The organism is Sphingomonas sp. G5, assembly GCF_052660795.1.
The window spans coordinates 1361608-1476950 of sequence record NZ_CP109660.1; the positions used below are offsets into that span (position 1 = coordinate 1361608).

95 protein-coding genes and 3 rRNA genes (2 of these 98 only partly in view) are annotated in these 115343 nt (G+C 69.1%); 57 read left to right on the top strand and 41 right to left on the bottom strand.

Annotated elements, in window-relative coordinates:
• The 5 genes from NE358_RS06645 to NE358_RS06665 form a co-directional block, all read left to right on the top strand.
• Positions 1-339 carry the 3' portion of an NUDIX hydrolase gene (locus tag NE358_RS06645; RefSeq protein WP_103210828.1) on the top strand. Its footprint begins 387 nt before the window's first position, so the window shows 339 of its 726 coding nt (coding positions 388-726); its start codon lies off the left edge, out of view; the stop codon is at positions 337-339.
• 63 nt (positions 340-402) lie between these two features.
• A complete protein-coding gene (pgi, locus tag NE358_RS06650) occupies positions 403-2082 on the top strand; it encodes a glucose-6-phosphate isomerase (protein WP_289942427.1) in 1680 nt (559 codons plus the stop codon).
• Positions 2083-2392: 310 nt separating this feature from the next.
• On the top strand, positions 2393-3367 hold the full coding sequence (locus NE358_RS06655) for an aggregation-promoting factor C-terminal-like domain-containing protein (RefSeq protein ID WP_289942428.1): 975 nt from the start codon (positions 2393-2395) through the stop codon (positions 3365-3367).
• Between the two features lie 90 nt (positions 3368-3457).
• Complete coding sequence (locus tag NE358_RS06660) at positions 3458-4036, top strand: PadR family transcriptional regulator (RefSeq protein WP_103210829.1); 579 nt, start codon at positions 3458-3460, stop codon at positions 4034-4036.
• 52 nt (positions 4037-4088) lie between these two features.
• A complete protein-coding gene (locus NE358_RS06665) occupies positions 4089-5786 on the top strand; it encodes an ABC1 kinase family protein (protein ID WP_289942429.1) in 1698 nt (565 codons plus the stop codon).
• A gap of 88 nt (positions 5787-5874) precedes the next feature.
• Here the strand turns inward: NE358_RS06665 and NE358_RS06670 are convergent, their stop codons facing one another.
• Entirely contained in the window at positions 5875-7005 is a 1131-nt protein-coding gene (locus tag NE358_RS06670) for a hypothetical protein (RefSeq protein WP_289942430.1), read from the bottom strand.
• Between the two features lie 64 nt (positions 7006-7069).
• Between NE358_RS06670 and NE358_RS06675 the strand changes: the two genes are divergently transcribed.
• Positions 7070-10084, top strand: coding sequence for a DEAD/DEAH box helicase family protein (locus NE358_RS06675; protein WP_289942431.1), 3015 nt, complete (start codon positions 7070-7072; stop codon positions 10082-10084).
• A 4-nt stretch (positions 10085-10088) separates the two neighbouring features.
• Here NE358_RS06675 and NE358_RS06680 read toward each other — a convergent pair whose 3' ends face one another.
• Positions 10089-11009 carry an aggregation-promoting factor C-terminal-like domain-containing protein gene (locus NE358_RS06680; protein WP_103210832.1) on the bottom strand — a complete coding sequence of 307 codons (921 nt, stop codon included), beginning with the start codon at positions 11007-11009 and terminating at the stop codon, positions 10089-10091.
• A gap of 543 nt (positions 11010-11552) precedes the next feature.
• Here NE358_RS06680 and rpsA point away from each other — a divergent pair.
• From rpsA to NE358_RS06730, 10 genes are all read left to right on the top strand, one after another.
• On the top strand, positions 11553-13007 hold the full coding sequence (gene rpsA, locus NE358_RS06685; RefSeq protein WP_056227982.1) for a 30S ribosomal protein S1: 1455 nt from the start codon (positions 11553-11555) through the stop codon (positions 13005-13007).
• Positions 13008-13112: 105 nt separating this feature from the next.
• On the top strand, positions 13113-13286 hold the full coding sequence (locus NE358_RS06690) for a hypothetical protein (protein ID WP_170210603.1): 174 nt from the start codon (positions 13113-13115) through the stop codon (positions 13284-13286).
• 595 nt (positions 13287-13881) lie between these two features.
• Positions 13882-15401: ribosomal RNA gene (locus NE358_RS06695) — 16S ribosomal RNA — on the top strand.
• 413 nt (positions 15402-15814) lie between these two features.
• A 23S ribosomal RNA gene (locus tag NE358_RS06700) occupies positions 15815-18922 on the top strand.
• A 102-nt stretch (positions 18923-19024) separates the two neighbouring features.
• Positions 19025-19141: ribosomal RNA gene (rrf, locus tag NE358_RS06705) — 5S ribosomal RNA — on the top strand.
• The 16S, 23S and 5S rRNA genes sit together here, the layout of an rRNA operon.
• A gap of 158 nt (positions 19142-19299) precedes the next feature.
• The gene (locus NE358_RS06710; protein ID WP_289942432.1) at positions 19300-20514 is read left to right on the top strand and encodes an MFS transporter; all 1215 of its coding nucleotides are present in this window, start codon (positions 19300-19302) and stop codon (positions 20512-20514) included.
• Positions 20515-20618: 104 nt separating this feature from the next.
• Positions 20619-22919, top strand: a complete 2301-nt coding sequence (gene treS, locus NE358_RS06715) for a maltose alpha-D-glucosyltransferase (protein ID WP_218026373.1) — start codon at positions 20619-20621, stop codon at positions 22917-22919.
• A 33-nt stretch (positions 22920-22952) separates the two neighbouring features.
• On the top strand, positions 22953-23504 hold the full coding sequence (locus tag NE358_RS06720) for a GIY-YIG nuclease family protein (protein ID WP_116240138.1): 552 nt from the start codon (positions 22953-22955) through the stop codon (positions 23502-23504).
• A 342-nt stretch (positions 23505-23846) separates the two neighbouring features.
• A complete protein-coding gene (locus tag NE358_RS06725; protein WP_289942433.1) occupies positions 23847-25466 on the top strand; it encodes a sensor histidine kinase in 1620 nt (539 codons plus the stop codon).
• Positions 25463-26620, top strand: a complete 1158-nt coding sequence (locus NE358_RS06730) for a diguanylate cyclase domain-containing protein (RefSeq protein WP_103209880.1) — start codon at positions 25463-25465, stop codon at positions 26618-26620. The genes NE358_RS06725 and NE358_RS06730 overlap by 4 nt, the downstream gene beginning before the upstream one ends.
• A gap of 9 nt (positions 26621-26629) precedes the next feature.
• Here NE358_RS06730 and NE358_RS06735 read toward each other — a convergent pair whose 3' ends face one another.
• Positions 26630-27004, bottom strand: coding sequence for a response regulator transcription factor (locus NE358_RS06735; RefSeq protein WP_103209877.1), 375 nt, complete (start codon positions 27002-27004; stop codon positions 26630-26632).
• A gap of 112 nt (positions 27005-27116) precedes the next feature.
• Here NE358_RS06735 and coaE point away from each other — a divergent pair, with 112 nt between their 5' ends.
• Together coaE and uvrB are read left to right on the top strand one after the other, a co-directional pair.
• The gene (gene coaE / locus NE358_RS06740) at positions 27117-27719 is read left to right on the top strand and encodes a dephospho-CoA kinase (protein WP_103209874.1); all 603 of its coding nucleotides are present in this window, start codon (positions 27117-27119) and stop codon (positions 27717-27719) included.
• Positions 27720-27800: 81 nt separating this feature from the next.
• Positions 27801-29870 (top strand): excinuclease ABC subunit UvrB, encoded by a 2070-nt coding sequence (uvrB, locus tag NE358_RS06745; protein ID WP_103209872.1) that lies wholly within the window; start codon positions 27801-27803, stop codon positions 29868-29870.
• A 202-nt stretch (positions 29871-30072) separates the two neighbouring features.
• Here the strand turns inward: uvrB and NE358_RS06750 are convergent, their stop codons facing one another.
• Positions 30073-30309 (bottom strand): hypothetical protein, encoded by a 237-nt coding sequence (locus tag NE358_RS06750; protein WP_174799708.1) that lies wholly within the window; start codon positions 30307-30309, stop codon positions 30073-30075.
• A 36-nt stretch (positions 30310-30345) separates the two neighbouring features.
• On the opposite strand from NE358_RS06750, the gene NE358_RS06755 reads away from it, so the two are divergent.
• The 11 genes from NE358_RS06755 to NE358_RS06805 all read left to right on the top strand — a co-directional run bounded on the left by NE358_RS06755 (position 30346) and on the right by NE358_RS06805 (position 42483).
• On the top strand, positions 30346-30774 hold the full coding sequence (locus NE358_RS06755; protein WP_289942434.1) for a MarR family winged helix-turn-helix transcriptional regulator: 429 nt from the start codon (positions 30346-30348) through the stop codon (positions 30772-30774).
• 164 nt (positions 30775-30938) lie between these two features.
• Positions 30939-33860: an excinuclease ABC subunit UvrA gene (gene uvrA, locus NE358_RS06760; protein ID WP_103210021.1), complete on the top strand. Its 2922-nt coding sequence runs from the start codon at positions 30939-30941 to the stop codon at positions 33858-33860.
• Positions 33861-33862: 2 nt separating this feature from the next.
• Entirely contained in the window at positions 33863-35806 is a 1944-nt protein-coding gene (gene uvrC / locus NE358_RS06765) for an excinuclease ABC subunit UvrC (RefSeq protein WP_103209867.1), read from the top strand.
• Positions 35807-35837: 31 nt separating this feature from the next.
• Positions 35838-36719, top strand: coding sequence for an RNase adapter RapZ (gene rapZ / locus NE358_RS06770; protein ID WP_103209864.1), 882 nt, complete (start codon positions 35838-35840; stop codon positions 36717-36719).
• A 40-nt stretch (positions 36720-36759) separates the two neighbouring features.
• Positions 36760-37737, top strand: coding sequence for a DNA-binding protein WhiA (whiA, locus tag NE358_RS06775; RefSeq protein WP_103209861.1), 978 nt, complete (start codon positions 36760-36762; stop codon positions 37735-37737).
• Positions 37738-37940: 203 nt separating this feature from the next.
• The gene (locus NE358_RS06780; protein WP_499318434.1) at positions 37941-38654 is read left to right on the top strand and encodes a superoxide dismutase; all 714 of its coding nucleotides are present in this window, start codon (positions 37941-37943) and stop codon (positions 38652-38654) included.
• Between the two features lie 102 nt (positions 38655-38756).
• The gene (gene gap / locus NE358_RS06785; RefSeq protein WP_094734144.1) at positions 38757-39767 is read left to right on the top strand and encodes a type I glyceraldehyde-3-phosphate dehydrogenase; all 1011 of its coding nucleotides are present in this window, start codon (positions 38757-38759) and stop codon (positions 39765-39767) included.
• 6 nt (positions 39768-39773) lie between these two features.
• A complete protein-coding gene (locus tag NE358_RS06790; RefSeq protein ID WP_141378218.1) occupies positions 39774-40988 on the top strand; it encodes a phosphoglycerate kinase in 1215 nt (404 codons plus the stop codon).
• Positions 40985-41767 (top strand): triose-phosphate isomerase, encoded by a 783-nt coding sequence (gene tpiA / locus NE358_RS06795; protein ID WP_499318437.1) that lies wholly within the window; start codon positions 40985-40987, stop codon positions 41765-41767. The genes NE358_RS06790 and tpiA overlap by 4 nt, the downstream gene beginning before the upstream one ends.
• A 112-nt stretch (positions 41768-41879) precedes the next feature.
• Entirely contained in the window at positions 41880-42128 is a 249-nt protein-coding gene (gene secG / locus NE358_RS06800; protein ID WP_056232190.1) for a preprotein translocase subunit SecG, read from the top strand.
• A 1-nt stretch (position 42129) separates the two neighbouring features.
• Positions 42130-42483, top strand: a complete 354-nt coding sequence (locus NE358_RS06805; protein WP_055955187.1) for an RNA polymerase-binding protein RbpA — start codon at positions 42130-42132, stop codon at positions 42481-42483.
• An 86-nt stretch (positions 42484-42569) separates the two neighbouring features.
• On the opposite strand, the gene NE358_RS06810 is transcribed toward NE358_RS06805, so the two are convergent.
• The 5 genes from NE358_RS06810 to NE358_RS06830 all read right to left on the bottom strand — a co-directional run bounded on the left by NE358_RS06810 (position 42570) and on the right by NE358_RS06830 (position 49057).
• On the bottom strand, positions 42570-43310 hold the full coding sequence (locus NE358_RS06810) for a hypothetical protein (protein ID WP_246078322.1): 741 nt from the start codon (positions 43308-43310) through the stop codon (positions 42570-42572).
• A gap of 5 nt (positions 43311-43315) precedes the next feature.
• Positions 43316-44761, bottom strand: a complete 1446-nt coding sequence (locus tag NE358_RS06815) for a polysaccharide deacetylase family protein (RefSeq protein ID WP_289942436.1) — start codon at positions 44759-44761, stop codon at positions 43316-43318.
• An 89-nt stretch (positions 44762-44850) separates the two neighbouring features.
• Positions 44851-46665, bottom strand: a complete 1815-nt coding sequence (gene glmS / locus NE358_RS06820; RefSeq protein ID WP_289942437.1) for a glutamine--fructose-6-phosphate transaminase (isomerizing) — start codon at positions 46663-46665, stop codon at positions 44851-44853.
• Complete coding sequence (locus tag NE358_RS06825) at positions 46665-47729, bottom strand: NAD-dependent epimerase/dehydratase family protein (protein ID WP_289942438.1); 1065 nt, start codon at positions 47727-47729, stop codon at positions 46665-46667. Before NE358_RS06825 ends, glmS begins: the two co-directional genes overlap by 1 nt.
• Positions 47726-49057, bottom strand: coding sequence for a nucleotide sugar dehydrogenase (locus tag NE358_RS06830; protein WP_103209844.1), 1332 nt, complete (start codon positions 49055-49057; stop codon positions 47726-47728). Before NE358_RS06830 ends, NE358_RS06825 begins: the two co-directional genes overlap by 4 nt.
• 290 nt (positions 49058-49347) lie before the next feature.
• Here NE358_RS06830 and NE358_RS06835 point away from each other — a divergent pair, with 290 nt between their 5' ends.
• On the top strand, positions 49348-50628 hold the full coding sequence (locus NE358_RS06835; protein ID WP_289942439.1) for a glycosyltransferase family 2 protein: 1281 nt from the start codon (positions 49348-49350) through the stop codon (positions 50626-50628).
• 26 nt (positions 50629-50654) lie between these two features.
• Here NE358_RS06835 and NE358_RS06840 read toward each other — a convergent pair whose 3' ends face one another.
• The 7 genes from NE358_RS06840 to tkt all read right to left on the bottom strand — a co-directional run bounded on the left by NE358_RS06840 (position 50655) and on the right by tkt (position 61570).
• Positions 50655-53180 (bottom strand): helix-turn-helix transcriptional regulator, encoded by a 2526-nt coding sequence (locus NE358_RS06840; protein WP_289942440.1) that lies wholly within the window; start codon positions 53178-53180, stop codon positions 50655-50657.
• Between the two features lie 242 nt (positions 53181-53422).
• A complete protein-coding gene (gene pgl / locus NE358_RS06845; protein WP_103209836.1) occupies positions 53423-54214 on the bottom strand; it encodes a 6-phosphogluconolactonase in 792 nt (263 codons plus the stop codon).
• Positions 54211-55158 (bottom strand): glucose-6-phosphate dehydrogenase assembly protein OpcA, encoded by a 948-nt coding sequence (locus NE358_RS06850; RefSeq protein WP_103209833.1) that lies wholly within the window; start codon positions 55156-55158, stop codon positions 54211-54213. The genes pgl and NE358_RS06850 overlap by 4 nt, the downstream gene beginning before the upstream one ends.
• Complete coding sequence (gene zwf, locus NE358_RS06855) at positions 55155-56648, bottom strand: glucose-6-phosphate dehydrogenase (RefSeq protein ID WP_499318440.1); 1494 nt, start codon at positions 56646-56648, stop codon at positions 55155-55157. The genes NE358_RS06850 and zwf overlap by 4 nt, the downstream gene beginning before the upstream one ends.
• Positions 56649-56707: 59 nt before the next feature.
• Positions 56708-58333, bottom strand: a complete 1626-nt coding sequence (locus NE358_RS06860) for a phosphoglucose isomerase-related protein (protein ID WP_289942441.1) — start codon at positions 58331-58333, stop codon at positions 56708-56710.
• Complete coding sequence (gene tal / locus NE358_RS06865) at positions 58330-59451, bottom strand: transaldolase (RefSeq protein WP_103209826.1); 1122 nt, start codon at positions 59449-59451, stop codon at positions 58330-58332. The genes NE358_RS06860 and tal overlap by 4 nt, the downstream gene beginning before the upstream one ends.
• A 19-nt stretch (positions 59452-59470) precedes the next feature.
• A complete protein-coding gene (gene tkt, locus NE358_RS06870; protein WP_289942442.1) occupies positions 59471-61570 on the bottom strand; it encodes a transketolase in 2100 nt (699 codons plus the stop codon).
• A 230-nt stretch (positions 61571-61800) separates the two neighbouring features.
• Here tkt and NE358_RS06875 point away from each other — a divergent pair, with 230 nt between their 5' ends.
• A complete protein-coding gene (locus NE358_RS06875; protein WP_103209820.1) occupies positions 61801-62727 on the top strand; it encodes a heme o synthase in 927 nt (308 codons plus the stop codon).
• Positions 62728-62812: 85 nt separating this feature from the next.
• Here the strand turns inward: NE358_RS06875 and NE358_RS06880 are convergent, their stop codons facing one another.
• From NE358_RS06880 to NE358_RS06890, 3 genes are all read right to left on the bottom strand, one after another.
• Positions 62813-63364 (bottom strand): GNAT family N-acetyltransferase, encoded by a 552-nt coding sequence (locus tag NE358_RS06880; protein ID WP_289942443.1) that lies wholly within the window; start codon positions 63362-63364, stop codon positions 62813-62815.
• Between the two features lie 91 nt (positions 63365-63455).
• The gene (locus tag NE358_RS06885; RefSeq protein WP_103209814.1) at positions 63456-63947 is read right to left on the bottom strand and encodes a dinucleotide-utilizing enzyme; all 492 of its coding nucleotides are present in this window, start codon (positions 63945-63947) and stop codon (positions 63456-63458) included.
• Positions 63948-64210: 263 nt separating this feature from the next.
• Positions 64211-65197 (bottom strand): COX15/CtaA family protein, encoded by a 987-nt coding sequence (locus NE358_RS06890; protein ID WP_116240121.1) that lies wholly within the window; start codon positions 65195-65197, stop codon positions 64211-64213.
• A 249-nt stretch (positions 65198-65446) separates the two neighbouring features.
• Between NE358_RS06890 and sufB the strand changes: the two genes are divergently transcribed.
• The 7 genes from sufB to NE358_RS06925 all read left to right on the top strand — a co-directional run bounded on the left by sufB (position 65447) and on the right by NE358_RS06925 (position 71845).
• Positions 65447-66865 carry a Fe-S cluster assembly protein SufB gene (gene sufB / locus NE358_RS06895; RefSeq protein ID WP_094734162.1) on the top strand — a complete coding sequence of 473 codons (1419 nt, stop codon included), beginning with the start codon at positions 65447-65449 and terminating at the stop codon, positions 66863-66865.
• Positions 66866-68059, top strand: coding sequence for a Fe-S cluster assembly protein SufD (gene sufD, locus NE358_RS06900; RefSeq protein WP_103209809.1), 1194 nt, complete (start codon positions 66866-66868; stop codon positions 68057-68059).
• Positions 68056-68385 carry a non-heme iron oxygenase ferredoxin subunit gene (locus tag NE358_RS06905; protein WP_103209806.1) on the top strand — a complete coding sequence of 110 codons (330 nt, stop codon included), beginning with the start codon at positions 68056-68058 and terminating at the stop codon, positions 68383-68385. Before sufD ends, NE358_RS06905 begins: the two co-directional genes overlap by 4 nt.
• Positions 68386-68426: 41 nt before the next feature.
• Entirely contained in the window at positions 68427-69197 is a 771-nt protein-coding gene (sufC, locus tag NE358_RS06910; protein WP_056232130.1) for a Fe-S cluster assembly ATPase SufC, read from the top strand.
• A gap of 9 nt (positions 69198-69206) precedes the next feature.
• Positions 69207-69536, top strand: coding sequence for a metal-sulfur cluster assembly factor (locus tag NE358_RS06915; RefSeq protein ID WP_056232125.1), 330 nt, complete (start codon positions 69207-69209; stop codon positions 69534-69536).
• A gap of 118 nt (positions 69537-69654) precedes the next feature.
• Entirely contained in the window at positions 69655-70818 is a 1164-nt protein-coding gene (locus NE358_RS06920; RefSeq protein ID WP_289942444.1) for a MalY/PatB family protein, read from the top strand.
• Positions 70819-70915: 97 nt separating this feature from the next.
• Entirely contained in the window at positions 70916-71845 is a 930-nt protein-coding gene (locus NE358_RS06925) for a siderophore-interacting protein (RefSeq protein ID WP_289942445.1), read from the top strand.
• Positions 71846-71912: 67 nt separating this feature from the next.
• On the opposite strand, the gene NE358_RS06930 is transcribed toward NE358_RS06925, so the two are convergent.
• Genes NE358_RS06930 through NE358_RS06945 form a run of 4 tightly spaced genes read right to left on the bottom strand, consistent with a single transcriptional unit; the run spans position 71913 to position 75898 of the window.
• A complete protein-coding gene (locus tag NE358_RS06930) occupies positions 71913-72740 on the bottom strand; it encodes an ABC transporter ATP-binding protein (RefSeq protein WP_103209798.1) in 828 nt (275 codons plus the stop codon).
• On the bottom strand, positions 72737-73795 hold the full coding sequence (locus NE358_RS06935) for a FecCD family ABC transporter permease (protein WP_180993466.1): 1059 nt from the start codon (positions 73793-73795) through the stop codon (positions 72737-72739). Before NE358_RS06935 ends, NE358_RS06930 begins: the two co-directional genes overlap by 4 nt.
• Positions 73792-74838, bottom strand: coding sequence for a FecCD family ABC transporter permease (locus NE358_RS06940; RefSeq protein WP_103209795.1), 1047 nt, complete (start codon positions 74836-74838; stop codon positions 73792-73794). Before NE358_RS06940 ends, NE358_RS06935 begins: the two co-directional genes overlap by 4 nt.
• 25 nt (positions 74839-74863) lie before the next feature.
• Entirely contained in the window at positions 74864-75898 is a 1035-nt protein-coding gene (locus NE358_RS06945) for an iron-siderophore ABC transporter substrate-binding protein (RefSeq protein WP_141378204.1), read from the bottom strand.
• A gap of 300 nt (positions 75899-76198) precedes the next feature.
• Between NE358_RS06945 and abc-f the strand changes: the two genes are divergently transcribed.
• A complete protein-coding gene (gene abc-f, locus NE358_RS06950) occupies positions 76199-77797 on the top strand; it encodes a ribosomal protection-like ABC-F family protein (protein WP_103210012.1) in 1599 nt (532 codons plus the stop codon).
• A gap of 44 nt (positions 77798-77841) precedes the next feature.
• On the opposite strand, the gene NE358_RS06955 is transcribed toward abc-f, so the two are convergent.
• The 5 genes from NE358_RS06955 to NE358_RS06975 all read right to left on the bottom strand — a co-directional run bounded on the left by NE358_RS06955 (position 77842) and on the right by NE358_RS06975 (position 80721).
• The gene (locus NE358_RS06955) at positions 77842-78321 is read right to left on the bottom strand and encodes a GNAT family N-acetyltransferase (RefSeq protein WP_141378203.1); all 480 of its coding nucleotides are present in this window, start codon (positions 78319-78321) and stop codon (positions 77842-77844) included.
• A 21-nt stretch (positions 78322-78342) separates the two neighbouring features.
• The gene (locus NE358_RS06960) at positions 78343-79239 is read right to left on the bottom strand and encodes an SURF1 family cytochrome oxidase biogenesis protein (protein WP_289942446.1); all 897 of its coding nucleotides are present in this window, start codon (positions 79237-79239) and stop codon (positions 78343-78345) included.
• Between the two features lie 78 nt (positions 79240-79317).
• Complete coding sequence (locus NE358_RS06965; RefSeq protein ID WP_103209787.1) at positions 79318-79524, bottom strand: hypothetical protein; 207 nt, start codon at positions 79522-79524, stop codon at positions 79318-79320.
• Positions 79521-79892 (bottom strand): DUF3099 domain-containing protein, encoded by a 372-nt coding sequence (locus NE358_RS06970; RefSeq protein ID WP_103209785.1) that lies wholly within the window; start codon positions 79890-79892, stop codon positions 79521-79523. The genes NE358_RS06965 and NE358_RS06970 overlap by 4 nt, the downstream gene beginning before the upstream one ends.
• 112 nt (positions 79893-80004) lie before the next feature.
• Complete coding sequence (locus tag NE358_RS06975) at positions 80005-80721, bottom strand: DUF4190 domain-containing protein (RefSeq protein ID WP_289942447.1); 717 nt, start codon at positions 80719-80721, stop codon at positions 80005-80007.
• A gap of 134 nt (positions 80722-80855) precedes the next feature.
• Between NE358_RS06975 and fabG the strand changes: the two genes are divergently transcribed.
• Positions 80856-81566 carry a 3-oxoacyl-ACP reductase FabG gene (fabG, locus tag NE358_RS06980; RefSeq protein WP_103209782.1) on the top strand — a complete coding sequence of 237 codons (711 nt, stop codon included), beginning with the start codon at positions 80856-80858 and terminating at the stop codon, positions 81564-81566.
• Positions 81567-81695: 129 nt separating this feature from the next.
• Here fabG and NE358_RS06985 read toward each other — a convergent pair whose 3' ends face one another.
• Complete coding sequence (locus NE358_RS06985) at positions 81696-82373, bottom strand: alpha/beta fold hydrolase (protein ID WP_289942448.1); 678 nt, start codon at positions 82371-82373, stop codon at positions 81696-81698.
• Between the two features lie 65 nt (positions 82374-82438).
• Positions 82439-83080: a phosphoserine phosphatase SerB gene (serB, locus tag NE358_RS06990; RefSeq protein WP_103210006.1), complete on the bottom strand. Its 642-nt coding sequence runs from the start codon at positions 83078-83080 to the stop codon at positions 82439-82441.
• 162 nt (positions 83081-83242) lie between these two features.
• Between serB and NE358_RS06995 the strand changes: the two genes are divergently transcribed.
• Positions 83243-83716, top strand: coding sequence for an S-ribosylhomocysteine lyase (locus NE358_RS06995; RefSeq protein ID WP_103209777.1), 474 nt, complete (start codon positions 83243-83245; stop codon positions 83714-83716).
• A gap of 167 nt (positions 83717-83883) precedes the next feature.
• Here the strand turns inward: NE358_RS06995 and glgC are convergent, their stop codons facing one another.
• Positions 83884-85128, bottom strand: coding sequence for a glucose-1-phosphate adenylyltransferase (glgC, locus tag NE358_RS07000; protein ID WP_289942449.1), 1245 nt, complete (start codon positions 85126-85128; stop codon positions 83884-83886).
• A 76-nt stretch (positions 85129-85204) separates the two neighbouring features.
• Here glgC and glgA point away from each other — a divergent pair, with 76 nt between their 5' ends.
• From glgA to NE358_RS07015, 3 genes are all read left to right on the top strand, one after another.
• Positions 85205-86395, top strand: a complete 1191-nt coding sequence (gene glgA, locus NE358_RS07005) for a glycogen synthase (RefSeq protein ID WP_289942450.1) — start codon at positions 85205-85207, stop codon at positions 86393-86395.
• Positions 86396-86528: 133 nt separating this feature from the next.
• Positions 86529-87311: an ABC transporter ATP-binding protein gene (locus tag NE358_RS07010; RefSeq protein ID WP_103209770.1), complete on the top strand. Its 783-nt coding sequence runs from the start codon at positions 86529-86531 to the stop codon at positions 87309-87311.
• Between the two features lie 129 nt (positions 87312-87440).
• Positions 87441-87692 (top strand): type B 50S ribosomal protein L31, encoded by a 252-nt coding sequence (locus NE358_RS07015; protein WP_013586710.1) that lies wholly within the window; start codon positions 87441-87443, stop codon positions 87690-87692.
• Positions 87693-87995: 303 nt separating this feature from the next.
• On the opposite strand, the gene NE358_RS07020 is transcribed toward NE358_RS07015, so the two are convergent.
• The 4 genes from NE358_RS07020 to NE358_RS07035 form a co-directional block, all read right to left on the bottom strand.
• Positions 87996-88820, bottom strand: a complete 825-nt coding sequence (locus NE358_RS07020) for a carbon-nitrogen hydrolase family protein (protein ID WP_289942451.1) — start codon at positions 88818-88820, stop codon at positions 87996-87998.
• Between the two features lie 271 nt (positions 88821-89091).
• Positions 89092-90741, bottom strand: coding sequence for an HNH endonuclease signature motif containing protein (locus NE358_RS07025; RefSeq protein ID WP_289942452.1), 1650 nt, complete (start codon positions 90739-90741; stop codon positions 89092-89094).
• Between the two features lie 934 nt (positions 90742-91675).
• Positions 91676-94054, bottom strand: coding sequence for a M1 family metallopeptidase (locus tag NE358_RS07030; protein WP_289942453.1), 2379 nt, complete (start codon positions 94052-94054; stop codon positions 91676-91678).
• A 219-nt stretch (positions 94055-94273) separates the two neighbouring features.
• Positions 94274-95008 carry an exonuclease domain-containing protein gene (locus NE358_RS07035; RefSeq protein ID WP_289942454.1) on the bottom strand — a complete coding sequence of 245 codons (735 nt, stop codon included), beginning with the start codon at positions 95006-95008 and terminating at the stop codon, positions 94274-94276.
• Between the two features lie 327 nt (positions 95009-95335).
• Between NE358_RS07035 and NE358_RS07040 the strand changes: the two genes are divergently transcribed.
• Positions 95336-96208, top strand: a complete 873-nt coding sequence (locus NE358_RS07040) for an alpha/beta fold hydrolase (RefSeq protein WP_289942455.1) — start codon at positions 95336-95338, stop codon at positions 96206-96208.
• 27 nt (positions 96209-96235) lie between these two features.
• Here NE358_RS07040 and NE358_RS07045 read toward each other — a convergent pair whose 3' ends face one another.
• Positions 96236-96796: a CGNR zinc finger domain-containing protein gene (locus tag NE358_RS07045; protein ID WP_103209755.1), complete on the bottom strand. Its 561-nt coding sequence runs from the start codon at positions 96794-96796 to the stop codon at positions 96236-96238.
• A gap of 71 nt (positions 96797-96867) precedes the next feature.
• Here NE358_RS07045 and NE358_RS07050 point away from each other — a divergent pair, with 71 nt between their 5' ends.
• Complete coding sequence (locus tag NE358_RS07050) at positions 96868-97860, top strand: EamA family transporter (protein WP_141376862.1); 993 nt, start codon at positions 96868-96870, stop codon at positions 97858-97860.
• A gap of 22 nt (positions 97861-97882) precedes the next feature.
• On the opposite strand, the gene NE358_RS07055 is transcribed toward NE358_RS07050, so the two are convergent.
• Positions 97883-98356: an Lrp/AsnC family transcriptional regulator gene (locus NE358_RS07055; protein ID WP_056232426.1), complete on the bottom strand. Its 474-nt coding sequence runs from the start codon at positions 98354-98356 to the stop codon at positions 97883-97885.
• 174 nt (positions 98357-98530) lie between these two features.
• Here NE358_RS07055 and pdhA point away from each other — a divergent pair, with 174 nt between their 5' ends.
• The 3 genes from pdhA to NE358_RS07070 all read left to right on the top strand — a co-directional run bounded on the left by pdhA (position 98531) and on the right by NE358_RS07070 (position 102226).
• Entirely contained in the window at positions 98531-99655 is a 1125-nt protein-coding gene (gene pdhA / locus NE358_RS07060) for a pyruvate dehydrogenase (acetyl-transferring) E1 component subunit alpha (RefSeq protein WP_103210004.1), read from the top strand.
• 76 nt (positions 99656-99731) lie between these two features.
• Positions 99732-100739 (top strand): alpha-ketoacid dehydrogenase subunit beta, encoded by a 1008-nt coding sequence (locus NE358_RS07065; RefSeq protein WP_141376858.1) that lies wholly within the window; start codon positions 99732-99734, stop codon positions 100737-100739.
• Entirely contained in the window at positions 100736-102226 is a 1491-nt protein-coding gene (locus NE358_RS07070) for a dihydrolipoamide acetyltransferase family protein (protein ID WP_289942456.1), read from the top strand. Before NE358_RS07065 ends, NE358_RS07070 begins: the two co-directional genes overlap by 4 nt.
• A 540-nt stretch (positions 102227-102766) precedes the next feature.
• Here the strand turns inward: NE358_RS07070 and NE358_RS07075 are convergent.
• Positions 102767-103603 (bottom strand): TetR/AcrR family transcriptional regulator, encoded by an 837-nt coding sequence (locus NE358_RS07075; protein WP_289942457.1) that lies wholly within the window; start codon positions 103601-103603, stop codon positions 102767-102769.
• 124 nt (positions 103604-103727) lie between these two features.
• On the opposite strand from NE358_RS07075, the gene NE358_RS07080 reads away from it, so the two are divergent.
• From NE358_RS07080 to NE358_RS07100, 5 genes are read left to right on the top strand one after another with little or no spacing between them, the layout of a single operon-like run.
• A complete protein-coding gene (locus NE358_RS07080; protein ID WP_289942458.1) occupies positions 103728-105395 on the top strand; it encodes a carboxyl transferase domain-containing protein in 1668 nt (555 codons plus the stop codon).
• 15 nt (positions 105396-105410) lie between these two features.
• Positions 105411-107393: an acetyl/propionyl/methylcrotonyl-CoA carboxylase subunit alpha gene (locus NE358_RS07085; protein ID WP_289942459.1), complete on the top strand. Its 1983-nt coding sequence runs from the start codon at positions 105411-105413 to the stop codon at positions 107391-107393.
• Positions 107390-108565: an acyl-CoA dehydrogenase family protein gene (locus NE358_RS07090; protein WP_289942460.1), complete on the top strand. Its 1176-nt coding sequence runs from the start codon at positions 107390-107392 to the stop codon at positions 108563-108565. The genes NE358_RS07085 and NE358_RS07090 overlap by 4 nt, the downstream gene beginning before the upstream one ends.
• Positions 108562-109029, top strand: a complete 468-nt coding sequence (locus NE358_RS07095; protein ID WP_289942461.1) for a MaoC family dehydratase — start codon at positions 108562-108564, stop codon at positions 109027-109029. The genes NE358_RS07090 and NE358_RS07095 overlap by 4 nt, the downstream gene beginning before the upstream one ends.
• Positions 109026-109847, top strand: coding sequence for an HpcH/HpaI aldolase/citrate lyase family protein (locus NE358_RS07100; protein ID WP_289942462.1), 822 nt, complete (start codon positions 109026-109028; stop codon positions 109845-109847). Before NE358_RS07095 ends, NE358_RS07100 begins: the two co-directional genes overlap by 4 nt.
• Positions 109848-109899: 52 nt before the next feature.
• Here the strand turns inward: NE358_RS07100 and NE358_RS07105 are convergent, their stop codons facing one another.
• Positions 109900-110487, bottom strand: coding sequence for a histidine phosphatase family protein (locus tag NE358_RS07105; RefSeq protein WP_289942463.1), 588 nt, complete (start codon positions 110485-110487; stop codon positions 109900-109902).
• Positions 110488-110668: 181 nt separating this feature from the next.
• A complete protein-coding gene (locus NE358_RS07110; RefSeq protein WP_289942464.1) occupies positions 110669-111481 on the bottom strand; it encodes an alpha/beta fold hydrolase in 813 nt (270 codons plus the stop codon).
• A 202-nt stretch (positions 111482-111683) separates the two neighbouring features.
• Here NE358_RS07110 and NE358_RS07115 point away from each other — a divergent pair, with 202 nt between their 5' ends.
• The 3 genes from NE358_RS07115 (at position 111684) to NE358_RS07125 (ending at position 114527) form a co-directional block, all read left to right on the top strand.
• Positions 111684-112784: a cupin domain-containing protein gene (locus NE358_RS07115; RefSeq protein WP_103209733.1), complete on the top strand. Its 1101-nt coding sequence runs from the start codon at positions 111684-111686 to the stop codon at positions 112782-112784.
• 136 nt (positions 112785-112920) lie between these two features.
• Complete coding sequence (locus tag NE358_RS07120; RefSeq protein ID WP_289942465.1) at positions 112921-113745, top strand: fumarylacetoacetate hydrolase family protein; 825 nt, start codon at positions 112921-112923, stop codon at positions 113743-113745.
• The gene (locus NE358_RS07125; RefSeq protein ID WP_289942466.1) at positions 113742-114527 is read left to right on the top strand and encodes a maleylpyruvate isomerase family mycothiol-dependent enzyme; all 786 of its coding nucleotides are present in this window, start codon (positions 113742-113744) and stop codon (positions 114525-114527) included. The genes NE358_RS07120 and NE358_RS07125 overlap by 4 nt, the downstream gene beginning before the upstream one ends.
• Positions 114528-114868: 341 nt before the next feature.
• Here the strand turns inward: NE358_RS07125 and NE358_RS07130 are convergent, their stop codons facing one another.
• Positions 114869-115343: the 3' portion of a flavin reductase family protein gene (locus NE358_RS07130; protein WP_103209728.1), read on the bottom strand. 137 nt of this gene lie beyond the right edge of the window; only the last 475 of its 612 coding nucleotides appear in the window; its start codon lies off the right edge, out of view — the gene reads right to left on this strand; it ends in the stop codon at positions 114869-114871.

The following is a 115343-nucleotide window of genomic DNA, read 5'->3' on the forward strand; positions in this document are numbered from 1 at the left end:
ACTCCGGTGATCGGATGGTGGGCGCGCCCGACCCCGGTCCGTGCCGTGGATGCGGCGGAGTCGGCCGAGGTCTTCCGCGCCCCCGTAGCCGATCTGCTCGATCCCGAACGCCGAGGCGTGACGGTGCTGCGTCGTGATGGTCGAGAGTGGCGGGGGCCCGCCTTCGCCCTGCAGACGGCACGCGGCCCACAGACGGTGTGGGGATTCACCGCGATGGTGCTGGACGGGTTGTTCGACCGCCTCGGGTGGACGGAGCCCTGGGACGGATCGCGCGAGATCCCCCTGGCCGACGCCGCCGCGGGCGCCCGCGACCGATCCGGGCCGCCGGCCCGGTCGTAGCGCGTGAGGCGCACTTCGTCATCCGCGGCGTGGCGATCGTCCGAGGTCGCTAGCGTGGGTTTCGTGACTGCGCCTATCGACCCCACCACCACCTCCGCCTGGTCCCGCCTCAGCGCCCTGCGCGAGAGCTTCACCCCCGATCTGCGCGGATGGTTCGCCGCCGACGCCGACCGTACGCGCGACCTCACCCGCACGGTCGGCGACCTCCACGTCGACCTGTCGAAGAACCTCGTCACCCCCGAGGTCCTCGATGCTCTGCTCGCGCTCGCCGATGAAACCGGCGTCCGCGAGCGCTTCGCCGACATGCTCCGCGGTGCCCATCTCAACACCAGCGAGGACCGTGCCGTGCTGCACACCGCTCTGCGTCGGCCCGCCGGCGCCGAGCCCGCGCTCGTCGTCGACGGTCAGCAGATCGATCACGACGTGCACGAGGTGCTCGACCGGCTGAGCGCCTTCGCCGACCGCGTGCGCTCGGGCGAGTGGCGCGGCGTCACCGGCAAGAAGGTCACGCACGTCGTCAATATCGGCATCGGCGGCAGCGACCTGGGCCCGGTGATGGTCTACGAGGCTCTGCTGCCATACGCCGACGCCGGCATCCACGCGCGCTTCGTGTCGAACATCGACCCCACCGACATCTCGCAGAAGACGGCTGACCTCGATCCCGAGACCACCCTCTTCATCGTCGCCTCGAAGACCTTCACCACGCTCGAAACCCTGACGAACGCCCGCCTGGCTCGCGACTGGCTGTGGGCGCAGCTCGCCGAGAAGGGCACGATCGACGACACGGATGCCGCCCGCACCGACGCCGTGGCCCACCACTTCGTCGCCGTGTCGACCGCGCTCGACAAGGTCGAAGCGTTCGGAATCGACCCGACGAACGCCTTCGGCTTCTGGGACTGGGTGGGCGGACGCTATTCCGTCGACTCGGCGATCGGGCTGTCGCTCGCCATCGCCCTGGGTCCCGACGTGTTCCGCGAGCTCCTGGCCGGTTTCCACACGGTCGACGAGCACGTGGCATCCACCCCGGTCGAGCAGAACGTACCCGTCCTCATGGGACTGCTGAACGTCTGGTACAACAACTTCCTCGGCGCGCAATCGCACGCGGTGCTGCCCTACGCGCAGCAGCTGCACCGCTTCGCGGCCTACCTGCAGCAGCTCACGATGGAGTCCAACGGCAAGTCCGTCCGGTGGGACGGTACGCCCGTCACGACCGACACGGGTGAGGTGTTCTGGGGTGAGCCGGGGACCAACGGTCAGCACGCCTTCTACCAGTTGATTCACCAGGGCACGCGGCTCATCCCCGCGGACTTCATCGCGTTCGTGAACCCGGCCTACCCCCGCGCCGATGACGGTCGCGATGTGCACGGACTGTTCCTGGCGAACTTCCTCGCGCAGACCAAGGCGCTGGCGTTCGGCAAGACCGCCGAAGAGGTGGAGGCGGAGGGGACCACCGGAGCTCTCGTCGCGGCCCGGACCTTCCCCGGCAACCGCCCGACGACATCCATCTTCGCGCCGTCGCTCACCCCCTCGGTGCTCGGTCAGCTCATCGCGCTCTACGAACACATCACTTTCACGCAGGGCACGATCTGGGGCATCAACTCCTTCGACCAGTGGGGTGTCGAACTCGGCAAGCAGCTCGCCCTCCAGATCGCCCCCGCGATCGAGGGCGACGACGAGGCCCTGGCCGCCCAGGACTCCTCCACGCGTGCGCTGCTCGACTACTACCGGGCGCACCGCGGCTAGTCCGCCGGACGCCATCCGACGGCGAGATCCGATGTCGAAAGGCCGATCGGGCGAGATTTTTCCTTCGCCGGATCGGCCTTTCGCTGTGCGCGAGGGGACGCTCAGCGGACACTGACGGATCCGGGTCGATGAGCCTGTCGAATAATCCCAGTTCACGCGGTTATTTTCGCCTTCCCGTGATGGCGGTGAACGACAGACGCACTCATCGGCTCAGGCCCTGTGCCTCGCGGGGCGACCGGCACTCGGCTCCCACCGGTCTTCCAGGTAACGAAAAGATAACGTCCAGAACCAGCACCCACACTCGTGGCCCGTGCCGACCCGACGGCACGACATCGCGCTCGATCCCGACGAGCGCGCCCCCGACGAAAGATCTCTCTTGCTGCGTTCCGACATCAAACTCACCCACGTCAACCGCGCCCGACGCACCCTGGTCACGGCGGCCACCTGTGCCGGCCTCGCCTTCGGCATGGTCGCGACGACCGGCCTCGCGATGGCGTCCCCGCTGTCCCTGCCGGACGCGTCGGCCTCCTCCTTCTCCGCCCCCGGCACCTCGGTGCCCGTGTCGACGGCGCCGACCCTCGACGCCGTCACCGCGGGGGCGAGCACCGCCCTCGATGGAGCGCAGACGGCGATTTCGAGCGCGAACGCGGTGCAGGCTGACGTCGCCGCGACCGGACTCCCTCTCGCGATCGGCGACGCCTCGATCGACACGAGTGCCCTGCAGGATGCCGTGGATCGGCTCACCTCGCGCGACCTGCTCCCCGTGCTGCTCGTTCCCGCCCTGAGTCAGAACGCTCAGACCGAGACCGAGCGCGTGAGCGCCCGTGTCGCAGAGGTCCAGGGGAGCCTGGACCAGGCCAAGGCAGAGAAGGCGGCCGCCGACGCCGCCGCCGAGGCGCAGCGCCAGGCCGAGGCCGCAGCTGCCGCCGAGGCGCAGCGCCAGGCCGACGCCGCGGCGGCTCTCGCCCGCGTCAACACCACAGACGGAGCCAAGGCGTACGCCGCGCAGCTCGCGTCCGAGAAGTACGGCTGGGGGAGCGACCAGTTCTCCTGCCTCTCGTCTTTGTGGACCAAGGAATCGGGCTGGAACTACAAGGCCTACAACAACGACGGTGGGGCCACCGGCATCCCTCAGGCGCTCCCCGGCAGCAAGATGGCGTCGTTCGGTGCCGACTGGGAATCGAACGCGGCGACCCAGATCGCCTGGGGCCTCGACTACATCTCCCGCGGTTACGGCACGCCGTGCAGCGCCTGGGGGCATTCGCAGGCGATGAACTGGTACTGAGAATCCCCTCGACGGTGACCCGCGCTCTGCGTCAGCGATATATCGTTATGTATCGCTGACTCAGGTCGGGTCCGCGCGAAGGAGGTCGTCATGAGTGGTTCATTCCTGGGAGACGCGTTCGGCGGGCGAGGTGGGAGCAACACCCCCGGCTGGCCGATGTCCAACATCCTCGAGGGTCTCGAGCAGCTGCGCACGCAGTTCGAGCAGAAGACCGCCTCGACGCCGCGCATGAACAAGGGAGACGTGCGATCGGCCGTCCTCTCGCTCCTGCTCGAGCAGCCGATGCACGGCTACCAGATCATCCGCGAGATCGAGGACCGCAGCGGCGGCTCGTGGAAGCCGAGCCCCGGCTCTGTCTACCCGACGTTGCAGCTGCTCACCGACGAGGGCCTCGTGCAGGCCGAGGAGTCGAACGGCCGCAAGACGTACTCGCTCACCGCCGAGGGGCGCGCCGCGGCGGGAGATGAGACCACCGAGCGCACCGCCCCGTGGGAGTCGGCCGGTTCGCGCGACAGCGGCCGCATGACGGCACTGCCCAAGGCGGGCGTCGAACTCGCGCAGGCAGCGGCCCAGGTCGCACGCACGGGTGACAAAGAGCAGGTGGCGCAAGCCGTCGAGATCCTCGACGAGGCCCGCCGTAAGCTCTACTCCATCCTCGCCCAGGGTTGAGGTCACGCCCGATCGACGGGGGCTTCCCGCCCGTCGGCATCCAGGAGAATCGATGACCGACGACGCCCTCATGAAGGCCCGCTACCGGCGGATCACGCGCTTCGCGGCGCGCTACCTGGTGCAGGCCTGGTGGTTCGAGCTGTTCCTGCCGAGGTTCGGCCTCGGGTGGATCTCCGCCCGGGGTCGTACCCGGCGGCTCGAACGCATCGCCCAACGCTTCCACGTGCTCGCGGTCGACCTCGGTGGTCTGATGATCAAGGTTGGGCAATTCATGTCGTCTCGCCTCGACGTCCTGCCCCCCTCCATCACGAAGCAGCTCGAGGGGCTGCAAGACGAGGTGCCCGCGGTCCCGTTCGTGCAGATGCGGGCTCGGGCCGAGGAAGAGCTCGGGATGCCGCTGGAGCGCGCCTTCGCGAGCGTCGATGAACGGCCTCTCGCCGCGGCGTCGCTGGGCCAGGCGCACCGCGCCGTGCTGACGGAGGATCTCGCCGCCGAGACCGGCCTGCGCGCCGTGGTGCTGAAGATCCAGCGGCCCGGCATCGACCGCATCGTCGACGTCGACCTGCGCGCCCTCCGCAAGGTCGGTGTGTGGCTCAGCAAGGTCGCCCTGGTGCGCGATCGTGTCGACATGCCCTCCCTGGTCGAGGAGTTCGCCGTCACGAGCCTCGAAGAGATCGACTATCTCCACGAGGCCGCGAACTCCGAGCGCTTCGCGGCCGACTTCGGCGGGCCCGACGGAGTGGCCGTCCCCGAGGTCGTGTGGGAGCGCACGACCCGCCGCGTGCTCACCCTCCAAGACGTCACGGCGATCAAGATCAACGACGTCGACGCCCTCCGCGCGGCCGGCATCGATCCGTCCGAGGTCGCCGCCCGCTTCGCGCGCGTGATGTTCGATCAGCTGTTCGACGACGGCTTCTTCCACGCCGACCCGCACCCCGGAAACGTCTTCGTCACGCCGCTCGGCGGCACGACCGACGCCGGCACACCGGCGTGGCGTTTCACCTTCATCGACTTCGGCATGATGGGCGAGGTGCCGCCGAGCCTCCGCCGCGGCCTGCGCCGCGTGCTCATCGCGGCGGCCTCGCGCGACGGAAAGGGCCTGGTCGACGGCATCCGCGATGTCGGCGTGCTGCTGCCCTCGGCCGACACCGTGCAGTTGGAGCGCGCGATGACGGGCCTGTTCTCCCGCTTCGGCGGGATGGGCTTCGCCGAGCTGCAAGAGGTCGACCCGCGCGAGTTCCGTGCCTTCGCGATCGAGTTCGGCGACGTCGTGCGATCGCTGCCGTTCCAGCTGCCCGAGAACTTCCTGCTGATCGTGCGCGCGATGTCGCTCACCAGCGGCATGTGCAGCGCGCTCGATCCCGCCTTCAACATCTGGGACGCCGTCGAGCCCTACGCGCAGCGCCTCATCCGGGAGGAGAGTGGGAACACCGCGCAGGCCTTCGTCCGCGAAGTCGGGGCGGTGGCTGCCGTCACCGCGCGCCTCCCGCGCCGTGCCGACAACCTCATCTCGCGCTTCGAAGACGGCTCGGTGTCGGTCCAGACCCCGCGCATCGAGCGCCGCATGCGCGATCTCGAGCGGATGGTGCGCCGGGTGGTCTCGTCGGTGCTGTTCACGGGCCTGCTCATCGGCGGGGTGCTGCTGCAGGCCGAGCAGGCGGTGCTGGGCACGATGCTCATGATCGTCTCGATCGCGCCGCTCTCGCACGCCCTCCTGGCCGGGTGGGTCGCTCGGCGCAACGGCGCCTGACCCGTCGGGGCGCGCGTCGCGCCGGCGGCATCGCTCCGCCGCGGCGCGCACGATCGTGACGACGGCACGACGCCGGATGTCGCGCGGTTCAGCGTCCGTCGAAGATGCCCAGAAGCGTGACGACACCGAAGAACACCGGGATGCCGTAGACCGCCGTCCCGACCATGAACGACGAGACCACGCGCACGTTGGCCCACCAACCGTGGCGGGGCGTCCACGATCGGAGCTGTCGCCCCTCGGGGCCCACGACGGGCGCGTGCGGGCGCCACGCCGAGACCCCCGCGGAACCGCTCACGAGACTCTCCGCGATCTCCACCGCGACCTGGCCCGCGACCCTCTCGTCGGTGTACCGCAGCGAGCGCTCTCGCAGTCGGGGTGCGACGTGGGTGAGGATCGCGTCCACCTCTCGCCACAGGGCCGGATCGTCCCAGCGACGCCGTTCCGCCCGGAAGAACACGGCCCGGTCCTCGATGATCTCGACGTCGAACGCGCGCGCGTGGTCCGCGAGCGTCGCCATGACGTCGGGGGTGAGGACGTAGAGCGCGTCCCGGGCGTATCCCCGTGGAGCGTACGCGCGGAAGATGCGGTCGAAATCACCCTCCAGGGAGAGCCGTTGCCGTTCGGCGAGGTTCTCGGGCAGTCCCGAGCGCACCCCGTCGTTCTCGACGGCGTCGAGGACCAGGTGGGGGAGAGGCGATGCCAGCGAGACGCAGACGTAGGAGCGCGGACGCGTGCGCGGCATCCGCAGTCGAACCGTCCCGAATTCGACCCCTTCGCCCACGAAGCGCGGGTATTCGCGGACGCCGGCGGAGTGAGCGGTGACGATGGCTGTGAAGGAGTCCCGCCACCACGCTTCCGCGCGGAACTCGTTCGCCCGCGCGGTGAGAGCGCGGCGAGCGCGGCGGAGCCGGACGGGCGTCGAGGCCTTCCGCGACCATCGCCACAGGGCGATGCTCGCGACGGTCCAGGCGAGGCCGACCACGAGCGTGACGACCAGGGTCTGTATGTCGTCGGCCTCGAGCGTCCCGTCGCCCCGGATGTCGACGTCGAGTCCGGTATCGAACACCACGATGAAGAGGGTCCAGACCAGGATCACGGCGTTCAGCCGCACGAGCAGGCGTCTGCGGGTCGGCACCCACGGCGGCGGTTCGTGCTCCGGTACGGTCGGCAGCTCCCGCCGTACGTCGTCGTCGGGGGCATCGAGCCATCGAAGGTCCACGCGTCGTCCTCTCCGGCGGAGGTTGGTCCGCCCGCCCGCCGGGGCGCTTCTCTAGACTGGCGCGGTGTCGACCGAACCGAGCCGTCCCCTTTCGGCGTGGCGGTTCGACGGGACGCTCCGGGCCTACCAGCGCGCCGCGCTTAACCGTGTCGATGTCGACGCGGGGGAGCCGCTGCACCTCGTCGCCCCGCCGGGTGCCGGGAAGACTCTGCTCGGGCTCCTCCTCGCCACGCGCAGGGGGCACCGCACCGTGGTCTTCGCGCCGACGACGGCGATCCGCGCGCAGTGGGTGGGGGCTGCCCGGGCGCTTGCGCATGACGACGCCGCCGTGTCGGAAGACCCTGATCGCCCCGCCGACCTCACTGCCCTGACGTACCAGGCGATCAGCGTGGTCGACTCCGGCGAGCCCTTCGCGGCCCTGGCGCGTGCCCGCTGGGTCGAGGAGCTGGTCGCCGACGACCGCACCCCCGACCAGGCCGAGGGATGGCTAGACGCGCTCAGCGAGAGCAATCCCGCGGCGTACGGCCGTGGCATCCGTTCTCGGTCCCGCGCCCTGCGTCGCACGCTGGCGAGACAGGATGCCACCGCGCTCACGGCCGCGCTCCACCCGCGATCGCGCGAGCTGCTGGAGCGCCTGGTCGGGGCAGGCGTCGAGACCGTCGTCCTCGACGAGTGCCACCACCTCCTGGATCACTGGGCGCTGGTGGTCGCGGCGCTCGTCGCGCGGCTGCGCGCGGCGGGTCGGGAGCCGCTCGTGATCGGGCTCACCGCCACCCTGCCCTCGCCCGATGACGCGAACGAGTACGAGAACTACGTCTCGCTGCTGGGCGAGGTCGATCTGGAGGTTCCCGTCCCGGCCGTCGTCCGAGAGGGGGATCTCGCGCCGTACCGCGACCTCGTCCACGTGGTCGAACCGACGGCGGAGGAGCGGGCGTTCCTCTCCGCGCACGCCGAAGCCCTCGCGGAGGCGCTGCGGACAACCTTCGCGGTGGGCGCCGGGAGGGAGTTCCTCCGCGCGGTGCTCCAGCCGTCGACCCCTTCCACCTCCGAGGACCCCCTCGAACCGCCCGCCGAGGGCGTCTCGTCCCCGGACCCGGTCGCTCCCGCGGGGACGAGTGCGGACGCGCGTCCGGGGATCGAGCCCCCGCCGCCCGCCGCGGAGTCGTCCGACCCCGACGCCGCCGTCGATGCCGCTCTCTCGGCGGCGTTCGCCGTCGACTTCGCCGGTGCCGAGGCCGCTGCGGCGATGTTCTCCGTCGTCGCACCCGGCGACCCGCTCACTGCGCGTCTTCCCGCCGTGGCACGACGTGCGCCCACGACGGACGAGACGCTGCGCCTGCTGGGTCGATACGCCCTCGACCGCGTTCTCCCCGACCCCGCGCGCGTCGACGATTGGCACCGGCTGCGCCGCCTGCTCGCCGATTTCGGCTTCGCCCTGACCGACCGCGGGGTGCGGCGCACCCGCGATCCGATCGACACGGTCCTCGCGTCCTCCCTCTCGAAGGACAGGGGAGCGTGCGACATCCTCGCCCGCGAGCGCACCGAGCTCGGCGACCGCCTCCGCGCCCTCGTCGTGACCGATTACGTCACCCACGGCAACGTCCACGGGGGGCTGCTGGGCTCGGCCGGCGCCGTCCGGACGTTCTCGATCGTGGCGACGGATGCCGTCACCTCGGCCCTGCGCGCGATCCTCGTCACGTCCTCGACGGTGCGCGTCGCCGTCCGTCACGCGGAGACGCTGCTCCCGGCGCTCACGCGCGAGCTCGGCGTCCCGGTGACGGGAGAGCCGTGCCCCGACGATGCGGCCGTCCTCGAGGTGCGGGGGACCACGGGGTCCGGTGTGGTCGGCGCCGTGTCCCGGCTGCTCGCCGACGGCTCGCTCGAGGTGGTCGTGGGCACGCGCGGTCTGTTCGGCGAAGGCTGGGACTGCCCGGCGGTGAACGCTCTGATCGACCTCACGGCGGTGGCGACGGCGTCAGCGACGCAGCAGTTGCGAGGCCGTACCCTGCGACGCGATCCGAGCTGGCCCGAGAAGGTCGCCCACAACTGGACGGTCTCGGCGCTGCTGCCGCCCGACTCGCCCCTCGACGCGCAACCCGATGCCGCCCGTCTCCGTCGCAAGCACGCCGGCCTGTGGGGACTCGACGCCGACCACCCGGAACGCATCGTCCGCGGGCTGCCCGCGGCGCTGGGGCGCGACCGTCGTCGCGCGCTCGACGAGGTGCTCGAGAAGGCCCGCGGTGCGTCGCTGGAGGGTGTCGACGCCCTGACCTCGGCTCCGGCGCGGGACGAGACGCGATCCGCCTGGCGCATCGGCTCCTCGTACGACGATCGCGAGGAGCTCTCCGCGGTGGTCGAGCGCCCGGCCCGCACGCCGGTCTTCTCGACGTCGGTGCGGGCCGAGCGTGCCCTCGGCGGGTGGCTCGGAGTATCGGCGGGAGCGCCGGCGGCGATGCTCGCGTTGTCGTTCTTCCTGCCACCCGTCGCGGGAGTCGCGGTGGGGGGAGTCAGCATCCTGATCGGTGCCGTCATGGCCGTGCCCCTGTTCTCCGCGTGGCGTCGCACGCGTCGGCAGGCTCGGGATGCCGCGGCGACGCTGCGGAACATGGCGCGTGTGGTGTGGACGGCGCTGTCCGAGAGTGGGCGCGTCCGGTCCCCGCTCGCGGTGCCCGTCTGGGAGCGAGAGCGGAGGGATGCTGATGGCACCCGCGCCGAGATCCGGATGGCGGACGCGAGCCTTGCCGATCAGAGGACGTTCGGGATCGCCCTGGAGGAGCTGTGCGGTCCTATCCGGACGCCGCGCTTCGTTCTGGAGGTCGACCGCGGCGGAGGGCCGTGGTGGGTGCGCGGTGTCCTCGATCGCGTGGGACGCTCCCGGCCCCGGCAGTTCGTCGCCGTGCCGGCCGAGATCGGTCGTCGTCGGGCGGACGCTCTCCGCTTCCACGGCGCGTGGCAGGTGCACGTGGGTCCGGCCGTCCTGCACGAGCTCAACGGCCCCGAGAACCTCTCGCTACTCGCAGAAGCGCGCCGCACCGGAGGGTTCTCCGGAGCGGCGCGCTCGATGATGCGATGGAGCTGAGGGCTCAGTACCAGCCGGTCGACTGCGAGTGACCCCACGCGCCGCACGGCGTGCCGTAGCGGCCCGAGATGTACCCCAGGCCCCACGACACCTGGGTGGCGGCGTTGGTCTGCCAGTCGGCACCGGCGGACGACATCTTGCTGCCGGGGAGGGCCTGCGGAATGCCGTAGGCGCCGCTGCCGGAGTTGTAGGCCTTATAGTTCCAGCCCGACTCCTTGTTCCACAGCGAGACGAGGCACGACATCTGGTCGTCGCCCCAGCCGCGGCTGGCGAGCATGTCGCGCGCGGCGGCCTGGGCGCCGGCGGGGCTGTTGTCTCCCGAACCGCCTCCGGTCGGGATGGGGGCCGAAGACCCTCCACCGCCGGAGTTCGACGAGGACGACGACGATGCCTGCTTCTCGGCGGCGGCCTTGTCGGCGGCGGCCTTCGCGGCGGCAGCAGCCTCTGCTTCCTGGCGCGCCTTCTCGGCCGCCTCTTCTTCCGCCTTCTTGGCGACGGCGGCGTCGAGACCCCCGCGCAGCTCGGCGACGCGCTGATCGACCGCGGCGGAGGCCGCGGAGACGTCGTGCGAGAGCGCCGGCAGGAACGTCTCGGGCAGCACCGAGGCCGCCTGCAGGCGCTCGGCGGCCTGCTGCAGCGCGGTCGTGTCGACCGTGGCGGGCTGGCCGATGTCGAGCCCGGATGCCGCGATGTCGCTCTGCACGGTGGCGACGGCCTGGATCGAGCTCGACGCGGCGGTCTCCGCCGCGCGGGCCTCGGTCTTCTCGGGGCCGGGGGAGGCCGCGAGCACCGTGGGCGTGATCGAGGAGGCGAGCGAGAACGTCGCGGTCGACAGGTCGGCGGGAGAGGCGGTGGCGGACGGCGCGGTGCCGGTGAGGGCCGAGGCCGCGACCACGCCGAGCACGAGCGCTCCCACTGTCGTCACGGGGCGACGACGAGTGCGGCGGGCGGCGAGGCGGCGGTCACGACGATTGGAAAAGGACGTCGAGTCAGAGCGCATAGAACCGGTTTCACGTGAGGGGAGGACGGTGCGGGTGTCACCGTCCGACCCGCGTCAGCGGGCACAAGACGGGGAGCCTGGCACGTGTTTCTGGACGCCACCTGGGCGGACCGCCTCAGAACACCGGAACAAAAACGCCGATCCGGGGCGAATCGCGCGCACGCGTGATCGCCCTGTCCAGCCCTCCGTCTCCGTGCGCGCTGCCCGGCCCGCGTCGTCGTGTGACGGCTCGACCGCGGGATGCGCGCCACCCGGGACTGCGCGGGAGGCCCGGTGCGTTAGACTGAGGTGTCACACCTGGGTTCTGCCTATCTGGCGAGCCCGTGGCATCGCACAAACAATCCGCTTCGCTTCGACTCGTGGTTGGAGTTCGCCCTCGGGCGGCCCCAGCCCGACGGCCCCCGGTCCTGGACCGACGGGTACAGGAGTCGGAGCCCGACACCACACCCAACTAGGACAACCCACTACATGACTACCGCAACGACCGCCCCGGCTACCAAGCAGGTCGCGATCAACGACATCGGCTCGGCCGAAGACTTCCTGGCCGCGGTCGAGAAGACGCTCAAGTTCTTCAACGACGGCGACCTCATCGAAGGCACCGTGGTGAAGATCGACCGCGACGAGGTCCTCCTCGACGTCGGTTACAAGACCGAGGGTGTCATCCCCTCCCGCGAGCTCTCGATCAAGCACGACGTCGACCCCAACGAGGTCGTCAACGTCGGCGACCACGTCGAGGCCCTCGTTCTCCAGAAGGAGGACAAGGAAGGCCGCCTCATCCTGTCCAAGAAGCGCGCTCAGTACGAGCGTGCGTGGGGCGACGTCGAGAAGATCAAGGAGAACGACGGTGTTGTCACCGGTTCCGTGATCGAGGTCGTCAAGGGTGGTCTCATCGTCGACATCGGCCTCCGCGGCTTCCTCCCGGCCTCGCTCATCGAGCTGCGCCGCGTCCGCGACCTCACGCCGTACCTCGGCCAGGAGATCGAGGCCAAGATCCTCGAGCTCGACAAGAACCGCAACAACGTCGTGCTGTCGCGCCGCGCCCTGCTCGAGCAGACGCAGTCCGAGTCGCGCACCACGTTCCTCAACAACCTCCACAAGGGCCAGGTCCGCAAGGGCACGGTCTCGTCGATCGTCAACTTCGGTGCGTTCGTCGACCTGGGCGGCGTCGACGGTCTCGTCCACGTCTCCGAGCTCTCCTGGAAGCACATCGAGCACGCCTCCGAGGTCGTCGAGGTGGGCCAGGAGGTCACCGTCGAGATCCTCGAGGTCGACCTCGACCGCGAGCGCGTGTCGCTCTCGCTCAAGGCGACGCAGGAAGACCCGTGGCAGGTGTTCGCCCGTACCCACGCGATCGGCCAGATCGCTCCGGGCAAGGTCACCAAGCTCGTTCCCTTCGGTGCGTTCGTCCGCGTGGCCGACGGCATCGAGGGCCTCGTGCACATCTCCGAGCTGTCGGGCAAGCACGTCGAGCTCGCCGAGCAGGTCGTGTCGGTCGGCGAAGAGGTATTCGTCAAGATCATCGACATCGACCTCGAGCGTCGCCGCATCTCGCTGTCGCTCAAGCAGGCCAACGAGTCGGTCGACCCCAACGGCACCGAGTTCGACCCGGCGCTGTACGGCATGGCCACCGAGTACGACGAGCGTGGCGAGTACAAGTACCCCGAGGGCTTCGACCCCGAGTCGGGTGCGTGGCTCGAGGGCTTCGACACTCAGCGCGAGGCCTGGGAGCAGGAGTACGCCGCTGCTCAGGGTCGCTGGGAAGCCCACAAGGCTGCCGTCGCCAAGGCCCTCGAGGCCGAGGCCGCCAACCCGACGGACGCTGGTTCGTTCGGTGGATCGTTCTCGTCCGAGACGCCCGCCCAGGGCACCCTCGCCGACGACGAGTCGCTGGCTGCGCTTCGCGAGAAGCTCTCCGGTCGCTGATCCGTCCCGCATCGAAGGCCGGTACCTCCTCGGAGGTGCCGGCCTTCGGTCGTTTCCGGGCGCAAGCCCTGGTGGGCAGGTGGTCAAGCAGGGCAGGATGAAGGCATGGCTTCTCGACTTCCGCTTCTGATCACCCTTGCCGGCGTGGCCGTGCTCTTCCTGTCGATCGCGTTCGTCTTCGCTCTGGTCATCGGAGCGATGTTCTTCGGCGGGATCGAGTTCACCGGGGGACACACGGATGCCATGACCTCGCCGTCGACGTGGACACTCGTCGCCTGACCGTCATACCGTTCCCGTCACTCGGCCCGGACGACCTCGAAGGTCGTGCCGGGCCGTCCGCGCTTCCGCGGGTTTCCACGTGTGCGGTCCGGCGACACGCCCGAGATGTGCCTGGATTCGACGGGTCGGTCGTTCCCGCGTAACTTATTACTTGTTCGCCCCACAGGGGAGAGCGGAGAGGCCGGAAGGCCCCGCATCGTCTCAAGTGGCGGACCACCCAAAACCTCATCGTTTCGGTGTATGGTTTTGGTTCTGGTCTTCGACCGGGTCTCACGACGCTGATCTTTCATAGGTCCCATGGTGAGAACCACAAGGTTCGAATGATCGAATAGGTAGTGAACTGCCTCACGGGTAGGTCGGGAGATCGTTTCTGTGGGTGCGTCCGTTCCTTGAGAACTCAACAGCGTGCACTTGTCAAATGCCAATTTATTCCTCGTCGGTCTGACTTTTGTTGGATTGCGAGAGATTCCTTTGGATCAAAGTCCAACCTTCTTTTGGGGGTTGGCGTGAAATTTCGTCAGTAATGATGTTTTTTCTTTGGTCAGTTTCGAACTCGCTGCGGCTGCCGTTTTCCCGGTGGTTGTTGCTTTTCTTTTTTATGGAGAGTTTGATCCTGGCTCAGGATGAACGCTGGCGGCGTGCTTAACACATGCAAGTCGAACGGTGAAGCCAAGCTTGCTTGGTGGATCAGTGGCGAACGGGTGAGTAACACGTGAGCAACCTGCCCTGGACTCTGGGATAAGCGCTGGAAACGGCGTCTAATACTGGATATGAGACGTGATCGCATGGTCGTGTTTGGAAAGATTTTTCGGTCTGGGATGGGCTCGCGGCCTATCAGCTTGTTGGTGAGGTAATGGCTCACCAAGGCGTCGACGGGTAGCCGGCCTGAGAGGGTGACCGGCCACACTGGGACTGAGACACGGCCCAGACTCCTACGGGAGGCAGCAGTGGGGAATATTGCACAATGGGCGGAAGCCTGATGCAGCAACGCCGCGTGAGGGATGACGGCCTTCGGGTTGTAAACCTCTTTTAGCAGGGAAGAAGCGAAAGTGACGGTACCTGCAGAAAAAGCGCCGGCTAACTACGTGCCAGCAGCCGCGGTAATACGTAGGGCGCAAGCGTTATCCGGAATTATTGGGCGTAAAGAGCTCGTAGGCGGTTTGTCGCGTCTGCTGTGAAATCCCGAGGCTCAACCTCGGGCCTGCAGTGGGTACGGGCAGACTAGAGTGCGGTAGGGGAGATTGGAATTCCTGGTGTAGCGGTGGAATGCGCAGATATCAGGAGGAACACCGATGGCGAAGGCAGATCTCTGGGCCGTAACTGACGCTGAGGAGCGAAAGGGTGGGGAGCAAACAGGCTTAGATACCCTGGTAGTCCACCCCGTAAACGTTGGGAACTAGTTGTGGGGACCATTCCACGGTTTCCGTGACGCAGCTAACGCATTAAGTTCCCCGCCTGGGGAGTACGGCCGCAAGGCTAAAACTCAAAGGAATTGACGGGGACCCGCACAAGCGGCGGAGCATGCGGATTAATTCGATGCAACGCGAAGAACCTTACCAAGGCTTGACATATACGAGAACGGGCCAGAAATGGTCAACTCTTTGGACACTCGTAAACAGGTGGTGCATGGTTGTCGTCAGCTCGTGTCGTGAGATGTTGGGTTAAGTCCCGCAACGAGCGCAACCCTCGTTCTATGTTGCCAGCACGTAATGGTGGGAACTCATGGGATACTGCCGGGGTCAACTCGGAGGAAGGTGGGGATGACGTCAAATCATCATGCCCCTTATGTCTTGGGCTTCACGCATGCTACAATGGCCGGTACAAAGGGCTGCAATACCGTGAGGTGGAGCGAATCCCAAAAGCCGTCTCAGTTCGGATTGTTCTCTGCAACTCGAGCTCATGAAGTCGGAGTCGCTAGTAATCGCAGATCAGCAACGCTGCGGTGAATACGTTCCCGGGTCTTGTACACACCGCCCGTCAAGTCATGAAAGTCGGTAACACCTGAAGCCGGTGGCCCAACCCTTGTGGAGGGAGCCGTCGAAGGTGGGATCGGTAATTAGGACTAAGTCGTAACAAGGTAGCCGTACCGGAAGGTGCGGCTGGATCACCTCCTTTCTAAGGAGCATCTGGCATTCGGGTTTCGGTTCGAGTGTCCAGGCGCCAGTTCAGCACCGAATGTGTGTTGCTGGTAGCTCATGGGTGGAACATTTGACTTGGTGTCAGGGATGATGTGTCCGGGTTTAGTACGTGGTTTGCCACTGGAACGATCTGGTTCGGAGTTGTTGATACATGCACGCTGTTGGGTCCTGAGGGGCCGGGCGCTGACGGGGGTCTGTGGATTCTTTGTTGGTGTTTGTTCCTCGAGGGCCTGTCTTGGCGCCGGTGTTTCGGTGGCTGGGGTGGGTACCGCCCGTACTTTGAGAACTACACAGTGGACGCGAGCATCTTCCATGCAACTCTTTTGGGTTGTGTGGTGAAGATGATCTTAAAGATCATTAGTCAATTTTTTGACGATTCAACTCATGTGATTTCAAGTCTTTAAGAGCAAACGGTGGATGCCTTGGCATCTGGAGCCGAAGAAGGACGTAGCAATCTGCGATAAGCCTCGGGGAACTGATAAGCGAGTTTTGATCCGAGGATGTCCGAATGGGGAAACCCCGCCAGGGCGCGTGCGTACCTGGTGACTCCCGCCTGAATATATAGGGCGGGTAGAGGGAACGTGGGGAAGTGAAACATCTCAGTACCCACAGGAAGAGAAAGCAAAAGCGATTCCGTAAGTAGTGGCGAGCGAAACCGGAAGAGGCTAAACCTAGCGTGTGTGATAGCCGGCAGGCGTTGCATGTTGGGGGTTGTGGGACTTTTCTGATTGTTCTGCCGAATGATCGACGTGACAAGAGGGTATAGACGAACGGTTTTGAACGGCCGGTCATAGAGGGTGCGAACCCCGTAGTCGAAATGCTTGTTCTTGGCGTGAAGAGTATCCCAAGTAGCACGGGGCCCGAGAAATCCCGTGTGAATCTGTCAGGACCACCTGATAAGCCTAAATACTCCCAGATGACCGATAGCGGACAAGTACCGTGAGGGAAAGGTGAAAAGTACCCCGGGAGGGAGTGAAATAGTACCTGAAACCGTTTGCTTACAAACCGTTGGAGCCTCCTTAGTAGGGGTGACAGCGTGCCTTTTGAAGAATGAGCCTGCGAGTTAGCGATACGTGGCGAGGTTAACCCGAGTGGGGTAGCCGTAGCGAAAGCGAGTCTGAATAGGGCGATTGAGTCGCGTGTCCTAGACCCGAAGCGAAGTGATCTATCCATGGCCAGGTTGAAGCGACGGTAAGACGTCGTGGAGGACCGAACCCACTTAGGTTGAAAACTGAGGGGATGAGCTGTGGATAGGGGTGAAAGGCCAATCAAACTTCGTGATAGCTGGTTCTCTCCGAAATGCATTTAGGTGCAGCGTTGCGTGTTTCTTGCCGGAGGTAGAGCTACTGGATGGCCGATGGGCCCTACAAGGTTACTGACGTCAGCCAAACTCCGAATGCCGGTAAGTGAGAGCGCAGCAGTGAGACTGTGGGGGATAAGCTTCATAGTCGAGAGGGAAACAACCCAGACCACCAACTAAGGTCCCTAAGCGCGTGCTAAGTGGGAAAGGATGTGGAGTTGCTTAGACAACCAGGAGGTTGGCTTAGAAGCAGCCACCCTTGAAAGAGTGCGTAATAGCTCACTGGTCAAGTGATTCCGCGCCGACAATGTAACGGGGCTCAAGCACGCCACCGAAGTTGTGGCATTGACATTTTGGTAGGCCTTCGTGGTCCAGCCGTGTTGATGGGTAGGAGAGCGTCGTGTGGCGAGTGAAGCGGCGGGGTGACCCAGCCGTGGACGCTACACGAGTGAGAATGCAGGCATGAGTAGCGAAAGACGTGTGAGAAACACGTCCTCCGAAAGACCAAGGGTTCCAGGGTCAAGCTAATCTTCCCTGGGTAAGTCGGGACCTAAGGCGAGGCCGACAGGCGTAGTCGATGGACAACGGGTTGATATTCCCGTACCGGCGAAGAACCGCCCCAGTCAATCCAGTGGTGCTAAGAGTCCTAGCTCACGCTTTAGCGGATCCCTTCGGGGTGAGGCGGGTGTGTGTGAACGCTCGACCCCATGCTGGTGCGGCTAGCGTATTAACAGGTGTGACGCAGGAAGGTAGCCCAAGCCAGGCGATGGTAGTCCTGGTGCAAGTGCGTAGGCCGACTCTTAGGCAAATCCGGGAGTCATTGAGGCTGAGACACGATGCGGATAAAAAGTGGGTGATCCTATGCTGCCGAGAAAAGCATCGACGCGAGGTTCTAGCTGCCCGTACCCCAAACCGACTCAGGTGGTCAGGTAGAGAATACCAAGGAGATCGAGAGAATCGTGGTTAAGGAACTCGGCAAAATGCCCCCGTAACTTCGGGAGAAGGGGCCATCCACTTATTAGGACTTGCTCCGAAAGGGTGTGGTGGCCGCAGAGACTAGTGGGTAGCGACTGTTTACTAAAAACACAGGTCCGTGCCAAGTCGCAAGACGATGTATACGGACTGACGCCTGCCCGGTGCTGGAAGGTTAAGAGGACCGGTTAGCCGCAAGGCGAAGCTGAGAATTTAAGCCCCAGTAAACGGCGGTGGTAACTATAACCATCCTAAGGTAGCGAAATTCCTTGTCGGGTAAGTTCCGACCTGCACGAATGGCGTAACGACTTCCCAACTGTCTCAACCGCGAACTCGGCGAAATTGCATTACGAGTAAAGATGCTCGTTACGCGCAGCAGGACGGAAAGACCCCGTGACCTTTACTACAGCTTGGTATTGGTGTTCGGTGTGGCTTGTGTAGGATAGGTGGGAGACGGTGAAGCATTCACGCCAGTGAGTGTGGAGTCATTGTTGAAATACCACTCTGGTCACTCTGGATATCTAACTTAGGACCGTGATCCGGTTCAGGGACAGTGCCTGGTGGGTAGTTTAACTGGGGCGGTTGCCTCCCAAAATGTAACGGAGGCGCCCAAAGGTTCCCTCAACCTGGTTGGCAATCAGGTGGCGAGTGTAAGTGCACAAGGGAGCTTGACTGTGAGACTGACAGGTCGAGCAGGGACGAAAGTCGGGACTAGTGATCCGGCAGTGGCTTGTGGAAGCGCTGTCGCTCAACGGATAAAAGGTACCTCGGGGATAACAGGCTGATCTTGCCCAAGAGTCCATATCGACGGCATGGTTTGGCACCTCGATGTCGGCTCGTCGCATCCTGGGGCTGGAGTAGGTCCCAAGGGTTGGGCTGTTCGCCCATTAAAGCGGTACGCGAGCTGGGTTTAGAACGTCGTGAGACAGTTCGGTCCCTATCCGCTGCGCGCGTAGGAAGTTTGAGAGGATCTGACCCTAGTACGAGAGGACCGGGTTGGACGAACCTCTGGTGTGTCAGTTGTTCCGCCAGGAGCACCGCTGATTAGCTACGTTCGGGATGGATAACCGCTGAAAGCATCTAAGCGGGAAGCCGGCCTCAAGATGAGACTTCCATACCATTTATGGTGAGAGGCTCCCAGCCAGACTACTGGGTTGATAGGCCGGATGTGGAAGCGTAGTAATACGTGAAGCTGACCGGTACTAATAAGCCGATGACTTGATAACACACCTGTTTTTGGTGCTTGCGTCCACTGAGTGGTTCTCGATGTACGGTCGGGAACTCAACAATGATGATGTCGTTGTTGGTTTGTGAAACATCAATAGTGTTTCGGCGGCCATAGCGAGAGGGAAACGCCCGGTTACATTCCGAACCCGGAAGCTAAGCCTCTCAGCGCCGATGGTACTGCAGGGGGGACCCTGTGGGAGAGTAGGACACCGCCGGACTTCTTTTCAGTCGAAATGGCCACCCAAAGTTGGGTGGCCATTTCGCATTTACGGGCACTTCCCCGGGTGCCGACGCGCTGTTGCGTCCCGTCCCCTGCCCAGGACGACACCCACCACCGCCTCGTCGTACCCGCGACCGGGCCGATAAAATCGCGGATGTGAGCGACTTCTCCGGACACCTACCCGGGAGTCGCGAATACCGGCTCCTGTTGATCGGGCTCTTCTTCGGTGGGGTGGCGACGTTCGCCCAGCTGTATGCGACGCAGGCAGTGCTCCCGTCGATCGCCGTCGATGTCGGTTCCGGCCCCGCCGGTGCTGCTCTGACGGTGTCGGCATCCACTCTCGGTCTCGCAGCCGCGGTCATTCCGTGGTCGCTCGTGGCAGATCGGATCGGACGTGTACCGGCGATGGCGATCGGTGTCATCGCGGCGACCCTGCTCGGCGCCGTCACGCCGTTCGCGCACGACCTCGGCGTGCTGCTGGCGCTGAGATTGGTGGAAGGCGTCGCCCTCGGCGCGGTGCCCGCGGTCGCTCTTGCGTACCTCAGCGAGGAGGTATCGCCGCGGTTCGTCGCGGCCGCCGCGGGCTCATACATCGCAGGCACGACAGTGGGAGGTCTCTCGGGCCGTGTCGCCTCGGGCTTGATCTCCGAGTTCGCCGGGTGGCGGTGGGGGGTGGCATCCGTCGTACTTCTCTGTGTCGTGGCGGCGGCGGTGTTCCTGACGTTGGTGCCAGCCGCACGGGGCTTCGTTCCCGAGCGATCGCGCGCCGGAAAGGGGGTGACGGTCCGTCGTCGACTCGGTCTCAACCTGAGATCGACCGTGCAGCTCGCTCTCTATGCTCAGGCTTTCCTCTTGATGGGGGCCTTCGTCGCCGTCTACAACTATCTGGGCTTCCACCTGGCGGAGCCGCCGTTCTCTCTGGCGCCGGCCGTCGTGACGCTGCTGTTCTTGGCCTACCTGGCGGGGACGGTCTCTTCCCCTCGAGCAGGGGCTCTCGCCGTGAGATACGGGCGGCTTCCGCTTCTTCTGGCCGGTATCGCGATGATGGCGGTCGGCGTGGGCGCCATGCTGCTTCCCTCGGTGGCGGCCGTGATCGCCGGACTCCTCGCGTTCACCGCGGGCTTCTTCGCGGCGCACGCGGTCGCATCGGGGTGGACGCCGGTGGCGGCGGATGCGGAAGCGCGGGCTCAGGCGTCCTCCCTCTACTACTTGGGGTACTACGCGGGCTCGAGCCTGTTCGGATGGGCGCTCGGTCTCGTCTTCGCCTCGGCGGGATGGGTGGTATTCCTCTCGGCGGTCCTCGGGATGTGCGTGCTCGCGCTGCTGATCGCCGCGGTGGCTCTGCGTTCGGCGCCCGCCGGCGCACGGTGAGGCGGCGCGGCGTATCTATCGGCACTCGGCGGGTCGAGGTCAATGGCCGGGGTCGATGTCGGCGTAAGAGACTACCGTCGAAGAAGACGTGAAGGAGGCTGGGAGTGGACGACGCCGATGAGCGCGCTGTGATGGACGACGAGATGGTCGACGCCGGTCGGAGCGAAGGGGAACCGATCGACGCGGACGAGGTGATCGAAAACGCGACGGAGATCAGCTACGACGAGCAGCGGTACCCGGCGCGGCCGCGGCGGCTGCGACCGCGTGACCAGTTCCGCGGCGGAACGCTGCGGCGCTTTCTGACGGACCCTCGCAACGCGAACGGCGGCAACCCGTCGTACGTGGAGTGGCTCGTTCGGCAGTCGATGCTCAAAGATGCCGACGTGCTGAGCCGCCAGCTGTCGGGGCAGCCGTCGATGTGGCGGAATCCCTATGCGCGGCCCGACGCGCGTCGGGCGATCGAGTCCACCGACGTCTGGTTCACGGCGTATCCCATCTCGTTGATCACGCGACCGGGGGAGTCCTTCCTGGAGGCTCTCGGAGACGAGGCCCTCTGGGATGCCTTCGAGTGGGTGGGGATCAACGGCATCCACACCGGGCCCGTGAAGCGCGCGGGCGGCATCACCGGGTGGCAGGAGACGCCGAGCGTCGACGGTCACTTCGACCGCATCAGCACGCAGATCGATCCCGAGTTCGGCGACGAGAACGCGTTCCGCCGTGTCGCGGACGTCGCGGAGTCGCACGGTGGCAGCGTGATCGACGACATCGTCCCCGGCCACACCGGCAAGGGTGCGGACTTCCGTCTCGCCGAGATGGCGTACAAGGACTACCCCGGCATCTACCACATGGTCGAGATCCCGCGTGAGGACTGGGGCCTGCTGCCTGACGTGCCCGCGGGCCGCGACTCGGTCAATCTCGACGCAGAGACCGAACGCGAACTCAGCGCGCGTGGCTACATCATCGGTGAGCTGCAGCGCGTCATCTTCTACACCCCCGGTGTGAAGGAGACGAACTGGAGCACCACGGCACCGGTCGTCGGTACCGACGGTCTCGAACGGCGCTGGGTGTACCTGCACTACTTCAAGGAGGGCCAGCCCTCGATCAATTGGCTCGACCCCACGTTCGCGGGGATGCGGCTGGTGATCGGCGATGCGCTGCACTCGCTCGGTGACCTCGGCACGAGCGCGCTGCGCCTCGATGCCAACGGCTTCCTCGGGGTCGAGAAGAGTGCGGAGGGCCTGCCGGCATGGTCGGAGGGGCATCCCCTCTCGCACGCGGCGAACCACATCATCGCGGGCATGGTGCGCAAGGTGGGAGGCTTCACCTTCCAGGAGCTGAACCTGACGATGGAGGACATCCGCGACACGAGCGCGGTGGGCGCCGATCTGTCCTACGACTTCGTGACGCGCCCCGGCTACCACCACGCCCTGGCTACGGCGAATACCGAGTTCCTTCGACTCGCGCTCACGACCGCTCTCGATACCGGGGTCGAGCCCGTGCAACTGGTCCACGGCATGCAGAACCACGACGAGCTGACCTATGAGCTCGTGCACTGGGCGACGACGCACCGCGACACGGCCTATCCCTTCCGTCATCAGGAGCACACCGGTGGAGAGATCGCCGAGATCGTGCGGGCCGAACTGACCGAGAAGCTCACGGTCGACGCCGACTACAACCTCGTCTTCACCCAGAACGGCATCGCGTGCACTTCCGCATCCCTCATCGCCGCGACGCAAGGCAAGGCGACGCTCGATGACATCACCGACGAGGACATCCCCGCGATCCGCGACGCGCACCTGCTGCTCGCGAAGTACAACTCCTGGCAGCCGGGTGTCTTCGCTCTGTCGGGGTGGGATCTGACGGGTTCGCTCACGCTGCCCGCGGACGACGTGCGGCACCTCATCTCGAGCGGCGACACCCGCTGGATCGAGCGCGGAGCGCACGACCTGCTCGATGTGGCGCCCGAGGCGTCGTCGTCGATATCGGGGGTGCCGCGGGCGCGGGCGCTCTACGGCTCGCTCGGTCAGCAGCGGGAGGACCCGGAGTCGTTCCTCTCGGGGCTGAAGGAAATCCTGCGGATTCGCGGCGACCACGGCATCGCGATCGCCTCGCAGGTCGACATCCCGCAGGTCGGTCACCCCAGCATGCTCGTGATGGTCCACCGTCTCGACGGGGGCGACCGACGCGACGAGGGGGCTCCGCTGCAGATCACGGTGCTGAACTTCTCGGGCGAGACGATCGAGGGCACCGTGAGGTCCGAGTGGCTCGTTCCCCAGAGCACGGCCATCGACGCCGCCACGGGCGAGCCCGTCGGACGCGTGGACGAGCTGCAGAGCTTCTCACTCGAGCTCGGCCCGTACGCAGGTCTGTTCCTCGTATTGGAGGCACCGGTCGTCGAGGACTGAGACGATGTCGGGGGCGGGGCGTAGCGTGAGCGCATGCCCGCCCTCGACTGCCTCGTGCCGGATTGTCTCGAGCTCGCAGAGGCGCTCGCGCCGGTTGCGCTGTGCGCGTGGCACCTGTCCGTCAGCGCCGATTGGGTGGCGTCGCATGAGGGGGCGACCGACGTCCTGCCGACGCCGTGCCGACTCTGCGGGTCGCGCCTGGGGGTGCGGTGGCCGAGCGGATGGTTGTGCGCGGTGTGCGAGTGGCGGCACGGCGAGGCCGTGGACGGTGAGCTCCCGCCCCCGCGCGTGGACGTGGTCTACTACGTGAGATTCGACGACCGCATCAAGATCGGAACCACCGCGAACCCCCGTCGGCGGTTGACGGCGATCTGGCACGATGAGCTCCTCGCGTTCGAACCCGGAGACCGGCTGGTGGAGCGGCGCCGGCACGCTCTCTTCGCCGAAGAGCGTCTCGGCAGAACCGAATGGTTCCGCAGAAGCCCGGTGCTCGACGCGCACGTGGCTGAGCTCGCGGCGGGCGTCGACGACCCGTGGGCGCTGTACGCCCGGTGGACGAGCGCGGCGGTGGCGCTGCGGGGATGACCGATGGCAGTCGCCCCATCGCGTCCGAGCGGCGTCTGGGCCGGTCTATTCCGCCTGCTCGACGGCCCCCGCACGCCTCTGGTCGTTCCGAGCACCCGGCCCGATCGTTCGGGCAGGCGACCCGAGAATCGACATCATGGGCTTGTCCGAGGCCGACCCGGAACGTTCGATGGCGGAGTCGCCGATGCGCGCGCCATGGAGACCGGAGGCGGCGACGTCGGTGGGCGCTTCGGGGGCAACTTCGGGTTCCGACACCCCCGGCCGGGGCGTGAACAGGGCGTGAACGGCGTGCCGCGGGCCCTTGCCCGTGCCGCACGCGAGTGAAACGCTATCGTCGAGGCCATGGCGCCCCCGACCCCGAGCGAGCGCTTCGGTCTGCGTCGCAGCATCGTGGCGAGTCAGACATTGCTCGCGGCGGCGACCCTTCTGGGTGCGGTCGTGTCGATCACGGTCGGGCAGGTGGTCCACGCCTCGCTCTTCTTCGCGGGTACCGCCCTTGTCTTCGCGGGTGCGATCGCCGCCGTGCTCCTGCCCTGGCAGAAAATGCCGAGGTGGGTCATCGGCGTCCTCCCGATCCTCGACGTCGTGGCCATAGCCGTGATGCGCGAGAGCGCCCCGCTGGCGGGCCTCGGGCTGCTGTGGACTTTCCCCGCGATCTGGATCGGGACGGTGTTCGGCCTGCGCGGTGTCATCGCCGTCTCGCTGACGGTGTCGGCCGTCGTCGTCCATCAGCTCGCGACGGATGACCTGCAGCGGTTCGCGTCGTCGACTCTGGTCTTGCCGTTCACCGTGGCGGCGCTGGCATCGATGGCTGCGCTCACGGCGCGGCGCGGACGCGCTCAACGCGTTCTGCTCGAAAAGCAGTCCGCCGAGCTGCGCCGCGCCCTCGATCGCGCCCGGCGTCAAGAGGATCTGGTGACCGAGGTTCTGGATGCCGTCGACTTCGGCGTGACGCGCATCACTCCCGCGGGAGAGTTCTCCGTGACCAACACCGCCCACGGACTCCTCTTGAACAGCACCGACGCCTTCGGACGGGAGATCGCCGTCTTCGCTGCCGACGGATCGACGGCGATCGCCCCCGATGCGACGCCGCTGGCTCGCGCGCGCTCGGGCGAGACCTTCGAGGCAGAGGTGGTCTGGTACGGCTCGCCCGGCGAGGACCGCCGGGCACTCAGCATCACCTCACGACGTCTACCCGGCAGTGATTCCGAGGAGACCGGGGGAGTGGTCGTATCGCGCGACGTCACGGTGGAGGAACAGGCGCGTCGCGCCCGCGAGGATCTCGTGTCGAGCGTCTCGCACGAGTTGCGCACACCGCTGACGTCGATCATCGGCTACCTCGAGCTCGCCCTCGACAACGACTCCCTCGACGGGGGCACGAGGGACCGCCTGGAGGTCGCGGAGCGCAATGCCTCGCGGTTGCTCGAACTCGTCGCCGACATCCTCGCGGTCTCGTCGACTTCCCGGGAGGGCTTCGGCGTCGAACTCGACCTGCGGCCGACCGACGTCTCGGCCATCGTGCGTTCAGCGATCGAGTCGATCGCTCCGCGGGCGCAAGACCATGGCATCCGGATCGAGACGGGGGATCTCGCGCCCGCTCGGGCCTTCATCGATGGGCGACGTGTACGCCAGGTCATCGACAACCTGCTGTCGAATGCCGTCAAGTACAACCCTCGCGGGGGATCGGTCGCCGTGTCGGTGAACGACGACCCGCATTCGGTCACGGTCACGGTCACGGACGACGGGCCCGGGATCAGCGCGAGCGAGCAGCCTCGTCTGTTCGAGCGGTTCTTCCGGGGCGACGCCGTGCGCATGTCGTCGACCCACGGCAGCGGCCTGGGCCTGGCGATCAGCCGCGACCTCGTTCGCGCCCACGGGGGCGAGATCACCGTAGTGACGGCGGCGGGTGAAGGCGCGACCTTCACCGTCCGGCTGCCCCGCGAACCGAGGGAGACCCCGTGATTCTCGACGTCCTCACCTTGCAGACGGCGGCCACGCTGGTCATCGTCGCCTCGACGGTGATGTACCTGCTCGACACTCTCATGCTCAAGGACGGTCTCCCCGGGCGCCTGTGGGCGAGCGCCTACCTCTCGGGGACGTTTTCGGCGACCTGCTACCTCGCGTGGCTGCTTCTTCCCGACGTGTACGTGGCGGTGGCTGTGGGCAACGGCGCGTTCGTCGCCGCGACGGGCTTCATCTGGCTGGGCGGTGTCGCGTTCAACGGCCGCTCGGTGCGCCGACCCGCGATCGTCCTCAGCGCGACGGTGCTGGTGGTCGTGGTCGCCGCTCTCGCAGCCGGCCCCGGCGGCGGGTCATGGGCGGGAGCCGTGCCGTTCTTCCTCGGCAACGCCGTCTTCGCGGCGACCGGAGCGGTCGAGACACGGAGAGGGGCGATCGCTCGGCGCTGGAGCTCGTCCGGGCTGACGGCGGTCCTCGTGGTCGAGACGGCGTGGTTCGTCGCGCGCGCCGTCGTGTTCCTGTGGCTCGGACCCGAAAGCGACCTGTTCCGCGACGTCTTCGACACGCGGGTTTCGGCGATTCTGACGATTGCGCTCGTCATCGCGGCGCTCGTGGTGACTTCGGTCCTCCGGGCGAACGAGTCCGCGCTTCGCGGGACATCCGAGGTGCGGCGACTCTCGGTGGACGCCCACGGCGTGCTGTTCCGCGAATCCTTCGAGTCCACTCTGGCCATCGTCTGCGGTCGCGCCGAGGCCGCCGGCGAGGGGGTCTGTGTGATCGGAATCCGGATCGACGATCTCAAGCGCGTCGCCGTGGCCTTCGGGCCCGACGACGCGGAACGACTGGCGCTCGAGGTGCGGGCGTCGGTTCGTCGGCACGCGCCGACGATGGCGCTGGTGGGGGAGACGGATGCCGCCGGCCTCTCCGTCGCGTTCACAACGACGCCGGCGACCGATGTCCGCCGCGTTGCCCGGATCTTGCACCAACGGGTGGTCGCGGATCTCGCACGACTCGGCGCGGCCATCGTGCCCGCGGTAGGCGTCGGACTGGCCGTTGCCGCCGACCACGGCTACCACTCGGTGGCCCTCACGAGCCGCGCCGATGAGGCCGCTGCCCGCGCCGCCGAGACGGGTGAGCAGGCGTTCGGGCTCGCCTGAGAGCGACCCTCAGCCGCGCACGGACCGAGCGAGATCGGTAACCCGCTGGCGAAGCTCGCGGGGGCGGAAGGGCTTGGTGAGATAGTCGTCGGCGCCGGCCTCGCGTCCCGCGCGCTGTTCGGCTTCGTCGGCTCTCGCACTCACCATGAGGATGCGGGTGTCGCTGAAGGCGCGAATGCGTCGGGCGGTCTCGAATCCGTCGATCCCGGGCATGCTGACGTCGAGCGTGGTGACGATCGGGGCATGGAGACGGACGAGCTCGACCCCGTCGAGGCCGCTGGCGGCCGCGTGGACCACGTAGCCGGCGCCCTCGAGCACCGCCGTCACGAGGAGGCGGATGTCGAGATCGTCCTCGATCACCACCGTGGTGGGGGGTGCGGTCATGGTGGGGCCTTCGTCGGGCCGGATCGGGCGAGCGGCCTGGGGGAATGCTAGACGACGGGGCGGCGAAACGCCTCCCCGGTGGGAGGACGTGCGGATGTGGCATCCTCGTCGGGTGCCTCTTCTCGCGTTGACGGGTGGGATCGCCTCCGGCAAGTCCACCATCGCCGCCCTGCTCGCCGACCGTGGAGCCGTCGTCGTCGACGCGGACGCCATCGTGCGAGAGGTGCAGGCTCCCGGGTCGCCGGTGCTCGCGGATATCGCGGCGGAATTCGGAACCGCGGTGCTGCGGCCCGACGGTTCTCTCGATCGGCCCGCTCTGGGCGCCCTCGTGTTCGGGCACCCCGACCGGCTCGCGCGGCTGAACGCGTTGGTGCACCCGGCCGTGCGCAGCGAGTCGCAGCGCCGGTTCTCTTCGGCCTTCGCGGCGGACCCGGCCGCTGTCGTCGTGTACGACGTGCCCCTCCTCGCCGAGGCGCGCGGCGGCGAGTCGTGGGATCTCGTGGTCGTCGCGCACTGTCCCGCGGATCTTCGCGTGCGACGGCTCATCGACACGCGTGGGCTGACGGAGGCCGACGCCCGCGCCCGCATCGGCTCGCAGGCGAGCGACGAGGAGCGGATCGCTCTGGCAGACGTCGTCATCGACACATCCGCCGACATGGAATCCACGCGTCGGCAGGTGGACGAGCTCTGGGAACGAGTGATGCGAGCCGCCTGACCCCGTGCCGGCGAGCCGTGCGCTCGCGCACGGCGAACGCAACCCGGCCCCGATGTCGGAGGCCCCGCCTACGCTGGTCGTATGCAGGCCACGCGCTCCGTCCGTCCCTTCGAGGTCATCAGCGAATACACCCCCTCCGGCGATCAGCCACAGGCGATCGCCGAGCTCGCGGGCCGCATCAACGCGGGCGAGACCGACGTCGTTCTGCTGGGCGCCACCGGTACCGGTAAGTCGGCGACGACGGCCTGGCTCGTCGAGCAGGTGCAGCGGCCGACCCTCGTCCTCGCGCACAACAAGACGCTCGCGGCGCAGCTGGCGAACGAGTTCCGAGAGCTCATGCCGAACAACGCGGTCGAGTATTTCGTCTCGTACTACGACTACTACCAGCCCGAGGCCTACGTTCCGCAGACGGACACCTTCATCGAGAAGGACAGCTCGATCAATGCCGAGGTCGAGCGACTGCGCCACTCGACGACCAACTCCCTTCTCTCTCGCCGAGATGTCGTCGTCGTCTCGACGGTCTCGTGCATCTACGGCCTCGGCGCGCCCGAGGAGTATCTGCGAGCCATGGTCGCCCTGCAGGTGGGGGAGCGCTACGACCGCGACGCCCTCATCCGCAAGTTCATCTCCATGCAGTACAACCGCAACGACGTCGATTTCTCACGCGGGAATTTCCGCGTGCGCGGCGACACGATCGAGATCATCCCGGTGTACGAGGAGTACGCCATCCGCATCGAGATGTTCGGCGACGAGATCGAGGCCCTGTATCTTCTCCACCCGCTCACCGGCGACGTGATCGAGAAGATGGACTCCGTTCCGATCTTCCCGGCGTCGCACTATGTCGCCGGCACCGAGACCGTGCAGCGCGCGATCGGCACAATCGAGCACGAGCTGGAGGAACGCCTCAAAGAGTTCGAGTCGCAGGGCAAGCTCCTCGAGGCGCAGCGCCTACGGATGCGCACGACCTTCGACCTCGAGATGCTGCAACAGCTCGGTTTCTGTTCGGGCATCGAGAACTACTCGCGGCACATGGACGGCCGCATGCCGGGAGATCCGCCGCACACCCTCCTCGACTTCTTCCCCGACGACTTCCTGCTCGTCATCGACGAGTCGCACGTCACGGTGCCGCAGATCGGCGCCATGTACGAGGGCGACGCGTCGCGCAAGCGCACCCTCGTCGAGCATGGCTTCCGTCTGCCGAGCGCCATGGACAACCGCCCGCTGCGCTGGGACGAGTTCAAGGAGCGCGTCGGTCAGACGGTGTACCTGTCGGCGACGCCGGGTCGCTACGAGATGGGCATCGCCGACGGCGTGGTCGAGCAGATCATCCGCCCGACCGGTCTCGTCGATCCCGAGATCATCGTGAAGCCGTCCAAGGGGCAGATCGACGACCTCCTCGAAGAGATCCGCGTGCGGGTGGAGCGCGACGAGCGCGTGCTGGTCACGACGCTCACCAAGAAGATGGCGGAAGAACTCACCGACTTCCTCGGGGAACACGGGGTGCGTGTGCGCTACCTCCACTCCGACGTCGACACGCTGCGCCGCGTCGAGTTGCTGACCGAATTGCGCGCCGGTGTGTACGACGTCCTCGTCGGCATCAACCTTCTTCGCGAAGGTCTCGACCTCCCCGAAGTGTCCCTGGTGGCGATTCTCGACGCCGACAAAGAGGGGTTCCTGCGCAGCGGGACTTCGCTCATTCAGACCATTGGTCGCGCCGCCCGAAACGTCTCCGGTCAGGTGCACATGTACGCCGACAAGATGACCGACTCGATGAGCAAGGCGATCGAAGAGACCGAGCGTCGTCGCGAGAAGCAGATCGCGTACAACACCGCGCACGGGATCGACCCGCAGCCGCTGCGGAAGAAGATCGCCGACATCACCGAGGTCCTCAATCGCGAGGCGTCCGACACGAAGAATCTGCTGTCACGCACGGACAAGTCCGGCAAGGGCAAGTCGCCGACCCCGTCGCTACGGCGCACCGGCATCGCTGCGGAGGGCGCGGACCAGCTCGAATCCACGATCGCCGACCTGACGCAACAGATGCTCGCGGCCGCGGCCGAGCTGAAGTTCGAGCTCGCCGGACGCCTTCGCGACGAGGTTCAGGAGATGAAGAAAGAGCTGCGCGCCATGGAGCGCGCCGGTCACGCCTGAGACCGCGAGGCGCGCCCCTGAGGCCTTCGTCCGACAATGCGTCCGATGCTCGCCCGCGTGGACGGACGCGGGACCTCGAGTTTGCGCGCCCAGGACGGCGCAAGCGGGCTCGAGACGGGTCGCCGACGGCCGGACCATGGCGCTACGCCCTCGTTGCGGGATCCGTCGTATCTGGCAGTGCCGGGGGAATCTGCGTGGGCACTCAGGGGCAGTGCAGCAGTGGCTTCGGGCCGGAGCGATCGACGGAGTGCTCGGCCATCGCGCGACCGCAGAGCGGGCAGGGGCGCCCCGTCCGGGTGGGTTCGGGGGTGGTCTCGTACGGGCCGACGGACGCGGGGCCGGCGACGCGGATGAGACGCGTATTGAGGTACTGGTACCAGCCGCCGGCGTCGCGGACACGCTCGCGCAGCGGCGGGCGATCGGCATCCTTTCGTGTCATGATTATTAGTGTACTAACTAATTGAGGAGATGGCGTGTGGACGACCCGCTGAAGCTCGAGAACCAGGTCTGTTTCGCCCTGGTCACGGCAGCGCGCAACGTCGTGTCGATCTATCGACCGGTGCTCGAGCCCCTCGGTCTGACCCATCCGCAGTATCTGGTGATGCTGGCGCTGTGGGAGGAGGCCCCGCGTTCGCTCGGCGCCCTGGCGGCCGAACTCGCAATGGAGCCCGCCACGCTGTCGCCTCTGGTGAAGCGTCTCGAGGCGCAGGGGAGGGTGCGGCGCGCGCGCCGGGTCGACGACGAGCGCGTGCTCGACATCGACCTCACCGACGAGGGGTGGGCGCTGCGCACGGCGGCGCTCGAGGTGCCGGGGAAGATCATGGCGCGGGTCGGCGTCGACGAGGACGCGCTCAAGGCCCTGCGAGACGGGCTCGCTCTCTTCGCGGGACAATCGAACGTCTGAATCGCATCGCCGGTCTCCGGTCGCGACGGGGCGAGATGCGGTGCCGCACTCTCGCACATCCGTGCGGCCGGGGCGAACCCGGGGCCGATGTCGGAGGTCCGACCTAGACTTAACACGTGCCCATCGTTCCTGTCGCCCAGCCCTCGCCGTCCGCGAATTCCGGTATCAGCGGAAAGCTGAGTGTCCGGGGTGCGCGCGTCCACAACTTGAAGAACGTCGACCTCGACATCCCGCGCGATTCGCTCGTCGTCTTCACCGGTCTGTCGGGCTCGGGAAAGTCGAGCCTCGCGTTCGACACCATCTTCGCCGAGGGTCAGCGCCGTTACGTCGAGTCGCTCAGCGCCTACGCGCGTCAGTTCCTCGGGCAGGTCGACCGACCCGACGTCGACTTCATCGAGGGGCTGAGCCCCGCGGTCTCGATCGACCAGAAGTCGACCAACCGCAATCCCCGCTCGACGGTGGGGACGATCACCGAGATCCACGATTACATGCGTCTGCTCTGGGCGCGCGTCGGCGTACCCCATTGCCCCGACTGCGGTGCGCGCATTCAGCGACAGACGGTCCAGCAGATCGCCGACCAGCTCATGGAGCTCCCCGAGCGGACGCGCTACCAGATCGTCGCGCCCGTGGTCACCCAGAAGAAGGGGGAGTTCGTCGACCTCTTCAAAGAGCTCAGTGCCAAGGGCTACGCTCGCGCGGTCGTCGACGGCGAGCTCGTGCAGCTGGCGGAGCCGCCGACACTGAAGAAGAGCTATAAGCACGACATCGCGGTCGTGGTCGACCGACTCGTGGCATCCGGAGACAACCTCAGTCGAGTGACCGACTCCGTCGAGACGGCGATGGGGCTCGCCGGCGGCATCATGCAGGTCAACTACGTCGACGAAGAAGGCGACGACGCCTGGCAGTCCTTCTCCGAGAAGCTGGCGTGCCCGAACGGGCACCCTCTGCAGCTCACCGAGATCGAACCGCGCACCTTCTCGTTCAACGCGCCCTTCGGCGCGTGCCCGGTCTGCTCGGGCCTGGGTACTCGCATGTCCGTCGACGTCGACCTCATGCTCGGAGACGAAGAGCTCTCGATCCGCGACGGCGCGATCCTGCCCTGGACGACCCAGGGCAAGGGGCTCTTCCAGTACTACGAGCGCCTTCTCGAGGGCCTCGCGCGCGACCTGGAGTTCTCGCTCGACACCCCGTGGAAGGACCTCTCTCACGATGTGCAGCAGGCGGTGCTCCGCGGTGAGAACTACAAGGTCACCGTCAAGTGGAAGAACCGCTACGGCCGCGAGATGCGGTACTCGTCGGGGTTCGAGGGCGTCGTGCCCTACATCGAGAGGCAGTACCTCCAGGCAGAGTCCGACACTCAGCGCCAGCGGTGGTCGGAGTATCTCCGCGAGGTTCCGTGTGCGGTCTGCGACGGTGACCGTCTGAAGCCCGAGGTGCTCGCGGTGCTCGTCGACGGCACGTCGATCGCGGCGGCCTCGCGCATGAGCCTCGCCGACGCCCGCGAATTCTTCTCGCAGCTGACGCTCACCGACCGCGAGGCGACAATCGCCGCGGCCGTGCTGCGCGAGATCCGCGCGCGACTCGACTTCCTGCTGCAGGTGGGTCTGAACTACCTGAGCCTCGGCCGCGCGGCCGGCACCCTGTCGGGCGGCGAGGCGCAGCGCATCCGCCTCGCGACGCAGATCGGCTCGGGCCTGACCGGCGTGCTCTATGTGCTCGACGAGCCCTCGATCGGCCTGCACCAGCGCGACAACCGTCGCCTCATCCAGACGCTCGAAACGCTGCGCGACCTCGGCAACACCCTCATCGTCGTGGAGCACGACGAAGAGACGATCCACGCGGCCGATTGGGTCGTCGACATCGGACCCCGCGCCGGCGTCGATGGAGGCAACGTCGTGCACTCCGGCCCTCTCTCCGGCCTGCTGACCGACGAGAACTCGCTCACGGGCGCCTATCTCTCCGGCCGCCGCTCGATCGAGGCACCGAAGAAGCGTCGCAAGATCGACAAGAAACGTCAGGTCACGGTTGTCGGCGCGCGCGAGAACAACCTGCAGAACGTCACGGCCGACTTCCCGCTGGGCGTCCTGACGGCGGTGACCGGCGTCAGCGGTTCTGGCAAGTCGACGCTGGTGAACGGCATCCTGTACGAAGTCCTCGCGTCCAAGCTGAACGGGGCGCGACGCGTGCCCGGTAAGCACACGCGCGTGACCGGTCTCGACAACCTCGACAAGGTCGTGCACGTCGACCAGGCCCCGATCGGCCGCACTCCGCGCTCGAACCCGGCGACCTACACCGGAGTGTTCGATCGCATCCGCAGCCTCTTCGCCGAGACCCCCGAGGCGAAGGTGCGCGGCTACCAGGCCGGTCGGTTCAGCTTCAACGTCAAGGGCGGGCGCTGCGAGGCGTGCTCGGGTGACGGCACGCTGAAGATCGAGATGAACTTCCTTCCCGACGTGTACGTCGACTGCGAGGTGTGCCACGGCAAGCGCTACAACCGCGACACGCTCTCGGTGCACTACAAGGGCAAGAACATCGCCGAGGTGCTCGAGATGCCGATCTCGGAGGCCGCGGAGTTCTTCGAGCCCATTCAGGCGATCCACCGATACCTCAAGACCCTCGTTGACGTCGGTCTCGGGTACGTACGCCTGGGTCAGTCGGCGACGACGCTGTCGGGGGGCGAGGCGCAGCGCGTCAAGCTCGCTACCGAGCTGCAGCGCCGCAGCAACGGCCGTTCGATCTATGTTCTCGACGAGCCCACCACGGGTCTGCACTTCGAGGATGTCTCGCTGCTGCTCAAGGTGCTGAACGGTCTCGTCGACAAGGGCAACACCGTCATCGTGATCGAGCACAACCTCGACGTCATCAAGAGCTCCGACTGGGTCATCGACCTCGGGCCCGAAGGTGGCGCCGGCGGCGGCACGATCGTGGCCACCGGAACGCCCGAGCAGGTCGCGAAGGTCGAGGGCAGCCACACCGGCTCTTTCCTGGCGGAGCTTCTCGAGACCGGCCGGACCGGCGCGCAGCGCAACATCGCTGCGGTCGAGAGCGGCGACGCCGAGCGAGAGCTCGTGAGCGCGGCGGGCTGAGCGTGGCACCACGAGAACGGGTATCGCACCTCTCGTATCGTCCCAAAGCCGGCGAGATCCCCACAAACCCGGGGGTCTACCGGTTCCGGGATGCCGAGGGGCGCGTGCTGTACGTCGGCAAAGCCAAGAACCTCCGCGCCCGCCTGTCGAACTATTTCGCTCCGCTGCATTCCCTGCACGAGCGCACGCGGCGCATGGTGACGACGGCGGCGAGCGTCGAATGGACGGTCGTTCCGAGCGACATCGACTCCCTGCAGTTGGAGTTCATGTGGATCAAGGAGTTCGATCCGCCCTTCAACGTCCGCTACCGCGACGACAAGTCGTATCCGTACATGGCGATCACCCTCGCCGACGAGGCCCCGCGCGTCATCGTCACGCGCAACCCCAAGATCCGAGGGGCCAAATACTTCGGGCCGTACCCGAAGGTGTGGGCGGTGCACGACACGATCGACCTGATGATCAAGGTCTTCCCGATCCGCACGTGCAGCGATTCCTCGTACAAGAAGGCGATGGCATCCGGTCGGCCCTGCTTCCCCGGCCAGATCGGCCGGTGCGGCGGGCCGTGCTCGATGAAGGTGACGATCGAGGAGCACCGTGCCGTCGTGAACGATTTCATCGCCTTCATGTCCGGCGGTGACCAGCGCTTCACGCGCGAGCTCACCGCCCGCATGAAAGAGGCGTCCGCCGCGATGGATTACGAGTCGGCGGCCCACTACCGAGACCGCCTGCAGGCCATCGACGCGGTGCTCGGCAAGAGCGCGTTGGTGCTCGCTTCGGACACGGATGCCGATCTCTTCGGAATCGCGGAGGACGAACTCGCCGCCACCGTCCAGCACTTCGTCGTCCGGGGTGGGCGTGTGCGCGGCGTGCGGGCGACGACCATCGAGAAAGAGATCGACATCTCCGGCGCCGACCTCGTCGATCAGGTGCTCCAGCGCACCTACGGCGATGCCGACGCGAGCGACATCCCGCGGCAGGTGCTCGTCCCCGAGCTTCCCGACGACGCCGAACAGCTCGAGGATTGGCTGCGCGAACGCCGCGGCCGCCCGGTGACCCTGCAGGTCGCCCAGCGCGGCCGGAAGGCCGACCTGCTGAAGACCGCGACGCTCAACGCGCAGCAGGCGCTGATGCTTCACAAGACCCGCCGCACCAGCGACTACGTCGCGCGGTCGCAGGCCCTCACCGACCTTCAAGAGGCGCTCGGAATGACCGAGGCGCCGCTCCGCATCGAGTGCTTCGACATCTCGCACCTCTCGGGCACCAACGTCGTGGCATCCATGGTGGTCTTCGAAGACGGTCTTCCTCGCAAGGACCAGTACCGTTCCTTCGGGGTCGCCGAGACGACGGACGACACCGACTCGATGTACCAGGTGCTCAGCCGGCGACTCGCCTACCTCGATCGTCCCGACGAGATCGAGCCCGAGACGGTCGACGGCGCGATCGTGGCCGACCCCGACTCCGAAGAGGCGACCGCGGACGGCGAGGTTGTGACCGCGCGAAAGCGCCCTCGCTTCGCCTACCGCCCGCAACTGCTCGTGGTCGACGGTGGTCAGCCGCAGGTCGCGGCGGCGGCGCGTGCTCTCGCCGACGCGGGTCACGAAGAGATCGCGCTGTGCGGCATCGCCAAGCGCCTCGAAGAGGTCTGGCTGCCGGGGGAGGAGTATCCGGTCATCCTTCCCCGCACGTCCGAGGCGCTGTATCTGCTGCAGCGCCTGCGCGACGAGGCCCACCGATTCGCGATCGTCCACCAACGCAAGCGCCGCAAGCGCGACATCACGAGTGTGCTGGCAGAGGTGCCGGGTCTCGGAGACGCCCGTATCAAGGCGCTCCTGCGGCACTTCGGCTCGGTATCAGCGCTCAAGAACGCCACGCCCGACGAGATCACGGCCCTCCCCGGCATCGGCCCGACGCTGGCCGAGGCCATCCACACGCATCTGGCTCGGTAGGCTGGGATCACACGACGGGAGGCGATCGTCCATGGAACCGGCACGCGATGACGAGCCAGGAGAGGTGCTGATCGTCACGGGCATGTCGGGTGCCGGGCGATCCACGGTCGCCAACGCCCTCGAGGACCTCGATTGGTACGTCGTCGACAACCTCCCGCCCCGCATGCTGCGCCCTCTGCTCGAGCTCACCGAGCTCGCCGGGGGTGCGGTTCCACGGGTGGCGGTGGTCGTCGACGTGCGCGGCCGATCGCTCTTCGGCGACCTGCCCGAGGCGATGCGAACCCTGCAGGCGAACCGGCAGCTACGGGTGGTGTTCCTGGATGCCAGTGACGCAGTGCTCGTGAGACGCTTCGAGGCCGTGCGCCGACCGCATCCCCTGCAGGACGACGGAACGATCCTCGACGGGATCCGTCGCGAGCGGGAGCGTCTCGCGCCCGTGCGCGAGGCGGCCGACGTGGTGATCGACACCTCGGCGTTGAACGTCCACCAGCTGTCCCTGCGGACGGTCTCTCTCTTCGGCGAAGAGGGTGCCGCGCGGCACACCGTCACGCTCATGAGCTTCGGCTTCAAGTACGGCCTCCCGCCCGACGTCGACCTCGTCGCGGACATGCGATTCCTGCCGAACCCGTTCTGGAATGACGAGCTGCGCGCCCTCACCGGCGAGGATCCTCGCGTGCGGGAATACGTGCTGGCGCAGGAGGGCGCGTCGGAGTTCCTCGACGCGTACGCGACGGCGCTGCGCCCCGTGATGGAGGGGTATCAGCGCGAGAACAAGCGGCATTCCGTTGTGGCAGTGGGCTGCACGGGCGGCAAGCACCGCTCCGTCGTGATGGCCCGTGAGTTGGCTGCACGTCTGTCCGATGTGCCCGGGGTGGCCGTGCGCGTGGCTCACCGCGACCTCGGTCGCGAGTAGGCTGTACCGTCGTCCCCGCCGCCCCCACCCGAGGAGAACCGTGCCGCTGACCGCCGACGTGAAGGCCGAACTCATCACCGTTCGCGACCCGCGCCCGACCGCGCGCGTCGCCGAACTGACGGCCCTCCTGCGCTTCTCCGGTGGTCTGCACTCCATCGCCAACCGCGTTGCGGTGGAGGCCGAGCTCGACTCCGACATCCTGGCGCGTCGTGTGGCACGTGACCTCATGGAGCTCTACGGCGTGCGCCCCGAGCTGCACCACGTGCAGGGCTCCGGAGGGCGAGCGGGCGGTCTCTACGCCGTGCGCGTGATCGAGGCCGGCGAGACCCTCGCCCGTCAGACCGGGCTGCTCGATCAGCGCCGCCGCCCCGTCCGCGGCCTGCCGAACAAGCTCACCACCGGTTCGCGTCCCGACCTCAGCGCCATCTGGCGCGGGGCGTTCCTGGCCGCGGGTTCGCTCAGCGACCCGGGTCGCTCGGCGGCGCTCGAGATCTCATGCCCCTCCTCGGAGGCGGCCATGGCTCTCGTCGGGGCCGGCCACCGGATCGGAATCCCCGCCAAGGCCCGCGAGGTGCGCGGGGTCCCGCGCGTCGTCGTGCGCGACGGCGAGGCGATCCGCGGAGCACTGTACGAGATGGGCGCCCGCCGCACCGCGGGGGAGTGGGACCAGATGCGCCAGCGTCGCGAGGTGCGCGCCGGCGTCAATCGGCTCGTCAACTTCGACGACGCCAACCTCCGCCGCTCGGCGCAGGCGGCCGTCGCCGCGTGCGCCCGTGTCGAGCGCGCGCTCGAGATCCTCGGCGAAGAGGTGCCCGCGCACCTCCAGCAGGCGGGCGAACTTCGCCTCGCCCACCGCGACGCGAGCCTCGACGAGCTCGGACACCACGCCGACCCGCCCCTCACCAAGGACGCCGTCGCCGGCCGCATCCGTCGCCTGCTCGCGATGGCCGACAAGAAGGCCGAGGTCGACGGCATCCCCGGTACCGAAGCCGCCGTGCCGGTGGGCGCCGAGGACTGAGCGCGGCAAGGGCCGGCGAGGCCCGCGGACGCCGACCGGCTTCGACCTGAGTGTCCCGGATGCCGGGAGCCCTGGCATCCCGAGTGGTCGCCGATCTCGAGACTTCTCAAGACCCGAGCTCCGTCCTCCCCGACGCGCCCGGGCGTCTAATGTGCGTCATCGGGGGAAGCAACCCCGGTGCGCCGTGGTTACCCCTCAGTAGGATGAAATCGTCACCCTCGCTGCTCGGTTCCTCGGCACGTCGTTACGACGCAGAGGTCTCGGCGGCGCCCGATTCGGAAGTTGAGATCATGGCGAAGTACACGCTGCCCGAACTGCCCTACGACTACTCTGCGCTGGAGCCGCACATCAGTGCGACCATCATGGAGCTGCACCACAGCAAGCACCACCAGACCTACGTCAACGGCGCCAACACCACTCTCGACCTCCTCGCCGAAGCGCGCGAGAAGGGCGATTTCGCCAACATCAACCGCTTGCAGAAGGACCTCGCGTTCAACCTCGGCGGCCACACGAACCACTCCATCTTCTGGACGAACCTGTCGCCCAACGGGGGGGACAAGCCCACCGGCGACCTCGAGTCCGCGATCGACGACCAGTTCGGTTCGTTCGACGCGTTCCGCGCACAGTTCACCGCTGCGGCGCTCGGTGTGCAGGGCTCGGGCTGGGCGGGTCTGTTCTGGGACTCGATCGGTGAGAACCTCGTCATCCAGCAGTTCTTCGATCAGCAGGGACAGATCGTCGCGGGGACCGTTCCGATCCTCCTGCTCGACGTCTGGGAGCACGCCTACTACCTCGACTACAAGAACGTCCGCGCGGACTACGTGAAGGCCTTCTGGAACATCGCCAACTGGGACGACGCTCAGAAGCGCTTCGCGGCCGCCCGGGAGAAGACCTCGGGTCTGCTGGTACTGTCGTAAACGGTGTGGCGTCCCGGCGGGACACCCGCCGGGACGCCGTTGTCCGCCAGCGAACATCGCAATCACGCGCTTCTCGCGCACAACTGATTCAGGAGATATTCCGTGACCGTCAAGATCGGAATCAACGGCTTCGGCCGTATCGGACGCAACTACCTTCGTGCGGCTCTCGCGCAGGGTGCCGACCTCGAAATCGTGGCGGTGAACGACCTCACCGACAACAAGTCGCTCGCGCACCTCCTCAAGTACGACTCCGTCGGCGGCGTGCTGACCGAGGACGTCTCGTACACCGCAGACTCCATCACGGTCGGCGACAAGACCATCAAGGTTTTCGAAGAGCGCGACCCGGCCAACCTCCCCTGGGGTGAGCTCGGCGTCGACATCGTCATCGAGTCCACCGGCCGCTTCACCAAGGCCGAAGACGCCAAGAAGCACATCACCGGCGGCGCCAAGAAGGTTCTCATCTCGGCTCCCGCCACGGGCGACGACGCGACCATCGTCATGGGCGTCAACGAAGAGACCTACAACCCCGAGACCGACGTCATCATCTCGAACGCGTCGTGCACCACGAACTGCCTGGCGCCCCTCGCCCAGGTGTTCAACGAGGCCTTCGGTATCGAGCGTGGTTTCATGATGACCGCTCACGCCTACACGGCCGACCAGAACCTGCAGGACGGCCCGCACAGCGACCTTCGTCGCGCGCGCGGCGCGGCGATCAACATCGTCCCCGCCTCGACCGGTGCTGCCAAGGCCATCGGCCTGGTCCTGCCCGAGCTGAACGGCAAGCTCAGCGGCTCGTCCTACCGCGTTCCGGTCCCCACCGGCTCGATCGTCGACCTCACGATCGTCACGCCCACCGAGGGCTTGACCGTCGACCAGGTCAACGAGGTCTACAAGAAGGCCGCTGCCGAGGGTCGTCTCAACGGCATCCTGCAGTACACCGAGGACCCGATCGTGTCGAGCGACATTCAGGGCAACCCGCACTCCTCGATCTTCGACGCGGAGCTGACGAACGTCAGCGGCAACCTGGTCAAGGTCTCGTCGTGGTACGACAACGAGTGGGGCTACTCCAACCGTCTCGTCGACCTGACCGAGTACGTCGCCGAGCGCCTGTAACCCTTCATGGCTCTGCGCACCCTCGATTCGCTGGGGTCGCTGGCCGGCACGCGCGTCATCGTCCGTTGTGATCTCAACGTTCCTCTCAAGGACGGGATCATCACGGACGATGGCCGCGTGCGCGCGTCGCTGCCGACCCTCAACGCACTGATCAACGCCGGCGCGCGTGTGGTCGTGTGCTCGCACCTGGGCCGCCCCGAGGGGGCGCCCGATCCGAAGTACTCGCTCGAGCCGGTCGCGCAGCGCCTGTCCGAGCTGCTCGGCCAGCCGGTCGCGTTCGCCCGCGACACGGTGGGCGAGTCCGCTCACGATGCCGTCTCCTCGCTGGAGAACGGTGAGGTCGCCGTCATCGAGAACCTCCGCTTCAACGCGGGGGAGACCTCCAAGGACGAGTCCGAGCGCCAGGCTTTCGCCCGCGAGCTCGCCGGCCTGGGCGACGCCCTCGTGTCGGACGGGTTCGGCGTGGTGCACCGCAAGCAGGCGAGCGTCTACGACCTCGCCCAGATCGTGCCGTCCGTCGCGGGCCTTCTCATCCAGAAGGAACTCGAGGTCCTCGACCGTCTGACGGAGAACCCGGAGCGCCCCTACACGGTCGTGCTCGGCGGCTCGAAAGTCAGCGACAAGCTCGGTGTCATCGAGCACCTGCTCCCTCGCGTCGACAGGCTGCTCGTCGGCGGCGGCATGATGTTCACCTTCCTCGTCGCCGAGGGCCACCAGGTCGGCTCGAGCCTGCTCGAGAAGGACCAGATCGACACCGTGAAGGGCTACCTCGCCACGGCGAAGGAGCGCGGGGTCGAAATCGTCCTCCCCGTCGACGCGGTCGTCGCGGCGTCGTTCTCGGCCGATGCCGAACACGTGGTCGCGGACGCCGATGCGCTCGAGGAGACCCCTTTCGGCGCTTCGGGGCTCGGTCTCGACATCGGTCCCCGTACCGCGGAGATCTTCGCAGACGCCATCCGCGGCTCGCGCACGGTCTTCTGGAACGGCCCCATGGGTGTGTTCGAGATGAAGGCGTTCGAGGCCGGCACCAAGACCGTCGCCCAGGCGCTCACCGAGGTCGACGGCCTCAGCGTCGTCGGCGGCGGTGACTCCGCCGCGGCCGTGCGTCAGCTCGGTTTCGCGGACGACGCCTTCGGCCACATCTCCACGGGTGGCGGCGCGAGCCTGGAATTCCTCGAAGGCAAGAAGCTTCCCGGACTGGAGGTCCTCGGATGGCAGTGAACAGAACCCCACTCATCGCCGGCAACTGGAAGATGAACCTCGACCACCTGCAGGCGGTCGCGTTCGTCCAGAAGCTGCACTGGACGCTGAAGGAAGCAAAGCACGAGGCCGGAAGCGTCGAGGTCGCGGTCTTCCCGCCGTTCACCGATCTGCGCACCGTGCAGACGCTGCTCGACGCCGACAAGATCGATTTCGCGCTCGGCGGTCAGGACCTGTCGGCCCATGATTCGGGTGCGTACACCGGCGAGATCTCCGGTCAGTTCCTGGCCAAGCTCGACGCGAAGTACGTCATCATCGGGCACTCGGAGCGTCGTCAGTTCCACAACGAGACCGACGAGGTCGTCGCAGCGAAGACCCAGGCGGCACTACGCCACGGTCTCGCGCCGGTCATCTGCGTCGGCGAGACCTCGGAGGACCTCGAGAAGTTCGGCGCCAGCGCCGTTCCCGTCGGTCAGCTCGAGGTCGCGCTCGAGGGCGTTGCGGCGGATGCCGACATCGTCGTCGCCTACGAGCCTGTGTGGGCCATCGGCTCGGGTCAGGCGGCAACGCCCGACCAAGCCCAGGAGGTCTGTGCCAAGCTCCGCGCGGTCGTCGCCGACAAGCTCGGTGCCGATGCGGCTGCTCGCACGCGCGTTCTCTACGGCGGTTCGGTGAAGTCGGGCAACATTGCCGGCTTCATGCGCGAGCCCGATGTGGACGGCGCCCTGGTGGGTGGCGCGAGCCTCGTCGTCGACGAGTTCGCGGCTATCGTCCGCTTCCAGAAGCACGTCGGCGTCTGACGCCGACGAGATGCCCGCGGCGCTTCGCCGCGGGCATCCGTGCGTCCGGGACGCCTCCCCGTATACTTGACGCTTGTGCGGTCGACCTGATCGCTACGAAAGGCTTTGGACTGTGCAGATTCTCGAGTTCGTCCTGCAGGTGCTTCTGGGTATCACCAGCCTCCTGCTGACCCTGCTCATCCTGCTTCACAAGGGACGCGGTGGCGGTCTGTCCGACATGTTCGGCGGCGGAATGAGCTCCGCCCTCGGGTCGTCTGGTCTCGCCGAGCGCAACCTCAACCGTTTCACGATCGTGCTCGCGCTGGTGTGGTTCGTCACCATCGTCGGTCTCGGTCTGCTGACCAAGTTCGCGGAGATCTGACATGGCCACCGGAGGCAACGCCATCCGTGGTTCGCGCGTCGGCGCGGGCCCCATGGGCGAGCAGGACCACGGCTTCCACGCCGATCGTGTCGCCGTGTCGTATTGGGACGCACTCGGCAACGAGACCGTGCGCTACTTCGCGGCGGGTATCCCCGACGACGAGATCCCCGAGACGATCGATTCCCCGCACTCCGGCCTTCCGGCCGGACGTGACAAGGCGAACCCGCCGGCCCTGGCCAAGGCGGAACCGTACAAGACCCACCTCGCGTACGTGAAGGAGCGCCGCAGCGACGAAGAAGCCGCTTCGCTCCTCGACGACGCCCTGCAGCAGTTGCGCGAGCGCCGCGGGCAGTAAGCCCGCGTCGACGACTTTTCGCAGAGGGCCGGATGCCATGGCATCCGGCCCTCTGTGCTGTGTGCGGCGCGGGCGGTGGACGCGCGTCAGCGGACGGGCGAGTCGGTGACGAGACGGGTCCAGGGCCCGGGTGGGACGTCGGCGTCGTCGACGAAGGCCCAGTCGACGCGGTCGTCGTCGCCGTTGAGATCGGCGAAGCCCAGGCAGCCGTTCAGCGCGGGCGACACGTCGAGTCCCGCGCCGTTGTATCGGGAGTTGGCGGGGCGGCGGTCGTCGGAGCCGAAGACGTACGCGGCGTCGCGGTACTCGCCGGGGCCGGCGTCCTCGATCTGCCCATAACAGACGCGTCCGCCCTTGTGCAGGACGACCCAGCGGTTCTTCATGAGGCTCGACGAGGGATCGTCGACGAGGGAGGAGTACGCGGGGTCCTTCGCCCACGGAACGACCTCGCCGCGGGTGGCGAAGCCCTCGGCGTCGTTGACGTCGTCGAAGGGGAGGTCCAGGTAGAAGGGGTTCTCCCGGGGCGTCATGGCGGTGGGGAAGTACCCCGTCTCGGCGGTGCGCTCCTCGGTTCGGCACTCGGCTCCGTCGTCGATCCCGTCGCATCCGCCGTAGGAGCCCAGCCAGTCGGAGTCGTAGGTCGAGAGACGTTGGCTGCCGTCGGAGGTGTTCGGATCGAACACCTCTCCGATCCAGAACGTCGTCGCGACGATGTCGGTGTGCCAGGGGTAGCCGGTGTCGGGGCGCGGAACCGCGGGCGGGGCGCACGCCGACAGGCCGGCGGCGGCGACCACCACGAGGGTGATCGCCGCCGCCGGCCGTGGCATCCGCGTCATCCGGTGACGTCGCTCTCGGTGGGGTGGACCTTCTCCACCGGACCCTGCGGAGGAGTCGCGGTCATCGGCGCGAACGAGGGGGCTGTCACGGTGGCCGGGGCCAGGGACGGAGCGCCGGCGCTGTCGTAGAGCTGCAGATCGTCGGTGCGGAGGGTGCCGTTGCCGAAGATCGTCAGCGCGAAGCTGATGCCCGTGTAGCCGGCCGGGATCGCCGAGGTCGTCCAATCGGCCTGCGTCCAGTCCGTCGCCGAAGCGAACCAGGGGCTGGAGGTCCAGTACGACCACGAGCCGCTCGTGGATCGGAGGTACACGGCGAACTGCGTCACCCCGCTCGCTTGGTACCACTCCCGCAACGTGTACGTCTTTCCGGGCGTCACAGTGGGGGAGCACTGACCGAGATCGAACTGCGGGAGGAGCTTGGCGTCTCCGTCGACGTCGTTCGACATCACGATGCCGCTGGCGATATTGCCGGTGTGCGCGGGAGACCCCGTGCTGAAGACGGGGGAGTTGTTGCCGTACCCGCCCCTCATCCAGCAGTCGGGGGCGCCGGTCTCCATGCTCGGATTGACGATGCCGTTGGTCGACCCCGTCACCGCGGGCACGGAGGGGCCGTCGACCACGGGCTTGGCAGTCCCGCCGATGACGTCACCGACGGTCTTGACCACGGTGCCGGCCGACTGGCGCGTCTTCAACCACGACGTGAACAGGGTGAACAGCGAGGTGGTCACCGCCAGATCGCTGCAGGCGTTGTCGCAGATGTCATGGAAGGTGTACGGGACCCACCCTCCGCCGTTCTTCTCGGCGTTGGTGACCCCGGCCTTCAGGTCGTCGAGCGTCCAGGTCGCGTCGACCTGGTCGAGGGCCTTCAGCGCGTACTTCGCGGCGGGACGCGTGGACTCCGCGTAGGCGCAGTCCGGGCAGCCGAAGCGACTGCGGATGTCTCCCAGGAGGCGTCCGCTGTTGTACCCGCACGTGGCGACCGCCTTCTCGACGGCTGCCGTGCTCGAGGCGAAGGGATAGGCGAAGCTGCGCACCGTGAAACCCCAGGAGGTGAGGTTCTTCCGGTCGGTGCAGATCTGCCGGGTGGCCTCGTCGACGCTCACCTGCGCGAGATCGGGATGGTTGACGGTGTGCCCGCCGATCTCGTGCCCCGCGTTCTTCAGGGTGGTCAGATCGGACCGCGTCATGTGCCCCGCGGCGCCGATGAATCCGGAGTTGATGTAGAACGTCCCCTTCATCCCGTTCGCCTGGAGCGCGGGGAGGGCGTTCAGTTGATCGGAATTGGCGTCGTCGAAGGTAAGGCTGACGATCGTCGTGGTCGCGGCCTGCGCCGGGGCCGCGGGAGCGGAGGCGATGAGCCCGCTCGCGCCCACGGCGACGGCGACGAGGACCGCCAGGGCTCGGCCTCGCCGACGCCCGGGGGCGACGTGTCGGTGGATCATGGGGGCGTCCTTTCGGATGGGGAGGGTCCGTCGGCGGACCCGGGAGGTGTCGGAACCGCGCCCGGAGGCGCCGGTGACGGCGCGGCCGGTCATGCGACGGTCACCGACTTGGCGAGATTGCGGGGCTTGTCGACGTCGCGACGCAGACGCAGGGCGAGTTCGCGCGCGAACATCTGCAGCGGGACGACAGTCTCGAGCGGTCCCCACGAGGGGCCGGTACGCGGCAGGTGCAGCGGCAGGCCGCCGACGGTGAGCACGCGCTCGCCCACGCGCAGCACCCGGCCGCCACGTGCGTGGATCTCGGCCACGTCGACCTCGAGCCGCGGGTCGCCGTTGTCGACGACGAACACAGGGGTGCCGGCATCCACCAGGGCGAGGGGACCGTGCTTGAGTTCTCCGGCCGGCTGGTGCTCGGTCCAGCGGTACGACAGTTCTTTCAGCTTCAGCGCGCCCTCGGCCGCGTAGACGAGACCGGAACCGCGACCGAGGAAGAGGAAGCCGGGGGAGGTGACGAACTCCGCGGCGAGCTCTGCGGCGCGGCCGCGCCACGCGTCGAGGGCGGCGGCGAGCGCATCGGGGGTCGCGGCGAGGGCGCGCAGGTCGCCGTCGATCGCCAGCGCGTCGGCCCGCGCCGACGCCGACAGGCCCGAGAGTGCGAGGCACGCGCCCGTGAGCACCTGTGCGATGAAGGTCTTCGTCGCGGCCACCCCGATCTCCGGTCCGGCGAGGCAGTCGAGCACGGCGTCGGCCCGCCGGGCGAGCGTCGATGAGGGATTATTGGTCAGGGCCAGCAGCGTCCGATCCCGCTCGGGGAGGCCGTCCAGCGCGCGCAGGACGTCGGCGGTCTCGCCGGACTGGCTGAGGGCGATCACCAGGGTGCGCGGCTCCCAGACCTCGTGCGCCGCCTCGCTGGCGACGAGGGTGCGCGTGGGCAGCCCGCCCAGGCGGGAGAAGACCCCGGCCACGGCCCGACCGGCGTGCAGGGACGTGCCGCACCCGAGGATCGTCACACGGTCGATCTCGTCGAGCGGGGGTAGGCCCGCCCCGCCCCACAGTCGTCCGTCGGCGATGCCGGGGGTGAACACGTCGAGCACGCGTCGGGCCACGGCCGGCTGCTCGTCGATCTCGTTGCCCATGTGGTCGCGGTGGCGTCCCGTGCTGGCGAGGAAGGCCGTCTGGGGCACGGGCCAGAGGCCGCGCGGACGACAGCTGCCGCCGGGGCGGTGCCAGCGCATGCCCTCGGCGTCGACCTCGACGATGTCGTCGTCCTCGAGCACGCGGAACGTCTCGACCACCGGCGTTACCGCGCCCACGTCGCTGGCGAAGTACACGCCCTCGTCGCCCTCGGCGAAGATGAGGGGCGAGCCGTGCGCGGTGGCCGCGAGGGTCCCCGAGCGCGCGTCGAGGGCGACGATCGCCCACGACCCCGCGAGGCGCGTGGCGGCGTCGGCGAGGGCGTCGCCGAGACCCGTCCCCGGGCGAAGCGCCTTCTCGAGCAGGTGCACGATGACCTCGGTGTCGACCTCGGTGGCGAACCGGTGTCCGTCGGCGACGAGGCTCGCTCGCAGCACGTCGGCGTTCTCGATGATGCCGTTGTGCACCACGAAGAGCCGTCCGCTGCAGTCCTCGAGCGGGTGGGCGTTGCGTTCGTTCACCTCACCGTGGGTGGCCCAGCGGGTGTGGCCGATCGCCGCGGTCGTGGCATCCATCCCCGACTCGTCCGAACGCACAGCGTCGGTGAGGGATGCCACGCCGTCGAGGGTCCGCACGTGCAGGGTCGTCCCGTCGAGATTGCGGGCGGCGATGCCGGCGGAGTCGTAGCCCCGGTACTCGAGGCGCTCGAGGGCGCACCGAGCGCGCGAGGCGGCGGCCGAGGTCCCGCGGTACGCGGTGATGCCGCACATCAGAGGACCCCGCGGAAGGAGCCCGCGCCGGCGAGCGGCATGGCGTCGGAGCCGTAGCGTTCGCGCGAGAGCAGATCCGCGGCGACGCGCATGATGGTCGAGGTCAGCGAGGTGTGCGGCTCGTAGCCCACGAGGTCGTGCGCCTTGGTGTTGTCGGGCACGCGGCGACGCATGTCCTCGAACCCCGGGGCGTAGGCCTGCTCGTAGGGGACGAGCTCGACCGTACTACGGCTGTCGAGGGTGCGGATGATCTCGCTCGCGAGATCGCGGATCGAGATCTCGCGCGCACCGCCCAGGTTGTAGGCCTGGCCGCGAGCCCGTGGGTCGCGTTCGATGAGCACCATCGCGGGGACCACGTCTTCGACCGCCGAGAAACAGCGGGTCTGCTCCCCGTCGCCGAAGACCGTGAGCGGCTGGCCGCGCAGAGCCTGCCCCACCAGGTTGGGCAGCACCATGCCGTAACGGCCGGTCTGGCGGGGTCCGACGGTGTTGAACAGGCGCACGATCGAGACGTCGAGACCCTCCTGGTCGCAGTACGCCTTGGCGAACGCCTCGTCGATGCCCTTCGCGCCGGCGTAGGTCCACCGCGAGAGCAGGGGGTCGCCGAGCACGCGGTCGGAGTCCTCGCGCAGGCGGTCGGCGGTGTTCTTGCCGTACACCTCGCTCGTGGACACCATCAACATCGACGCCTGGTGCTCGATGGCCGCGGTCAGCACGTTCTCGGTGCCGTGGATGTTGATGCGCAGGCCCCGCAGGGGCTGTTCGACGATGAGCTTCACCCCGACGGCCGCGGCCAAGTGGAAGACGCGGTCGCAGCCTTGCATCGCCGAGCCCACCGTCTTGGTGTTGAGGATCGAGCCGTGGATCATCTCGAGGCGCGGGTTGCCGGCGACGCCCGCGAGGTTGCGCGCGGAGCCGGTCGAGAGGTCGTCGAGAACGACCACCTCGTCGCCGAGGTTCAGCAGGTGCTCCACGAGGTGGCTGCCGACGAAGCCGGCGCCGCCGGTGACCAGCGTGCGCGTGGGGGCGCTCGCGGCTCCCGGGTAGATCGGAACGCCGCTCACAGCAGCACCCGCCCGGCGATGTCGGTGCTGCGGTACGTGCCGTCGACGACCACGGACTCGCCGTCGAGCCAGTCGAGGTCGCTGTCGTGGTGGCGCGTGTGGACGAGGACGACGTCGGGGTGAAAAGCTCCCGGATTGGTGAGCGAATCGCGTTCGCGCCCGGAATCCAGATGGATGTGCGGCGCATGCGTGTCGACGTACTGTACCTCTGCGCCGGCGTCGATGAGGTGATCGATGATCTCGAGGGCGGGGGATTCCCGCAGATCGGCGACGTCGGGCTTGTAGGTGACGCCGACGACGAGCACGCGGGCGCCGAGAGTTCCCTTTCCCGCGCGACCGAGCACGTCGCGGATGCGGTCGACCACGCGGAGGGGCCGGGCGGCGATCCGGGTCATCGCCTCGGTGATCACCCCGGCGTCGACGTGGAGGGCCTTCAGCTGCCACAGCAGGTAGTGCGGGTCGCACGGGATGCAGTGACCCCCGACCCCCGGGCCGGGGTAGAACGCCATGAAGCCGTAGGGCTTCGTGCTGGCCGCCTCGATGACCTCGGTGACCGGCACGTCGAGCGCGCCGCAGATGTCGGCGAACTCGTTGGCCAAGGCGATGTTGACTGCGCGGAACGTGTTCTCGAGCAGCTTGGTCATCTCGGCCGTGGCCAGGCTCGACACCCGGTGCACACGGGCGGCGTAACGTGCGAGGAGCCGCGCGCCCTCTTCCTCGCACTGAGCGGTGGCACCGCCGACGACGCGGGGGACGACCTCTTGGGCGAAGCCCACGTTGCCGGGGTCGATGCGCTCGGCGCTGAAAGCCACGAACACGTCGCGGCCGATCTGCATCCCGCGCTCGCGCAGGGGTTCCTCGACGAGGTCGTGGGTGCATCCCACGTATGTCGTCGAGGTGAGCATGACGAGCTGCCCGGGCCGGGCGGCGGCGACGACGGTGGCGCACGCCGCCCGGAGTGCGGTCAGGTCCGGGACCTGCTGGTGATCGACGGGGGTGGGCACGCACACGACGACCGCAGCGGCGCGGCTCAGCTCGGCGGTGTCGCTGGTGAGGCGGAACCCGGATGGTGCGTGCAGAGCCGCCTCGAGGCGTTCCCGGTCGGACTCGATGAGGTCGGCGCCCCGCGCGGCGATGGTGCGCAGGCGCCGCGGCGAGACATCGAGGGCGAGGACCCGGGACCCGCTGGCGTGGTAGGCCAGTGCCGTCGGGAGTCCCACGTAGCCGAGCCCTACGATCGCGACGTCGAAGTCGAACGTCCGCGTCGGGGCGGGGATCGGGGGCAGCGGCGTGACGAGCACGTCGGCGCGGACATCGAGAGTGGACATGGTCATCCTCCAGGGCAGGGTCCGAGGGGACGGCGGGGGAACTGCGGCGCCCCCTCGGACGATTCGGGTGGTCCAGCAGCGGCTGATCGGGTGTCGACGCTGACCCGGGTTCACACTGCGGCGCGACTCCGGCGGGGGTCAAGGACGCCGGCCCGATCATGCGGGTTGCCGCCGACCGCACCGCGGAGTGCGGGAAACCGCACGGCGGTATGCGGGGAGCGTGCGGTCGCTCGGGTCCTCGCGCGGCGTAGCGTCGGTCTGAAGCCCTCGACCCGAAGAGGAGGGATGCCATGACGCCTGCCGTCGTCGTCCTCGTCGCCGTCTGCACGATCGGTGTCTCCACCCTGGTGTGGGGCGTCGCGGCCATCTGCCGGCTGTTCGTCGAAGCGCGCGAGGAGCACGGGCTCCTGGTTCCGTCGATGTACTACCGCCCCGACGAGGTCGCGGTGTTGATCGCGGCGCACAACGAGGAGCTCGTGATCGCCGACGCCGTCGCCGCTGCTCGTCGCCTCGTGCCCGCACGGAACGTCTTCGTGGTGTCCGATGGCTCGCGCGACGCGACGGTGGAGCGGGCACGAGCGGGGGGAGCCACGGCGTGGGACCTCACGCCCAACCGGGGTAAGGCAGGAGCCATCCGTGCGGGGCTCGAGCGCTTCGGCATCCCCTCGCGGTTTCCGCTCCTTCTGCTGCTCGACGCCGACTCGCGCCCGCGTCCCGACTACCTGCGCACGGCGCTGCCGCTGTTCACCGACGACGGGGTGGTCGCCGTCGCCGGCCGGGCGACGACCGCCGCGGATGCACCGACCACCGGCATGGGACGATTCCTTACCGCGTACCGCGAGCGCACCTACGTCTGCACGCAGTACCTCCACAAGTTCGGCCAGGCGGCGCGGGGAGCGGACGCCGTGGCGATCGTGCCGGGATTCGCGAGCCTGTACCGCACCGACGTGCTCGACCGCATCGACATCGACGCCCCGGGACTGTCGATCGAGGATTTCAACATGACGTTCGAGGTGCACGCGAAGAGGCTGGGGCGGATCGCGTTCCACCCCGAGTGCGCGATCGCCGAGACGCAGGACCCCGCGGTTTTCCGAGATTACACGGCGCAGGTGCGGCGTTGGAGCCTCGGGTTCTGGCAGACGGTGCGTCGGCACGGTGTGCGTCCCGGGTTGTTCTGGGCGGCGGTCAGCGTGTTCGCTCTCGAGACGGCGGTGTCGAGCCTGGTGCTGGCGGCCATCCTCCCGGTGATCGTCGCCGCCGCCGCGGCCGCGATCCTCGGCCCGGTGCTCCCGGGCACGGCGGGCGAGGTGATGGGGGCGGTGTCGGCGGCGCTGCCGGTGGGGCCGATCGTCCTCGGTTTCTTCCTGGTGGATGCCGTGATGACCGCGTTCGCGTGCGCGATCTCGCGGGCGCGGCCGCGGATCTGGATGCTGCTGTTCCCCCTCATGAGGGTCTGGGATGCGGTGCTGTGCCTGCGCGCGCTCGGGGCCGCTCTGGGGCGCCCCTCGGATGGTCGATGGAGGAGCCCCGATCGACGAGCGGTGACTCCCGCGCTGCAGCCCGCCGCCTGAGCAGAGGCGGGGCGATCCCTCCCGGGTCAGCTCGCGGCGTTGTGGAGCCGGGCGATCAGGTGGGCGCGCGAGGTGACCCCGAGCTTGCGGTAGATCCCGGTGAGCCGCAGCTCGACGGTGCGGAGCGAGAGGAACAGGGATGCCGCGATCTCGCGGTTGCGCAGGCCCTTCTCGACCAGGGCCACCACGTCGCGCTCCTGGGGGGTGAGGGTGCGGTCGTGCGTCTCGGCGCGGGGGAGGCGTCGCAGGACGATCCGCTCCTCGCCGGCGCCGCAGCGCTCGCGCGCCCGGGCGAGACGGCGACGCTCGGACGGGGCGTCGTCGGTGCGGTAGACGGCCTCTGCTGTGCGGAAGGCGCGAGCGGCGTCGCGATCGGACGCGCACACCGCTCGAGATCGCGCCAGCGCGAGGGTCGTCCACCGGCGCGGAGAGCGGAGTGCGGCCTGCTCGAAACCGCGGAGTTCGTGTTCGGCCTCTGCGTGTCGACCACTCAGCCAGAGAGCCTCGATGAGGTCCGCGTCGACGCGGAGGAGAGCCGGATCCTCCGCCTCGATGCCCTCCCGCGCCGCGCGCATGGTCGACACGGCGTCGTCGTACCGTCCCTCGTTGAGGGCGAGTCCGCCTTCGATGACCGCGAACCACGGCAGCAGGGTGGGCGTGCCCTCGCGGCGGCACAGCTCGCGTCCCTGGCGAACCAGGTCGCCCGCTTGCGCGTCGAGGGGGTCCAGAGCGGCCGCCGAGGCGAGCACGAGGATCGTCGCGACGTCGGTGGTCCGCCCGTCGACCCATTCGCGCCGCCAAGCGGCGACGGCCTCGCGCGCTCCGAGGGGGTCGCCTCCGCGCACCTCGGCGGTGACGAGCAGGCAGAGCAGGTGATCTCGCCAGAGGGGGGCCACGCGGGGAGTGCCGTCGAGCAGCCAACGGATCCGGCGACGCGCCGCCGCGTATTCCTCGCGCAGGATGGCGACGCTCAGTTCGAGCACTGCCTGCTCGATCGGGACCTCGACGTCGGGCTGCAGCGCGGCGACACCGGTATCGACGGTGACCTCGGTGAGGGTGTCGGATCCGAGCTCGTCGAGCAGGCGCACCAGGACAGCGGTCTCGGCTGCGGCGACCCCGTGCTCGATCGCCGCCTCGACGAGGAGGCGGGCGCGCCCGACCTCCCCGTGCCAGAGATGTAGGAGAGCGCTCTCGCACAAGACGTGCTCGGCGGTGCGCCCGTCGTCGGCATCCACGGCGACGGCGAGGGCGGTCTCGTCGACCACGTGCTCGATCGCCGCGGTCGCACGCAGACGCGCGAGGGCCGCCCGCGCGCGAAGGGTCGGCTCGGCCGCACGTCCGGCGCGGCGCAGGTAGTGACGTCCCTGCACGTCGTGGCCCTGCAGCACCAGGGCATCGCCGAGGTCGACGAGGTGTCGACAGCGGACATCGTCGGCGAGGTCACCGGCCATCGCCCGCTCGGCGAACTCGATCGCGCCGAGGTGATCCCCGCCGCTGGCGAGGTCGACGGCCGCGCGCAGGAGCGGTTCGCGGTCGGCATCCGGCGCCCCGAAGCTCGTGTGCCACAGGAAGGTCGCGGGATGCGTCTCTTCGTGCGCGGCGGCGGCCTGCGCGTGCAGCCGGCGACGCTCGTCGGCCGACAGCGATGCGTGGTGACGCAGGCGACGGGCGGGATCGGCGATGCGTGCGAACTCGCCGTGCACCGCGACGAGACCGTCGTCGATGAGCGCGTCCAGGTCGACGCCCTGCTCCTGCGCGATCAGCGTCAGTCGGTCGAAACTGAAAACCGGTCCCACCGACAGCAGGTCGAGGAGCGAGGCCACGCGCGGGTCGCCGGCCAGCCGCCCGTCGCGCCGACGGCGCGCCCTGTCGTCGGTCACCCGCAGGGGCAGGGGGAGGGGGTCGTCGCCCACGGCCTCGCGCGGGGTCAGACGCACGCGGACGATGCTGCCGGGATCGCCGCCGGTGAACTCCGCCACCGTGTACAGGACGGCCTGAGCGGTTCCGGGGCCGAGGACCGACCGGGCGAGGTCGACCGACTCGTCGAACGACAGTCGCTGCACGCGCGTGTGCAGCATGCCCGTGAAGTCGTGGCGATCACCGCCGCTGTCGGCGGTGGCGATGACCGTGAGCCCGGTTCCTCGCAAGCGGCTGAAGACGAACGACAGCACCGTGACGCTCCCGCTGTCCATCTCGTCCAGGTCGTCGATGACGAGGACGGCGGGTTCGTCGTGGACGAGGTGCAGGGTGCGACTGATCTCTTCGGCGAGGAGGTGCTCGGGCCAGTCGCGTCCGCGGGCGAGGAGTCGGTCGATCGCCGCCCCGCGCGCTCCGCCCAGTGCCGCCGCCGTGGCGGACAGCCCCGAGTAGGGCCACATGCGCTCACTCGGGCTCGCCGACACGACGACGGTGTCGTGTCGTGCGGCGATCTGACGCGCCCAGCGCGTCTTGCCGATCCCCGGCTCTCCGACGAACAGGCAGGCAGACCCGCTTCGTGCGTCGATGGTGTTCTCTGCGACGTGCGTCTCTCGGTCACGACCGAAAAATGGCATCCGAACGCTCCTTAGTGCGTCGGCCGTTCGTCGTGGATCGATCAGTGCTGATCGTGCCTCGTCGAACGGACCAGGATGCCCCCCACGCACAGGGTAGATCCGGAGAGCGCGGAAGACAATGGGGACCGGTCGCGCAGGAGACGCCGCTTCCCGATCGTTATCGACGGCGAAGCCGGATGAATTCCGCACAAGAACGCAGAAGACCGGATGCCGTTCGGCATCCGGTCTTCGGGTTCGAGCGCTCAGTACTCGCGGTCGATGAGCTGCGGCGGGACCTGGTCGGCCGCGACCTCGTCGACGAAGAACGCCGTCCGGCGGCGCCCCTTGGCCCCCGCTGCGGGCACGCTCTGGTAGCTCGCTCCGGCGAGGGCGAGGCCGAGGGCCGCGGCCTTGTCGGCGCCCGCCACGACCATCCACACGCGCTTGGACGAGTTGATGACCGGCCGCGTCAGTGAGACGCGGTCGCTCGGGGGCTTGGGGGAGTTGCGCACCGGCACCGTCGCTCGATCCGTCACCGAGATCTCGGGACGGTCGGGGAACAGCGAGGCGATGTGCGCGTCGGGTCCCACACCGAGGAAGCAGATGTCGAAAGACGGCCAGGGACCCGTCTCGCTGCGGTCCGAGGGGGCGAACTGTGCGAGTTCGTCGGCGTACGCGATCGCGGCAGCGTCCAGGTCGAGCCCGTCGTCGCTCGAGGCGACGGTGTGGATGTTCTCGGCCGGGATGTCGAGGTGGTCCAGGAACGCCTCACGCGCCTGCTTCTCGTTGCGGTCGTCGGAGTCACGCGCAACGAAGCGCTCATCGCCGAACCAGAAGTGCACCAGCGACCAGTCGATCTGCCCGACGCGTTCGTCGCGCGCGGCCGTACGAAGCACCGCGCCGCCCATCGTTCCGCCGGTCAGACAGACGTGCATGCGCTTGCCCTCGGCGACGCGCTTGACGATGCGGTTGACGAAACGCGTGGCGACGTAGGACGCCAGGGTGTCGGCATCCGGTTTGATGATGACCTGCTTCGCCGATCCGTTGTCGGTCATGACGCGTCCCGCTCGCTCGCGGCGAGCAGCAGGTCGTGGCCCTCGGTGATCACGCGACCGTAGAGCAGATCGGGATCCAGGCGGCGGAGCTCCTCGGCGAGGCATTCGCGCAGCGTGCGACGCGGGAAAGCCAGGTCGTGCGTGGGCTGACCGGGCTGGGTGAGCACCGCGACGCCGGACTCGGGGCGTTCGAGCAGCGTGTCGCCGCTCGGGCGGGTCAGGCGCACCGACTTGATGCCGCTCGACCACTCGTCGGAGGGCAGGTAGGCGTAGTCGACGGGGGCGTCGAGCTTCATCCCGAGCCACGCCGCCAGGAGAGCGGTGGAAGGGGAGTCAGCGGCTCCCCGGACTTCGATCGCGGTCACCGGCTCGTACGGCGGCTGGTCGAGGACGGCGGCCAGCTGCTCGCGCCAGCGCGTCACGCGGGTCCAGGCGAAGTCGGTGTCGCCGGGAGCGTAGTGCTCGCCGAGGTGGGCGACCCAGGCGGCGGGGTCCGCCTGCGACGAGGCGTCGGTGATGCGGCGCTGGGCGATGCGACCGATCGCGGAGTGCGAGGGGTCCTCGGGCGCGTCGGCCGGCCACCACGCGACGACCGGGGCATCCGGAAGCAGCAGGCCGGTCACGAGGCTCTCGGCGTTGGAACCCGCGGCGCCGTGGGCGCGAAGGACCACGACCTCGCTCGCTCCGGCGTCGCCGCCCACGCGGATCTGCGCGTCGAGGCGGGGTTCGGCGTCGTCGTCTCCGAACAGGACGGCGATCACTCGCATGGGGTGCTCGCGCGAGGCGTCGTTCGCGGCCTCGATGACCTCTTCTTCGGCGCCGTGGTGAGTGACGATGATGAGTGTCAGCACGCGGCCGAGGGCGACGGCGCCGCCCTCTTCGCGCACGCTCACGAGCTTCTTCGAGATGGCGCTGACAGTGGTGTCGGGAAGGTCGATGATCACGGGCGTCTCCAGGTGCGACCGTCGCGGGCGAGGAGTTCGTCGGCGGATGCCGGACCCCAGGAACCGGGCGAGTACTGTTCGAGCGGACCGCCCTGGGCGGCCCAGAACTCCTCGATCGGGTCGAGGATCTTCCAGCTGAGCTCCACCTCTTCGTGCCGGGGGAACAGGGGCGGGTCTCCCAACAGCACGTCGAGGATGAGGCGCTCGTACGCTTCGGGGCTCGCCTCGGTGAAGGCGTGTCCGTAGCCGAAGTCCATCGTCACGTCGCGCACCTGCGTACCGTCGCCGGGGACCTTCGAGCCGAACCGGATCGTCACGCCCTCGTCGGGCTGCACGCGGATGACGAGGGCGTTCTGGCCCAGCTCCTGCGTCTGGCTCTGCGAGAACAGCTGCTGCGGTGCGCGCTTGAACACGACGGCAACCTCGGTGACACGACGGCCCAGGCGCTTTCCGCTCCGGACGTAGAAGGGCACACCCGACCAGCGGCGCGTATTGATCTCGAGCTTGATCGCCGCGTACGTCTCGGTGACCGACTCGGGGTTCATCCCGTCTTCTTCGAGGAAGCCGAGCACCTGCTCCCCGCCCTGCCAGCCGCCGGCGTACTGCCCGCGTGCGGTCGCCTCGGCGAGGTTCTCGGGCACGCGCACGGCGGCCAGCACCTTCTCCTTCTCGGCGCGCAGATCCGCCGCGTTGAAGCTGATCGGCTCCTCCATCGCCGTGAGGGCCAGCAACTGCAACAGGTGGTTCTGGATGACGTCGCGCGCTGCGCCGATGCCGTCGTAGTAGCCGGCGCGGCCGCCGACGCCGATATCTTCGGCCATCGTGATCTGGACGTGGTCGACGTAGTTGCGGTTCCAGATCGGCTCGTACAGCTCGTTGGCGAAACGCAGCGCGAGGATGTTCTGCACCGTCTCTTTGCCGAGGTAGTGGTCGATGCGGAAGATCGAGTCGGCCGGGAACGCGCTCTCGACGACCTCGTTCAGCTCGCGGGCGGAAGCGAGGTCGTGGCCGAACGGCTTCTCGATGACGACGCGGCGCCATCCGTTCACCCCGTCCGACGCGTCTCCGACGAGCCCCGACGCCTTGAGCTGCGTCGTGACGAGCGGGAAGGCCTTGGGCGGGATCGAGAGGTAGTAGGCGTGGTTGCCCATCGTGCCGCGCTCGGTGTCGAGCTTGTCGACCGTCGCGCGCAGGCGCTGGAAGGCCTCGGGGTCGTCGAATTCGCCCTGGACGAAGCGGATGCCCTCGAGGAGCTCCTTCCACGTCTCTTCGCGGAACTCCGTTCGCGCGTACTTCTTGACCGACTCGTAGACGACCTCGGCGAAGTCCTGGTCCTCCCAGTCGCGGCGCGCGAAGCCCACCAGGGCGAAGCCCGGCGGCAGGAGTCCGCGGTTGGCGAGGTCGTAGACCGCCGGCATGAGTTTCTTACGCGAGAGGTCGCCGGTGACGCCGAAGATCACGAGGGCGCTGGGCCCCGCGATCCGGCTCAAACGGCGATCCTCGGGATCGCGTAACGGATTGTGACCCGGTGTGATCTCTACGACCATGCTTATTGCGCCGCCTCGAAGAGTGGGAGCACCTCGACCTGCGGGTCGGTCAGCGTCAGCGTGACGACGGGACGGCCGTGGCCCTCCGCCAACACACTCGCGTCGCCCGCGGCCTGTGCCTGGATGAGTTGCCCGAACGTGAACGGCCGACCGGGGATTTCGAGGTCGACGTCGGTGCGTTCGAGGATCTGGAGGAAGACGCCGGTGGCGGGACCTCCCTTGTGATACTGCCCGGTGGAGTGGAGGAACCGCGGTCCCCATCCGAACGTGGTGGGGCGACCGGAGTCGGCGGCCACGAGTTCGCGCAGCCCCGCGAGCTGAGCGAGCTCGAGGCGGTTCACGTATGCCTGGACGCTGACGTACCCGTCGGCCGGCACCGTCTGCCACAGCGCCGCCAGCACGCCCGCGACCGTGCCGCTGGCCGCCAGGGTCGGATCGGAGACACGGACCTCGACGCCGCCGTCGACGAATGCCGGGGCGGTGGGGGCGGGCTGCGCATCGAGCAGGCCGCGCGTCGCGGTCTTCGCCGATTCGACGTCGGGCTGATCGAAGGGGTCGATGCCGAGCAGGCGACCGGCGATCGCGGTGGCGTACTCCCATACGACGAACTGCGCGCCGAGCGAGCCACTCACCAGCACGTCGCCGGTGTGACGCTCGAACAGATGGAACGCGTCGGCGTCGTCGACGAAGCGGACGATCTGCAGATCGTCCGGCTTCGAGTCGAGCTCGGGCGAGACCGGGAGAAGGACGACGGGCAGGATGCCGGTGCCGTTCTTGCCCGTCGACTCTGCGACGAGCTGCTCGATCCAGTCGGGCAGGCCGATGATGTGACTGCCGTCGGTGACCAGGCCGAGCTTGTCGCGGCGCAGGTCGCCGCCCCCGGCGATGGCCGCGGCCAGGACCAGGGCGGGGTTCTCGGGTGAGTCGATCGCGACCTCGAGCAGGGTGGCGTCCGCTTCGTCGAGGAGGTCCTCGATGTCTACGCCGGCGAGGCCGGTCGGGACGAGCCCGAACGCCGTCAGCGCGGAGTAGCGGCCACCCACGGTGGGGTCCGCGGTGAAGACGCGGTAGCCGTCGGCCAGGGCTGACGCCTCGAGCGGGGAACCGGGGTCGGTGACGACCACGATGCGCCCCGCCGGGTCGATGCCGAGGTCGCGGAAGGCGGCCTCGAAGGCGCGCTTCGCGGAGTCGGTCTCGATCGTCGAGCCCGACTTGCTCGACACGACCAGCACGGTCTTCTCGAGTCCGCCGGACTCGGCGTCGCCGTCGATCGCGGCGAGCACCTGGCCCGGAGCGGTGGAGTCGAGGATGACGAGCGGTACGCCCGCCGACTGCGCGATGACCTCGGGGGCGAGCGAGGAGCCGCCCATCCCGGCGAGGACGACGCGGGTCACGCCCTGCGCGACGAGTTCGTCGCGCAGGGCCGTGATCTCCGGCACGAGGGGGCGCGAGACGGATACCGCCCGCACCCACCCCAGCCGACGCGAGGCCTCGTCTTCCGCGGCGGCGCCCCACAGGGAAGCGTCGCCGGCGGTGATCCCCGACGCGATGAGCGAGCCCGTCAGGCCCGGCAACTCCGCGTCGACGACCGACTTGACGTGGCCGGTGACCTTGACGGCGAGAGTCACCGCGCGGCCTGGGCGCTTCCGGCCTGCAGCGCGGTCTTCACGGTGTCCTGGAGTTCGTGCCACGAGGCGATGAACTTCTCGACACCCTCGTCCTCGAGCACCTGGGTGGCGTCGGCGACGTCGACGCCCGCGGCGGCGAGGCGGTCGAACACCTCGTGCGCGTCGGCGTACGCACCGGTGACGGTGTCTCCGGTGATGACGCCGTGGTCGAACGTGGCCTCGAGCGTCTTCTCGGGCATCGTGTTTACGGTGCCGGGGGCGACGAGCTCGGTGACGTAGAGCGTGTCGGGGAGCGCGGGGTCCTTGACGCCGGTCGACGCCCAGAGCGGACGCTGCACGGTGGCCCCGGCCTCGAGAAGGGCCTTCGCGCGCGGCTCGGCGAACTTCTTCTCGAAGAGCTCGTAGGCCAGACGCGCGTTGGCGATGCCCGCCTTGCCCTTGAGTGCGGCGGCTTCGTCGGTGCCGATCGCGGCGAGACGCTTGTCGATCTCGGTGTCGACGCGCGAGACGAAGAACGACGCGACCGACTGCAGGGTCGAGATGTCGTGACCGGCGTCGCGTGCCTTCTCGACACCCGCGAGGTAGGCGTCGATGACCTCTTCGTACCGCTCGAGGCTGAAGATGAGCGTGACGTTGACCGAGATACCGGCGCCGATGACCTCGGTGATGGCGGGGAGGCCGGCCTTGGTCGCGGGGATCTTGATGAGGACGTTCTTGCGGTCGACGCGGGCCGAGAGGTCCTTCGCCTGAGCGATGGTGCCCTCGGTGTCGTGCGCGAGGTCGGGGGAGACCTCGATCGAGACGCGACCGTCGACGCCGTTGGTGGCGTCGAAGACCGGCAGGAAGATGTCGCATGCGTCGCGGACGTCGTCGGTGGTGATCGAGAAGATCGCCTCGTCGACGGTGGCGTCCGCGGCGGCGAGCTCCTTGACCTGGCCCTCGTAGGCCTCGCCCTTCGAGAGCGCACCGGCGAAGATCGTCGGGTTGGTCGTGACGCCCGAGACGTCCCGCTTCTCGATGAGCTCGGCGAGGTTGCCGGACTGGATGCGCTGACGCGAAAGGTCGTCGAGCCAGATGCTGACGCCGGCGGCGGCGAGATCTGCGGTGGGAGTGCTCATTGTCCTGGTTCTCCTCTGATTACTTCTTGGCCGCGGCGATGGACTCGCGGGCCGCCTCGACGACGTGTTCCGTCGTGATGCCGAACTTCTGGAAAAGGGTCTTGTAATCGGCCGACGCACCGAAGTGGTCGATGGCGACCGAGCGACCGGCGTCGCCGACGATGCCCGCCCAGCTGAGGGCGGAGCCGGCCTCGACCGACACGCGTGCCTTCACCGACGAGGGCAGCACCGACTCGCGGTACGCCTCGTCCTGCTCGGCGAACCATTCGAGCGAGGGGGCCGACACGACGCGCGCGTTCACGCCCTCGGCGGCGAGCGTCTCGCGCGCCTCGACGGCGAGCTGCACCTCGGATCCGGTCGCGATGAGGATCACGTCGGGCTCGCCGTCCTTCGCCTCGGCCAGCACGTACGCGCCCTTGACAGCGCCTTCGGCGGAGGCGAACTCGTCCCCGGATGCCGCTCCCGTGCCGCGAGCGAACACCGGGATGTTCTGGCGGGTGAGGGCGATACCGGCGGGACCGGCGGTGCGGCGCAGCATCTCGAGCCAGACGACGCTCGTCTCGTTGGCGTCCGCGGGACGCACGAGGGCGAAGTTGGGGATGGCGCGGAGCGTGGCGATCTGCTCGATCGGCTGGTGCGTGGGACCGTCCTCGCCGAGGGCGACGGAGTCATGCGTCCAGACGAAGATCGTGGGGATGTTCATCAGGGCGGCCAGACGCACCGGCGGGCGCATGTAGTCGCTGAAGATGAGGAACGTGCCGCCGAAGGGGCGCGTGGGACCGTGGAGCACGATGCCGTTGAGGATCGCACCCATGGCGTGCTCGCGGATGCCGAAGTGGAGCACGCGGCCGTAGGGGTCGCCCGACCACTCGTGCGTCGACCAGCTGGCGGGGATGAAGGACTTGGCATCCTTGATCGTCGTCAGGTTGGACTCGGCGAGGTCGGCCGAACCGCCCCAGAGCTCGGGGAGCTCGGCGGCCAGGGCGTTGATGACCGTGCCGCTGGCGGCGCGGGTCGAGACGTCCTTGCCCGCTTCGAAGGCGGGGAGGGCGTCGGCGATGTCGGCGGGGAGCTCACGGGCCTGGAGGCGGTCCCACAGCTGCTTGCGCTCGGGGTGGGCTTCGGCCCACGCGTCGAACTTCTGCTGCCAGGCGGCCTTCTCGGCCTCGCCGCGCTCGACGAGCTTGCGCGTGTGGGCGATGACGTCGTCGGCGACGGCGAAGTGCTGCTCCGGGTCGAAGCCGAGCACCTCCTTCGTGGCCTTCAGCTCGTCGGCGCCGAGGGCCGAGCCGTGGATCTTGCCGGAGTTCTGCTTGCCGGGGGAGGGCCAGCCGATGATCGTCTTGAGGACGATGAGCGAGGGCTTGCTCGTCTCGCCCTTCGCGCGCTCGATGGCCGCGTGCAGTTCGGCGACGTCTTCGACGTACTCGCCGGTCTTCTTCCAGTCGACCGTCTGCACGTGCCAGCCGTATGCCTCGTAACGCTTCTGGACGTCTTCGGTGAAGGCGACGTTGGTGTCGTCCTCGATCGAGATCTGGTTGGAGTCGTAGATGGCGATGAGGTTGCCGAGCTCCTGGTGGCCGGCGAGCGAGGAGGCCTCGCTGGTCACGCCCTCCTGGAGGTCGCCGTCGCCGGCGATCACGTAGACGTAGTGGTCGAAGGGGCTCTCGCCGGCCGGCGACTCGGGGTCGAAGAGGCCGCGCTCGTAACGTGCCGCGTAGGCGAAGCCCACGGACGAGGCGAGGCCCTGGCCGAGGGGACCGGTGGTGATCTCCACACCGTCGGTGTGGCCGTACTCGGGGTGGCCCGGGGTCAGCGAGCCCCAGGTGCGCAGCGCCTCGAGATCCTTCTTCTCGAGGCCGAAGCCGCCGAGGTAGAGCTGCACGTACTGCGTGAGTGACGAGTGTCCGACCGACAGGATGAAGCGGTCGCGACCCGGCCAGTGGGTGTCGGCGGGATCATGGCGCATGACGCGCTGGTAGAGCAGGTAGGCCGCGGGAGCGAGCGACATCGCGGTTCCGGGGTGGCCGTTGCCCACCTTCTCGACGGCGTCCGCCGCGAGAATGCGAGCGGTGTCCACCGCGCGCCGATCGATGTCATCCCATTCGAAGTCCGACAACTGGGTCGCCTTTCTCGATACTGTGCGCCCGGGTTCACTTCCGACGCCGCACTCACCACCGTAGGAGTGGGAGAGGGGTGGGGTGTCGGCGCGGGGCGCGCGTTCTCCGTCAGCATAGCGAGAACGCCACTGCAGGTTGCGGTGCGTGACGGGGGGTCGACAGACGGCCGGTCGTGTGGTGGAGATGGCATAGAATCGTGGAGGTTCTATACGCGCTACCCCGGGGGACGATGGACATCTCGACGACGTCGCACGTCATTGCGACGACCGATCGCCGCTCCGTCGGACGAACCCTCCGGGCCTACGTCGCTCTGACCAAGCCCCGCGTCCTCGAGCTTCTTCTCGTGACCACCGTGCCGGTGATGATCCTGGCGCAGGGGGGTCTGCCGAACCTGTGGCTCATCCTCGCCACGGTCATCGGCGGCTCGCTCAGCGCGGGTTCGGCGGCGGCGTTCAACATGTACCTCGATCGCGACATCGACGCGCACATGCAGCGCACGGTCAACCGCCCGCTCGTGACGGGCGAGGTGTCGCCGCGCGGTGCGCTGATCTTCGCGTGGACGCTCGCGGCGGTGTCGACGGTGTGGCTGTGGGCCTTCACCAACGCGCTGGCGGCGGGTCTGTCGGCCGCGGCGATCTTCTTCTACGTCGTGATCTACACGATGATCCTCAAACGCCGCACCGAGCAGAACATCGTCTGGGGCGGCATCGCGGGCTGCTTCCCGGTGCTCATCGGCTGGTCGGCTGTGACGGGGTCGTTGTCGTGGACGCCGTTCATCCTCTTCGCGCTCGTGTTCCTGTGGACGCCCCCGCACTACTGGCCGCTGTCGATGAAGTACGCCGCCCAGTACGACGAGGTCGATGTGCCCATGCTCGGCGCGACTCGCAGCGGTTCGCAGGTGGGGCTGCAGGTGATCCTCTACGCGTGGGCCACCGTCGCATGCTCGCTGCTGCTCATCCCCGTCGCGCCCATGGGCCTGGTCTACACGGTCTCGGCGCTCGTCTTCGGCGGGTGGTTCATCTACGAGTCGCACCGCTTGTACTCCCGTGCCGTGCGCGGCGGAGAGCCGCGGCCGATGCGCGTGTTCCACGCCTCGATCACGTACCTCACCCTGCTGTTCGTCGCGATCGCCGTCGACCCGCTACTCCCCTTCTGAGCGGATTCAGAAATGCGCCCGTCCTGTTTCAGGGCGGGCGCTTTCTCGTCGCCCGGAGTATCAGAGGGGGCCCGTGCCGCGACGGTCAGTGCTCGGGCGCTCCGGGGAGAGCGTCGGCGGTCAGGGGGCGGCTCATCTCTACGAGTCCGCCATCGTCGGGGTGCGGCTCGCGTCCGAGGACACGGAGGTCCTGGGTACGCCCGGTCGGAACGAATCCGTTGCGGGTGTAGTACTTCCGTGCCGGTGCGGCGTGCTCGGCCACCCAGAGCCGGAGAACCGTCTGGTCACGCGAGCCGGCCCAACTCAGGATCGAGGCGAGCAGGGCGTCGGTGACGCCGTTCTCGCGCCCGCGCGCGTCCGGGGTCACGTAGACGCCCGTGAGGACGGGCTCGGGTCCGTGCGCGTCCCCGAGCTGCGCGCACATCATTCCGAGCCATCGACCCGTCTCGTCGTCGATGGCGGCCATGCTCGTCGTGTCGGGTTGTTCGCCGCGGCGTGCGCGCATCTTCCAGCCCTCGTCCGGGATGCGCTGCGTCTCTTCGACGGTCGCGGCCCACGAGACGGGGTTGTCGGTGGCGTTCTCGATGCGGAACTCCCGCACCCGGGGCCAATCGTCCTCCTGGGTGGAACGCAGCATGAACACTCCTCCAGGTTAGCCGCCGCCGCACGCCCCGGACACAGCGAAGCGCCCGCCCCGGTGAGGGAGCGGGCGCTTTCGAGGCGCGGGATCAGCGACGCGTGGCGTCGTCTCCGGCGTCGAGCCGGGGCTCGTCGTGGCGAGCAGCGGCGGCTGCCTGCGGGGGAGCGGTCGCGGTCGACGGCGTCTCGACGTCGGCATCCTCCACCGCGAGGGGCGTCGCGGTCGTGGCCGGTGCGAACGGGGCGACGGGAGCGGAGTCCTCGGCGACGGTCTCATCGTCGCTGCTCCAGTCGATGGTCTCGATCGCGACATCGGGACGGTGGGTGAGCGCGGTGGCGGCGGCGAGGGCGAGGACCGCGACGATGCCGATCGCACCTGCGCCGAGGACGGCGGCACCGACGACGACCCACGACTGGCCGACGTAGACCTGCACAACGGTGGCGTTCGGGTCGTTGAGCACCTGCTCCATCGCGTCGATCCCGTTCAGGACGATCGCGAGTCCGCCGGCGATGGCGGCCAGGGATGCGACGACGAGCACCCAGAACGGGATGCTGGTCACCAGGCGGGGACGAGTCTTCATGGGGAGTACTCCTTGTCGTTCCGACAGGGGGTGTCGGGCGGCGGGTCCCGAAGCGGGGGACGACGGGACGGTAGGCACGAAAGTGCCACGGTCAACCATGACGGATGCGCCAGTGCGCTGTGTAGGGGTCGCCGATGAATCGCCTATGGGCGTATAAGGGGGGTGCAGGAATCGCCCGGGCGGCGGTTCGGCATCGTCGGGAGGCGGAGGCGGTCCTTCGCGAAGGAGGGCCCGTTCCGACTGCGGCAGGCCGCGGACCGGAGTCAGCCGCGCACAGACGCGGTCTCGCGCCCGACATCTCGACGTTCGGCGGTGGCGGGCTGCTTCAGGTGCAGCACGACGACGGTCATGGTCGCGGCGGCGAGGGCTGCGAGCACCATGTGCGTGCCGACGGCGAACTCGGGCAGGCCGTTGCGCGCCTGGTACAGACCCACGGCGATTTGCACCAGCTCGACGGCGAGGAGCGCGAGGGTCCACCGACGCACCGGCAGGCGCAGGCGCCACGCCGCGGCGACGACGACGAGCGTCAGCGCGAACAGTGCGTACCCGGGCCACGAGTGCACGTGTTCGAGCACCTCGGCATCGAAGCCGTTGCGTCCGGCGGAGGCGTCGCCCGAGTGGGGACCCGCGCCGGTGGTCAGCACGCCGAAGACGATCGTGAGGGCGAGGACGCCCGTGGTCGCGTGGACCAGTCCGGCGAACCAGCGGGGCACGGCGAGCAGGCGGGGGCCGGTGGGCTGGTTCATCCGCACGAGGAACGCGGCGCACACCGCCACGAGCGACACCGAGGCGACGTAATGGAACCCGACGATGAAGGGATTGAGGCCGGTGAGCACCGTGATGCCGCCGACGACGGCCTGGGCGACGATTCCGACGAGTACGACGAGCGAGAGCACGAACAGCACGCGGCGCTCGCGCCGCATACGCCAGACGAGCACGACGACCGCGATGGCCAGGATGCCGACGAGCCCGGTCAGTGTCCGGTTGCCGAACTCGATGACGCCGTGGATGCCCATCTCCTGCGTGTTCACGAGCGAATCGGCCGTGCACTTGGGCCAGGTCGGGCAGCCGAGCCCCGAGCCGGTGAGGCGGACGGCTCCGCCGGTGCCGATGATGAGCACCTCGGCGACGAACGACAGCCAGGCGAACACGCGAACGCGACGGTCGACGTCGGTGGGGAGCCACGCGACGACGCGGCGCAGGGCGGCGGGGACGCGGGTCGAAGCGGTGGGGGACGAGGCGGAGGGCATGCGTACGGCTTCCTGGCGTCGAGGTGATCCCGGCTGTCGGGAGAGCGGTCCTGCCGTACCGGGAGCGGGTGTTGCCTGTAGAATCGAAGGGTCCGGGTGCAGCGCTCACGCGATCCGCACCCACGACAGTCTAGGCGCGCAGCCAGCGTCTTCGAGCGGGCCCACCAGCGACCTTCCTGAGACTTCGACCGGAGTCCGGAATGCCGGGGCGGATGACACCGTTGTGGCCCGAGAAGGAGAGTGATCACCATGTCCGATGTACTCATCGACCGACCCGAGCTCGAAAGCCTGGGGCAATACGAGTTCGGCTGGCACGACACCGATGCCGCCGGCGCGATCGCGCAGCGCGGGATCAACGAGGACGTGGTGCGCGGAATCTCCGCCCTCAAGTCCGAGCCCGAGTGGATGCTGAAGACGCGTCTGAAGGGCTACCAGCTCTTCGGCCGCAAGCCCATGCCCACGTGGGGCGCAGACCTGTCGGAGATCGACTTCGACAACATCAAGTATTTCGTGCGCTCGACCGAGAAGCAGGCCCAGACCTGGGAAGACCTTCCGGAAGAGATCCGCAACACGTACGAGAAGCTCGGCATCCCCGAGGCGGAGCGCCAGCGCCTCGTCGCCGGCGTCGCGGCTCAGTACGAGTCCGAGGTGGTCTACCACCAGATCCGTGAGGACCTCGAGCAGCAGGGTGTCATCTTCATGGACACCGACACGGCTCTTCGCGAGCACCCCGAGTTCTTCGAGGAGTACTTCGGCACGGTCATCCCGGCCGGCGACAACAAGTTCGCCGCGCTCAACACGGCCGTCTGGTCGGGCGGCTCCTTCGTCTACGTCCCGAAGGGCGTGCACGTCGAGATCCCGCTGCAGGCGTACTTCCGCATCAACACCGAGAACATGGGGCAGTTCGAACGGACGCTGATCATCGCCGATGAGGACAGCTACGTCCACTACATCGAGGGCTGCACCGCGCCCATCTACAAGAGCGACTCGCTGCACTCGGCCGTGGTCGAGATCATCGTGAAGAAGAACGCCCGCGTGCGGTACACGACGATCCAGAACTGGTCGAACAACGTCTACAACCTCGTCACCAAGCGCGCGATCGCCCACGAAGGCGCGACCATGGAGTGGGTCGACGGCAACATCGGCTCCAAGGTCACGATGAAGTACCCCTCCATCTACCTCATGGGAGAGCACGCCAAGGGAGAGACCCTCTCGGTCGCCTTCGCCGGTCCCGGTCAGCACCAGGACGCCGGCGCGAAGATGATTCACATGGCGCCGTACACGCAGTCGTCGATCGTTTCGAAGTCGATCGCGCGCGGCGGCGGTCGCGCGGGCTACCGCGGCGAGGTCCGAGTGGATGCCAATGCGCATCACTCCGCGAACACCGTACGTTGTGACGCCCTGTTGGTCGACACGATCTCGCGCAGCGACACGTACCCCGCGATCGACATCCGCGTCGACGACGTGCAGCTCGGCCACGAGGCCACGGTCTCGAAGGTCAGCGAAGAACAGCTGTTCTACCTGCAGTCGCGCGGGATGCCCGAAGACGAGGCCATGGCGATGATCGTGCGCGGCTTCATCGAGCCGATCGCCCGCGAGCTGCCGATGGAATACGCGCTCGAGCTCAACAAGCTCATCGAGATGGGCATGGAAGGATCCGTAGGCTAAATGACGACTGCGACTCACACCCCCGCAGCCGCCGCGGAGGGGCATATCGACCCCGCCGCACTCGTGGCATCCGTCGTTCCGGTGCAGACGCGCTCCGAGCGACCGACCTCGTTCGATCCGGCTGATTTCGGCGTGCCCTCGGGCCGCGAGGTCAACTGGAAGCTGACGCCCATCGATCGGCTCACGCCGCTGTTCGTCGACGAGGCGGGGCCCTCGGGCGTCGTGTCCGTCGAAGTCAGCGCTCCCGCGGCCGTCGAACAGCTGCGTCTGGCCGCGGGAGACGCCCCGCGCGGCGAGCACTTCCGACCCGAGGATCTGACCGCCGCTCTGGCCTGGACGCACGAGGCCGAGGCACCCCTGCTGCGCATCCCCGCGAATGTCGAACTCGACGAGCCGATCGTGGTGCGCTTGACCGGCACCGGCGGCCTCGCGCACGCCCACGTCGTGATCGAGGCGCAGCCGAACTCGCGCGGCACCGTGGTGCTGCGTCACGAGGGCACCGCGAATCACGCGCAGAACGTCGAGATCATCGTCCGCGACGGCGCAGACCTCACGGTCGTCTCGGTGCAGCGCTGGAACGACGACGCCGTGCACGCGGCATCCCACCAGGCTCGTGTCGACCGTGACGCCAAGCTGACCCACGTCGTGGTGAGCTTCGGCGGCGGTGTCGTCCGTGTGAACCCTTCTGTCGAGCTTTCGGGCGCGGGCGCCGAGGGGCGTCTCTACGGCCTGTCGTTCGCCGACGCCGGTCAGCACCTCGAATCGCAGGTCTACCTGCACCACAAGGGTCCGCACACGGTCGGTGACGTGCTCTACAAGGGCGCGCTGCAGGGCAAGAGCGCGCGCAGCGTCTGGATCGGCGACGTCCTCATCGGACCGGATGCCACGGGCACCGACTCCTACGAGGCCAACCGCAACCTCGTTCTCACCGACGGCGCCCGCGCCGACTCGATCCCGAACCTCGAGATCGAGACCGGTGACATCCAGGGTGCCGGTCACGCCAGCGCGACGGGTCGTTTCGACGACGAGCAGCTGTTCTACCTGCAGGCGCGCGGTATCGCCGAAGACGAGGCCCGTCGCCTCGTCGTGCTCGGGTTCCTCACGGAGATCGTCCAGCGCATCGGCATCCCCGAGCTCGAGACCGAGCTCATCGAGGCCATCGAGCACGAGCTGGCCGCGGGGGCCGAGGCGTGAGCGCCTCGCGCGCCTGCGCCCTCAGCGACCTCACCCAAGACGAGGCGCACCGCGTCGAGATCGACGGCGTCGCGATCGCGGTCGTGCTCGACGGCAACGGCGAGGTCCACGCGATCGGCGATGTGTGCACGCACGGCGACATCTCGCTCTCCGACGGCTTCGTCGAGGGAGAGACCCTGGAATGCTGGGCCCACGGCTCGGCGTTCTCGCTGAAGACCGGTCGCCCCCTGAACCTCCCGGCGTACGAGCCGGTCCCCGTGTACGAGGTCGTGATCGACGGAGACGACGTGCTCATCGATCCGTCCGTCACCAAGGCGACGGCCTGAGCCGCGCCCACGACCCCCAGAATTTACGAGTAAGGAACACCATGTCTGTCCTCGAGATCCGCGACCTCCACGTGACGGTCGAGACGGAGAACGGTACGACCCCGATCCTCAACGGCGTGACGCTCACTATGCGCACAGGTGAGACCCACGCCATCATGGGCCCCAACGGCTCCGGCAAGTCGACCCTGGCGTACACGATCGCCGGCCACCCCAAGTACACCGTCACGAGCGGCTCCATCACGCTCGACGGCGAGGACGTGCTCGAGATGAGCGTCGACGAGCGCGCTCGCGCGGGCCTCTTCCTCGCCATGCAGTACCCGGTCGAGATCCCCGGCGTCACCGTCACGAACTTCCTGCGCACCGCCAAGACGGCCATCGACGGCGAGGCCCCGGCCATCCGCTCGTGGACCAAGGACGTCAAGGGCGCCATGGAGAACCTCCGCATGGACCCGAAGTTCGCCTCGCGCAACGTCAACGAAGGCTTCTCGGGCGGCGAGAAGAAGCGCCACGAGATCCTCCAGCTCGAGCTGCTCAAGCCGAAGATCGCCGTGCTCGACGAGACCGACTCGGGCCTCGACGTTGACGCGCTGAAGATCGTGTCGGAGGGCGTGAACCGCGCCAAGGAGCAGACCGATCTCGGTGTGCTGCTCATCACGCACTACACGCGCATCCTCCGCTACATCCGCCCCGATTTCGTGCACGTCGTCGTGAAGGGTCGCATTGTCGAAGAGGGCGGGCCCGAGCTCGCCGACCGACTCGAAGAAGAGGGTTACGACCGCTTCCTCGAGGCCGGTACGCCGATCGACGCGTAGGATCGTTACATGACCGCAACCCTCGCTCCCGAGAAGTACGACGAGGTCACCGAGGCTCTGAAAGACGTCATGGATCCCGAACTGGGGATCAACGTCGTGGACCTCGGCCTCATCTACGATCTCGCGTGGGACGACGAGAACGACGCGCTCGTCATCCACATGACCCTCACCTCGGCCGGCTGTCCGCTGACCGATGTGCTCGAAGAGCAGACGGCTCAGGCTCTCGACAACGTCGTGGAACGCTTCCGCATCAACTGGGTGTGGATGCCGCCGTGGGGTCCCGAACGGATCACTGACGACGGACGCGACATGATGCGCGCCCTCGGTTTCGCGATCTGAGACCCTCGCACGGACGCCCATCCCCCTCGGGGGTGGGCGTCCGCGGTTTCTGCGACGTCGTGTGTCCTCCTCTGACGCGCCGGGCACCGGCATCCGGGGTCCTCGTTAGGCTTTTCGCATGAGCGTTCTCCCGTTGCAGGCACTGCCGATCGAGCTTCTGCGTCAGCGCAGCAGCACGAAGTGGCGCTCCTACGGCGATGACGTCATTCCGATGTTCGTGGCCGAGACCGACTATCCGCTCGCGCCGGCGATCACGGCGGCTCTGCACCGGGCGGTCGAGATCGGCGACACGGGCTACACGCCTCCGCGCCCCGGCATCGACCTCGATTTCGCCGACTTCGCCGAGCGGCGATGGGGGTGGCGACCCGATCCGTCGCGCATCCGCTGGACGGGCGACGTGATGATGGGCGTTGTCGAAGTGTTGCGCGGAGTCACCTCTCCCGGCGACCGCGTGATCGTGACGCCCCCGGTGTACCCGCCGTTCTACGACACGGTCGAAGAGGCCGGGGCCGTCGTGGAGCGTATCCCGCTGATCGACGACGGGGCGCGCTGGCACCTCGACCTCGATTCGATCGAGGCGGCCCTGGCGGGCGGGGCGCGTGCCGTCCTGCTGTGCAACCCGCACAACCCCACCGGGACCGTCCACTCGCGGGAGTCCCTGGCAGCTCTTGCGCGTCTCGCGCACCGTTACGGCGCGAGCGTGATCAGCGACGAGATCCACGCGCCGCTCACGCACGCCCCCGCGGTCTTCACCCCGTTCCTGGATGCCGGAGACGAGGCGGCCGCGGTCGGCTACATCGTGACGAGCGCGAGTAAGACCTACAATCTCGCCGGGTTGAAGTGCGCCGTGATCGTGACGGGGGCGGAGGAGACCGCCGCGGTCGTGCGCGCCCTGCCGTGGGAGGTCGAGTGGCGCGCGGGACTGTTCGGCGTCATCGCGAACCGCGCCGCGTTCTCGGCCGAGAGCGACCGGTGGCTCGCCTCGTTGCTCGTGGCGCTGGACGACAACCGTCGACTGCTCGCCGACCTGCTCGCCGAGCATCTGCCACTCGCGCGCTATCGCATTCCCGAAGCTGGGTTCCTCGCGTGGGTGGACGTGTCTGCGTACGGCTGGGGCGACAACCCCGCTCCGTTCATCCGGCGCGAGGCGCAGGTCGCCCTGCACCACGGCCCGCTGTTCGGGGTCGAGGGGATCGGACACGTGCGCATCAACGTGGGCTGTGCTCCCGAGGTGCTCCGCGAGGCGATCGAGAGGATCGGGTGGCTCGTCGACAGCGTGTGACGAAACGGAGGGGGACCTCTCGGGGCGATCGGGCCGGTACCTCGCCGTCGAGGCGTCACCGTGGCATCCGGAGGCAAGGTAAGGATATCCTTATCTGGTGATCACTGCCACGCGTCCCGCCTACCGCCCGTACGTCGCCGTGGTGAAGACCGCGCGACGTCTCTCGCCGCACTTCGTGCGCGTGACGTTCACCTCACCCGACTTCGACGTCTTCGGCACCGACCGCCGCGACCAGCGCGTCAAGCTGGTGCTGCCCGGCCGCGACGGCACCGTCTGCGACATCGGACAGGACGATCCCGAGGCCATCGCCAACGGCGACTGGTACACGCGCTGGCGCGACCTGCCCGACGAGGAGCGCATGCCCTTCCGCACCTACACCGTGCGCCGCATCGACCCCGAGGCCCTGGAACTCGACATCGACTTCGTCGTGCACCACGACGCCGGTCCGGCCGGCTCCTGGGCGGAAGCGGCGACGGCGGGGGACCACCTGGTGGTCGTCGGCCCCGACGCGCGCAGCGCCGATTCGGCGCAGGGGATCGACTTCCACCCCGGAACGGCGCGACGCATCCTGCTCGCCGGTGACGAGACCGCCGCCCCCGCGATCTGCGCCGTGCTGGAGGGCCTCGAGCCCGGCCTTGACGTCGATGCGTTCATCGAAGTGCCCGACGTCGACGACGCTCTGACCGTACGAAGCGGGGACGCGCGCGTGCACTGGCTCCCGCGCGGCGAACGCCCCCACGGCGAGGCGCTGATCGAAGCGATGGAGGCCTGGGTCGCGGCATCCGGTGACGTTCTGGCGCGCGCGGCCGCGCCTCGCCCGCAGGTGCTCGAAGACATCGACCTCGACGTCGACCTGCTCTGGGACAGCCCCGCTGACGCGGACGGGGAGTTCTACGCGTGGATCGCGGGCGAGTCGTCGACGGTGAAGCTGCTGCGCCGCATGCTCGTCTCCGGCTGCGGCGTCGACCGCGGACGCGTCGCCTTCATGGGGTACTGGCGCGCGGGACAGGTCGAGCGGACGGCCTGAGCGGCAGCGACCGCGAACCACGACAGAAGCCCCGGCCGAGACCGGGGCTTCCGTCGTTCTCGGACCGTCAGGCCGTCTGCGCCTGCTCCGGCTCGGCCACCGTGTGATGCCGGCCGATCGGGATGACCATGGGCCGCCCGGTCAGCGGGTCGGGCACCACGCGGCTGTCGAGGCCGAAGACGCGGCGCACGGTGTCTTCGGTGAGGACCTCGGCGGGGTCTCCGGCCGCGATCACCTCGCCGTTCGCCATGGCCACGAGATGGTCGGCGTAGCGGGCGGCGAGGTTGAGGTCGTGGAGCACCATGGCCACGGTGGTGCCGCGATCGCGGTTGAGGTCGGCCAGCAGATCGAGCACGTCGATCTGGTGGCTGATGTCGAGGAAGGTCGTCGGCTCGTCGAGCAGCAGAACGTCGGTCTCTTGAGCCAGGGCCATCGCGATCCACACGCGTTGGCGCTGGCCACCGCTGAGCTCGTCGACGGGGCGGTCGGCGAGGTGCGCGACGTCGGTGGCGTCGAGGGCGCGTGCCACCGCGGCGTCGTCTGCGCTCGTCCAGCGCGACAGCGCGCCCTGATGGGGGTGACGGCCTCGGCTGACGAGATCGGACACGGCGATCCCGTCCGGAGCGATCGGCGACTGGGGAAGGAGCCCCAGCACGCGCGCGACCTGCTTGGTGGGTTGGCGGTGGATGGACTTGCCGTCGAGCAGCACCTGGCCCGCCGAGGGTGTGAGCAGGCGCGCCATGGCCTTGAGCAACGTCGACTTGCCGCACGCGTTCGCTCCGACGATGGTCGTCACCTTTCCCGGCGGGATCTGCAGGTCGAGGGAGTCGACGATGGTCCGGTCTCCGTAGCCGAGAGTGACGCCCTCGGCGATCAGGGAGCGCTCGACGGTCATAGCGTGGTTCCTCCGGTTCGGCTGCTGCGAACGAGCAGGTAGATGAGATACGGCGCCCCGAGAACGCCGGTGATCACGCCCACGGGCAGACGCGTGCCGAACGCGTACTGGGCGCAGAAGTCGGCCACGAGCACCAGCAGGGCGCCGACCAGACCCGCGGGCAGGATGGGGGAGCCGACCGGCCCGAGAAGACGGACGGCGATGGGGCCGGCCAGGAACGACACGAAGGCGATGGGGCCCGCGGCGGCCGTGCCGAAGGCCAGCAGGCCTACGGCGGCGACGATGAGCAGCAGCCGACTCCGCTCGACGGGGAGACCGACGGCGGCGGCGGTGTCATCGCCCATGCGGAGGATCTCGAGGCGGCCGGAGAGGCCGAGGAGAACCGGGGCGAGGACGACGACAGCGCCGGCGACCGGCAGGGCGCGGTCCCACGTCGCGTCGTTCAGGTTCCCGGTGATCCAGCGCATCGCGGCGGGGAGGTCGTATTCCGCGGCGCGCGCGATCACGTACGACACGACGGCCTGGCACATCGCCGCGACGCCGATGCCGACGAGGATCAGGCGTGCCCCCGAGCCGCCGTTGCGGTAGGCGAGCAGATAGATCGTGAGGGCGGCGACGAGGGCCGCGGCCATCGCGAGAAACGACACGGTCGTCTCGCCCATCCCGAAGACCACGATGCCGATGACGGCGGCGGCGCTCGCACCGGTGTTGATGCCGATGACGTCGGGACTCGCGAGAGCGTTGCGCAGCATCGACTGGAAGACCACGCCCCCCATTCCGAAGCACAGGCCCGTGCACAGTCCGGTCACCGCGCGGGGGAGCCGCAACTCGCCCACGGTGAACGACGCCCCCGGGACGCGTTGGCCGGTGAGGACACCCCACACCTCCACGGGGGAGTAGGCGGTCTGACCCAGCATGAGGGACAACGAGAACGCGCCGACGACGAGAAAGGTCAGGATGCCGGTGACCAGCACCCACTTGCGTCGACGACGCTTCCGGCCGTCGACGACGGACGCCAGGGCGGCCGGCGCGGGGGTGGTGAGCGAGCCGATCACAGCGCCCTCATCCTCTGTCGCCGAACCAGTGCGATGAAGAACGGTGCCCCCACCAGAGCGGTGACGATGCCGACCTCGATCTCCTCGGGACGCGCCACCACGCGGCCCACGACGTCGCCGAGCGTGAGGAGCACGGCACCGCCCAGCGCGGAGACGGGCAGCAGCCACCGGTGGTCGACGCCGACCAGCAAACGGACCATGTGGGGGACGACGAGCCCGACGAAGCCGATGGGACCGGCGACCGCGGTCGCGGCACCGCACAGGATTACAGCACCGCCGGTGGAGATCAGCCGGGCAGCGCGGACGCGAGCGCCCAGGCCTGCGGCGAGCTCGTCACCCAGAGCGAGCGTGTTCAGCGCCGTCGAACTCGCGAGGCAGATCAGCAGACCCGCGAGGAGGAAGGGCAGCACCTGCAGGATCGTCTCGAAGGTCGCCCCGCCGACGCCGCCGATCTGCCAGAAACGGAACTCGTTCATGACGTTGACGCGCGGGAGAAGGACTGCGCTCGTGAGCGAGCTGAACGCGACGGCGCTGACCGCGCCGGCGAGGGCGAGACGCAACGGTGTCGCCCCGCCCCGACCGAGCGAGCCGATCGCGTAGACCAGCACGGCGGCACCCGCGGCGCCGATCAACCCGACCCAGATGTAGGACGTCGCCGAGCCGAGCCCGAAGAAGGCGATGCCGACGACGATCGCCAGTCCGGCGCCGCCGTTGATGCCGAGGATCTGCGGGTCGGCGAGGGGGTTGCGGGTGGCCCCCTGCAGAACCGCACCCGAGACCGCGAGGGCTGCGCCGACGAGGATGGCGAGGACGGTTCGGGGAACCCGCTTCGCGACCGCGGCCGCCGAGGCGGTGTCGGTGGAACCGGTGAGTCCCGACCAGATGTCGGCGGCCGTGACGTCGCGCGCACCGAAGGTGACCGAGAGGATCGCCGCGACGACGAGCACGACGACGAGAGCGATGACACCGACAGCACGTCTCCGCCCCCAGTGACGCGGGCGAGCGTCGCCGGGGGCGGAGAGGGCCGGAGCGAGAGTGCTCATCGCTCCGACGGGTGAGGGATCGGCATCAGGACGAGGCCTTCGCCGCCGCAGCGCCCACGAGGCCGATGTACTCGTCGCCGTAGGTCGATCCGATGTTCAGCGGCGTCGGGGTGATGGCCGACGAGAGGGTGGAACCACTCGTGATCACGGCGATCGCTCCGTCGGCCACGGCCGGGATCTTCGACAGCAGCGGATCGGCCTGCATCGCGGCGATCATGCCGTCGCTGCCGTAGGCGACCATGACCTGCACGTCGGAGAAGTTCTCGATCTGCTCGGTGCTGGGGGTGAACCAGAAGGTCTTCGACGCGGCCGACTCCGAAGCGACGTAGGACGACGGGGCCAAGCCGAGCTCCTCGAGATAGCCCATGCGCGGGTCGAGCGTGTTGTAGAAGCCGAGCGTCGACAGGTTGGTCGGGTCGAAGTAGGTGAGGAGCGACTTCTTCCCGGCGATGGCGGGGTACTTCGCCGCTTCGTCCGTGATGTGCTTCTCTTTGTCGGCGACCATCTTCTCGGCCTCGTCCTTCAGCCCGAGAGCCGTCCCGTCGATGACGGTCATGTCCTGCCAGGTGGTGCCCCACGCGACGTCTTGGAAGGTGACGACCGGCGCGATCTTGCTCAGCGTGTCGTACTGCTCCTGGGTCATGCCGGAGTAGGCGGCGAGGATGACGTCGGGCCGAGCGTCGGAGATGGCCTCGTAGTCGTAGCCGTTGGTCTCGTCCATCAGGACGGGCGTCTGCGCGCCGAGCTCGGCGAGCTTGTCCTTCGTCCACGGGAGCAGGCCGTCACCGTCTTCGTCGCCGTAGATCACCTTGGGCATGGCGACGGGAACGACGCCGAGCGCCAGGGCGACGTCCTGGTTGCCCCAGTCGACCGTGACGACGCGCTCGGGCTTCGAGGCGATGGTCGTCTCGCCGAAGACGTTGGTGAGCGTCACGGGGAATGCGCCGTCCGCGGTGGAATCGTCGGAAGCGCCCGGGGCGGCTGCCGAGGTGCCGGCGCAGCCGGTCAGGACGAGGGCGGAACCGACGGCGAGTGCCGCCAGTGCGCGGAATCGGGACACGAAGAGCCTCCTGCGTGTTAGGTAAGGATAGGCTTAGTTTAGGTCAGTCCACGGAGCGAAAAGCAAACTCAGACGCCGCGGGATCGGCCGATCTCCTCGGCGTCGAGACACCCGCACAGCGAAGTCCTCGTCGTGTCGGGAAGTCGGCATCCGGACGAGTCGTCGTTCCATCGCAGCCTTTTCGAGCGCGCCGCCGCTGCGGTGCTGAACGCGCTGTCGGCGGGCATGCAGGAGCGCGTCTTATACTGAGTGGCTGGCCATGTCGGCCATTTCCCCATCTCCGAAGAACGGACGTTCGCTGTGCTCGCCGTGCACGACCTCGAGATCCGCGTGGGTGCCCGCGTGCTCATGTCCGATGTGGCGTTCCGCGTCTCCGACGGCGACAAGATCGGCCTTGTCGGGCGCAACGGCGCCGGTAAGACGACGCTGACGAAGGTGCTCGCCGGCGACCTCCTGCCCGCGAACGGCGGAGTCGACCGCTCGGGGGAGTTGGGCTACCTGCCCCAGGACCCCCGCTCGGGAGACCCTGAGATGCTCGCGCGCACCCGCATCCTCGACGCCCGCGGCCTGGGCTCTCTCGCCCTCGGCATGCACGAGGCGTCGATGGCGATGGGCGACGACGATCCCGCCGTGGCCGCCAAGGCGATGAAGAAGTACGCGAACTACACCGAGCGCTTCGAAGCGGCGGGCGGATACGCGGCCGAGGCGGAAGCGGCATCCATCGCCCACAACCTCTCTCTTCCCGACCGCATCCTCGATCAGCCGTTGAAGACCCTGTCGGGCGGTCAGCGTCGTCGCATCGAACTGGCGCGCATCCTCTTCTCCGACGCGCAGACCATGATCCTCGACGAGCCGACCAACCACCTCGACGCCGACAGTGTCGTGTGGCTGCGCGAGTTCCTCAAGGGCTACAAGGGCGGGCTCATCGTGATCTCGCACGACGTGGAACTCGTCGGCGAGACCGTCAACCGCGTTTTCTACCTGGATGCCAATCGCCAGGTCATCGACGTCTACAACATGAACTGGAAGAACTACCTGCGCCAGCGGGTGGCCGACGAGGAGCGCCGCAAGAAGGAGCGCGTCAACGTCGAGAAGAAGGCCACGGCCCTGCAGCTGCAGGCCGCGCGCTTCGGCGCGAAGGCCTCGAAGGCAGCGGCCGCGCACCAGATGGTCGCGCGCGCCGAGAAGATGCTCTCGGGCCTCGACGAGGTGCGTGCCGAAGAGCGCGTCGCGAAGCTGCGCTTCCCGAAGCCCGCGCCCTGCGGGAAGACTCCGCTCATGGCCTCCGGGCTCTCGAAGTCGTACGGCTCGCTCGAGATCTTCACCGACGTCGACCTCGCGATCGACCGCGGTTCGCGCGTGGTCATCCTGGGGCTCAACGGAGCCGGAAAGACCACGCTGCTGCGCATCCTCGCCGGCGTCGACCAGCCCGACACCGGCCAGCTCGAGCCCGGGCACGGTCTGAAGATCGGCTACTACGCCCAGGAGCACGAGAACCTCGACGTGAACCGTTCGGTGCTGGAGAACATGATGTCGTCGGCCCCGCACATCACCGCGACCGAGGCCCGCAAGGTGCTGGGATCGTTCCTGTTCGTCGGCGACGACGTGCTGAAGCCCGCGGGAGTGCTCTCCGGTGGCGAGAAGACGCGCCTGTCGCTCGCGACCCTCGTGGTCTCGTCGGCCAACATGCTGCTGCTCGACGAGCCCACGAACAACCTCGACCCCGCCTCGCGCGAAGAGATCCTGGGCGCCTTGTCGCACTACGAGGGCGCTGTCGTGCTCGTCTCGCACGACGAGGGCGCCGTCGAGGCGCTCAACCCCGAGCGCGTGCTCATCCTGCCCGACGGGGTCGAAGACATCTGGGGCCGCGACTACGCGGATCTGATCACCCTGGCGTAAGCCGAGCGCCGCCAAAAGCGGATGCCGTGGGTGCCGGCACGGCGTCACCTCTGCCGGGACAGCGCCCAGCGCATCCACACGGCATCCGTGCCGGGCCAGGGCGCGACATCGTCGCGAAATCCTTGGCGGAGGTAGAAGCCGCGGACGGTCGCGTTACCGATGTCGTACTCGGTGACGAGGTCGCCGCCGATGGCACGGGCGCGCTCCTTCCCGGCGTCGACGAGCCGCCGGCCCACACCCCGGTGCTGCTGATCGGGTGCGACGTAGAGCTTCCAGAGCACCAGATCGTTGCCCATCCGGTCGACTTCGCTCATTCCGATCACGGTGTCGTCACGGCAGGCGACATCGACGCGCTCCTCCCTGATCGCGGTGCCGATCGCCTCGTCGCTCCAGTAACGATCCAACCCGGCGACGACGTAGCCCGCGCCTCGCGTGGGGCCGTAGGTGGGCGGCCAGCTCAAAATCCCGATGAGTCGTACCGCGGCGAGGTCGTCGGCCGTGGCGGGGCGCACGATCGGGGTCATTCCGCCATCTTGCCGTTCCGCTCAGCGGGCGTCGAGCAGGGCGTCCTCGTCGTCGGCGTCTCGGTCCTTCGGGCGCTTGCGCGAGCGGTGCAGGGCGACCGGGTCGACGCGGCGGCGCTCACCCGTGGGGTTCTCGGGCGTCGGGACGGGTTCGATGAGCTCGTCGTCCTCGTCGTCGTCCTCTTCTCGGCGGAGCTTGCGCTCGTTGACGATGACATAGGTGATGAAGCCGAAGCCCATGACGGCGAAGAGGATCCATTGCACCGCGTACGACAGGTACGGACCCGGGTCGTTGCTCGGCGGGTCGACCGGGGCGGGCGCGGCGGCCGGAGCGGGGGACTCCGACATGAGCAGGCCGTAGGCGCCCTGCTCGATGGGGCCGGTCTGCTCCTCGACGAGTCCGAGATTGATCGTCGGCACCTGACCGGTCTCGGCGGTGCGGCCCGAGGTCGGGGCGGCCTCCTCGAGGCGCAGACGTACCTCGACCGTCACCTCGCCGGAAGGAGGCGCGGGGATGTCGTCGGGCTCCGACTGCTGGTTGCCGGGGGCGAGCCACCCGCGGTCGACGAGGAAGGTGCGACCGTCGTCGAGTCGGAACGGCACGAGCTGTTCGAAGGCCGCCGAGCCCCCGTGCGCGCGGTTTCTGACGAGCAGCTGCTCGTCGGTGAGGTACTGCCCCTGCATGCGCACGGGGCGCCACTCGTCGCCGGGGTTCAGCTCGGCGCCGGGAGCGAGCAGCTCGCCGAGGGGGACAGGGGTGGCGTCGTAGTTGTCGGCGACGAGCTGCAGTTGTTCGCTGCGCTCGGCGTTGCGCGAGAACTGCCAGTTCGAGAGGAACCCGCAGGCGATCGCGAAGAGGATCGCGATACCGACGTAGATGGCCCACCGTCCGGCCGCGGGCATCTCGCGCTCGCTCATCGTGCGCACCACCCGATGCACACGTTCATCTCGACCGAACCGACCACGTCTTCCAGGGTACGTCCGTCGGCGAGACGTTCACGCGCGTTCGCTCGACAGGGCGGCAACCTCGACGGGGAAGTCGCGGGCGCCGAGGAACGCGCGCAAGTAGGCCACGTGCTCGTCGCATGCGACCCAGGTCTTACGACGGTCGGCCGCGTGGATGCGCGGATTGCGCCAGTGGATCGACCAGACGGCGGCTTCTCGGCATCCGGCCCGCGAGCACTCGGCGGGCTCGTCGTTCACGAGCGATCGTCGCGCGGGGAATCGAGGCGCGGGGTCTCGGCGATACGGATGACGAGCGGGCCCTCGGCGGAGGCTGCGGGAGCGGGGGTGGCCGAGGGAGCTTCGAGCGCGCGTTCGGGAGCGATCGCCTCGGTGGAGCCCTGATCGGCACCGACGTTGGCGACGATGACGGCGAGGTAGGGCAGGAAGATCGCTCCGGCTGCGAACACGAAGGTGTACCAGCCGTAGGGGGTGATGACGGCCATCGCGATGAAGCACGCGATACGGATCCCCATCATCACCATGTACTTGGTGAAACGGGAATCGGCGTCCTCCCTCGGTGCCTTGGGGAGCGACGTCGCGGACTGAGCGGTGTGCGATGTCTTCACAGTGGTATCAGGGTACGCCCGTGGGGATGACACAGGGTGCGCCCTCGCGCCGACTCTTCGACATCGTGACAAGCCGCCAGACGCCTGAACGCCCGGCGGCCTATCGCGATTGTCACGCGCCGTAGCGCGAGCCGCTGGAACCGGCGCTGCCGGCGATGAGGATCGAGATCCCGATGATGAAGAGGATGACGAAAAGGAGGGTCACGTAGCCGACGATGACGCCCGCGAGGGCCATTCCGCGCCCGCGCTCGCCCCGCTCCTTGATCTGCTTGAGCGAGATGTGCCCCATGATGACACCGGCGATCGATCCGACCACCGGCAGGATGAGCACGAAACCGACGAGGGATGCCACGAGCGACACGATCGCGAGGACGTTGGTGCGCGCGGGGGCGGCGTAGGCGCCGCCGTACCCGTAGGCCGCGTTGGGCGTGCCGTAGGCGGGCTGTCCGTAGGTCGAGGTCGGGGGCTGGTTATACGCCGGGGCGCCGTAGGCGGGGGCGCCGTAGGCGGCGCCGGCGTCGGGCGCGGGCGTCGCGTAGGCGGGGGCGTCGGGCGCGGACGCCCCGTACGCCGGGGGTGCAGGTGTTCCGTAGGCCGGGGCTTCCGGCGCCGTGGCCTCGTACGGCGCAGCGCCGTACGCCGGAGAACCGTCCGCCGAAGGGCCGTCGGAGGGTGCCGCGGACGCCGACAGCCCTGCCGCCTCGTACGGGGTAGCCGGGGACGTCTCGGTCTGAGGAGCGTAGGGCGACGAGGGCTGCTCGCTGCCGTGCGTGTTGTCGGACCCGATGTGCTCGGGATGCTGCGGGTCGGTGGTGCGGTCGTCGCTCACGGGAGCCCCTTTCGTCGCGCGTTCGTCCAGCGTTCCAGCGGTGCCGACCCCGTGTCAAACCTCGGCGGGCGGGGCCGGGGAGTCGCCTCGGTAGGCTAGGGCGGTTCCGTCACCGCAAGCGCAGGAGTGTCACCATGTCCCAGGACCGCGTCGTCGTCGTCACCGGAGGAAACCGGGGCATCGGTCGAGCCATCGCCGAGCGTTTCGTCGCCGAGGGGTGGAAGGTCGCCGTGACCGCCCGCTCCGGTGAGGGCCCCGAGGGAACCCTGACCGTGCGCGCCGATGTGACGGACGCGGCCGCCGTGGACGCCGCCTTCACGCAGGTCGAGGCCGAGCTCGGTCCGATCGCGGTGGTCGTGGCGAATGCCGGCGTGACGAAGGACACCCTGCTGCTCCGCATGAGCGAGGACGACTTCGACAGCGTCGTGAACACCAATCTCGGTGGGGCCTTCCGCGTCGTCAAGCGCGCGTCGAAGGGCATGCTCAAGGCGCGCTGGGGGCGTGTCATCCTCATCTCGAGTGTCGTCGGGCTCTACGGTTCGGCCGGTCAGATCAACTACGCCGCATCGAAGAGCGCCCTCGTCGGCTTCGCCCGCTCGCTCACGCGCGAACTCGGCGGTCGCGGCATCACGGCGAACGTCGTCGCTCCGGGCTTCATCGAGACCGACATGACGGCCGAGCTCCCCGCCGACACCCAGGCCGAGTACAAGAAGAACATCCCCGCGGGGCGTTTCGCTTCTCCCGAGGAGGTCGCCGGCGTCGTCACCTGGCTCGCCGGTGACGACGCCGCGTACATCTCGGGTGCGGTGATTCCGGTCGACGGCGGTCTCGGCATGGGGCACTGAGGCCTCGGATGCACGCCGCCGGGCCCGGGTTGCACCCCAGTCGCCCGGGCGACTGGCGTGCTGACGACGCGGTACGCGCTTGTGGTCGAGCGCTACAGCGCTGGCCGTGAGCCCGGGACGGGACAGCTCTCACCGCACCGCGGCGACCAGTTTTTCTGCGAACCGCTCGGGCTGCGAGAACTGCGGCCAGTGGCCGGAATCGAGCGTGATGACTTCGACGTTCTCGATCTTGTCCACCTCTCGCGCGTAGGCGTCCCACTGAGAGAGCACGCGCGGGAAGGACTCCGCATCGAGCTGCCCCGACAGAATCGTCACGGGCACGGCGAAACGTCGCTCGTCGCTCAGCGTGATCGGTGAGCTCGGCACGCGGCCGGGCACGTCGACGACGTGCTCCGCGGTGCGCCGACGGGTCTCGTCGTCGATATCGGCGACGTCGTCGTCATCGAAGAAGTCCCACCCGGGGAAGGGTACGACGCCGTTCTCGACGGGGAACTCCGAGATCGTCGCCCCCGGATGCGGCACGATCGTGTCGACGAGGATGACGCGCGCGACCCGGTCGGGTCGGCGGTCAGCCGCGCCCCAGACGACGTTGCCGCCGCCCGAGTGCCCGACGAGGATCACGCGATCGCCGAGGCGGTCGATCTCTCGGGCGACCGCATCGACCCAGTCGTCGACGACCAGGTCGCCTACGGCCGGTCCGGGCAGAGTCAACGGGTACGGGCGATGGCCGGCCGCCTCCAGAGCGGGGGTGATGTCGTCCCACGACGACGCGTCGAGCCACAGACCGGGAACCAGGATGACGTCCATGCGGCGAGGGTAGAACGGACCTCCGACATCGGAAAGGGGGTCTTTCGGCGCGGGCGGCCCGGAAGTCAGCGGGGGAGCAGCGCGACGACCTGAGACAGATCGACGGCCCCCACGACGAGGTCCGCGCGCTCGCGCACCGCGGGTTTGGCGTTGAATGCCAGCCCCAGTCCCGCGGTCGCCATCATCTCGAGGTCGTTCGCGCCATCTCCGATCGCGAAGGTGAGAGGGAGGGAAACACCGAGCTCATCGGCCCAGCGGCGGAGCGTGTCGGCCTTGGCCCTGGCATCCACGATGTCTCCGTCGACCTCTCCCGTGAGGGCTCCGTCGACGGCCACGAGCCGGTTCGCGCGCCAGAGGTCGACGCCCAGGTCGGGAGCCACGGTGTCGAGAACCTCGTGGAACCCACCCGACACGACGCCCACGACCCCGCCGCGCTCGTGCACGGCGGCGATCAGCTCGCGCACGCCCGGGGTGGGGTCGATGCGCGCGATCGCCCGCTCGAACGCCTCGGTGGGTACGCCCGCCAGCGCGTGCACCCGCGAGCGCAGGCTCGTTGCGAAGTCGACCTCGCCGCGCATCGCGGCTTCGGTGGCGGCGGCCACCTCGGCCCCCCGGCCGGCCTCGTCGGCGAGGAGCTCGATGACCTCGTTGCGGATCAGCGTGGAATCGGCATCGAGGACGACGAGGAAACGGGCGGTCGCAGGCACGCGCTCCACGCTAGCGGTTCGAGGAGCGAGGCCCCGCCGGGTCACGTCCGCGCGGCTCGAAGACGCGGCTGCCTGCGTCGCACGGCGTCACGCGGGGTCTGCCGACGGTGAGCCCGCCGTAGGCTTCTGCGGTACCCCCGCTTCCTCAGAAGGGACCTCCTCATGGCCGACGTCGAAAGTTTCACCCTCGATCACACGGCGGTCCTGGCGCCGTACGTACGCCTCATCGGCACCGAGTCCGGGCCGCGCGGCGACGTCATCTCGAACTTCGACCTGCGTCTCGTGCAGCCGAACGAGCAGGAGATCCCCACCGCCGGGCTCCACACCATCGAGCACCTGCTCGCCAGCCTCGTGCGCGATCGCATCGACGGTCTGATCGACATCTCGCCGTTCGGCTGCCGCACCGGCTTCCACGTGATCATGTGGGGCGAGCCCGAGGTCGCGGCGCTCGTCGACGCCGTCTCCGATTCGCTGCGCGTGATCGTCGAGGAGGTCGAGTGGGACGACGTGCCGGGAACCGATGCGTTCAGCTGCGGCAACTACCGCGATCACAGCCTGCACACCGCGAAGGAGTGGTCGAAGGCCGTTCTCGCCAAGGGCATCTCGCGCGACGCGTTCGAGCGCGTGGGGGTCTGAAAGAGGGCTTCTCCGTGCGAGCGCGTCTCGCCCGACCCGCCTCATCGCGGATCTCACGTGACGCCGTCGAGCGCGTGGGGGTCTGAACCCCCCTCCCGATGCAGAAGAGGGGCGGTGACCAGTTCGGTCACCGCCCCTCTCGCATCCGAGGTCATCGGCCTCTGGGGTCACGCGTGGACGTGCACGTCCTTGCCGACGACGGTGATGCCGGTCTCGGTGACGGTGAATCCGCGGGCGAGGTCGCGCTCGCGGTCGACGCCGATGGTGGCACCGGGTTCGAGGACGACGTTCTTGTCGAGGATCGCGCGGTGGATGCGTGCTCCCGCGCCCACCTGCACGCTGTCGAAGAGCACCGAGTCGGTGATGGTTGAGCCACCCCCCGCGAGGGCCCACGGGCCGACGACGCTGCGCTCGAGGTGCGTTCCCGAGAGCACCGAACCGAGCGACACGATCGAGTCGATCGCGTTGCCGATGCGGCCAACCGAGTCGCGGACGAACTTCGCCGGCGGAGCGTTGAAGGTCTGCGAGTAGATCGGCCAGTCGTTGTTGTACAGGTTGAACACGGGCAGGGTCGAGATCAGGTCCATGTGCGCGTCGTAGAACGACTCGATCGTGCCGACATCGCGCCAGTAGGACTGGTCGCGCGGCGTCGAGCCGGGCACGTCGTTGCGGTTGAAGTCGTAGACGGCCGCCTCGCCGCGGTGCACGAAGTAGGGGACGATGTCGCCGCCCATGTCGTGCGCCGAGGTCGGCAGCTCGCCGTCGTGGGTGACGGCCTCGACCAGGGCGTCGGCGTCGAAGATGTAGTTGCCCATCGACGCGAGCACCTCGTGGGGAGCGTCGGCCAGCCCCTCGGGGTTCTGCGGCTTCTCGAGGAAGGCGCGGATCTTGGTGGGGTCGGTCGGGTCGGTGTCGATGACGCCGAACTGGTTCGCGAGAGAGATCGGTTGGCGGATGCCGGCGACCGTCGCCCGCGCGTCGGAGGCGATGTGGGCGTCGAGCATCTGCTTGAAGTCCATGCGGTACACGTGGTCGGCGCCGATCACGACGACGATGTCGGGCTTCTCGTCGCGGATCAGGTTCATCGACTGCAGGATCGCGTCGGCGGATCCGGAGAACCAGCGCTTTCCGAGTCGCTGCTGCGCCGGGACCGAGGCGACGTACGCGCCCAGCATGGGCGACATGCGCCACGTCTGGGAGATGTGCCGGTCGAGGCTGTGCGACTTGTACTGCGTCAGCACGACGAGCTGACGCAGGCCCGAATTGATGAGATTCGAGATCGCGAAGTCGATGAGGCGGTACTGACCGCCGAAGGGCACGGCGGGTTTGGCGCGGTCAGCCGTCAAGGGCATGAGTCGCTTTCCCTCGCCGCCGGCGAGGATGATTCCGAAGACCTTCGGCGCTGCAGGCATGGCACCACCCTAGGGCTCGGGGGAGCGGGCGGGAACACGTTCACGGCGCGTCTCGCCGTGTACTACGGTTCGTCTCATGCGCGTCGACATCGTGACCAAGGAGTACCCGCCGGAGATCTACGGCGGCGCCGGGGTCCACGCCACCGAACTCGTGAAAGCGCTGCGTGCCGAGGGCACCGAGGTGCAGGTCCGCGCGTTCGGCGCGTCGCGCGACGAGGCCGACACAACCTCGTACGGCGTCCCGACGGAGCTCGCGTCGGCGAACGGCGCCATCCAGACCCTCGGCACCGATCTCGCGATCGTCTCGGACATCGCCGGTGCCGACGTCGTGCACTCGCACACCTGGTACGCGAACTTCGCCGGTCACCTGGCATCCCTTCTCCACGGCATCCCGCACGTCGTCACCGCGCACAGCCTCGAGCCGCTCCGGCCGTGGAAGGCCGAGCAGCTCGGCGGCGGGTACGCGGTGTCGAGCTACATCGAGAAGACCGCGTACGAGGGGGCGGCGGCCGTCGTCGCCGTGAGTTCGGGTATGCGCGACGACATCCTGCGCAGCTATCCGTCGCTCGACCCCGACAAGGTGCGGGTCATCTACAACGGCATCGACACCGAGTCGTGGCATCCGGTGTCGGACGACGATTTCCTGCGGTCTCAGGGGATCGACCCTTCGCGGCCGTCCGTCGTCTTCGTGGGGCGCATCACCCGGCAGAAGGGCCTTCCCTACCTGCTGCGCGCGGCGGAGCAGCTGCCGCCCGAGGTGCAGCTGATCCTCTGCGCGGGCGCGCCCGACACCCCGCAGATCATGGCCGAGGTGCAGGAGCTCGTCCGGGGTCTGCAGGCCACCCGCGACGGAGTGGTGTGGATCGAGAGGCTGCTGCCGCGGCACGAGCTGTGCGCGATTCTCACGGCTGCGACGACGTTCGTCTGCCCCTCGGTGTACGAGCCGCTGGGGATCGTCAACCTCGAGGCCATGGCGTGCGGCGCCGCGGTCGTCGGAACGGCGACGGGCGGGATTCCCGAGGTCGTCGTCGACGGTGTCACCGGACGACTCGTGCCGATCGACCAGGTGCAGGACGGCACCGGGACGCCCGTGGATCCCGAGCGCTTCGTCGCCGACCTCGCCCGCGTGCTGACGGAGGTGTCGATGGATGCCGAGAAGGCCCGGACCTACGGACAGGCCGGTCGTCAGCGCGCGGTCGAGGACTTCAGTTGGGCTGCGATCGCCGAGACGACCGCGGCGCTTTACGCGGAGGTCGCGGGGAAGTAGAGCGGGTGTCTCCCGGTGTCTGTCGCGACGGTGTACGCGGAGTTCGCCGGGAGGGAGCATGAAGTCCTCCACCCGCCCTCCACAGGGCCGCGTGGCATCCGGTGCCGTCCGTCTCGGACAGTAGGCTAGACCTATGCCCCAGGTTCTCGAGTTCTCCGACGTCGTCGTCCGCCGGAACGCGCGGGACATCGTGTCCCACCTCGACTGGACGGTGTCGGATGACCAGCGCTGGGTCGTCCTCGGCCCGAACGGCGCGGGGAAAACGACTGTTCTGCAGCTCGCCGACACGCTGCTGCATCCGACGTCCGGTTCGGTGACGATCCTCGGCGAACGTCTCGGCCGTACCGACGTGTTCGAGCTGCGTCCCCGCATCGGTTTCGCATCTTCGGCGATGGCGCGTCGCGTACCCCCGGAGGAGAGCGTGCTCGACGTGGTGCTGACGGCGGCCTTCTCCGTCGTCGGGCGCTGGCGCGAGGCGTACGACGACATCGACGAGCGTCGCGCGCTGCGGGTGCTGGCCGAGTGGAAGCTCGACCACCTCGCCGACCGCACGTTCGGGACACTGAGCGACGGCGAGCAGAAGCGCGTGCAGATCGCCCGCGCTGTCATGACCGACCCCGAGCTTCTGCTGCTCGACGAGCCCACCGCGAGCCTCGACCTCGGTGCGCGCGAAGAGCTGCTGGCGTTGCTTTCGGGATACGCGCAAGCACCCACCACGCCGGCGATGGTGATGGTGACCCACCACGTCGAGGAGATTCCCGTCGGATTCACGCACGTGTTGCTTCTGCGTGACGGCGAGGCGGTGGCATCCGGGCCCCTCGACGAGGCTCTCACGGAGGAGAACCTGTCGAAGACGTTCGGTCTCGACATCACGCTCACGCACGAAGCGGGGCGCTGGGCTGCTCGCGCGTCCTGACCGGTCGCTGTCCGAGACCGTGACGGCGGCTCGGGTCGGGGCCTGGTAGACTCTTCCGTTGGTGCCATCGGCGCCGAAGACTTTGACGTCCTGGCAGAATCCAGGACACCACTTCTCAAAGGACCTCCCATGAAGACTGACATCCACCCCACGTACAAGGCCGTCGTGTTCCGCGACCTCGGTTCGGGCGACACGTTCCTCACCCGTTCGACCGTGTCCAGCGACAAGACGATCGAGCTGGATGGCGTGGAGTACCCCGTCATCGACGTGGAAATCTCGTCGGCTTCGCACCCGTTCTACACGGGCAAGCAGCGCATCATGGACTCGGCCGGTCGCGTCGAGAAGTTCAACCAGCGCTTCAAGAACTTCGGCGGTCGTTGATCCGCAGCGGTTTTCGCCGCGAAAGCCCCTCGTCCTTCGGGATGGGGGGCTTTGCGTGTTCCCGTGAGGACGTCGAAGGAACTCCGCTGGTCTCGGCAGCGCGCGGCGGTGTCTTCGGGCGGTGCAGCGCCGCCGGTCGGTGGCCCGGGCGGAGCGCGCATGACGTGCGGGCGATGCCGTCAGTCGCTGGGGAGCGCGCGGCGGTTCGGACGCGATTGCATGTGTGGCAGGGCCCGTTCGCGGCGCGGGCGGTCGGGACGCTGGTCGTTCCCACGTCGCGTCCCGTGACCGGTGCGGGGCGGGTCAGGCGCCGGTCGCTCGCGCGGTGCGTCCCGTGAGGTCGCCGGACCGCTCGAAGTCGCCCAGATCTTCTCGGCGGTCCGTCCACATCCGCTGATCTCGGCGGACGTCCTCCACGAGGGCGGGATCGATATCGGCGATGGCCAGCCCCTCGCGCTCGTCGACCGACGCGACGCGGCGCCCCAGGGGGTCGAAGACGGCCGAGCCGCCGATGAAGTCGCTCGGGGCGCCGATCAGGCCGCTGTAGACGACGTAGATGCCGTTGTCGAGAGCGCGCGCGGCGAGGTGGAGGTCTCGACGTCGCTCGCCGCCGGGGAAGTAGGCGCCGCTGTTGAGGTAGACGGTAGCTCCCGTCTCCGACGCAGCGGCGGCGTGCTCGGGGAAGTTCGCGTCGTAACAGACCGACAGTGCGAACTCGACATCGCGGATGCGGAACGAGTATCCCCGCGCGCCGGAGACGAAGATGGTGCGCTCGGGGGCGTGGAGGTGCTGCTTCGCGTACGCGGGGAGGGGCCGCGCGCCCGGAGCCAGCAGGACGTCGGTCAGCGTTCGACGGTGGCCATCGTCGAGCGCCGTGTTCACCACGGCGATGACGCCGGTCTCGTCGACGGCTTCCTGCAGGGGAGCGAGCCAGGTGAGGTCATCGAGGTTCGGCAGCGTGCCGCCGAAGGTGGCCTCGTCGTAGCCGGTCAGGAAGGCCTCGGGGAAGAGGACGAGTTCTGCTCCGGCTTCGGCGCTCTCGGCGACGAGCTGCGCGGAACGCGCGATGTTGAGCTCGACGGCGCCGGGGGTTGCTTCGGCCTGGACGGTGGCGATGCGGACGGTCACGGGAACAGTCTGGCCTGGCTGGGGCTGGGGTAGGGCTGCGACAGGGCTGGGGGGCTGGGGCTGGGGCAGGGGCAGGGCTGCGGCAGGGCTGGGGGATCGAAACAATATCCGGACCATTGCGCGACGGGCGTCATGGTCGGGGCAGCAAGGTGGCGCTGCGGCCGATGCCGGGCCCGGTGCCGCGGCACACGCCCCGGGGCGCGTCACGGGTGTCACGCATCGTGACGGCGCGGCATCCCGTTTCGTCACGAACGTCATTGCGGCTCGGTCACTAGAACGGCGGCGGATCCGTGCCGTATCTGCCACCCAGGGGTGAAATCCAGGCGGTGCGACCGTCCGCTCCACGATCGATGTCCCACCGGCTCTCATGACGCAGGCGATGGTGATGTCGGCATTTCGGGTCGAGGTTGTCGTCGTCCGTCGTACCGCCGTCGGCCCACGCGATGAGGTGGTCGATGTCGCAGTCCCGCGCCGCGCGGCCGCAGCCGGGGAAGACACAGCTGGGCGAGGTGACGCCGAGCCATCGCCGGAGGGCGACGGGTACACGGTACGTCTTGCGGTCGAGCATGAGCGGCGCGCCGGTGACGGGGTGGGTGAGGAGCCGGATCCACGAGGTCGCCGTGCCGGCCAGGCGCCGGGCCGTGTCGAGGTCGATCGGTCCGTACCCCTCGAGCGTGGCTGGCTGGGTGTCGTGGCCGAGAAGCGTCAGCGCGGGGATCGTGACGACGACGGTTGCCGGGGGAGTCGAGCGGAACGTGCGCGGGGAGTCGGGCTCGTGAGGCGCGCCGGGCCCATCGCCGGGTGCTTTCGACGCGTCTCCGGGCGAGGGAACGGTTGCCTGGGACCCCGACGGAACGGCTGCTGTCTGGGCGGGGCCCTCGGTCATCGTCACCAGGTCGGCGAAGGCATCGGCACGCAGCTGCGCGAGCGTCCGCTCTTCGTCGGTCGCAGCGCGCAAATGCCGGGCTACCTGATCGAGACGCGACATCACGGCGCGAGCGCGGTCGGCGGGCAGGAGCGCGTGCAGCGACGCCATGCCGTCGAGCTCGGCTCGCATCCACACGCCGCGGTCGTGTGCGGCCCGGCGGTGGCGCGCCTCGATCGACTCGGCGTGGACACGCTCGCGAATGGCGCGGGCGGTGACGGCGAACTTCGCCGGGGGTAGAGCCAATGCCTGCGGGCACGCTTCGTCGTCGAAGCGGTGGAAGGCGTCGGCATCGCCGGCGGGAAGAGTCGAGGCCAGACGGGCTGCGTCGACGGCGTGCTTCTCGGACAGGCGTCCCTCGGCGAAGGCCTTCCAGAGCTGCGGGCACCCGTCGGACAGCGTCCGCGCGTGGGCGGCCCTCGTGCGCACGGTCTGTTCGGAGAGGTGCAGGCGCACCGCGATCTCGGCGACGGCGGCACGTTCGGCGAGATCGATGCGGTCGCGTCGGACGGCGCCGGGCGTGCGGCCTCGGGCGTCGTGCCAGGCGCGATCGAGAGTGGGGTCAGGCCCGACCCACGGCGTCGGATCGAAGGCGGCGTCGTCGAGGATCGCCAGAATCAGGCGGTATTCGTCGGCGGTCGCCCGCTGCCGATCGGTGACGACGCATTCGAGATGTCCCAGGCGGGCGTCGAGGTCGGCGACCGATGCAGCTTCGCCGCCGAGCAGGTCGGTGATGTCGTCCCACTCCCAGGCTTCGTCGCCAGCGACGGCATCTGATCGGTTGGGCAGGTGCAGCGGTACGCCCCGCGGAGGAGCGGAAGGCGCGGAGTCCTTGGACGGGAGGTCGTCGTCGGTCCACCATTCGACATCGCCACCCTCGCGAAAAGCCGCCCATTCGGCTTCGCGCTCGAGCTCGTCGTCGCTCGGCCAGGGCGCCCCGTCGCACTCCCGGAACACCGGCGTCGACCGGTCTTCGGAGTGTGCGGTGCGGGTCATGGCAGAACGTTATCGCCGACCACCGACATTGACTTCCGCGGGGAAGGCACACGGTGAATCGCCCCCCTTCGACGAGTTGAGCGAGCGAGTCCGGCGACGTCGACGAGCGATTCGTGGGCAGGGGAAATGTCCTGGAATGCCGGTGTGCCAGGGCGGACGCCGTGCGATGGCGCAACGAGGGCCCGAGCTCATTTCGAGGGAGGAGAGGGATCTGCCGATGGAAATTTGCTGGCGGGGATGCCGGAGCCTGCGGGAGGGGTCAGGTGAGGGGATGGTCCCGATACTGCGCGCCCCGCGCAGAACGCGCGTCCCGCATTGGTCGGCGTCCAGACGCGCGACCCGGCTCCGCGGACCCCAACGCGAGTGCGCAGGGCCCTGGCGCCGAAAAGTGATCGCCCTCGGTTCTCGGGCGGAAACTCTTATCGTGGCCGCGTTCGCAGGTCGCGTGGCGGCGGCTCCAAATCACCACCTGGCACCGCGCCCGCTGACACGGACGTTGACGAGCTGCCGGCCGCTCGGAGAGATGACGCCCTGCGCAGGTGGCTAGGGCAGACGACGCTCCGCACCCGGTAACACGCAGGGTGATGCGGGCACCCGACGTCCCCCGCTCCCGGCGGCGCGCAGGGCGGTTTAATCAGATGTGCCCCTCCCGGCGGCGCGCAGGGCGGGGTGGTCAGGTGTGCTCCTCCCGGCGGCGCGCAGGGCGGGGTGGTCAGGTGTGCTCCTCCCGGCGGCGCGCAGAGCGGGGTGGTCAGGTGTGCTCCTCCCGGCGGCGCGCAGAGCGAGATGGTTAGATAACTCTTCCGCTCCCGGCGATGCTCCGGGTGGTCTGGCCAAACGACGCCCCCATCTCGGCCCATCCGGCGGGCTGTCCAGCCGAGAAGACGCCCCCACCCCCGGCAACCCGGGAGCAGGGGCGTCCTCGCCGAAGCGGTCAGACCGAATCCTCACCTCGCGCAACTCGCCGACGGCGCACCGCGACCACCGACAGCACCGCGCCGCCGATCAGCGCGGCCGCGGCCCACACCGCCGCCGTGATCGGCGCTTCCGAGCCGGTCGCCCCGAGCTGTCCGGGGGCGCGCGGCGCGGCCGGAGCCGATGCCGACGGCGAAGCCGAGGGTGACGCAGCCGCCGCCGCGGCCACCGGTCCGAAGGGGGCGCTCGTCCGCGTCTGGTCGAGGTAGCCGGCGCGACCGCCCGTGACGGTGACCGTCACCGTACGCCCCTCGGCGGTGGGCGGGATCGTGAAGGTCGAGGTCGTGGCATCCGGGATCGAGATCCCGTCGACGGCCCAGGAGTACGTGAACGAGGTGTCGTCGGTCCAACCGGCGGTGGTCGCCGTGAGCGTCGAGCCCACAGCGGTGTCGCCGGTGATGACCGGTGCCTGCGCATCGACCGGGTACTCCCGCACCGCGAGAGTGCTCGCGCACGATGCGCACGTTCCGCCGAGGCTCGGTGCGGCCTCGGTGGTCAGGGCGCCGCCCGAGGCCTCGTCGAAGACCGTCGCCGCGAACGTCGTCGCGGCGGTCTGGCCGGGATCCGTCGCGGGGATGGTCCAGACGAGGTCGTCGCCGGTCAGGGCGACACCGTCGGGCAGGGTGGCCGAGTCGATCGAGGCCCGATTCAGGATGCCGCCGACATCGAGCGTCGCGGTCGCAGAGGCGAAGGGAACCAGCCCGGTGTTCTCGGCCGTGAGCGTGTAGCTCGCGGTGGCGGCGCGCTCGAGCGGTGCGGTCGCGGACGACGTCAGCGAGAGCGTGAACTGATCGGGCCACGCGGGCTTGTCGGCATCCAGGATCCAGCCCTGATAGAACGCTCGCAGGTCGCGGCCGGAGAGTTCTTCGGCGAGCGCGAGAAGGTCGGCCCCCGTCTTACTCGTGCCGGCGTTGCGTGTCTGCCACTGCCGCGCGACGTCGAAGAACGCGTCGTCGCCGATCGCCACGCGCAGAGCCGCCCAGAACTGCGCCGAACGGTCATAGGTCTGGTAGCCGTACAGGGAGGCGGAGTCGGTCTGGGCGCCCGGGGCGATGCTCCAGGCGCCGTCGCCGGCCGGTGTGCCGCTCCACGCGTCGAACTGCTGCTCGCGTGAGGGGGTGCCTGTTCCGAACCCGTCGCTGCCGGCGTAGAAGCTCTCGGACCAGGTGGCCATGCCCTCGGCGACCCAGATGTCGGTCCAGGTCGTCGGGGAGACGTTGTTCCCGTACCACTGGTGGGCGAGTTCGTGCACGAGGGTGCTGAAGCCGATCCGCGTGGGGAAGAACGAGCGGTCCTGCGTCTCGAGCGCGTAGTTGATCCCGCGCGGGACGCGGTCGACGACGACACCCGCGCTGCGCCCCGGGTACGGACCGTAGATCGACTCGAGGTTGCGGATGATCGGGCCGAGTTGATCCACGGCGCTGGTCACGGTCGCCTTGTTCGCGGTCGTGGAGGTCGAATCGACGAACGACCACGCCGGGATCGTGCTGCCGTCGCTGAGCGTCACGGTCGATTCGATGACGTCGTAGCGGCCGATCGAGATGATGAGCAGTTCGGATGCCATCTGCTCGGTCTGCTGCCACGCCCACGTCGTGCGGGTGCCGTCGGCCGACGGCGTCGTCGAGAGCAGCTCGCCGTTGCTGACCGCGGCGGCCTGAGCGGACCCCTGACCCGCCGTGTCGCTCAGGGTCGTGGGGACATCGAGGGAGATCGAGTAGGTCGCCTTGTCGCCCGGGGTGTTGTTGTGCGGGAATCCGGTCATGTTGCCGACCGGTTGACCGAGCATGGTCGCCCCGTCGGTCGTGGCGTTCCAGCCCTCGTACGATCCGTCGGCGTCGACGTGGGCCTGCGGGACCCCGTGGTACGCGACCGTCACGCGGAACTCGCCGCTGACCGGGGAGGCGGGGGTGACGATGAGCTTGTGGCGGATCGCGCCGGCATCGCTGTCGCGCTGCCAGGCGGCGGGGGTGCCGTCGACGGTGACGGAGTCGACCACGAGTCCCTCGAAGTCGAGCGAGAAGCTGCGCAGTGGCTCGGCGGCACGGGCGGTCATGGTCGAGGTCGCGACCACGGAGCCCGCCACGACGGATCCGGTCTGTACCGCGTCGGGAGTCCATGCGAGGTCGATGTCGTAGTCGAGGGCGTCGTAGCCGCCGTTGCCGACGTTGGGGAACATCGCGTCTCCCGCGGTGCGTGCTCCGTCGACGGGGTCGGCCGCGACCGCCGGTGCGACGGCTGACGAGATCAGTCCGGCCACGAGCGCCGCGGCGCCGAGGGCCAGGAGGGGGCGACGGAGAACGGGATGCTTCGAGGGCGTGGCTGCGGAAGCGTGGCGCATGGGTTGTGTCGTCCATTCAGAAGGTGCGGCAGCGTCGCGCATAAGGTCGCCACCGAGAGCGTTGGCGCCACGCTAGGGGTGGCACGTTTCCGTGGCGTGTCGATCAAGGACGACGTTCGTCACAGGAGATGCATAGCGGAAGCAGAGCAGGGGCGCCCGGGCATCGACCGCTTCGGCGCGGCGGGGATCGAGGACGGGCGGTCGAGAAGCGGGACCGGGTCAGCGGATCGGCCAGGCCCCGTCGATCGCGGGAGCCGTGGCATCCAGCCGCCCGATCTTGACGAAGTACTCCGTGAGGCTCGCGGCCTGCGCGCGCGCCCACCCGATCTGGCGGGTGTGGAGCTCGTCGAGGGTCGAGGGCAGCCAGGGACCGAACTTCTCGGCGAGGGCGAGGGCGAGGCGGCCCGCCGCCACGGCGTCGGCGCAGGCTTCGTGGGCGGACTCGAGGGGGACGCGGTAGTGCTCGGCGACGACGGAGAGCGTGCGCTTTCCGCGGCGGTACCGGTCGAAGGTCTTGTCGACCACGAGCGGGTCGATGACGGGGGAGGGGTCGGCGATCGGGGCGACGCCGTGTCGTACGGCTTCGTTCTTCAGCATTGAGAAGTCGAAGGGCGCGTTGTAGGCGACGATCGGGATGCCGGCGGCGAAGAGCGCGCCGAGGGCTTCGACGACCTCGGCCACGACGCGCGGGGCCGGAGAGCCCTCGGCGCGGGCTCGCTCGGTGGAGATGCCGTGAATCGCCGCCGCCCCCGCCGGGATCTCGACGCCCGGGTCGGCGAGCCAGTCGCGGGCGTCGACGACGCGGCCGTCGGCGTCGAGCACACCCACGTGCGCGGTGACGATCCGATCGTTCTCGACATCGACGCCGGTCGTCTCGAGGTCGAACACGCCGACGAGGCGCGCCCACTCGGGCGTCTGAAAGAGGGGAAGCGGCTCGGCCTGCCACGTGGTCATGCGCTCACGGTAGAGCGGAGCTCCGACATCGCCGTCGAGGCGCGCAGAGCGGGAAGGATCACGAAGAGCGTTCCTGCCGACGGGTGCAGGAGGGAAGACGCGCCTGCCGGAGCACGGGCGCGAGAAAGGGCGAGCGCGGGTCGGCGCGGAGAAGCGGGCCAGGACGCGCGGCGACGGGAGGGGATCCGGCGAGCGCAGGATGCGTGGGGCGAGAGGTCTCCTCCCGTCGAGCAATCTCCTCCCGCACAACGCGAGGGCCTGCGCGCCCCCGCTCCCGGTGGATCGGTGCCGACGAGTCCTGCCCGACCCTCCTCGTAGACTCGACGCATGTCGAACCCCTACGCCGAACGACTCGCCCAGATCCCCGTCGTGCGGCGCGAGGCCGGTGTTCTCGGGGGGACGACGGCGTACTGGGTCTACGGCGACGACGACGCCGAGACGACGATCGTCGCGGTGCACGGCTTCCGCGGTGAGCACCACGGGCTCGATCCGGTGGTCGCGCATCTTCCCGGCATCCGCGTCATCTCTCCCGACCTCCCGGGATTCGGCGAGACCGCGCCGTTGGTCGGCCGCCCCCATGATCTCGACACCTACGCCGCGTGGCTGCGCGCGTTCGTCGAAGAGGTCGCTCCGGATGCCATCGTGCTCGGCCACTCGTTCGGTTCGATCGTGTCGTCCGCGGCGGTGGCGGGCGGGCTGTCGACGCCGAAACTCGTCCTCGTGAATCCGATCGGAGCGCCCGCGCTCGAGGGGCCGCGCGGGATCCTCACCCGCCTCGCCGTGTTCTATTACCTGGCGGGGGCCAAGCTTCCGCGCGCGCTCGGCGACGCACTGCTGCGCAACGGCCTCATCGTGCGCGTCATGAGCAACGCCATGGCCAAGACCCGCGACCCCGACCTGCGCCGTTTCGTGCACGAGCAGCACGACGAGTACTTCTCACGCTTCGCCGACCGCGACGTGCTGCACGAGGCCTTCGTCACGAGCGTCTCGCACGACGTGCGCGAGTTCGCCCCGCGCATCGCGCAGCCCACCCTGCTCATCGCGGCCGAGAAGGACGACATCACGCCCATCGAGGCCGAGCGCCACCTGGCGACCCTGTTCCCGGACGCGCGGCTCGTCGAGATCCCCGAGGTCGGGCACCTGATCCACTACGAGACGCCGGAGGCCGCGGCATTCGCGATCCGGGAGTTCGTGCAGTAGGCCTGCTCGATCAGGATCAAGACGGCCTCATGCCGGAGCGTCCGCCCTGCGTTTGCGGTACGCGTTGACGTTCATGCGGTTGCCGCAGTTGCCGGCGTCGCAGTAGCGCTTCGAACCGTTCTTCGAGAAGTCGACGTAGACGCCGTTGCAATCGTCGGCGTCGCACACGCGCACGCGGTCGTACTCGTCGGCGCGGATGACGTCGACGAACGCGAGGGCCGTCTCGACGAGGATGCGGGTCGCGAGAGGATCCGCGGGGTCGCTCGCGTGGATGTGCCAGTCGAGGCCGTCGTGACGCACGAGCTGGGGGAGCGCCCGCCCGTCGGCGAGCATCGCGTTGACCAGGGGGACGGCCCCGTCGCGATCCGCACTCCACAGCGCGAGCAGTCGGGGCCGGATGCCGCGCACGGCGGTCAGCTCGCGAGCGTCGCGCGTGCGCGAGCCGGTGTAGCCGTGGGTCTCGGTGAAGGCCTCGAGAGCGGAGGCGTCGACGAGGGTGTCGACCCCGCTGACCTCCGTGTGGGGCAGGGTGTTGACGAGCTCGACGGCGGCGCGCAGCACGAGTTCTGTGTCACGAATGAAGACCACGTTGACTCCTGACAGGTCGAGGCCGTACTGTCACGAGTGTAAACCCCCTTCACTCGTGACAGCAGGCCCGCATGACCACGTCTTCCGTGACCCTCCCGCCTCCCACCCACCGCGGTTCCACCGCCGTCACCGGGCTCGCGATCGCCGTCGCCTCGGCCCTGGCGTTCTCGTCGAGCGGTCCCTTCGTCAAACCCCTGCTCGACGGCGGGTGGTCGCTCGGCGCGGTGCTGCTCGTGCGGATGGGCCTCGCGGCGCTCCTGCTCTCACCCGCGCTCGTGCGCGCGATTCGCCGCCAGCGCGGGTTCGTGCGCCGGCACGGCTTGCTGATCGTGTCGTTCGGACTCACCGCCGTCGCCGGCTGCCAGCTCTTCTACTTCGCGGCGATGCAGCGGATGCCCGTGGCCGTCGCCCTGCTCATCCAGTACATCGCGCCGGTGCTCATCGTCATCGCCGTGTGGGTGCGCACCCGCCGCTCGCCGTCGAAGGCCGTGCTGATCGGCTCCGTCGTCGCGATGGCGGGTCTGGTGCTCGTCGTCGACATCAGCGGAGCGCGCTTCGACCTGCTCGGCACGATCTTCGCGCTCTGCGCCGCGGTGTGCGCCGCGGCGTACTTCGTCATCGCCGGGCGCGCGGGCGACGACCTCCCACCCCTCGCCCTGGCCGCCGGCGGCCTGCTCACCGGAACGCTGCTCATGGGGGTGCTGGTGCTCACCGGCGCGCTGCCTTTCGCCGCCCCCTCGATCACCGTGTCGCTCGCGGGGCTCGAGCTCCCCGGCATCCTGCCCCTGCTCTGGGTGGGAGCCGTGGCGACCACCGTCGGCTACGCGCTCGGAGTCATCGCGGTACCGCTGATCGGTTCGCGGCTCGCGTCGTTCGTGGGCCTCAGCGAGGTGCTGTTCGCGCTCGGGTTCGCGTGGCTGCTGCTGGGCGAGACGCCCGCGCCGATCCAGTTCGTCGGGGGCGCGCTGATCCTGGTGGGTGTGGTTCTGGTGCGGATGGATGCCGGCAGCCCGACCGAGCAGAAGGCGGAGACGGCGAGTATCCCGGTGGTGCCGGCGCCGTAGGTCGGGGCGCCGCGGGAGGGTGCTAGATCTCCTCGCGCGCCAGCTGCATCAGCGGGCCGACGCGATAGCCGATGACCTCGCCCATGACGAGCGAGGTCTCGGTGCGTTCGACACCCTCGATCGCGAGGATGCGGGCGTCGGTGTCGAACAGGTGTTGGGTGTCGCGGCACGCGACCCGCACGAGCAGGTCGACCTGTCCGCTGAGGCCGTGCGCCTGCAGCACCTCGGGCACCTTGGCGAGCTCGGCACGGATGGCCGGAAGCTCGGCCTGGCGCACCGTCACCTGAAGGAACGCCTCGATGGGAAAGCCCAGGGCCTCCGCCGACAGGGTGCGTTCGTACGAGAGGAAGACGCCCCCGCGTTCCAGGCGGCTCATGCGCGCCTGGACGGTGTTGCGGGAGAGTCCGAGTTTCTCGGCGAGCGCGACGACGGTGGCGCGCGGGTCGGCGGACAGGGCGCGGAGCAGGTCGAGGTCGACCGCGTCGAGCTTGCTCATGGTGCGAAACATTAGCAGCGCGAAGGTCGGTCGCGGTGGGCACGATGCTCAATATGACGACGAGGTCTTGAGCGGGGTGCATTCCGCGCGTACGGTCGGCCCCGTCGGCGGTGCTGCCGGCACCCGTACGCCCCGGCTCTCACGAGGAGCCCCGGCCGCACTGGAGGGATGACGATGACGTACACCCAGACGCGAGGCACTTCCCCGGGAAGCGCCGACGAGCACGACGGCGTCGACGACGTGCTCCGCCTTCTCGAGCCCGACGGCTCGCGGATCGCCGATGACACCCTCGACCCGTGGGTCGCCGACGTGTCGCCGCACGAGCTGCGCGCCCTGCACCGCGACATGGTCCTGACCCGTCGTCTCGACGCCGAGGGTGTCGCCCTGCAGCGCCAGGGTCAGCTCGCGCTGTGGGCTCCGTGCCGCGGCCAGGAGGCTACCCAGGTGGGTACGGCGCACGCCCTCGCCCCCGGCGACTTCGTCTTTCCCAGCTACCGCGAGCACGGCGTCCTGCTGGGCCGCGGGGCGCAGCCCGCCGACTACGTGCTCGCGTGGCGCGGTGAGGAGCACTCGGCCTACGACCACACGACCATCAATGCCGCTCCGCCCCAGATCATCATCGGAGCGCAGTCCCTGCACGCCACCGGGTGGGCGATGGGTGCTCAGCGCGACGGCTCCACCGACGTCGCCGTCGCCTACTACGGAGACGGGGCCACCAGCCAGGGAGACGTGAACGAGGCGATGGTCTTCGCCTCGTCGTTCCGCGCGCCCGTGGTGTTCGTCTGCTCGAACAACCAGTGGGCGATCAGCGAACCCGTCACCGTCCAGGCGAAGTACCCGATCGCGGGCCGGGCGCCGGGGTTCGGCATCCCGAGCCTGCGGATCGACGGCAACGACGCCCTCGCCTGCGTCGCCGCGATGCGGTGGGCGCTGGATCGCGCTCGCCGCGGTGAGGGGCCCTCGTTCCTCGAGGCCGTGACCTACCGCATGGGGCCGCACACCACCAGCGACGACCCCACCCGGTACCGGGACGCCGCCGAGGTCGAGGAATGGGCGCAGCGCGACCCCATCGCGCGCCTGGAGGCGTATCTGCGCGCCGAAGGGATGCTCGACGATTCCGGGATGGCCGAGGTCGATCGAGCCGCCGACGCGCTCGCCGCCGAAGTGCGCGCGGCGTGCATCGGAGCGACGACCCGCGCACCCGAGACGATGTTCGACCACGTATACGCGGAACCGCACAGTGGGCTCGCGCAACAGAAAGCGGAGTACGTCGAGTACCTCGCGGGGTTCGAGAAATGAGCGCCGTCACGCGTGGTTCCGGGATCGACGCGGGCCTCACCCGGGCGCACGAGAACGACGAGAAGGAGGCCTCGCGATGAGCACTCTCACCCTCGGCTCCGCGATCAACGCGGGCCTCTCGCGCGCCCTCGAAGGAGACGACAGAGTCCTCCTCATGGGCGAGGACATCGGCAAGCTCGGCGGTGTCTTCCGCGTGACCGACGGTCTGCAGCAGCGGTTCGGAGCCCAGCGCGTCGTCGACACCCCGCTCGCCGAGGCCGGCATCGTCGGCACCGCGGTCGGCCTCGCCCTGCGCGGCTACCGGCCCGTCGTCGAGATCCAGTTCGACGGGTTCGTCTACCCGGCATTCGACCAGATCGTCTGCCAGGTCGCGAAACTGCACTACCGCAGCAACGGGCGGATCCGGATGCCGCTCGTCATCCGCATCCCGTGGGCCGGGGGCGTGGGCGCGGCCGAGCACCACTCCGAGTCGCCCGAGGCGTACTTCGTGCACACCGCGGGGCTGCGCGTGGTCGCGGCGTCGAACCCGCAGGACGCGTACGTCATGCTGCAGCAGGCGATCGCCTCCGACGACCCGGTCGTCTTCTTCGAGCCGAAGCGCCTGTACCACTCCAAGGGCGAGGTCGATCTGGATGCCGACCTGGCCGACGCCCCGCCGATGCACCTCGCCCGCGTCGCCCGAGAGGGCACCGACGCGACGATCGTCACCTACGGCGCTCAGGTGCGTACGGCTCTCGACGCCGCGCTCGCCGCGGAGGACGAGGGCGTCTCGCTCGAGGTCATCGACCTGCGCTCGCTCTCGCCGATCGACATGAACACGGTCGCGGCATCCGTCCGCAAGACCGGGCGTGTCGTGGTCACGCACGAGGCCGCACGCGAGGCGGGGGTCGGGGCGGAACTCGTTGCGAGCATCACCGAGCAGTGCTTCCCCTACCTCGAGACACCGCCGCAGCGCGTGACCGGGCACGACATCCCGTATCCGCCCGCGAAGCTCGAGAAGCACCACGTGCCGGATCTGGATCGGATCCTGCACGCGGTGGATCGCGTGCTCGAGCGGAACACCGGATCGGAGGTCGTGCGATGATCACCGAATTCCGGCTTCCCGACCTGGGCGAGGGGCTCCCCGAGGCCGAGATCGTGCAGTGGCACGTGTCGGAGGGCGACACCGTCACCCTCAACCAGACGATCGCCGAGGTCGAGACGGCCAAGGCGATCGTCGAGATCCCCTCGCCCTACGCGGGCACCGTGCAGGGGCTGCACGCGGCGGCCGGAGACGTCGTCGAGGTCGGCTCGCCCCTCGTGTCGTTCGCGGTGGAGGGGGCGGATGCCGGCACCGCGGCGCCCGCGGGACACGCGCCGGCCGAGAGTCGGGCGGCCGAGTCCGCGGAAACGGCGATCGGCGCGGCCGACCGTCCCGCGCAGTCGAGAGCCGACGTGCCGCCGCCGCACCTCGCAGAACGGCGTGTCGCGGACGATCTCCGCACGACGGCACCGGAGGCGGGGGCGTCCGGGCGCGCGACGCCGAACCTCGTCGGCTACGGCGCCGCGCCGACCTCGGGCAGTCGCCCGCGTCGCCGTGCGCGCGGGGTCGCACCCGTCGCGCTCGACACCGACCACGCCGTGCGCGAGGCAGCCCCGCACGACATCGTGCGCACGGGCCCCATCGACCTTCCGGTCGAGCGTCCGCGGTCCACGCCGCCGGTGCGCAAACTCGCGAAAGATCACGGCATCGACCTCGTCCTGGTCGCGGCCGCCCATCCCGGCGAGACGATCACGCGCGCGCACGTCGAGGAGTACATCGCCCGTGTCACGGCTGCACACCCGGCCCCCTCGGCCGCGCCCGCGAGCGTCCCCGCCCCGCCGACCGGCGACCGCATCACGCGCACGCCGATCCGCGGGGTGCGCAAGCACACGGCGGCGGCGATGGTGCAGAGCGCGTTCACCGCTCCGCACGCGACGACCTTCCTCACGCTGGATGTGACCGCGACGACCGAGCTGCTGGCATCCCTCAAGACCGACCGCGCCCTCGACGGACACAGGATCGGGCTGCTGGCGATCGTCGCGAAGGCCGTGTGCCTCGCCCTCGGGCGCACTCCCGCGCTCAACGCGAAGTGGGACGAGGCGGCGGGCGAGATCGTCGAGCACCACTACGTGAACCTCGGGATCGCCGCCGCCACCGATCGAGGTCTCGTGGTTCCCGTCATCCCCGACGCCGACGCCCTCGACCTCGTCGACCTCGCCGACGCGATCGCCGACCTCGCCGCCACCGCTCGCGCCGGGCGCACCGCCCCCGCCGCGATGGCCGGTGGCACGTTCTCGATCACCAACGTGGGCGTGTTCGGAGTGGATGCCGGCACCCCCATCCTCAATCCGGGAGAGGCCGGGATCCTCGCCGTCGGAGCCCTGCGGCGCACACCGTGGGAGCATCACGGCGAGATCGCGCTACGCGACGTGCTCACGCTCAGCCTCTCGTTCGACCACCGGCTTGTCGACGGGGCCGAGGCGGCGCGCTTCCTCACCGACGTCGCCGGAGTGCTGCGCGAGCCCGGGCGCGCGATGCTGCTGCGCTGAGTCGTCGGTGCGGGCTTCGGCCCGGACCCGCCGACCGGGTGCCGGGGGAGTGGTCGCCCTCGGCACCTCCCGCGCGCGCGGGTTGCACGTGTCTTCGTTGAGTGTCCAGGACACCCGGGCGGGGTGCCGGGGGTGTCCGGGTTTCGTGGACACTCGAGGCTGGCGCGCGGGGTGGGGTGCCGGGGGTGGGACGGGCGCGTTGAGTGTCCAGAACGCCCGGGCAGGGTGCCGAGGGTGGGACGGGCGCGTTGAGTGTCCAGAACACCCGGGCGGGGTGCCGGGGGTGTCCGGGTTTCGTGGACACTCGAGCTCGGTAGGCGGGGTGAGATGCCCCGGCGGGAACGGGCGTGTCGTGTGTCCAAGGCACGCCGTGAGCCCCGCGCTGCGTCCGGCGTGTCGTGCACGCTCGCGTGGGGTGTGGGCGGGTGCTTGTTGGTTGAGTGTCCACAACACCCGGGCGGGGTGCCGAGGGTGTCCGGGTTTCGTGGACACTCGAGCTCGGTGGAGGTCGGCGTCCGGAGGCAGAGCGGATGCCGTGGCTCAGGCCGTCAGCGCTGCCAGGGCCATGCGGATGAGGGTGAGGCGGACACGGGGCGCGGGCACGCCCCGCACGCTGTGCGGCGTCGAGTTGATCAGGCCGAAGCACGCGAGGGCGCGCACGCGGCGCTCGGCCGGAGATTCGGCATCCCCGTCTCTCGCGGCGAGAGCCGCCGTCCACACCGACACGTAGGCGTTCTGCAGGTCGCGTACCGCGCGGCGGTCGTCGGGGGAGAGGCGGTCGAGGTCGCGGTCCTGCACGCGGATCACGTCGGCCTCGGCGAGCGCGAACGCGACGTGGAAGTCGACGAGCGCGCGCAGGACGGTGTCCGGATCGTCCGTGGTGTGGACGTCCGTGTCGGTGCGGGGGATCTCGCCCGCCGCGGACGGGGCGTCGGCACGGCGCCGCGCGGGACCGTCGCCCGGCGCCGCGGGAGCGCCCCCGACCGCGGGACCGTCCTCGACCGCGGGACCGTCCTCGACCGCGGGACCGTCCTCGACCGCGCGACCGTCCCCGACCGCGCGACCGCCCCCGACCGCGCGACCGCCCTGCAGCAACCGCGCGCTGACGTCGACGAGGATCGCGCCGAGCAGCGCCTGCTTGCTCGAGACGTGCCGGTACACGGCGGGGCCGCTCACCCCCGCCGCTTCGCCGATGTCGCCGAGGGTCACGCCGTCGAAGCCGCGCTCGGCGAACAGGCGCGCCGCGGCGGCGAGCAGGGCCGCGCGGCGATCGGCCTTGGCGCGGTCGCGCGCGGTGCCGACGGGGACGCGCACAGCCGCCCCGTGAGTCGGTGCCTCGTCCACGGCAGCCGTGGGCTTCTCGTTCGCTCTTGTCATCGGCATCCGCTCGGGCTAGCCTGGCATTTCAGTTAGTCAACATTAACTGAAACCCCATCCCGCGGGAACGACCCCGACGGGAACGACGGTGCCGTCGACGATGCGGCGCCGAGACGGAGCCGCCATGAGCACAGCACCGGTCACCGCGACAGCGTCCGACGCGGCACCGCCTGTCGCGCAGAAGCCCGCGGCCTCCGAGACAGGAGCGGTCGGACGCGCGACGGAAACCCCCGCCGCCGCGCCGACCCAGCGCGACCTCGCCAGCGAGCTCCGCGCCACTCTGGCCCGCGCCGCGCGCGGCGGGTCGGACGCCGCCCGCGATCGCCACACGGGCCGCGGCAAGCTCCTCGCACGAGACCGGATCGACCGGCTCCTCGACGAGGGGAGTCCCTTTCTCGAGATCGCCCCGCTCGCCGCCCACGGGCTCTACGACGGTGGAGCGCCCGGCGCCGGCGTCGTCGCGGGGATCGGTCTCGTCCACGGGCGTCATGTGATGGTGCTCGCCAACGACGCGACCGTGAAGGGCGGCGCCTACTTCCCCCTCACGGTGAAGAAGCACCTGCGCGCGCAGGAGATCGCCCTCGAGAACCGACTACCCTGCGTCTACCTGGTCGACTCGGGCGGGGCGTTCCTCCCCCTGCAGGACGAGGTGTTCCCCGACCGCGAGCATTTCGGCCGCATCTTCCGCAACCAGGCGCAGCTGTCGGCCCGCGGTATTCCGCAGATCGCGGCCGTCATGGGCTCGTGCACCGCGGGTGGGGCCTACGTCCCCGCCATGAGTGACGAGAGCGTGATCGTGCGCAACCAGGGCACGGTGTTCCTCGGCGGACCGCCCCTGGTCAAGGCCGCGATCGGCGAAGACGTCACCGCCGAGCAGCTCGGCGGCGGCGACCTGCACGCCCGCCGCTCGGGAGTCGTCGACCACCTCGCCGACGACGACGAGCACGCGCTCGAGATCGTCCGCGACATCGTCGCGACCCTCCCGCCGACCCCCGCGCCGGTCTGGCAGGTCGAGGCGCCCACCGAGCCCGCGCGCGACCCGAGCGAGCTCTACGACATCGTCCCCGCCGACATCGGTCAGCCCGTCGACATGCGCGCGATCATCGACACCCTCGTCGACGCCGGCACCCAGCACGAGTTCAAGGCGCTGTACGGCGAGAGCGTCATCACGACCTTCGCGCGCCTGCACGGACACCCGGTCGCGATCGTCGCCAACGACGGCGTGCTCTTCAGCGAGTCGGCGCTCAAGGCCGCGCACTTCATCGAGCTCGCCGATCAGCGGGGCATCCCCCTGCTCTTCCTGCAGAACATCACCGGGTTCATGGTGGGGAGGGATGCCGAGGCCGGGGGCATCGCGAAAGACGGCGCCAAGATGGTCACCGCCGTCGCGACCACCCGCGTCCCCAAGCTCACCGTGCTCGTCGGCGGATCGTACGGCGCCGGCAACTACGCCATGTGCGGGCGCGCGTACGACCCGCGGTTCCTATGGACCTGGCCCTCGAGCCGTATCTCGGTCATGGGCGGGGCGCAGGCCGCATCCGTCCTCTCCACCGTCACCCGCGAGCAGCGCGCCGCGCGCGGAGAGGAGTGGACGGATGCCGACGACGAGGCGTTCCAGAAACCCATCCGCGAACGCTACGAGGAGCAGGGCAGTCCGTACTACGCCACCGCTCGACTCTGGGACGACGGCGTGATCGACCCCGTCGACACCCGCACGATGCTCGGGCTCGCGCTCGACGTCGTCAGCCGCGTGCCGCTCGCCGACCGGGGCTTCGGCCTCTTCCGGATGTGATCGGGGATGACGGCGATGCCTGACCGCCCCGTCCGCGACATCGTCGCGCCGCGCGTCGATCCGCCCCGCATGTTCTCGTCCGTCCTCGTCGCCAATCGCGGTGAGATCGCGCGCCGGGTGTTCCGCACGCTCCGCCGTCTCGGCGTCCGTTCGATCGCCGTCCATACCGACGCGGATGCCGATGCGCCCCACGCCCGTGAAGCCGACCACGCCCTGCGCGTGCCGTCGTATCTCGACGTCGACGCGGTGGTCGCCGCCGCGGTGTCGTCGGGGGCGCATGCCGTGCACCCGGGGTACGGCTTCCTCAGCGAGAACGTCGGCTTCGCCCGCGCGTGCGCCGCGGCCGGGATCGTCTTCGTCGGCCCCGGGGTCGAGGCACTCGAGGTGATGGGCGACAAGATCCGCGCGAAGGAGCACGTCGCCGCCCACGGGGTGCCGACGGTCCCGGGGTTCTCCGCCGAGGGGTTGAGCGACGACCAGATCGCCGCCGAGGCGGATCGCGCGGGATACCCGCTGCTGGTGAAGCCCTCCGCGGGCGGAGGCGGCAAGGGCATGACCGTGGCCACCGGCCCCGACGATCTCGCCGACGCGCTCGCCACCGCCCGCCGCGTGGCCGCCGCGGCCTTCGGCGACGACACCCTGTTGCTCGAGCGTCTGCTGGAACGCCCGCGGCATATCGAGGTGCAGGTGCTCGCCGACGCGCACGGCACGACGCTCTCGCTCGGCGAGCGCGAATGCACACTGCAGCGACGGCACCAGAAAGTGATCGAGGAGGCCCCCTCGCCCGTCGTCGACGCAAACACCCGCCGACGGCTGGGTGAGGCCGCCGTCGCCGCCGCCCGCAGCGTCGGATACCTCGGCGCGGGCACCGTCGAATTCCTCGTCGCGGGCGACCGCCTCGACGAACCCTTCTTCATCGAGATGAACACGCGCCTGCAGGTCGAGCATCCCGTGACCGAGATGGTCACCGGTATCGACCTCGTCGAGCAGCAGCTGCGGGTGGCCGCGGGCTTCGCGCTCGACCTGCCCGAAGTTCGTCTCGACGGGCACGCGATCGAAGCGCGCGTGTACGCCGAGACGCCCTCGCGCGGCTACCTCCCCGCGACGGGGACCGTGAGCCTCTGGCATCCGGCATCCGCCCGCGTCGACAGTGCCGTCGAGACCGGCAGTGTCATCGGCTCTCTGTACGACCCGATGATCGCCAAGGTGATCGCGCACGGCCCCGACCGCGAGACGGCCCTCGCCCGACTCGACGCCGCCCTCGCCGACACGGTCGTGCTCGGCGTCGACACGAACATCGCGGATCTGCGCGCCCTGCTGGCCGACCCGGCGGTGCGCGCGGGTGACCTCGACACGGGGCTGCTGGATCGGCGGGGGACTCCGGAGGCTCCGGAACCGTCGCAGGCCGCGCTCGCCGCCGTGGCGCAGAGAGCCGCGGATGCCGGGACCCCGGCCGACGGCTCCGTCTGGGGACGCGTCGGGGCGTGGCGGGCCGGGGGAGCGGCGGCGGCTCGCACGGTGTCGATGCAAGACGACGCCGGGCAGGTGCACGCGATCGCGCCGGGTGCCGCCGAAGAGGCGGTCGTGACGGGCGGACCGGTGGAGTACTGGGTGCACGCCGACGGGGGAGCGCACCGGTTGCGAGTCGTGTCGCGGCGAGATGCCGCCCAGCGCCGCCGGACCGCCGCGGGTCGCGCGCCCGGGGCCGTCGATCCCGACCTCGTCGCCCCTCTCCCCGGAACCGTCGTCGCCGTGCACGTCGTCGACGGAGACAGCGTCGAGGCCGGCGCCCGGCTCGTCACCATCGAGGCGATGAAGATGGAGCACACGGTCGTGGCCCCGCACTCCGGGACGGTGCGGCTGCGCACCTCCGCGGGCGCGCAGGTCGCGCGAGACGCGGTGGTCGCGACGGTGAGCCCTGAGATTCCCCCGTCCCGCGATTCCGCTGGCATCCCGGCATCCCACCCCGCTTCTTCCCACAAGGAGACCCTCCCGTGAGCATCGACAGCCAGCAGGCCTTCACCGACGACGAGCGCGAACTGAGCGCGATGGTGCGCGAGTTCGCCGACGAGGTCATCGCGCCGCGCTCGTATGAAGCCGACCGCGCGCACGAGCTGCCCCTCGATCTCGTCGAGCAGATGGGGGAGCTCGGGCTCTTCGGCCTGCCGTTCCCCGAGGAGGTCGGCGGGCAGGGCGGCGATTACGCGAGTCTGTGCGTCGCGATCGAGGGCGTCGCGCGCGTCGACCAGTCGATGGCGATCACCCTCGAAGCGGGGGTGGGCCTGGGCGCCATGCCCATCTACCGCTACGGCACCGACGCGCAGAAGGCCGAGTACCTGCCCGACCTCGTGGCGGGTCGCTCTCTCGCCGGATTCGGACTCACCGAGGCCGAGGCGGGCAGCGATGCGGGCGCCACCCGCACCACCGCGCGACTAGAGGGGGGCGAGTGGGTGATCGACGGGTCGAAGCAGTTCATCACCAACTCCGGCACCGACATCACCCGGTTCGTCACCGTCACCGCCGTGACCGGCCGCACGAACGAGCGCCCCGAGATCTCGACGATCATCGTGCCCAACGGCACACCCGGCTTCACCGTCGGCCCCGCCTACGACAAGGTCGGCTGGAACGCCTCCGACACGCACCCCCTCACGTTCGACGGCGTGCGGGTGCCCGAGGCGAACCTGCTCGGTCAGCGCGGGCACGGGTTCAAGAACTTCCTCCGCACGCTCGACGAGGGCCGCGTCGCGATCGCCGCCCTCGCCACGGGAGCCGCAGAGGGATGCCTCGAAGCGGCCGTCGACTACGCCCGCAGCCGCACGGTGTTCGGGGAACGCCTGTCCACCCGGCAGAACATGCAGTTCCTGCTCGCCCGCATGCACGCCCGCGTGCACACCGCCCGCCTGGCGTGGGTGCACGCCGCGCGCCTGTGCGACGCCGGCAAGCCCTTCACGGTCGACGCCGCCGTCGCCAAGATCACGGCGAGCGATGCCGCCATGGCCAACGCGCGCGACGCGACACAGGTGTTCGGCGGCAACGGCTTCATCAACGAGTACCCCGTGGCCCGTCACTACCGCGACTCGAAGATCCTCGAGATCGGCGAGGGCACCACCGAGGTGCAGCTCATGGTGATCTCGCGCGCGCTGGGGCTCACGGGTACCGTTGCCGCATGATCGAGCAGCGCGGCCTGTACCTGGAGGAGTTCGTCGTCGGTGAGAGGTACGCGCATCGCCCCGGCCGGACCGTGACGGATGCCGACAACGTGGTGTTCACGACCCTCACGATGAACGCACAGGCACTGCACCTGGATGCCGCGTACGCCGCGACCCAGCCCTTCGGTCGACCCCTCGTCAACTCGATGTGGACGCTGTCGACCCTCGTCGGCCTCTCCGTCGCGCAGCTGACGCAGGGCACGCTCGTCGCGCAACTGGGGCTCACCGACGTGAGCTTCCCCGCGCCGCTGTTCGTCGGTGACACCCTCACCGCCGAGACCGAGATCGTGTCGCTGCGTTCTTCGGCATCCCGTCCGGGTCAGGGCGTCGTGGTCATGGCTCATACCGGGTGCTCGCAGAACGGCGAGGTCGTGGCGACCGCCACGCGGACGGTGCTGGTGTGGGCGCTGGAGGGGCGGGCGTGAGCGAGGCGACCCGCGCGTTCACCCTCGGCCCCGCGTTGTTGTTCGTCCCCGCCGACCGGCCCGAACGGCTGTCGAAAGCCCTCGAGCGGGCGGATGCCGCGATTCTCGACCTCGAAGACGCCGTGTCCGCGGACGCCAAGTCCTCGGCCCGCGACGCGATGATCGCCGCCGACCCCGACCCCGAGCGCGTGATCGTGCGGGTGAACGGGCCGCGGACGCCGGACTTCGGGCACGACCTGGCCGCCCTCGCGCACACCCGGGTGCGACGCGTGATGGTCGCCAAGGCCGAGGACCCGGCATCCCTCGGTCTGCTCGAGCGGTTCGAGGTGATCGCCCTGTGCGAGACGGCACGGGGGATCGTCCACGCCGAGCAGCTCGCGGCGCTCCCGCAGGTCGTGGCTCTCATGTGGGGCGCGGAGGATCTGGTCGCAAGCCTGGGCGGCACCTCGAGCCGCCGCGACGACGGGGGCTACCGCGACGTCGCGCGCCTGGCGCGGGCGCGCGTACTGCTGGCGGCGGGGGCTTTCGGCAAGCGGGCCATCGACGCCGTGCACGTCGACATCGCCGACCTGGAGGGGCTCTCCGCGGAGGCTCGGGATGCCGCGGCATCCGGTTTCGCCGCCACGGCGTGCATCCACCCGGGGCAGGTCGCGACGATCCGCGAGGCGTACGCCCCGAGCGCGCACCTCGTCGCCTGGGCGCGGGGAGTGCTCGACGCGGCGGAGGGGGAACGGGGCGTGTTCCGTTACGAGGGACGCATGATCGACGAGCCGATCCTGCGGCACGCACGGTCGGTGGTGGCACGCGCGACGTCGTGAGGAGACCCCTCAGGTTCTCGCGCGACGCCCGGTGTGTGCGGAGACGGGGATCTCAGCTCGCGACGCCGGCGTAGGCCAGCATCTCCCAGCGGTCGCCTTCGAGGCGGAACGTCGTCGCCGAGCAGTTCGGCAGGCGCTCGCCCTCGCGCGGGAACTCCCCGTCGGTGGCGAACATGATGACCTCGCGGATGAGTGCGCCGTGGGCGACGGCGATCACGTCGACGCCCACGGGAGCGGATGCCACGGCCTCGGCGATCGCGGTGAGGGCGCGCTCGCGCACCACCGGCCAGGTCTCGGCGCCGGGGACGTCGGCCGCGTGCCACGGGCCGTAGGTCCGGTAGAAGGTCGGGGCGTCCATCCCCTCGGCGTCGCCGTACGAGCGCTCCTGCAATCCGGGCAAACGGCGCGACACGGTGGTGCCCAGGGCCGCGGCGATGATGTCGGCGGTCTCGGCGGCACGACCCAGGTCGCTCGACACGACGATGACGTCGCGCCCCGCGTACTCGGCGGCGAGCGTGTCGGCGATGCCCCGCGCCTGCAGACGACCGGTGTCGTTCAGGGGGATGTCGGTCGAGCCCTGGATCCGCCCCTCGTAGTTCCACGCGGTCTCGCCATGTCGCACCAGAGTCAGGATCGTCACCGTTCGAGCCTAACCCGGGGGTGGGGTGCGCATCCCGCCGCCTGTACCGACCGCCCGCCCCTCGTGCCGCGCGCGCAGGCTCCGGGCGCCCGAGCGGTCCGATGGACGGCGGAACCGCCCCGACTCGCGGGGCCCCCGGCGCGGTCGGGGCGCGCGCCGGGGGCCGGTCCGGGGGCGGGGGCTACCGAACGACCGCGGCGGTATCGAGCGCGTCGACCACGACGCGGGTGAAGCCCCGCGGATCGGCGAGGTGCGCGAAGTGATCGGCGCCCTCGATGTCGGTGATGCCCGCGCCGGGGATGATGTTCGCCAGATCGTGAGCGGACTGATACAGGAACGACGTGGTCGCCGTGCCCGCGATGAGGTGGGTCGGGTCGTCGATCTCGGCGTAGGGCGCGAGGTCGCTGCCGAGGGCGTCGATCTCGGCGAGCTCGCGCACCCACGTGGGGGTCAGGGGCACGCTGGCGCCCCACAGCGGTGTCTCGCGGATGAACGGGATCGCCTCGGCGGGCACGCGCACGAAATTCACGAGCGCGTACTCGAGGGCGGCGTCGAGGTCACCGGCATCCACGAGTTCTCGGTAACCGGCGAGGCGGTCGCCCGCGACGGGGCCCTGCACGGCGAGCGGAGGCTCGTAGGCGAGGAGGGTGCCGCCGCCGAGGCCGTGCTCGCGCGCGTAGGCGAGGGTGGCGAGGGCGCCGAACGAGTGGCCCAGGAGGTGTGCTCCCGGGCCGGCGACCTCCCTCATCGCGGCGATGTCGGCGACCTCGTGGGCGAGGGAGTAGTCACCGGCATCCCCGGTGCCGCCGCGGCCGCGTCGGTCGTACACGTAGAGCGTGACGTGCTCGGCGAGCGCTTCGCTGACGGGGATCCACTGCTCCTTCGTCGCGATGCTCCCGTGCGTCACCACGAGCGCGGGCCCCCGGCCGCGGCGGAAGTACGAGATGGGAGTGCCATCGGACGAAGTGGTCGCGTGGTGCTCGAGTTCGGACATGCTCTGCCTCCTTGCAGATCGGCGTCGATGCTCTCACCGGGGCCGTGGCGCCGTGCCGCGGCATCCCGTGGCGACATGGTGTAACAGATTCGCGTCTTGCGCAAGGAAAATGTCTCGCCTCATCGAAACGTGTGACAAAAGTGCGTTGCGCAACGAAGCGAAGTAATGCAACCTGGAACCACGCCGACGTCGAGGAGGACCGATGAGCGAGACCATCACCCCGGTCGAGAACGCGATGCAGCCCGAGGACACCCCCGAACTGCGCGCCCTGTACCGAGGATTCGACGAGCAACACCTCATTCCCCTGTGGACGCAGCTCGACGACCTCATGCCGCAGACCCCGCAGCCCAAGGCCCTGCCGTGGGTCTGGCGGTGGAGTGCCCTGCAGCCCCTGGCCGAGCGCGCCGGCGATCTTGTGCCCGTCGGGCGCGGCGGAGAGCGCCGTGCGATCGGTCTGGCCAACCCCGGAATGGGCGGACGCGCCTACATCTCGCCGACGCTGTGGGCGGCGATCCAGCAACTCGGCCCCCGCGAAACGGCACCCGAGCACCGGCACTCGCAGAACGCCTTCCGCTTCGTGACCTCCGGCGAGGGCGTCTGGACCGTCGTCAACGGCGATCCGGTGCGGATGAGCCGCGGCGACTTCCTGCTCACCCCGGGCTGGCACTTCCACGGGCACCACAACGAGACCGACGAGTCGATGACGTGGATCGACGGCCTCGACATCCCCTTCGCGTACCAGATGGACTCGGGGTTCTTCGAGTTCGGTTCCGAGAGGGTCACCGACGAGGCGACCCCCAACTACTCCCGCTCGGAACGCCTGTGGGCGCATCCGGGCCTCTTGCCGCTGGCCGGCCTGCGTCGTACCGTGTCGAGCCCGATCGGCGCTTACCGCTGGGAGCACACCGACGCCGCCCTGACCGACCAGCTGTTGCTCGAGAACGAGGGGATGCCGGCCACCGTCGGTCCCGGTCACGCCGCCGTGCGCTTCGCGAACCCCACCACCGGGGGAGACGTCATGCCCACCATCCGCGCGCAGTTTCACCGCCTGCGCGAGGGGGCTTCGACGCCGGTGCGACAGGAGGTCGGCTCCAACGTCTACCAGGTGTTCGACGGCACCGGACGGGTCCTGCTCGGCGACACCGAGCACACCGTCGAGCACGGCGACATCTTCGTCGTGCCCAGCTGGTGCCGCTTCCGCGTTCAGGCCGAAACGCGCCTCGACCTGTTCCACTTCAGCGACACCCCGATCTTCGAGGGGCTGGGACTGTACCGCGAGTTCGAAGAGGAGACCGACCGATGACCCTGCGCAGAAACCCCTCCGATTCACACCGGGCGAACGGCCCGCGACGGGGGGAGGCGGCGATGACGCTCCGCACAACTCTCCCGGCCGTCGGTGTAATCGCTCCGTATGCCGGAGTCGTCGAGGGGAATCGTCCATGAAGCTCTGCACCATCCTGTGGAACGGTGACACCGCCGCCGCCCGTGTCGAGGGCGATCGCGCTGTCGTGCTGGAGGGGTTCGCCGACGTCGGAGCCGTGCTGCGCGCCGGGGCTCCATCGGCGGTGGCGTCGCTGGAGGGGACGGTCATCGCGCTGGGTGCCGTGCGCTACGCGCCCGTGATCGTGGCACCGAGCAAGATCGTGTGCGTCGGTCTGAACTACCGCGCCCACATCCTGGAGATGAAGCGCGAGCTGCCCGAGTATCCGGTGCTGTTCGCGAAGTTCGCCGACACCCTCGCCGCGGCCGGTGAAGAGATCGCCCTGCCGCCGGAGAGCCCCGAGATCGACTGGGAGGGCGAGCTCGCGGTCGTCATCGGCGCCACCGTGCGCCGTGCGTCGGACGAGGAGGCCGAAGACGCGATCGCCGGCTACACCATCGCGAACGACGTCTCGATGCGCGATTGGCAATTCCGCACCCGCGAATGGCTGCAGGGCAAGACATGGGAGCGCTCGACGCCGCTCGGGCCGGTGCTCGCCACCCCCGAGGAGATTCCCTCTGACGCCCGGATGACCACGACCGTCGACGGCGTGCAGAAGCAGGTCGGCGACATCCACGACCTGGTCCACGGCCCCGTCGACCTCGTGCGGTACGTCTCGACCATCACGACCCTGCGCCCCGGTGACGTCATCCTCACCGGAACCCCCGGCGGCGTCGGGCACGCCCGCGAACCCCGCGAGTATCTGGCATCGGGAAGCGTGGTCGAGGTCGCGATCGACGGGATCGGGACGTTGACCAACCGATTCGTCCCGGAAGAGCCGTGAGCGGCGCCCCGCTGAGCCCCGAGCAGCTCGCCCTGCGCGAGCGGCAGGGGGCGGGCGCGCGCTACGACGCCGACGCCGCCCCGCACGCGCACCTCGATCTCGCGCGCCGGGGCACCGCGTACTTCGCCCGGCGGCTCATGCAGCTCGACGACGCCGACCTCGACGCGCCGAGCCTGCTGCCCGGATGGACGCGTCGTCACCTCGTGGCGCATGTCGGCTACAACGCCCGTGCCGTCGCCCGACTCGTCGAATGGGCGCGGACGGGCGTGGAGAACCGCATGTACGCCTCCGACACGCAGCGGTGGGACGAGATCGTGCTCGGCGCGACCCTGCCGACCCGCGCGCTGCGCCACCTCGTCGACCACGCCGCCGTGCACCTCGACGTCGAGTGGCGTGATCTCACCGACGCGCAGTGGGATGCCGAGGTCGTCACCGCGCAGGGACGCACGGTGCCCGCGCGCGAGACGGCGTGGATGCGCGCCAAGGAAGTGTGGGTGCACACGGTCGACCTCGACAATGGCGGCTCGTTCCTCGACTTCCCGCCCGAGATGGTCGACGGCATCATCGCCGACGTGCTGCGCGCCTGGACGCGCCGCAGCGAGCCCGGCGCGGTGGTGCTGCGGGCCACCGACCGAGACGCCGCACCGGGGGAGTACGGCGAGGGCGGCCCCGTGGTCGAGGGCGCCGCGGCAGACCTTGCGCGCTGGCTCGCCGGCCGCGGTGCGCGGCGGCTGCGGGTCGTGGGCGGTGGAAAGCTGCCGGCGATCGCGCGCTGGTTCTGAGGGCGCGCCGTCGCGACCGCTCGCGGACGTGCTCCGTGTCGGGCGACGCGACTCGCAGGCGGATGTCACCCGAGCGGAACTGCGGGACGGCGCGCGCGGGGCCCACGGCGAACTCTGTGACCTGCGCTCGGGCGTCGCCCGTGACGTCCTCGATGACGAAGCTGCCGCCGTCGGCCCCGGGTGTCCCCGGATCGTGCGGACCTTCGTGTTCTCGAGATCGCCGTGCTCGATCTCGGACACCTGAGGTCGTCCGACGCTGATGCGCTCCGCACCGAGCCGGGGTGAGTCGACGTCTCACGGGGCCCCGTGCAGACCCCACGGGGTCTCACGCGTGGAGTATTTCACCCGCCTGGAACCGGCGGCAGCTCGACCACCTCGCCGAGCGGGGTGTACCGCGGGCCGGCGAGACGGCCGATCGGCCGCAGCAGCTCGGTGTCGATGCTGGCCGCACCGGTCGAGCCGAGCCGCACGACGTCGTCGCGGATCGACCAGGCGACCACCGTGCCGACGACGAACTCGCCGCCCGTCGGGCTGAATGCGGTCGTTGAGTGGTAACGGCACTCCATGCGCACGGGGGCGTCGGCCAGGCCCGGGATGCCGATGATGCGCGACTCCGCGAGTGCGAGACCCAGGCGGTCGGCCTCGCCGACCTCCGGCGGCATCCATTCCGAACTCGCGTGCAGCGCTTCGAGCATCGCCTCGTCGGCGATGTTCACCACGAACTCGCCCTGCTCCTCGATGTTGCGCACGGTGTCCTTGCGGCCGTTCGCGCGCTTGTTGACAGTGAAGCCCAGCATCGCGGGATGCTGGCTCACC

Bases quoted from the DNA above. Each gene is read 5' to 3' on its own strand.
- NE358_RS07085 (WP_289942459.1), top strand. From the start codon at position 105,411: ATGCCTGACCGCCCCGTCCGCGACATCGTCGCGCCGCGCGTCGATCCG.
- NE358_RS07080 (WP_289942458.1), top strand. From the start codon at position 103,728: ATGAGCACAGCACCGGTCACCGCGACAGCGTCCGACGCGGCACCGCCT.
- rpsA (WP_056227982.1), top strand. From the start codon at position 11,553: ATGACTACCGCAACGACCGCCCCGGCTACCAAGCAGGTCGCGATCAAC.
- fabG (WP_103209782.1), top strand. From the start codon at position 80,856: ATGTCCCAGGACCGCGTCGTCGTCGTCACCGGAGGAAACCGGGGCATC.
- NE358_RS07070 (WP_289942456.1), top strand. From the start codon at position 100,736: ATGATCACCGAATTCCGGCTTCCCGACCTGGGCGAGGGGCTCCCCGAG.
- NE358_RS07010 (WP_103209770.1), top strand. From the start codon at position 86,529: ATGCCCCAGGTTCTCGAGTTCTCCGACGTCGTCGTCCGCCGGAACGCG.
- NE358_RS06810 (WP_246078322.1), bottom strand. From the start codon at position 43,310: ATGCCACGGCCGGCGGCGGCGATCACCCTCGTGGTGGTCGCCGCCGCC.
- NE358_RS06660 (WP_103210829.1), top strand. From the start codon at position 3,458: ATGAGTGGTTCATTCCTGGGAGACGCGTTCGGCGGGCGAGGTGGGAGC.
- NE358_RS06815 (WP_289942436.1), bottom strand. From the start codon at position 44,761: ATGATCCACCGACACGTCGCCCCCGGGCGTCGGCGAGGCCGAGCCCTG.
- pdhA (WP_103210004.1), top strand. From the start codon at position 98,531: ATGACGTACACCCAGACGCGAGGCACTTCCCCGGGAAGCGCCGACGAG.
- rapZ (WP_103209864.1), top strand. From the start codon at position 35,838: ATGGAACCGGCACGCGATGACGAGCCAGGAGAGGTGCTGATCGTCACG.
- NE358_RS06805 (WP_055955187.1), top strand. From the start codon at position 42,130: ATGGCCACCGGAGGCAACGCCATCCGTGGTTCGCGCGTCGGCGCGGGC.
- NE358_RS07065 (WP_141376858.1), top strand. From the start codon at position 99,732: ATGAGCACTCTCACCCTCGGCTCCGCGATCAACGCGGGCCTCTCGCGC.
- NE358_RS07120 (WP_289942465.1), top strand. From the start codon at position 112,921: ATGAAGCTCTGCACCATCCTGTGGAACGGTGACACCGCCGCCGCCCGT.
- NE358_RS07030 (WP_289942453.1), bottom strand. From the start codon at position 94,054: ATGCGCCACGCTTCCGCAGCCACGCCCTCGAAGCATCCCGTTCTCCGT.
- NE358_RS06835 (WP_289942439.1), top strand. From the start codon at position 49,348: ATGACGCCTGCCGTCGTCGTCCTCGTCGCCGTCTGCACGATCGGTGTC.
- sufC (WP_056232130.1), top strand. From the start codon at position 68,427: ATGTCTGTCCTCGAGATCCGCGACCTCCACGTGACGGTCGAGACGGAG.
- NE358_RS06955 (WP_141378203.1), bottom strand. From the start codon at position 78,321: ATGACCCCGATCGTGCGCCCCGCCACGGCCGACGACCTCGCCGCGGTA.
- NE358_RS06830 (WP_103209844.1), bottom strand. From the start codon at position 49,057: ATGTCCACTCTCGATGTCCGCGCCGACGTGCTCGTCACGCCGCTGCCC.
- NE358_RS06790 (WP_141378218.1), top strand. From the start codon at position 39,774: ATGGCTCTGCGCACCCTCGATTCGCTGGGGTCGCTGGCCGGCACGCGC.
- glgC (WP_289942449.1), bottom strand. From the start codon at position 85,128: ATGCCTGCAGCGCCGAAGGTCTTCGGAATCATCCTCGCCGGCGGCGAG.
- NE358_RS06960 (WP_289942446.1), bottom strand. From the start codon at position 79,239: ATGAGCGAGCGCGAGATGCCCGCGGCCGGACGGTGGGCCATCTACGTC.
- NE358_RS07115 (WP_103209733.1), top strand. From the start codon at position 111,684: ATGAGCGAGACCATCACCCCGGTCGAGAACGCGATGCAGCCCGAGGAC.
- NE358_RS06885 (WP_103209814.1), bottom strand. From the start codon at position 63,947: ATGAAGACTCGTCCCCGCCTGGTGACCAGCATCCCGTTCTGGGTGCTC.
- NE358_RS06735 (WP_103209877.1), bottom strand. From the start codon at position 27,004: ATGACCGCACCCCCCACCACGGTGGTGATCGAGGACGATCTCGACATC.
- NE358_RS06890 (WP_116240121.1), bottom strand. From the start codon at position 65,197: ATGCCCTCCGCCTCGTCCCCCACCGCTTCGACCCGCGTCCCCGCCGCC.
- NE358_RS07050 (WP_141376862.1), top strand. From the start codon at position 96,868: ATGACCACGTCTTCCGTGACCCTCCCGCCTCCCACCCACCGCGGTTCC.
- NE358_RS06780 (WP_499318434.1), top strand. From the start codon at position 37,941: ATGAAATCGTCACCCTCGCTGCTCGGTTCCTCGGCACGTCGTTACGAC.
- NE358_RS06665 (WP_289942429.1), top strand. From the start codon at position 4,089: ATGACCGACGACGCCCTCATGAAGGCCCGCTACCGGCGGATCACGCGC.
- NE358_RS07095 (WP_289942461.1), top strand. From the start codon at position 108,562: ATGATCGAGCAGCGCGGCCTGTACCTGGAGGAGTTCGTCGTCGGTGAG.
- sufB (WP_094734162.1), top strand. From the start codon at position 65,447: ATGTCCGATGTACTCATCGACCGACCCGAGCTCGAAAGCCTGGGGCAA.
- NE358_RS06840 (WP_289942440.1), bottom strand. From the start codon at position 53,180: ATGCCATTTTTCGGTCGTGACCGAGAGACGCACGTCGCAGAGAACACC.
- NE358_RS07075 (WP_289942457.1), bottom strand. From the start codon at position 103,603: ATGACAAGAGCGAACGAGAAGCCCACGGCTGCCGTGGACGAGGCACCG.
- NE358_RS06690 (WP_170210603.1), top strand. From the start codon at position 13,113: ATGGCTTCTCGACTTCCGCTTCTGATCACCCTTGCCGGCGTGGCCGTG.
- NE358_RS06985 (WP_289942448.1), bottom strand. From the start codon at position 82,373: ATGGACGTCATCCTGGTTCCCGGTCTGTGGCTCGACGCGTCGTCGTGG.
- sufD (WP_103209809.1), top strand. From the start codon at position 66,866: ATGACGACTGCGACTCACACCCCCGCAGCCGCCGCGGAGGGGCATATC.
- NE358_RS07015 (WP_013586710.1), top strand. From the start codon at position 87,441: ATGAAGACTGACATCCACCCCACGTACAAGGCCGTCGTGTTCCGCGAC.
- NE358_RS06915 (WP_056232125.1), top strand. From the start codon at position 69,207: ATGACCGCAACCCTCGCTCCCGAGAAGTACGACGAGGTCACCGAGGCT.
- uvrB (WP_103209872.1), top strand. From the start codon at position 27,801: ATGCAGGCCACGCGCTCCGTCCGTCCCTTCGAGGTCATCAGCGAATAC.
- NE358_RS06940 (WP_103209795.1), bottom strand. From the start codon at position 74,838: ATGAGCACTCTCGCTCCGGCCCTCTCCGCCCCCGGCGACGCTCGCCCG.
- NE358_RS07055 (WP_056232426.1), bottom strand. From the start codon at position 98,356: ATGAGCAAGCTCGACGCGGTCGACCTCGACCTGCTCCGCGCCCTGTCC.
- NE358_RS06995 (WP_103209777.1), top strand. From the start codon at position 83,243: ATGGCCGACGTCGAAAGTTTCACCCTCGATCACACGGCGGTCCTGGCG.
- NE358_RS06725 (WP_289942433.1), top strand. From the start codon at position 23,847: ATGGCGCCCCCGACCCCGAGCGAGCGCTTCGGTCTGCGTCGCAGCATC.
- NE358_RS06750 (WP_174799708.1), bottom strand. From the start codon at position 30,309: ATGACACGAAAGGATGCCGATCGCCCGCCGCTGCGCGAGCGTGTCCGC.
- NE358_RS07025 (WP_289942452.1), bottom strand. From the start codon at position 90,741: ATGACCCGCACCGCACACTCCGAAGACCGGTCGACGCCGGTGTTCCGG.
- NE358_RS06880 (WP_289942443.1), bottom strand. From the start codon at position 63,364: ATGCTGCGTTCCACCCAGGAGGACGATTGGCCCCGGGTGCGGGAGTTC.
- NE358_RS06875 (WP_103209820.1), top strand. From the start codon at position 61,801: ATGGACATCTCGACGACGTCGCACGTCATTGCGACGACCGATCGCCGC.
- NE358_RS07035 (WP_289942454.1), bottom strand. From the start codon at position 95,008: ATGACCACGTGGCAGGCCGAGCCGCTTCCCCTCTTTCAGACGCCCGAG.
- NE358_RS07110 (WP_289942464.1), bottom strand. From the start codon at position 111,481: ATGTCCGAACTCGAGCACCACGCGACCACTTCGTCCGATGGCACTCCC.
- pgl (WP_103209836.1), bottom strand. From the start codon at position 54,214: ATGACCGACAACGGATCGGCGAAGCAGGTCATCATCAAACCGGATGCC.
- NE358_RS06920 (WP_289942444.1), top strand. From the start codon at position 69,655: ATGAGCGTTCTCCCGTTGCAGGCACTGCCGATCGAGCTTCTGCGTCAG.
- NE358_RS07040 (WP_289942455.1), top strand. From the start codon at position 95,336: ATGTCGAACCCCTACGCCGAACGACTCGCCCAGATCCCCGTCGTGCGG.
- tal (WP_103209826.1), bottom strand. From the start codon at position 59,451: ATGAGCACTCCCACCGCAGATCTCGCCGCCGCCGGCGTCAGCATCTGG.
- NE358_RS06720 (WP_116240138.1), top strand. From the start codon at position 22,953: ATGCCCGCCCTCGACTGCCTCGTGCCGGATTGTCTCGAGCTCGCAGAG.
- glgA (WP_289942450.1), top strand. From the start codon at position 85,205: ATGCGCGTCGACATCGTGACCAAGGAGTACCCGCCGGAGATCTACGGC.
- glmS (WP_289942437.1), bottom strand. From the start codon at position 46,665: ATGTGCGGCATCACCGCGTACCGCGGGACCTCGGCCGCCGCCTCGCGC.
- NE358_RS06930 (WP_103209798.1), bottom strand. From the start codon at position 72,740: ATGACCGTCGAGCGCTCCCTGATCGCCGAGGGCGTCACTCTCGGCTAC.